Source organism: Acidithrix sp. C25 (assembly GCF_904848545.2).
Genome location: NZ_CAJHCI020000006.1, coordinates 1 through 115,343 on the forward strand (window position 1 = coordinate 1; position 115,343 = coordinate 115,343).

Consider the following 115,343-nt stretch of genomic DNA (forward strand, 5'->3'; position numbering starts at 1 on the left):
GCTTCTGCCAGGAATCTTATGGATTAATCAGTGGGGTGTTGCCATCAACTATTTTTGACCCACCCCACCTATTCATGGTAGTGCTTTTGAGTAGATTGAGGTATCGTTGATTGTAGATTCTTGACTTCTCTTGGGTCAAAGTCCACTGCGATAACTGACATTTGCCACTGGCGTAAAGCTTGAGTGATTGAATTGGATTGCTTGCAAAAGATAGGCATTAGGGGTTAGATGAGGCTTCGGCTAAAACTGAATAACAACCCTGATTTATCTTTTTATTCAGAAAGATAGTCGACCTTGGCCTTGTGTTATTTGATTGGTCGATGATAGTAGTATTTAAGCACTGGCCGCCATTTAACCTTAGCTGGATCGTTTGCGCAAATGCAAGGCAGGATATTTCCGTCTGGAATTTTGGCATGATCTCTGCGCGTGTGGTCAGCGGTGATTTTTGAGTTGTAAATATATAGCTTGATCCTCTGGTACTTCTTTTACGGGAAGGTCTCAGAGATCCTGTTTGCGCGTGGGCGTTATAGGGTATCTAGCACACTTCTTTGACGGAGTTTGCTTTCTTTGGACGGAGATGACCTTAGCTGAGCTTCGTCAATTTGATCCTTGATCTGTCGGCTTGGCTGTCGTCATTTAAAGTGTTGTCCTAAGCCGTTATGGCTTAGATGCTTTTGGGTCTTATTGGAAAACAGGGCCAATTGTCAAGTTGGCTTCGAAATCGGAAATCCCCTTAGGTCTTAGGGATCCTGGTGCACTTGTCTCTTGCCCGAAAGCATTGTCCCTAACTTTGATCGGTTTGAATCTCTGGTTGGTTGATGAAGTTTCCATCCGTTGTCATGGCAACGGTCAACATAGATGTGCGGCCAATAAGGTGTTCGAATCTGCAGCTGACTTGAGGATGGAGTGTATAGTTTCGCATTAATATCCTTTCAATAAGATTATGTCTTGCACCGCTGGGTTTAGGAATACTTGTCTTTTTATGATCATTTCGGCTGAGTTGATGTGATGATCTAGGAGGGCGATCAAGGGTCGCTTTGGCGAATTAGTGATTTTTCCACATGGGAGGCCGATTTTCCAATAATGAAGCCAATCCTTCTTGGAGGTCGTCGGAGGCGATGAGTTGATCCAATGCCTGAGCTTGATGTTTGACGAGGTCGAGGCGACTGCCATTTTCTCGAGATTTCTCAAGGATCTCAAGAGAGAGTCGAATTGATGTGGGCGAAGCTGCGATAACTTTTTTGGCTAACTCCCGCGCACCATCTAAAGCCTTCCCGCTTTCAGTGATCTGGTTGACAATACCCAAGTTGAAAGCTTCGCTAGCGCTCAGTCGCTTTGCTGTTAGGATCAATTCGTTAGCTAGCTGTGGTGAAATTGTCCTTTCGATTTTTGTCATCCCAAAAGCGCCTGGAACGAGCCCCGTTCTCGATTCGTTGAAGCCGAATTGCGCATTGTCGTCGGCAACGATCATGTGACAAGCTAGTGCTATCTCAAATCCTGCGCCCATCGCGAGTCTGTTTACTGCGGCTATGACCGGCTTGTTGATAACTTTTCTTTGACTCAAACCTGCTAGTCCGTTTTTTGGGATCCATACATCTCTTCCAAAGATCGTCATTCCAAAATCGTTTCCACTCGAGAAAGCCACATCCCCAGCGCCAGCAAGAATCGCAACCCATAATTGCGAATCATTGAAAAAGTTATCGAAGATTGAGTCCAGTTCGCAATGTGCCTTGGTGTTCAAGGCATTGTATTCGCTTTGGCGATCTATCGTGATCTCTAGGCTGTGGCCGTATCTTTGGACCTTGATAAACTCATAGGGCTCTTTTATTTCAAGGTAATCGGCTTCGTCCTTGATAGCCTGCGTGGCTTTGTCTAGGGAAAATCGGTTTCCAAAGCCATAGGATTTTACTTCGATTTGGAAGGTCGCAAGGTCATCTTTCTCCAACGCTTGGAGTGTCGCTTCGTCGCCATCTTGGGTTCTCGCAAAGAATCGCTTGTTGTTGGAGATTAATCTCCCCACAACTATTGCGAACTTGCCTGATTTGGAGTACTTGATTGTATAAGTCTCTATGGTGGCTTTGCCCTCTGGTGAAAATGTAAAACCGGGCGATGGCCATTGATTGACTTCTTGTTGGATCCGGCTGCTCATATTGTCAGCCCGCCACGGACACGGGGAGTTAGAGTAGATTCCAACTGAATATTTCGAGAGCATGCCTCCATTGGCTCCTATAAATGCATAACTGCCTGGATGTTGGCGGAGTCGCTCTGTCGCCTGGATGATTGCATGCATTGAGTAGTCGTTACCGGGTCCTCCAAAAAATGGGAGACCGCCGGAGATAGTCAGGTCGCGAGGGTCATCTCTCTGGATTCCGAGTCCGTCACATATATTAAAGACGGCAATCGGAAAGCAACTATAGAGGTCGAAAAAGTTGACTCGATCGACTCCTATGCCGGCCATTTCTAGCGCAGCTTTAGATGCCAACACCGCAGCTGGGCTCTTTGACAGGTCGTCTCGCTCAATTAGAGGTCGTTCCGCTACATCACAGCGGCCATGGAGAAAGACCATCTTATCGATTGGAACTCCTAGTTGTAGCGCGGTTTGGATCGACGTTATTACCAAAGCAGCTCCTTGGTTTACTTGGTCTCGAGCTATTAGATAGCGGGTATAGGGTTCGCATATCATGCGATTACTGTCAGAGGGCGTCGTAAGCTCGCGTGCGCTTCGAACCTTAGGCGCACTAGAGTGCGAGTTTTGTGCAGCGATTTTGGTAAAGGGTTCGAAGAGGGTTCCCATTTCAATGGCATAATCTGGCCTTGACTTATGCATGCGAATCCTTCTGGCATTTTCAAAGAGTGCATATTGACTAGGTGCATTTGTCAAGCCATGACTTGATTGATGCAAGGATACGATGCCATTTAGTCCATATCCTCGATCTTCAAGGTCGCAATCTGCGTGGTCAGAGAAGTCTGGTCTATCCGGTAGATCTTTGTAATGGCGTGTGGTCGATATTGCTTCGGAGCCGAATGCGAGAGCTATGTCGCTCGTACCATCATAGATTTTTTGACATAAGTCGCTTACTAGACTTTGGGGAGATTGTCCGCCAGTAACTTCCAAAATGGCTCGTTTGGGAGTTATCCCTAGACGTTTTGCTACCGATGCTACAAAGTTATTTGAGCGACCCAGAGGCGCAGACGCCCTTGGACTAGAGTTTTCAAATTGTCGGGTAGCTGCTACTGTGTCTATAGCTTTGAACAGTCGGTCGCTTTTTATGCCGCAATCTAAAATCGCCGCTTTTGCTGCTGTTTCTGCAAGATCAATCGGTGACATTGCCTTGTATTCGGAGGTAGAGATTCGCTCAGAGCTCTGTCCGGCTCCAATAATAACGGGCGTTCTTGGATCAAGTTGGTCATAGTTCACCGTCCCCTCAAAGGTTTGGGGATTGCCATCTTTGTAGAGAGGTGAATGATCTTTCATGGTTGTTGGTTGTCTCGTTCCTTAGGTATAGCTTCTAAAGTTAATTTTTAGGGCAATCGAATCTTTTCTCGTGCACCGTGCCAAGGCAGTTTGGCGCAAGATCATCTCAAGATCTCCCTATAGATATTTCTACTACCTTTAAGAGTGGGAAGTGAGCATATCGGAATTGGGCGAAAGTTCTTTGGCGAATTTCAATTGCTAGAAGCTTTTGGTTCAAAGAGCCCTTGGTTTGGATTATTCAAAATGTGGATGAATTTAACAATCCATATAATTTTTAATAATTGATTTTATGTTGAGATAGAAAATCCCCTTGTAGCTTGCAAGATGCGCATCCTTATTGGATGTCTAGATTTGAAATTATTTTTTAATTAAGTTGCTAATTATGGGATCTTTATTAAATATAATATCTCTCAAAATGTGCGAGTCTAGGTTGCAGAAGCAATGATTATGGCCAAAGCTCACCCTCATGGGCAGGGTGAGACGGACGTTTGATATTCATGTTAGCGAATTATATCTGTTATGGTGGCCACATCGAGGTTTGATTGGTGAAATGAAAGATTCTTTCAACTGTCGATTTGAAATAATTATTAGATTAGAGAGTGCACTAAGGTACTTTTGAGAAAATTTCGAGATGTGATTCCACTGTTGGGTTAATATATGTTTTTAATTGATAGTAGTTTTGAGATCATTGCTGGAAATTGAGACCATGATTTTTTGTAATACCTTAACGCGATAAGTCTTACCTTTTGTATAACATTTTTTTGTCTTAATTTTATTGGCTGGAGTAGCACATAATAATTTTTTGAATGATCGTGTCGGTTCGATGGCCTTTTGTCGCCGCAGTCTCTTATATGCGCTTTGGGACGATCTGATCAGTCCCGAAAATAAAGCATTTGTTAACTGGCGGGTGGCATGGTGGTTGCGAAGATTGCCATTTATCTCTTTGCTATCTTAATTTTTTGTGTGTTTGATACCTCTGGGGGTATATAATTTTGAATATAGAAATGTGATGGATGGGTCTAACGTGATTGAAATACCAGACGAAACTATAGAAAACCTCCAAGTACGCCTTCGCAGGATCTCTGGGCAAATTTTGGGAATTGAGAAGATGCTTAGCGACGGCAGAGACTGCAGCGATGTCGTGAATCAAATCGCGGCAGCTCGCAAGGCCCTAGACCAAGTGGGTTTCAAGCTCGTAGCTGCAGGATTGAGATCATGTCTTTCGGATCCCGTTAAAGCTCAAGAGAGCGGATACGATATCACTCAATTGGAAAAGATGTTTGGAAGGCTAGCCTAGCTGTTCGTGGGCGTTAACTATAGGTTTATATGTGCTCATTGGATCTCGTGAGTGACAGAGCGACTAGATGGCTTTGTGGATTGAGTTGCTACTTGTCAACCTTGGTCTAACGGTTTTAAGCTCGCCCCATCTCGATATCTGAGCTTTGGTATATTTCGAACAGCCACAAGGTCATAGGTCGAATATTGGTTCGAGATGGCGTGTTCTGTTTTGGCGTCGTCAAATAGATGTTGCGCAGCTGAGCTCCGCTTATGATTTGCAGATAGCTCGTGTTGGGACCAATTCCTTACAATGGCTTTGAGATGATGTTGGAGTTGGCTCATTTTTAGCTATAGCCATCTATTTAGATTTGATTTGCCGAAGGCTATGCCATGAAAGGTCCAGAAATTATCTTGAGGGATTCCGCTGTGATCGGTAGCAATATAAGCAATGTTAAGTTCCAGCTACCAGGCGCCGATTGGAATGACAACGCCCCCACTTTTTAGTCGCTCGTGCTTTTAACTTCTTGGATTAAACCCTTTTTATCAGGTCTCGTGGTCTTCTTTGAAGTAGATCGCCTCCATGGATTCGGATTTTCTTTGAGAATGGCTGGTCGATAGGTTAGATTTTCCCATAGGTTTTAGCTGGCTGGGCTGACCGTGATAACCAGGAGGAAGATTACGTGAATAAAGACCAGGTTGGAGCCATTAGTGATGGGCCGTTGTCGGGAATTGTCGTTGCAGATTTTTCTCGAGTTCTAGCGGGACCATATGCCACGATGTTATTGGGTGATATGGGCGCTGATGTAATAAAAGTTGAATCCAAGTTGGGCGATGAGACTCGCACGTGGAAACCTCCGAGTTTTGGAGAGGATTCCACTTATTATCTGGGGATAAATCGAAATAAGAGATCAATAGTGCTGGATCTATCGGATCCACAAGACGTTTCGGTCGCAAAGGAACTGATACGTCGGAGCGATGTGATGATTGAGAATTTTCGCTCCGGTGCAATGGCCAAGTTTGGACTCGATTATTTAGGGGCCAAGGAGATAAATCCCCAAATAATTTATGCATCGATTAGTGGTTTTGGAAGTGATTTGGGGGCCAGCATCCCAGGTTATGATCTTATGGTTCAAGCCATTTCGGGATTGATGAGCCTAACCGGCGATCCGGATTCTGATCCGATGCGGGCTGGATTTGCCGTTATTGATGTGATTACAGGCCTTCACTGCGCTTTGGGAATTGTCTCAGCGCTATTTGAGCGATCCAAGAGTTCTGAAGGTCAGAACCTCCAGGTAAGCCTTTTAGCCTCTGCTCTTTCGGGAATGGTGAATCAAACGAGCGCTTATACAGTTGGTCATGTGGTTCCGAACCGGATGGGCAATGCCCATCCAAGTCTCTATCCATATGAGCCATTTGACGCCAGTGACGGCAAGATCGTCGTCGCAATCGGAAATGATGGACAATTTCAAAGATTCGCGAACGCTATCGGCTTAGGTTTTCTAGCCGAAGATCCCAACTTTGCGACTAATGAGGAGAGAAATCGTAACCGGGGCGTGCTGCGAGAGAAGTTGAATCAGACCCTTTCGAGCAAGACCAAGAGTGAGTGGTTCGATATTTTTGTCGGCGTGGGTGTGCCAGCGGGTCCCATCAATACTGTAGACGATGGCATCGCCTTTGCTCGATCAGTAGGACTGAATCCAACGATTAACCAAGATTACAATGGTGGTGAGATTGCTACTGTTCGCAATCCGATCTCTTTTTCTAAGACTCCAAATAGCTATCGATATTCACCTCCTAAATTGGGCGAAGATTCTAAGGAGATTCGGCAGTGGCTCTCTAGCTAGTCTTTTGAAACTGAGCTTCGATCAATATCTGTTTTGGAGGATTAAAGATTGGATATGATGTGATTCCCATTTTGAGGAGGCTTTGTGTAATTTTCAAGCCGTAGTCGAGCTCTGTCTTATTCGTTGATCTCTGGGTCTAAATGTGCAATTGCCACCTCTCAAAAAGAGAGATCGTCTCTCGGATCAAAGTCCTCTCGATAGATCCATATTACGAATTTTTGCGATCTGTGTCGGAGATGTAAATGGCGTCTTGAGCTCTTTAAACATTTATATATGAAGTGGAATGAGAGGCTACCTTTGCGGGTTTGTGACTTTTGGTAATTTAGTTTTCTACCAGAGGAGCGTCATGGAGCGCGAAATTCAAATCTTAGGCGCCAATTGGTGCCCCGATTGCAAACGGGCCAAACAATTTCTAGCTGATCAACGTATTCCTTATAAATTTCTCGATGTGGAGGCCGACCTCGAGGCACGTGCCGAGGTTGAAGCTAGAAATGGTGGCAAATTTATTATTCCGGTTGTCATTTTCCCAGATGACACTTATCTGGTGGAGCCCGATAACGCTGAGTTGGCATCACGTCTTGGAATTGAGATTACCGCAACAAAGTCCGCATACGACTTGATTATTGTTGGAGCGGGTCCCGCTGGATTGTCCGCAGCTATCTATGGCGCTCGAGAGGGAATAGACACTCTCGTCTTGGACAAAGGCGCCTTCGGGGGACAGGCTGGTGTTACTGAGCGTATAGATAATTATCCTGGTTTTCCTCAAGGGGTAGGCGGTTCGGAATTGTCAGCTCTCTACGTCGAGCATGCTAAACGATATGGTGTCGAGATGCTCTCTGGCGTGGAGGTAAAGTCAGTTTTACCTGGCGAGGGTTTCTTGGAAGTGGTTACAGATCGAGACCTTACCTACCGCGCGAGTGCGGTGGTGGCGGCCACGGGATCCACTTATCGACGTCTTGATGTAAAAGGCGAAGAGGATTTAATTGGAGCGGGTGTTCACTTTTGTGCAACCTGTGATGGTCCCTTTTACGCCGGAGCGGCCAATATAATCGTTATAGGCGGAGGTAATTCTGCGATCGAGGAGGGGTTGCACCTCTTAAAATTTGTCGACCATGTCACTATTCTGCAGAATGGTCCAGAACTTACTGCGTCAAAGATATTACGTGAACGAATTAGCGAGGATCCGAGGTTCGAAGTCATCACGTCAGCAACGGTTAAGGAATTCGTGAAAGGTCCCAATGGTAAGCTCACTCAAGTGCGCTACGAACAAGAGAAAATCGAGCATGAGATCGAGGCTCCGGCCGCTTTTATCTTTATTGGTTTGACCCCCAATTCCAAGTTTATCTCTGACGTGGTCGATACCGATGGTGTCGGATATGTCGACAGTCACGGAACTATGGGCACCTCTCTGCCTGGCTTGTTTGTAGCTGGTGACTTGCGGAAGGGAAGCACCAAACAGATTGCATCGGCCGTTGGAGAAGGGGCCGCTGTTTTGCTGATGGTTCGTCAGTATCTGGAATCTGTGGATGCGATAGCACCTAACCCAATGTAGAACTCCTTTTAGGCTATATCTGAAGAGCGAGATCGTTAGGTTAGGGGAGTGGCCCAGACCTAACGAGAACTATTTCGATCTTTAGTTATTTCGGATGAAGATGATTCGCTTCGCAATTGATTCAGGTATATCCTTCAACTTCGTGTAATCAATCACTTCATATAAGGCGGAATTTTGCTTCCTGTGCTTGCCAATATTGCACTCTTTGTTCTCGGTGATCACCTTGAGAAAGTTTGGGAGCGTGATATGGGAACTCGTTCTAAACGAGCCGCACGCCGGAAAAACAAAGAACCCACATGCCGACTTATTCGGTACGCGGATTTCTGATACGCCCCGGGTTTAAAGGAGACTCCATTATCGCAGAACCAATCGGTTCTCCTGGGTACGCATTAGCGTAGCAGAGACGGATGTCAATACCCCTAAAAGCACGATATTTGATGGAATTTGAGCTGTCTGGCGAACTAGTTGTTTAGATTAAATCTTTAAAATATGGCTGGTTCATTACTATTTAGGACATCTCTCACTACCACCAACTTTGTAACAAACAAATCCACAATCACAACAGAAGCATTTGTGGTGATTGTCGACTTAAAATGCTGGGTACATCAAAATACCTACGGGAACTTTGATGGAGCTCTGGATTTAACTATGGAAGGTTAGTTATCGAGATCGACGTGGGCGACTGGTTCGTCACAATGAGGACAAAGACCACCCGTTCCAATACGGGTACGCAAAAGGTTGCATTCTGGGCATCTTTAAAATAACGATGTAGCGACTCTCGCAGCGGGGACACTCATAGACGACTTGAATCCGTAGGGCATCGTAGGCATCACATCCACCTCAGATGGCAAGGGCTACTGGCTAGTCGCAAGCGATGGAGGAGTCTTTAGCTTTGGCGATGGCGCCATCTATGGTTCGCTGCTAACTAAGAAGCTAAATGAACCAGTTGATGGAATTGCTATTGGCTAGGTAAGAAAGCTGATTTGGTTTATTGAATCTAGAGTGAACTTTCTTTATGAGGCATAATCCAAAGAGGTGGTAAATCTCCTACAATGCGATAACAATCACACTGCACTACTAAAGATAAACGATGGGCCCTAGCACTCCGATGGCTAGGGGAGGTCTACTCCAGAGAGGAGACCTCGGAGGGCTATGTCAATTGTGGAATGGTGAATTAGTTAAATTAGTCAAAGAGCCTTCTTCAAAGGGGTATTTAAAAAGCTCAAGTAAAGACTATTTCAAGTACGGGTTGGCTAGAAGAGTGAGAAGAAACCATCTGCATCAATCGCGACAACTATCTCGAAAGCGCATCGGATGAAATTGAGAGACTAAGAGGGCTATCTAGAAAAAGAGGATTTTGCGATCGGCAACGATGAAAACGAGGCTCTTTGGCCAATTAGTTAAAGTTGTACCTGGTCTTATGCTGGCCTGTGTAAATCCATTCATGTGCTTATTTGCGTCTGATGTGTCAATCGAATAGGTGATGCTTCGCTGGGTTCAGTCCCTGAAAATGCACATATGTGTTATTCCTATGCTTAATTAACATTATTTACTGTAGGATATGCAAATTTAGATCTAGGTCCATGACCACTATTAGAAACCGCCAAGACGGGAGCCGTAGTGTATTTCAATAGATTATATTGTCCTCGGGAAAGAATTCGTCGATGAACTTCTTTGGATTATCAAAGCGATCCAATGTTCCAAATATTGAGCCAGAGTAAGTCGGGGAAAGTCGGGAGTTACAGTAAAGCTCAGCGATTGCCGGCGGTGCGTACTCTAACATGACTGATCCTTGGAGCAATTTGGCCATGTATTCCACCATTGATCGAGCACGCCATTGGATGTCATCCCCATTTGTAAGCATCTTTAGCAGGTTGTTGAATGCGGCGTCGAATGTTTCTACATTTCCTAGTTGGGGTCTACATTCGTCGATTAGCGCATTGGTGGCGGCGTCATCTTTTTCCATTGCCCGTAAAGTGTCGAGTGCATTCACGTTCCCCGACCCTTCCCAGATGCCATTGAGCGGTGATTCGCGAAACATCCGAGCGATTGGTGCTTCTTCAACGTACCCACTTCCACCAATGCATTCGAGAGCTTCAGCAATCAAGGCTGGTTCTCGTTTGCAGACATAGAACTTTCCTAGCGCAACCCCGATCCTTCTAAGCGCTGCTTCCTCGGGATTATGCAAGGCTAGGTCGTCCGCGAGTGCAAGTCTCATCGAGAGGAGCGTTGCAGCGCTAGATTCCAGTGCCATGTCTGAGAGGACGTTTAGCATTAGATCTTTCTCGATTAATTGTGTTCCAAAGGCGGCTCGATGCCTTGTGTGATGAATGGCCTGCGCTACACCAAAGTGAATCTGACCAGCCGAACCAATCATCGAGTCCAATCGACAGTGGCCAACCATATCGATAATTGTCTTTACTCCTCGACCTTCTTCACCAACTAAGTATGCATGCGCGTTTAGGAACTCAATTTCACTGGACGCATTCGATCGATTGCCGATCTTGTCTTTTAGACGCTGAACCAAAAGTCGATTCAATGTTCCGTCGGGCAGAACTCTAGGGATCAAAAAGGCACTGAGCCCTTCGTCGGTTTGGGCTAAAGTTAGGAAGATATCGGACATGGGAGCAGATACAAACCATTTGTGACCTGTAACGTACCAGAATCCTCTCTTTGTATTTTCGGCGTGGGTCGTGTTGGCGCGTACATCGCTTCCACCTTGTTTTTCGGTCATTGCCATACCGCAGGTGAGCGAGGTTTTTGTCTGCCAAGAGCCCAAGTCTGGTTGATATGTGGGCTCTCGAAGCTTTTCGACAATATCTCTGAATTCGGAGCCACATTTATCTAGAACCGGAACACTTGCATAAGTCATTGATATTGGACAGCAATGGCCGGGCTCTACTTCAGAAGCGAGATACAAGAGAGCGCCACGGCGCAGATGACTATTTGAACCATTGGGAGTTGGATAGTTTGCCATACCCGCTCTGATGGATTGCTCCATGAACTGATGGTAAGCAGGATGGAAGTCGATTCTATCTATCCGATTTCCAATTCGATCGTAGCTCTTCAACACTGGCGAATAAGCGTTGGCCAGACGTGCAAGTTCAAACGTTTCTCCGCGACCGAGCCAGCTCGCGTAGTCAACAATTGAGTCATCTCTTGGAATATGGTTTCGAACAAAGTTGGCTAAGAGCGGATTCGTGAGGAAGACGTTGTAGTCCTCCATTGGCGGAACTTGGTTTGTAACAGTGTGAGTCGGGTAGTTGTGTTCTCTCGTGTTCATTATTCTTCCTTGCATCTGGTAGTGGGAGTGGATCGCGCGGTAGTTGTAAGAATTCCTGTTACTTGCTCCTTCGCGCGACTTGCTAACTCTTTAGTAGTGGGTTCGAGGGTCGTCAAATTTGAAGTTGCTTGGCGATGATCTCATTCATGATCTCATTTGTTCCTCCACCAATTCCCATTATTCGTCCATCTCGATAGTGTCGTTCGATCTCGTTTTCGCGCATGTAGCCCATTCCGCCATGGAGTTGAAGTGCCTGGTTTATTATCGCCTCCATGGCATATACCGCGGTATTTTTTGCCATAGCGACTTCCATTATGACCTTTTCTCCATTTACGTATCTGATAGCGGTGTCATAGAGAAACGTTCGGGCTACCGTGTACTGCCGTTGCATCTCGGCTAGTTTTTGTCGAGTTAACTGCATTTTTGAGAGTTCGGTTCCGAATACCTTTCGATTTTGAACCCAAGTCATGGTCAGGTCAATACATCGCTTTGCGCTGGCTAACGCTTGGCTAGCCATAGAGAGGCGTTCGGTGGCAAAGTTCGCCATGATAGCGCTAAATCCGCTACCTTCCTCGCCGATGAGGTTTTTGCTAGTTACAATCACGTTGGAAAATGAGAGTTCAGCGGTGTCGGAGCAGTGCCATCCTAATTTTTCTAGTTTTCTAGTTACAGTGAAACCCTCTGTACCTTTTTCGACCACGACTAAGGAGATCCCTTTGTGGCCGAGAGTAGGAGATGTCTTTAGGGCGACAACCACAAAGTCAGCTCGGTAGCCTGAAGTGATGTAGGTCTTGGCGCCATTGATCAAAAATCTGTCGCCATCTCTCGTCGCTGAAGTCGTTATTGCAGCTACATCTGATCCTGCATTGGGTTCGGTGATCGCTAAGGAGCCAATTAGATCGCCGCTCATCGTTGGCTTGGCATACTTTTCGATTAAATATTGATCATTCGAGGCAATGATATGTGGGATTGCTATTCCCAGGGTTAGAAGGGCAGCACAGATGCCACTCGATCCACCACTTTGGATGATAGCCTCTGAGACGATCATCGAGTCGATTATGTTGCCGATTCCCCCTACGTTTTGCGGAAACCCTACGCTGAGAATACCTAGTTCAGCTGCTTTTTTATGGAGCGATCGTGGAACCTCGCCTTGGTCTTCCCAACCCTCGATATTAGGTACAATGTATTCTTTCGTAAATCTAGCGACCATCTGATAGAGCATTTGACGCTCTTGCGATCGGATGGTCAGGAGGCTTTCTGGTATTTTTGTCTGCATCTCAAAGATCGCCTTTTAGGTTCGAATATTTCAGTCAATCGACAACTTGTGAACTGATTTTGCGTTGCATTCAAATTGACAAATCGTTTATTGATAAGCTCATGTTATCTCAGGTCGATGATGGAATGTGAAGGATAACAAATGAGTACATTCGTTATGGGTGAATGGATCAGCCGTCGAGCTCATATTGAGGGTGATCGCATTGCGTTGATGAGCAAGACCCGACGTCTTAGTTATAAGGACTTTGAAGCACGAACCAATCAGGTTGCAAATGCACTATACGCGGCTGGCGTTCGGCCATACGACAGGGTGGCACTTCTGAGTCTAAATAGTGTGGAGTTTCTAGAGATAGTCTTTGGGGTGGCGAAACTTGGTGCGATAGCGGTGCCTATTAATTTTCGATTGTCGTCCCAGGAGGTCGCCTACATCCTCTTTGACTCAGGTGCGACAACATTGTTCTATAGCTCTCAGCTTGAAGAGGTGGCAGTGACTGCATGTGAGGCCGAGGGCGTTCACGTACGACGAACTATTTCAATAGGGCAACCTTCATCAGGAGCGAGCGATCTAGTAGCCTCTGACGTAATGGCCTTTGAGGACTTTGTTTCAAAGGGCTCAGTCGATCCATATCCATCCCAAGTACTCATCGACGACGTGGCAATGATTATGTACACCTCGGGTACCACAGGTCGGCCTAAAGGAGCGATGCTTACTCACTCCAATATGACATGGAATGCGATCAACCTGCTAGGGGGCCTTGATGGAGTCTCTCATAATGATATAACTGTCACCTCAGCACCGCTCTTTCACATCGGAGGGCTTGGCGTCTTTTGCCTACCTTTGATCTACATTGGGGCTACCAACTACATCCAGGAGAGCTTCGATCCAAATGAAACACTTCGTCTTCTTGAAGAGTTTAAAGCTACCTGTCTTTTTATGGTGCCTGCGATGTGGGCGGCGCTATCTAGGGTCGCTGATTTTGATTCTTATGACTTGAGCTCTCTTCGCTTTGGAGTCTCCGGCGGTGCTCCTTGTCCATTACCAGTTATTGACTTCTTTATCGACCACAGCGTTTCGTTTTTAGAGGGGTTTGGGATGACCGAGACCTCTCCAATGGTCTCGGTGCTTTCGAGTGATCAAATTCGCCTTCGTGCGGGATCGATTGGACGAGTGGTCATGCACGTGGATGCCAAGATAGTGGGAGAGCAGGGAGAACTACTTTCGCCAGGAGTAGTTGGTGAACTTTGTGTGAGAGGCCCGAATATCTTTAAGGGATATTGGGGTTTGGGTTTAGCTACCAAAGAAGCAATTGTTGATGGGTGGTTTCATACCGGAGATCTTGGCAAGATGGACGAAGAGGGGTTCATCACCCTGGTCGATCGTAAAAAGGACATGATCATCTCCGGTGGCGAAAATGTCTATCCAATAGAAGTCGAACAAGTGCTATTTCGCCATGAGGCGATCATGGATGTGGCTGTAATTGGTGTGCCCGATGATAAGTGGGGCGAAACTGTCGCCGCGATTGTGGTTCTGGCTGACGGTTTTGAGTGCACTTCTTCGGAGATAATTGATTTTGCTAGGTCAAAGATGGCTCGATACAAAGCGCCAACGATAATTTATTTTGTGGATGCTTTGCCCCGAAATGCCACTGGTAAAGTGCTAAAGCGAACGCTAAGAGGCGACTTCACCGGAACTTCTTCTTCGGTATTAAGATAGATAGTTCAGGTCAGTGGAACTTATTTGTTTTAGCTAGAGCCTCCCTTATCTAAATCCAGGGGAGGTTTTAGCTGGTGAATTGTAACGATCCGCTATGGATACTTTTATTTCCTAAGGGCTGCATGGGTATTTTCTTATAGCATTATGATTTTGATTAGTTTATTGGTTTGGACAAGCCGGTGCGTTGGCACAATAGTGGCTGATGTGTTTGATGAGAGCATCACGGAGTATCTACGGTTCACAAGTGAATGATAAGTAGTCAAATGAAGCTTGCCGGACGCGTTACAGTCTCCGTAGTAGGTATTATTCTTTATGTAACGCCTTTTGTCTTTGTCGATTCGGCATATGGCATCTCCAAGTCGTCTCTACAAGCTGAGGCCTCGCAACTTGCTACTACTATTGCGGATCAAAGTAGCCAGATTCACACCCTTTCCATTGCGCATCTTCAAGCTGTAGCTGAGTTGTCCACTGTGAACGCTCAGCTCAAAGGTGACGAACGGCGGCTCGCAACGGCCCAAGCGAATGTGGAAAAGCACAAAGCCCTATTATCTAAGATTGCCATAAGCCAATATATGAACCTCTCGGGAATCACCGATATTTTTACAGAATTATCCATGTCGCAAAGTGAGTATGTCGCTCGTATTGAGTTTGAGCGTGTTATGGGACTTGACGTAAGTACCGCAATCTTCTCTTACAACTCCGCTCTTCGTACGCTGAGTGGCGACTTGGCTAGCGCGAAGGCTGCGCAGGATGCGGCCACAACTGCTAAGGCGAGGATCGATGCTTCAGAGAGTAGCCTCTTGGCTGCGGTTTCTAGTGAACAATCGACGTTGGCTTCAGTGAATTCACAAATTTCCAATCTCGTTCAACAACAGATCGCCCAGAGGCTAGCCCTAGAACTTCAAGCCAAAAGGGTAGTTTCGGCCCATAACGCCCAGAGCTCCCAGGGGGCGCCGACCTCTAGTGGCCTATCGAGTGTTTCGAGCGGTGCTGGAAGGGGTGCTGGCGTTTCAAATTGGGGAGGTCATCCAGCACCGATATCTGCTGCTTCGCTTGCCGCATTGCGACGGTGCGAATCTGGAGGAAACTATCAAGATAATACGGGTAATGGTTATTTTGGCGCCTATCAATTCTCTATTTCAACTTGGCATAGCCTTGGATTTCCGGGAATACCATCCGATGCATCTCCCGCTACACAGGACCAAGCGGCTTCAATCTTGGCTCGAAATGGCTGGTATTCATGGCCGGAATGTTCTTTGGTGTTAGGCTTGAACTAGAAGTAGATGGCCGCTTTAGCTTCGGGTGATTGATTTTGGCCATTGCCCAAGAGTAAGGTCTTCTTGGAAGTGCAAGTTTCAACGGATCTCTAATCTCAAAGGAATTGTCCAGTGTTAAGGGTTTGATCTGGATTTGCATTTTAGAGATCGTTTGTTTTTCGCATGAATTTTGTCGATCCTGTTAGTGCTTTAGAGACGGTGTAATTTTTGAAAGGTAGCCATTCCCGGCAGAGAAGTCTCCTCTAAGATGGTTTAGCTGATGCTATATCTTTCGATCATTTTGATTTTTGGGATCGAGTCGCTATCTTCTTGTTGTATCTCGCTCTCATTGGTGGTTTGGCTTGTGGCACTTTTTATTTGGTGGAATTCGAGCAACTCAGATTATGAAAGGTGTTTGATATGACGAAGAAAGTCCCCGAGATATCGTCTTCTCCTTCGGCAAATGCAATTGAAGGCCAGATGGTTTTTAACAAGCATCGCGCCATTTGGGAATTTGACTTCAATAACTTGGCCTTTGAGTGGCGCCGAATCGCGGCTGAATTGGTAGGCACCTTTCTTTTGGTCACCGTCGCTGCCGGCGGCAGTGTTGTGAGTGCTATATCGCATGGGGCCATTTCGAGAGGTGCGGACGTTATAGCTCCGGGTTTGATGGTGACGGCGATAATTCTTTTTATGGGAACGATCTCTGGGGCCCATCTGAATCCAATTGTCACAATTGCCTTTGCTCTGCGTCGGGAATTTCCTATCAAGAGGATTCCTGCTTATTTTGCCGCTCAGATTGCCGGGGCTCTCCTGGCGGGTTGGTTTTTAGATGCCACCTTGGGCAACCATGGGAATTTGGGCATGACGTTGCCTGGGCATAACATTACTGATTTTCAGGCTGGTTCGATGGAGGTGTTTCTTACCTTTGGATTGATCTCTACGATATTGGGAACGTCCTCAGGTGCTCAAAACGTCGGTGGACTTTCGGCTTTGGCGGTTGGTGGTTATATTGCTTTGGCTGGCCTGTGGGCCTCGCCAATCAGCGGTGCATCGATGAATCCCGTTCGAACATTGGGACCAGCGGTCTTTGAAGGAAACTACTCTCACATTTGGGTCTATATCGTTGGTCCGCTAGTTGGTAGTCTTCTTGGAGTTGTCTTTGCATTTATATTGAGAGGTCGCGGGGGTGACCTTAAAGCCTCAATGGCGGCTCAAGGAATCCTAGGTGAGCTTGTAACGGATGCAAAGGGTCACCACACCAGCGCCCCGTCATCAGATGAGGCGCAATAGGAATGTTTCTCTTCCGGGTTCGATGCGGTTGACTGCGATCAAAAAGGGGATCGGGCTAACGCTAATCATCAATTGATAATTTAATTACCTTTTATGGGCTAGATGATTGTGCCATGGCGACGAGTTGGCCGTAGCGTGACCTTATTCTGATAAAGGTCCAAATAGTGACAAAGTTGGCTTCGGAGCTCGCTTGGAATTATTAACTCATCTACAACCATTTCACCCGCCAACTGATAGATGTTGTAGCTCTCCTTGTACTCCTGACGCAGGCGTAGGGTCTCCGCCTTTCGTTCCTCTGGATCAGCAATCGCTGCTAGCTTGTTGAAATAGACGGCATTTACGGCTGCCTCTGGTCCCATTACTGCAATTTCTGCAGATGGAAGCGCTAAGGTAACATCGGGATCGTAAGCAGGACCAGACATAGCATAGATTCCTGCCCCATAGGATTTGCGAACGATTACACAGATTCGTGGCACTGTAGCGCTAGATGTGGCGAAGATAAACTTGCGTCCGCGCTTTAGGATTCCAGCCCTCTCAACTGCGCTTCCGACCATGAAGCCTGGTGTGTCAACCAGGTAGACCAGGGGAATTTGGTAGGCGTCACAGAGCCAAACGAACTCGGCTCCCTTGTCTGATGACTCGGGGAAGATGGTGCCACCTTTTACAGCGGGATTGTTCGCTACAATTCCGACAGCTCTTCCATCGATTCTGGCGAATCCAACGCAAAGCTCTTTCGCATAGTGCGCTTTGACCTCCAAGAAGCTATCTGCATCCACGAAGGCATCGATTAGATCTCTTATTTGATAGGGACGATTCGGATCGTCAGGAATTATGTCATCGATCTCATCTGGGCTTCGACTCGGGAGTTTGGCGGGGCGAAGCGGGGTCTTTTCTTCACATGAAGAGGGAAGGTACTCAAAGATCGCTCTTACGATATCAGCTGCTTCGACCTCGGTCTTGGCGATGAAATCTACTGAGCCAGATACCTCAGCGTGCATCTTGGCACCACCTAGTTCTTGAGGAGATAGCTTTTGTCCTATCGCCATTTCAACCATACGAGGTGATGCGATGGCCATAGCTGCATCTTCCATCATAACTAAGAGGTCGCAAAAGACAGGAGTGTAAGCGGTGCCAGCAAAGCAGGTGCCGTATAATACGCCGACCTGAGGTATGAAACCAGACATTATCGAATGGAGGTAAAAGAGCTGTCCTCCGCCTTTTTTATCCACGTGATGGCCAGCCGTCTCGTCAATTCGAGCGCCGGATGAGTCTACTAGATAGAGTATTGGACGTTTTGCTCTAATGGCGGACTCTTGTGCGCGAATTAACTTTTCACCGTGGTATTTGCCAATCGAACCTGCCTTTACGCTGTAGTCGCTAGCAGTAAATATGATCTTGGTCCCCGAGACTGTCGCGCTTCCGGTCACAACTCCATCACAGGCAAGCTCTTCTTCGAAGTTGCGCGCCATCGTTCCAACTTCGGCTTCAACATTTTGATTATCGAAGAAAAGTTTGAGCCTATCTCTTACAAATAGTCGATTTGATTCGACCAGCTTTGCGTGACCTCGCGGTGGTCCACCAGCTTTTACTCGTTCGATAGCGCGCAATAGACGCTCTTGCCGGTTGCCCATATCGGTAACCCCTTTTATCTATTTTGATCAATTGATCGGATGATTGGTCCTGAAAGTTGTTTGAGTTATTTAGGTCTAAACCTCGAGCGCCGTAGCTCCTTAGGACTTTCAAAACCACCAATACCTTATTTACTAATAAATCATATTTCACCGAACAAGCAAATCCCAGACTTGAAAGTCCGTGGTTGCCTGTTGGATATCGCGAGCGCACTTTTACTGACTTTTTTGGAGGTCTTTGGCTCTAGGTTTTAAATCTTTCTAATATGAGCGAGGTAGGCCAAGGTCGTGTTCGGCTATAAAGTTGAGAACCATCTCATTATTTATCGGTGCGGTCTTGGATAGACGTGCTCCGGCTAACATCTGAATTATCATGTTGTCTTCCACGAAACCTCCTCCTCCAAAGGTCTGAATGGCCCGGTCAGCTGCTTCGAAGCAGGTCTCGGATGCAAGATATTTGGCCATATTTGCATAAGTTCCAACGACCGAAGAGGGAGCTTTTTTATCGTAAAGGCTTGCAGCCTGGTAGGTCAGTAGTCGGGCAGCCTCTTGGTTCGTGCGGATTCGCGCTAATGGATGAGCAACCCCTTGGTAGGATCCAATGGGTTGATCCCCAAATACCTTTCGTTCTTTTGCGTATTCGACTGCTTTGGTGACGAAGTAGTCAGTCATCCCCACCGCGAAGGATGCCCCCACTATGCGCTCTGGGTTGAGTGCGTGAAACAAAACTTTTGCTCCGAGATTTTCTTCTCCGATCAACGAATCGGTCGGTATTACACAGTCGTCGAAATGAAGGTGGAATTGCGAGAATCCTTCTATTCCGTATGTGCGCATCTTGTCGAGCTTTAGATTATCTAGATCTGTGGGTATTAGAAATAGCGACAGTCCATATGCCTTTGGCAGGTTGGCGGCCTTGAGATCCGCGATGGAGGTTGTCCGCGCGACAACGAGAAGCTTTTCGGCACGATCAACTCCGGTTATCCAGGCCTTCTCGCCATTTAGGTGGTATCCGTCATCTTCCTTGGTCGCCCTAAGTCTCATATTGAATGAATTCGTTCCAGCGTCAGGCTCGGTTATAGCAAATGCTAGCTTGAGTTCGCCCTGGGCTATTCGCGGAAGCAAGTCGGCTTTTTGGGGCTCCGTGCCACCCTCCATTATTGCTAAGGTATCCATTGTGGTGAGTAAAGCTAGGGTGTTCTCAAGTCCATAGGCGGAAAACCTCTCCATTGCTACGACCATAGCCAGAAGTCCGACCTCTGATCCACCATAATCCTTGGGAATTAAAGTTCCAAAAAGTCCAAGTTTTGCCATCGCTACCATGAGTTCCTCGGGATAGCGTTTCTCTTGGAAGATCTTGCTTAAAAGTTCGTTTTTGCGATCTCCTAAGGAGTCAAGGTAGATGTCGACCGCTTCCGCAACGGCGATGTGCTCGTCATTGAAGAAGGTCGAAGCTAAGCTCGCAGATGATCTGGTCATGTTCCGCCTCGAATATTGTTCTTAAATGTCATGTGAAATCAAGCAAATCATTAGGCAATCAAAGCATTGGTTGTTTTTTCGTTTGGTATCTAACAAAAGATACACTGGCGAATTTGAATGGGTGAGCTAAAAACAAATATCCGGTGTTTTATTGCAAGTGTGTTAGTAGTCTTGGTGTGGATATTCATTTGACCCCACTAACTCTGCAGTGATCTCTCGGGCTGCAGATTGAGATCTTTCCGCGACGCTTATTACGGAATAGAGATCCCCGTTCGACCAGCTAGCTATATATGCAAAACTGTAGTCGTCTGAATCGATTCCAAAGTTAGACATCACAATAAAGGCAGTTGTTTCGGCCTCAATCTCAGCAATAGCCCTAGAGCGAACTCCCTTTTGGTGCAGGATTATGTGGCTGAGTTCATGGGCTAACGTCTTTGCTCGTTGTGTTGGCGGTAGTTCATGGTGGATTACGACTTGACGCAATTTGAAGTCGCTGAGGCCATTTGCGCCCTCTAGATGGCTGTAGATCACCTCAAATCCCCGATTGGCGATGGCTCGCGAGAGCAAGATCACCAATTCAGGCGCTTGTTTGGCAACCATAGTCAACAGCTGAGGAGCTGGCGGTGTTATCTCTGCGCCTACGGTCTGGCTTACGTCGAAGATGGTTACCCATCTAAATCGCGTCACCTTTTTTGGCTCGTCCTCTGCTTGTTCTTCGTAGCGCTCAGCCATTGAAGTTGGATTCTGAGGCTTTGATTTGGCTTCAAAGATCGGTGCCAAAATGGAATAGCCCTTTTCTCCAACCTTGATAGATCTGCCAAGCTTTTGCCAGTTCTTGTAGCCACAGAGATGACTCACTGGCGTGCCTCTGTCCTTGGATTGAATCGATATCAGGACTGCATTTCTAGGGGAGAAATTATTTAAAAGCGCGCTCGCTTTTGCGATATTAGCCCAGTCAGTTTGAGAAATTATCCCGGATACTTCTCGATGAAGCCGCTCTAGGACCGCATTATTTAGATTTGGAGTAGTGGTTATCGTCATCCTTGTTACACCTTGCTATTTGGCATTTGGATTGGCGATGGTTCGCGAGAAGAAGTTGATATGTACGCTGCGCTATTATCTTTGCAAAGTCGTTGATAGACCAGAAGAATTTCTCAACAAACAACGACTATTTCTCGAGATTGTGAAAGTGGTTTTCGCTTTACAGTTGAGGCTATCTGACTCCTGTGACAGCATCGAATGACACGAGCTGAAAGTTTTAAGTTGTAGCGATTTGTAAGAATTGAAAGGTTGAAAAAGATCAGAGCTGTTTTTGATTGGTCAAGTTTGAGAGATATGCCCGAGAGGATCGACGGCTTGATTAACGATTGTACCACATTGGCCGTCGCATTCCGTCACTACGCGAGAGTGGCTTTACGTGCGCGTGTGAGGTCGACGGTGTTTTCTCAAGATGCGAAGATCGATGTGCGGGGCGTTTGGGTTCCATTATCAACATGAGCTATTTGGAATGTAGGATGTAACTGTTTTAGGAAACGAGTTGGATAATGCTGTCAGTTTGGCAAATCTGTGGAACTAACTACCTCTATCGACATGGTATACTCGGTCGATAGAGGTGAACTAACTGAGAATTGCGTCCTTAGCATACACTCAAGCCTTGCGATATATTTATAGAATTACTGTCAAAATATTCCAAAATAGCACTAGATAATTCATAAATAATTATCGATAAATTATGAAACATGGTAATCATTGTTTAGTGGAGCCTTAAGAAATAACTGCTTGTCTCGTAGCTCGTATCAATATTGACTTTAATCATTGAATTTCACAATAATGCTACTTTATAAAGATTACTATACGTTAATATGTTTGTTGTAAAATCGAGGCTGTGAAAGCCAATTTGATGATTTAAATAGCTAGATGAAAGAGTCTAGGTTTGCTCGTGAATTGAACGGACATAGCAATTCGAGGGATTTCACAAAGACTCTTCATCTCACTAAAGCTAAAGGAAAACGCCCTATGAACTGGCGCGCGATGTTGGTCTTACCTTGACGATGACCCGAACTTCCCCAGGGCCTCGGTAAGGGTAGGACTCTTGGTCTAGGTATTTTTTTGCCAGAAAGTCGATGTGCGCGTCGGCGCCTTCCTCGGTCATCTCTGCAACGCCACTTATGCTGATCCAATGGTATGGGTTAGCTGAGTCGACGATACATATGGTGATATTCGGGTCGGCTAAGATATTTCTGTGTTTTACTCGGCCCTTTGACGTATTGAATATCACGTTAGTACCGTCGGTGTCGATCCACACTGGTGTTAACTGCGGCCCCTTTTCTTGGGAATTGGTGCCGATTATGGCGAATTCTTTTCCCTTCAAGAGTGCTATGTCGGATTCGGTAAGCATCGGTTCTCCTTTGAGCAGATTTGCGCACTGTATCTAATAGTGATAAATATACTCCGTAGCTGATGGGTTGAGTGGATTTTTGTGCATTCGGACTGTAGATTTTGACAATATTTGTAATACCGTGTGCTCTGAGTGATCTATCTATGTTTCAGTCTGGAAGTTCCTTTCAATGGAGTTAGATTTTTAATTACTGGTTCTTCTAGACTCCCCGTCGTGACGTCTAATTGCTAAGACTTTGTCTCAGGGACGGAGTGATCAATTGAGGCGATTTTACCTTGTGGATTCCATGCTTTTAAAGACGGTAGCACTACCTGGAGAGAGTAGGTTTTGTTGTGCTATTTGACAGTACGCTTTTTGGGTAGCAATATTGTAAGCTTTTTGTGACTAACAAGAGTACTGCTTGACTTATTCGTTGCGGTGAGAGACCCTGTGAGGATGTGGATTCCAGTAACGGTGGATAGTTCCAATCTTTGATACTGACTTCTATTGCTTGATTTCACATGGTCTCCCTATGGTTTTTGACTTTTGTGTTTGTACCTTCTAAGCAGGTATTTGGGCGTTGACTATTGACTAGAGATGGTCTAGTTGAGTGGAGCTTTTATTTTGAAGTGTTTGCGACCGGTCGGTCGCTTCACGGACAGCCCAGGTATAGATGCCCTTTGCCATCAAGGATAGTTCTCTCTCTGATCGACGAAGGTATATAGAAGCGCGTAGGTCTGCGACCTTTTGACTCTCTTTAAGTGAGTTGAATGCTATGTCAATCATCTGGCAGGCGATCCTCATTGATTGATCGTCGGCTTTATAGGAAAGTTCTTCTGCTCTGTCTAGAAATGCGTCAATACTCTGGATTTGAGAGAGAAGTTCAAAGGATAGGGCATCAAGGGATGGCGGTTTTAAATCGCCTGGCTCGCCTTCGTACCACCCACCATACTTGCGCCAAACCGCTCTAATTATGAATTCGGGTTCATCGTATATTGGCTTAAGGTAGGGCAGTTCGAGAAGGTGTGAGGGTGGTCTTAGCGTCTTTATTATCTCCGATAGAATGAGGCCTTCATTCATCATTGCAAGGGTTTGAGATACTATCGACCCAAGCAGTTCGGCTGAATTCAAAAGTGTGGTCTTGATCCTTTCGGCCCCAAAAAGAGGTAGTCCATGACCAGGTATGAGGAGTTCCGCCCCGATCTGGGCCATTTCGATTAGTGACTCTGCCCATTCCTTTGGGTACCGCTGAACCTTTTGAGGATTACCCGCATTTGGCGATACCCAGGTAAAGAGGTCGCCGCATGCAAGCATTTTGGATTCGGGAAACCAACTCATGGTATGGTCGTCAGTCTCTCCCTTGGAATGACTCAGAGCTATGTCGGTATCGCCGACCTTCAACTCCAATGTTTGACGATACTCGCGGTCGGGATAGCGGAAGTCTTTCGGCCACACGAATTTATGATTTTGGAATTGTCGCTTGTTTATTATCTCGTTGAAGCCAGCGCTTTCAATATATCTGTCGAATCGATGCTTGAGGTTCTCATGGGCGATAACCGTGATAGGCCGGCTCTGGTTCGCCTGAAAGACCGGGACTCCAAAGACATGGTCTATATGGCCATGAGAGTAGATTGCGACTTCGAGATCCTTTTTTGACCAGGATCTAACGGCCGCATGGACTTTTTTGGCCAGCCCATACCCTCCTGTGTCGACCATTGTGATTGTCTCTCCGACATCAACAACAGCCACGTTAGCAAAGGAGTGCACGAAGGCAATTCGATCAGTTATTTCATAGATCTGATTATCTGCGGTATTCAAATTTTCAGTTTTGGTATCGTCTATATTTCCTTGCCAAGCGCGCGTCGAGCGTTCCTTGATATCCATTTAACGTCCTTGGGATAGCTGTCTGAGCGATCAGTTTTTCAACGTATTTTTCTTTAATCTTCTCACACTGAATCTTGGCTGATGCATCTAAAGCTAATTTGAACTTCTAACGAGTTGGGGTGGTTAGATACAGTTGATATCGAGCTTTTTAATGACCAAGTCGATCTCTGTCGGTCTACCTTTGCTAATGGGGCTGACTATGAGAAAGTCACTGCTTTTTGGTCCTGCCTAATCTATCTTTTTTTGGCTCGTAGATTCTAGGCCTGCTGCCAAAAACCTTAGCATAACTGCTCAGAGCCTTTAGGCTTATCCGCACGCGTTTGATAGGAGATTTTGGTCTCCTTCAACTCGTGCCCCTTGACGCATCGTTGCGCTGGAGAACGAGCTATTGAGATACCTCGGACTTCCCTATACGGGCTGTAGAGAGTTATCTCTTGATCCGAGCATCTATGTAGCAAGTTCAAAGCAGCGTTGAGGTCGACTTGGAGAACATCCCCGTTTGCACAGTAAAACTTATCTCCCTCACGACTACCTTCCCTTCCCTAGATGTGAGTTCGAGTCCATTTGCGACCTATAGGCTGCATTCACAAGGTCATGCCTTGCTTTGGCCTGTTGTGTTGTGGATTCAAGGGCTTCGACAAGTGTGCCTTTTACCCATGACGACATTCTTCTGGTGTACTTCTTCCAAGACTGTTTCTTGGTGATAGGACAGCTTAGGTCTTTAGAGATCACGACACTAGCTTTGTCTACAACTGAGTGAGCGACCTCCTAGGAAGGAGTTTTCATCGGGAAAGATTGGCGGAATCGACTTTGTGTAATGATCGATGTCGCTCTAGGAGCCAATTGTGCAATTCATAGATCAACTCTTTCGGGTAATATTTTCTGACTCAGAATGCAGTTGCTATGCCTTATCTAGCATTAAGTGTGGAGCTGTCGGAAAAGTACCCGCGGGGAATCTCGTAGGCCAAATCCGTGAGGTGAAGCCGACACTGCCAGCGACAAGGCCCTAAGGGGCCAGACAATAAGGAACCAGGCAGCATGGAGGTAGGCCTAGCTGGGTATGAGCAACATATATGAACTGCTGGTTAAAGATCGTTATTGCAAACAAGCCAAAGTTGCTTATGGGCTTAGACCAAAAGCTATCTGGAACGGTCGAATCATTGTCTTATAGATGCGCGCTGACAATAATTCCGTCCGGTGAAAAGGCAGGCCCTAACCCCAGCGTATGTTATTTCGGTGGAACATTTCTAAGCCGCTATCTCCGCCCAAGCAATTGGGCAAGCCAACTACAAGGAAGGTCGATGGGGATGCGAGCATACGGATTGGTGAAATATTCAATTGGAGGCAAAGCGAAACGCGCGCTTGCAATGAGACGGATACACCTTGAGACATTACCTGGTGAGACGTTACCTGGTGCGGAGCCAAGCAGACTTCTCTGTGGTGCCAAGGTGTGAAATGGTCTTAGTTACGAGACGGTCTTAGTTACGTGATTCATAGAACCTCATAGGCTAGGAAGGCAAATTAACATGGCTAACGCCACAGTGTGGTCCTACTGACGAAACACATTGGGATAAGATCGATCGGTCGGAACTTTAGTAGTAACTTCAGAAGGTCACAAGCCTACGTCGTAAAGGCTATACCTCCATGGCAAATTGGTAACTGTATGACCGGGTCCCGAAAGGGGCCTTCATAAGGCTTGAGCCTAGTGCGATGAAAGTTGCCCGCCAGGATCTTAAGGGGGCACGGCTCGGCAATGAGTCGTGCCTATCCGACTAGGGTCCGGGTTTTGGTGAGATATTAAAAGGTGCGAGCTTCCCAAGGTATCTTTAGTATCGTGCCAATCTTGGAGAGAGCGAAGTTTGCATTGAGCGAAGTTTCTTTTCATAATTAGAGCCGTACCACGGTTGAATTGGAGTCTAAGCTATTTAAAGATAAGCCGCTACCGCAGTTACTTTAGCCAATGCCCCTCGCAAAGACTCGGCTTCGCCATCGCCCTCTGAGAAGTTGATGCAAACTGCCAAGACGCTATTTGACGATATAGAGCACCAGCAACGCGATCAAGGCAATAGTAGAAGAGCGATAGAACAGGACTTCTCGCACTTTCGCGCATATAAATCTCCGCTACTATCTTAAATCTTTGGCCACCATTGAGAATATTAGTGTTTATTGCATTTGCGATTCGCCTATTTTTGCATTCGCTATTTGATTTGGGCAGGAGAGTATCGGTTTTTTTTTGATCGGATCTATTTTTGAGATAAGAGATGCGGCGCTTTTTTCTGATTGGCGTTGTTCAAATTCGAATGGTATCGATTGGTGCAATTGGTAAGCTGCATAGTTTTTCTCAACTTCAATAATCGTACCTTCTATTCGTTCACGCTATCGTGAAGCGAAATTCGAAGAAGTTTTATCCCTAGCTCCAAATAAATATTTTACAAGCTTTTTTAGGTTGCTGGCTGGAGAATAAACGCCTTTTTGCCTAGTCGGGGTCTGTCTATAATATCTTGGTTTTATTCCAGGTCTACTTAGAAGTGCCACTCGGTGGTTATGTTCCTAAGTGGTGTTATTGCTAGGCGGATACGCTAATAATTATCTCCAAGTCTCGAGATCGACTGGATAGGATTTAGAAGGGGAGTGTTCACTCACAGAAACCAACGAAACTGCTGTTTTGCCCTTCGTGGGGTTTATCTTGAATTGATATGGTTGAAGTTAGTGATGAGATCTGGGAGCTCTGGAGCGAGGTCTCTCTGGAGGTTTTTATTGGTAGAGATTCCTATCTACTTTGTGATGGCAAATTACTCGCTGATTCCTATCGCAAGTTTGTCGAGACTGCCTCGGTATATGCATCTGAATTACCTTTTTTTATCTTGACAGCCTGGAATCCAAATGCGCAGAGGTTGTCAAGCCGTACTAACCACGCAAGACAGGCACGCCTCTTATTGGAGTTAAGTAACCAGAAAGTCAAATTTTGGCCCAGTCGAGGTTGGAGCAGTGGCTGGAGCGAGAGTGGCACTGCATTTTTTGCAAAAGGCTTCGATTTGGTTGATCGCCTGGCTCGAGACTTTGGACAGGCTGGTTACTACTATATCTTCGACGATCACCTATGGCTTGTTGATGTATCAAGGTCACGACCGGCTCTTGCACTTTGATTTTAGGTCGACCGTTAGAAGAATTATATGCGTTTGTTTTTTTATGCGGGATAAGTAATTGATGAAAAGGCTTAACTAATTTTTCTTTGTGGTCGACTTATTATGGCGTGAGGGATAGGGAATTGACAGAAAAGGTGACTCTTGAGATAACTCTGCGAAGGGTTGCAGAAAATCTCTGGCTTGCCTCCTTGTTGGATGACCCCGATCTGTCTTCCTTGGCTACGGATCCAGTTTCTGCTCAATGGGAGCTACGCTCGGTAGTTGCTTTATCTATGGGTCTGGAACCGTTGTGTATTGAATTTAGACGAAATTATACGACAAAGCCGGTCAATGATGGCCCTACTTTTTCCGCGACAAGAGTCGATATCCTTAGGCTTGAAGACAGTAGTACTGCGGACTACGATTCAATCGCCGCCGCCCTTAGAAGATCTCATAGTGATGCGTTGAAACTTGCAAGGGAAGCTCTTCGAAAGCTCGTTATAGAGGATTCGTTGACGTTAGCAGAGGCAGCTGCGGCCGTTGGAATTACGCCTATCCAGGCAGCGGCCCTGGTGGAGAATTGAATTTAGAGTTTCGTCAAGTAGATGCGAATTTCTGGAATTACTCACCAAACGCGACACGGAACTCCGCTTATCTATGCAGCTTTCACCATAGCTGACTTTTCAAAATCAATTGGCGAAATGTCACCAATACTTGAATGTCTCCTCTTCCGGTTGTACCATTGGATCCAGTCGAAGATCTCTATTCTTGCCTCCTCTCTGGTGCCGAAGACTGTTTGATATACGAGCTCTTTCTTCAATGAGGTTCGGTGTAGTCTCACCGGAAGCCTTCTTTGCTCTCCGAACGTTGTAGACCCGATTATTAAGAGTTGCCTCCGGGATACCCAACTCATTAGCCACCTGCTTAATGGATCGATTTCCAATCTCTACAAGTTTGACTGCGTCACTTTTGAAATCCGAGTCAAACTTTCTACGAGGCGTTGCCTCTTTTGGATGCAATTCTCCCATGACTACCATTCTCCTTTGATTTAGGGAGAGTCGTGTCGCGTATCGTGAGAAGGTTCATTCCTTGGCGTGGGATTCGTTCATACACCTTAGTTTCAGGATGTTGATTTTGGTTTTTTTAGGATAAGAATGGCAAACCGAGGAGGTCAGTGGTTACTTGCTTTACATTTCAATTGTGAGCTAAAGTTTTTTGAATAGTTTGATAACAAAACTAAATGAAAGCCCTGATGCGCCGATACAAGATTCTATGACAGGTTGGGTCTTTGAGGCGGTTTCGAAATGCGGATGTTGACCAGAGGTATGCATAAGGCGACGACGAGTCGCTCCAACTTCGGTACTTTCAACGTTGAAAGTACGGAAGTTGTAGTGGCGCGAATGGTCGCTTCGGCTTCAAGCCTTGGAATCGATGTTGTGGACATCTGGGGAATGCTAGATAGTCTCGCAACAAAGCTTGAAGAACAGGCCAAGTATTTTCAAGAGATGGGTGGTGTCGCTAGGGATGTTGTTTCATCCAATGAAAAAGTTGCTCAACTTGCTCAATCTACCCAAGTGGTCGCTCAAGATGTCGATAGTCTCCTAGAGTCTTCTAGAGGCACCGTGGGAAGCTCGTTGTCTGAGATTCGGACGTTGGCTTCATGGGTATCTAGCACTAGTGATGAACTCGTAGAGCTCGGTGTGGAGCTTCAGTCGGTCGCAGGAGTTGCTTCTCAAATCGATAAGATCGCCCAACAGACCCACATCTTGGCCCTTAATGCCAGGATTGAAGCAGTACGCTCTGGCAAGCATGGAACCTCATTTGCTGTTATTGCTAATTCCATCAGAGACTTAGCAGATCAAACAATTTCAATGGCTGCTTCGATAGGCGACAAATTGGCCGGTTTGACAGATCGGGTTGGAAGCCTCGAAGCTAGTGCCCAAAAGGCCCGCCAAGGGGCCAGCGCGACTGAAGCTGGGACTAACCAGATAGCTGAAGTCATCTCAGGTGTTTCAGTGGCAGTCGCCAAGGTGGATGGAGATGTCTCAGAGATGGCAAACGCGGCACAAGAATCTAGCGGCCAGATGACTTCATTCAATAACTCCTTGGCCATGCTAATTGAAGGGGTGGATTCAAGTTCTAAGGAACTTGGTCTGGCTAAGACGAAGAGTTCAGACCTTTTGGACTCCGTCGAAGTGCTGTTGCAGACGGCCAATACCTCGGATGTGGAGACGATCGATACCTCCTTTATCAACTTGGCGATCAACACGGCCGCGGAGTTCTCGCGTCTCTTGGAGAATGCGCTCTCAAGCGGAAAGATTAGCGAATCTGAACTATTTGATTCAGATTACGTTCCTGTGTCTGGAAGCAACCCTATCCAACACTTAACCAAGTTTGTTCGTCTGAGCGATGAACTTTTTGTCTCGGCCCAGGAGAAGGCTCTTGAGATGGATGAGCGGGTAGTTTTTTGTGTGGCAGTTGATCGAAATGGATATTTACCTACCCATAATCTAAAGTTCTCCAAGCCCCAAGGACCTGATCCGATTTGGAATGCTGCCAATTGCAGAAATCGACGAATTTTTGCGGATCGAACTGGACTTGCTGCGGGAAGAAATCAAGAGCATGTTCTATTGCAGACTTACCGACGAGATATGGGTGGTGGAAAGTACGCCCTTATGAAGGATGTCTCATCTCCTATTTGGGTAAATGGAGCCCACTGGGGCGGAGTTCGGGTTGCCTATCTAGCATAACGCTTTGATGCTAGATAGGTTTGGCCCTGAACGATCGAGCCGATGGCTCGCGCTACTAGCCCTTAGTCGTAGCATCGATGAGTTTGTTGATCGTTGCACTCGAAAGCTGACTGCGCTAATCTGTTTAGATTTGTTTTCATCCTACTAATTCGGTGGGTCTGGGTCATTTCATGAACGCCTTATATAGCACTAGAGTCACTTAACTTATCCGGATTGGAATCATTGGATTGTTCGAATCTGCATCCCTTTGGGTCCCTTTGGCTAGATTTTATTTCACGTATCGGTGGAACTATAGAGCTCACACTCTGACTTGCTCCTTGAAATCAAGCAAAGAGTATGGGAATGTCGTCGTGTTGAGATAGTCGACTAATTCCTTTGTGACTGGTTCAATCTTGGGAATGAAGCGATTGTGGGTTACAGCAGAGCGCCCTTGCTTCCAAACGTGTTCCTGGGGATTGAGTTGCGGAGAATACGGAGGGAAATGGACTGCTTCGATGTGATGCTCCCTAATTGCCTCTTGAGCGACGCTCCCTCTGTGCCATCCTGCCCCATCCCATATAAGCAGAATCTTCTCTCTTGGGTAGATCTTGCGGATCGCCAGCAGTATGGCCGCTGTTTCATGCATAGTCTGGCGCTCTGTTGCAAATGCATGCTCCTTGCCTGTCTTGAGGTTCAAAAACCCATAGATGCTCCGGTTCATTCTGGTTCCATTGGTCTCAATTACAGCTGGTGTGGTTCCTTTCGGTATCCACACTTTCTGAGTAGTTGTCGCCTGAGTGAGAACCATCTCGTCTTCACAGAGAATCACCGTATCTGGATCAGAGAATGCCTCTTTCAGACGTTCTTGCTGCTCGTCTTTCCATTCAGCTACCGCTTGTGGATCAGCCTTCTCGTACTGTTTGCCCGGCAGATGGAAGCTGAACTTACTTTCCCGAAACAGAACGTAATAGCTAGTCCTAGAGGCATAGAGAACACCGTATCTGCGCTTGAGTACTGTAGCCAGGATCCGTGTTGACCAAAACGGGGAACTGCTATAGCCGTGGTCATTGGGAGTTGTAGTCGTGAGCATGATTGCCACTTCATCTCTTTGAGACTTTGAGAGAAGTACCGGAGCGTTGTTATGGCGCTTGTCCTTGAATGCCTCAGTGCCAACGCTGCGGAATGACCGTCGAATTCGCTGTACATGCTTGACAGAGAGGCCTGTCCTGTTGAGGGGACTCCCATCTTCAAGGGTGAGAACTGCCAGCGCCCGCTTATATTCGTCGATGTTTTCAGTCTTCGCCATGAATGCTTCAATAGTGGCGAGTTCCTCGGGTGTAAGCATGTCATGAGAAGATTAACACACCTTACAAGAAATTAAAAGGGCTCATTGGAGCATTTCAGAGTGTTATGCGAATAAATGGTTTAGCATCGCTCGGGTGTGGGCGGATTTAGATGTCTTCGCTGGTGATGGTTTTGGTACACTTCGGGACTGGGTCATCTTTAAATCATACTTATCAAGTTTCGTAAGTTTCGCCTTCACCGAGACCAGATTGGAGCTAATCCTTAGTAGAACAGATGTTCTACTAAGGTGGCATGGTGGATCTCTCAGGCTTTATGGTACGCTTCGCTTCAAAGTAAGCATGTGAAGATCATTTGATCAAATTGCTATTGCTGTGAGGGATTTAGATGCTCAAAGTGTAACTTCGATCAATTTACTTTAGTAAGGCCAAATCATTTCAAGAAATGCAGCGTCTCGAGCTCCACTTTTTCAATGTAAATCTTGTCGACGTCAAACTAGCGTTACCTCCAGAACCATCTTCCATCGAAGCCATATCTCTTTATCCAAGTGGTTCTCCGCTATCTATCTATTGTCCAACGACAAGCGTGGTCTTTCGGCTACTACCCCCTAGCCATCAGAGCCCCTGCTAAATTCGTTCAAGTATCTTATTCGACTGGCTGGTTGATGCTAAATAAGCTACCTAAGGCAATGGCTGAGCGTAATGGCTGAGCGTAATGGCTGAGCGAGATGGTTTATATAAACTTGGAGGAAACGCCTGAGTAGATGAGTTCTTTTTAGGTGGTGAGAGCCATGGCGAAGGCTAAAGAGGAAAGGGAACAAAACTAACCAATGTTCTAATTGGAGTGTCGATTAGCAATAGTGCTCCTACTCATTGCTTCATGGAAGTAATCAAAGATACCACTGCTAAATCACCCAAAGATGTTTTTGTGAGACGTTTAGATTCCGACACCAAGCTGATAAGTGATGGTAACCCAAGTTACGGGGTATGTGCTGAAAGACCTTGGACTAGCGCACGGGTTCACTCTATCCAAAGACGAACAAGCACATGTAACATTCAAATGGCTCAAGATCCTAAATTGGGAACTGCAAGAAATTTATCGACGGAACATACCACGGACGTGAGGAACATAAGCAACTTATGCCTCGAGGAATTCGCATACCGATTCAACCCAAGGCACTTTGAAATGTCATTGGTCGAGCGACTTCTCAATACATGTGTGTTTGCGTCTCCACATCCGCTACTCCGCGAATCTGACTCCAAAATGGCTCTTGCTTACGAAACTTGATAAGTATGCTTTAAATTTTCGAGTAATGGCCCCTTAAAGTGGTTTTATCAAGTTGTTTGGCCAGACATCGCAAGAAAAGTATCAACTCGGGTAGTTGACCATTTGGCCAGTTGGCGAGTTGGGGATGCGTACATTTAAGCGGGAGCCAGAGTTCATTGGCGTAATTTGAAACAGCGGCGCCTCCATGGGGTAGTTTTTTTGACAATAGTCGATGTGATTTGGCTATTGTGTAAGAGGTGCACATAAATGTGAGCGGTATTACAGAGGCAATCGGTATCTGGGTGCGAGACGTTGGACTCGTGGTTGCTCTGATGGTTATCGGTTCTGTTTTGGCTGCAAGATCGGTGCACTTTGTTGGTACTAAGGTTTCAAGCTATCTAAAGCGAGTGGCGTCGCAACAGATTAGAGATGAGTTCGTCCTCTCTGAGAGAAATAAGTACGTCTCTGCTGTCGTCCAAGCCGTTGATTGGGCAGCAGTAGCGATCATTTACAGTGTCTCTCTGATTCTGGTTCTGATTCAGCTTCGAGTTCCGATCACTTCGCTTGTGGCTCCTGCAACCGTTATTGGAGTTGCGCTTGGATTTGGAGCCCAGACGGTCGTTCAGGACCTCCTGGCGGGCTTTTTCATCTTTGCTGAGCGGCAATATGGAGTGGGGGATATTATTCGTATATCGGCTCCGGGGGTCTTAGCTGGAATTACGGGAACCGTAGAAGAGGTGACTCTTAGGATTACGCGAATTCGAAACCTTTCGGGAGAGCAGATCATCTTGCCAAATTCGGAGATAAGGCAAGTAGTCAACTTATCGCGAGAATGGTCTCAGGTCGTAGTTGATTTTCCAATTCGCCAAGACGTAGATCTTGCGATGGTTCGACGCGAGTTGGAGAATTTAGCAACTTCGATTACTCAAGATCCTCGTTGGGTCAATGTATTGGTAGGCCCGTTGGTTGTAACGGGAATCGAGACGATATCTCCAGGAATGGTTACGATTAGGATTTTGGGCCGAACTTTGCCAGCACAACAATGGGAAGTTGGTCGAGAGATAAGGATGCGCGGTATTACATTGTTGGGTCAATCAGGTGCGCTCTTTAACCCTGATTCAGTAAATTATAACTTCGGGCCGTGACTATGAGCCATGAGATCTCAAATCAAAGCACTGATGTGAAGTTTCGACGATTTCATCGGCCGCGCCGATCGACAGTTATATTGTCTGTGCTTTTTTTTGCATTATTGGGGATTTACCTGGACCTAAGGCCACAGCCAAAAGCTGAGCCTGTTCCAATTTATGCAGTCGTTCCAACTACTACTACAACTATTGCACATCCGCTTGAAACGACGGTTGCTCCGAAGGCTTCCACCACCACCACTACTACCACAACTTCGTCAACTACAACTTCCACCACTACCACAGTTTTAGGTGGATCCACAACGACCACTGGATCTCACGGGTCGACCTCAACCTCAACCTCAACCTCTACAACTGTGTTTGGAACTACTTCAACCTCAATCCCAAGCAATAGCTCGACCTCGACACCAAGCACCTCCACCACTTTGGCATCTTGAAGCTACGTTGATGAAAATGAGCAATGTTAGGTCTGATGCATCATTCAGCATGGTTCGCGGTGAGTTTTCACCAAGAAAAATTAATCGCGAACCATGCGGAATAGCAGTTTCCAAAGTGTGTTTACAGACCTATTCAGCACGAACGGAACATTGCTCATTACCAGTATGTGGTGCGGTTTGGATTGAATCAGTGATTCTCTACAAATTGTGTGTAAGCGGACTTTTGGTAGATCTATACAAACTTGTCGTACGCTTTAGGCGCCGAGTAGGTTTTCAATCTCTGTTGCCCAGGAAAGTTTTTTCACACGGGCCCTAGAGGTGGCTTTTGTATTGCACCCTATTGGTGAAATCAATGGATGGATGGTTTTTCACAATTGATTGCGACCTCAACCTTGACAGTATTCATGCAAACCTGAAGGTCGCGGACACTCCGAGAATAACGAGGCGGGCAGAAATCTTAGTGGCTACTAGCTTTGGCCATCGTGGATACGTGTTTTGAAATTCAATGGAAGTTAGAGTTCGATTTGTTTCCGCGCGAATAAGGTCTCTTGTAGAATCCGTGCGCTAGTTTTTGTATATCATGACTCAATTTTGTGCAATTATCTTTTCGATCTCGAGCGCCAATTGCGAAAATCCAGAGTCATCGTGATGTGGAACGACGCGATCAGTAATTGAGAATAAGTCCGGATGAGCGCTTTGTAGGGTAAATGGATAGCCAACAAGATTTAGCATGTCCAGATCGTTTCTTTGGTCTCCTATGGCAGCTACTTGAGACGGAGAGATACCAATTATTTCACACACAATGGTAACTCCGTGTGCTTTTGTTATTCCGTGTGCAGCAAATTCAATCCAATCAGGTCCCGATATCGTTACGTCGACAAATTGGCTTAGCATTGGCGCTAGGTGATCTCGAAGCTCTTCGGAGCTTTTTCCTGGGACTCTGCCGATCACTTTTGTCATGCCCTGATCGACCTTGGTCAGTAGGTCTTTTGTTGTTGGAATGATCAAATCGGGAATGGGTCTTTTGAAGAAATTTGCCTCGGCGAAGAAGTCGTCAACGTATTCTCCAGCCAGGATTACAGCTTCAAATTCATCCCTAAGGATTGAAATTATTGATTTGGATACCTTTTGACTAATCGGATCATGGCGCAGTAGGGTCTTCGACTGCAAATCGTATACGATCGCCCCATTTGCACAAATGGCATAGGGGCCAAGGCCAGCTGTCTTTGATATCTTGCTAGCCGAACGCGGGGATCGAGCGGTCGCTGCTATCGTTGGTATGCCCATTTTATTGATCGCAGCGATTGCGTCAATATTTTGTCTGCTTACTTTTCCGTTTGCGTCAAGTAGAGTTCCATCTAGGTCGGTTGCTAGTAATTTGATCAATTGTTTAGATCTCCACTTCGGAATTTATCAATTCATTACGGTAGACACTCAAGAGATGCAATCGGACCATTCCTTATGAATTGTGATCTGGCGCAACTATCCAGCACTATTTGAGTTCTGTGGAATGGACGCCTGCTCGAAGACTCCAGAACCGTTAATATTTCCTGCATTACCATTAGCGCATTCGGCGGTTAGTGCAGATTGTAGATTTGTGATCTTCACCCTATTCGTCTCCGAAAGTGTTGCCTCTAGGGGCTGCCAGTCACCATTTGATCCTGCGGCAATCGCAGCATAGGGTAGTGCTCGACGGAGGAGTCCCAACGCATTTTGATTCTTTTGGGGTGTAATTGGTGCTTTGAGCTCTAGGAGTGCTTGATTGACCAGTTGGCATGCCTTCGTCCCGTTGGTACCAGCCGACGAACCACAGCTTGACAACAGTGGTGCGCACGCGAAAGAGACTAAGGCTGGGAGAAATATGTGAGCTTTCAATGAGGTGAGACCGTGCTTGGGGGCATCATTATATGGCTTTGGCCCACCGAAGTAGCCTCGAAGCCGTTTGAAGATATCGTCGCTTTTGGCTCTATTAGTACTCACTTGCTATAGCTTAGATGTCTTGGTTCGATAAATAAGGGGTTTCGATCTTCTGTGGTACGCACATTTAGGTTCGAAATGGTGGATGATTGCGTGTATCTTCGATAGAGTTCTAGGATTGAAGCCGTTGACAACTTTCCCGAAGTGCCATTGATCTTTCCGATTTGGTCGTTCTGGTGGTGGCTCTGAGATGTTACAAGGCGGGCTATGGACAGATATTCAATTTCGAAAAGTGACTCCCTGGGAATTATGGGCCCTGAAAGTATTTCATGGAGGATCCATGCAGACCCCACTTCGTTTATCGGAGGTATAAGGGCGCTGCTTGTTCAAGCTCTGTCTATCCCATCAATGGCGGCCGTAGCTGGATATTCCAACTACAGAAGTGATCCATGGGGACGTTTGGCGCGTACATCAAACTTTGTAATGACAACGACCTTTGGAAGTAAATCTCAAGCTTGGGATGAAATTGAAGGTGTCAAGGCTATACATCGGCGAGTAGTTGGTGTAGATCCTGAAAGTGGAATCTCATATCGCGCAGATGATCCGATATTACTTGCATTTATCCACAACTGTTTTGTGGATTCAATGTTGACTAGCTATTGTTTTTTTGTTCATGAATTATCCTTTGAGGAAAAAAATCTTTATCTACAAGAGCAATCCGTCATTGCTTTCGGCCTTGGCGCATCACCATCTAAGGTGGTGTTGAATGTTTCGGACCTTGGCGATGCTATAGCGAATGCTCCATATATCGGTATTTCAAATGGTGCGCGTCAGGCGTTTGACGATCTTGTGAAGCCTCAGTTTCCAGATGGCGCGGGAGTACTTTCGGTACTGTGGCCGCTGATAGCGGATTCTGCGCTGGATCTATTGCCGGCTTTTGCGAAGGAGCACTATGGGATAAATCGATCTCAGGTGGTATCGATCTTGCGAAGAAAGGTGGTTTGGGCACTCGGAATTTTTCTTCGACTCTATCTACCTGGGCATCCGATGTATCGACAGGCTAAGTTGCAGTGGTACGATGACCTCCGCTCGGCTCGGCGATCCCCTGCTCGCTAACTGCAATTGTAGTATTTAGACTTATATAGGCAAGTGATTAAGACGAGGATGAGATTATCAATTATTCAAGGTTTATAGAAGAATGCAATGACCTTACGACTTCGGTTCGAAATCTCATACACGGTGGGGAACTTGAGTGGGGTCCAACCGATGATATCCCAGGTCAACATAAAGGCGACGTTGAAGTTGACGACCTTTGCATAGATTTCTTTGTCAAACGAGGATTCAACGTCTTCTCAGAAGAGTCGGGATTTACCAAATCATTTTCAAGTGACTCAGCTCTAACCGTCGTACTTGATCCTGTTGATGGCTCCACCAATGCATCGCGGGGGATTCCGTTTTCTGCAATCTCTTGCGCCCTAATACGAGGCGATGAGCTCTTGGGCGGATATGTTGGGGAGCTTACCAACGGTTCAACCTATTGGTCATTGCGAGGTGAGGGAGCATATTGGAACGGGAATCAAATCCATGTGCAAGCCAGAGAGAGATCGCTATCTAAATCAGTCGTCGCTGTCAACGGATATCCACCTCGTCATCTTGGCTGGGGTCAATTTCGGGCATTTGGGTCTGCAGCCCTTGAGCTTTGTATGGTGGCGTCGTCGCAGCTTGACGCGTTTGTCGATTTTTCCTATAGTGGACTCGCAACATGGGATTACTTGGCAGGTGTGGCGATTATCGAAGAGGCAGGCGCGTTTGCAAAAGTGATAGATCCGCAAAGGTTGTTGAGGGGAGATTTCTTTGGCGGGCGTCGTCATATCATGGCGGCCGCTGATGAAAGTTTGGCTGGGATCATTTGCGATAGTTTGCCAAAGATGAAGATATCCCAGCCTTGAACGATTTATCGTTGAACTAGGTTGAAACTTAGACATAAGTGGCTAGAGTTTAATGAGTCCTTTCGGGCGTTTAGCTCAGTTGGTTAGAGCAGCTGATTTACACTCAGCAGGTCGGGGGTTCGAGTCCCTTAGCGCCCACCATTAACGCGTTACTCAAACAATTGACCTGGCGAACTGCTGGGTTATGGAGCCCGCTGGAAGATTTGCCAGCGGGCTTCTTGTTTGCCGGGGATATCCGCCTCGTTGCGTCCGCATTCTTGAGCTCGTCACCAAACAGGGTGTCGAATGGTGGCTTCAACTCCGCTTCGAGTCGAACTTCGCCGGGCGTATCGTCAACTTCAAACACGAAAACCTTTTCGAAGAACGCCTGGTTGAACAACTTCTTGATGTGGTCCGGAGCATTCTCATAGGCGGCACCGCAATCAACCGTTAGATCAAGAGCCTGCTTTAAGTTGACTTCGACAATCTCGAATTCGGTACGAATCGCCGAGAGTTCTGCGATGACCTTCTGCAGTGCCCTACCAATACGCTCTTGCTCGCTTCCCAACAGGTCTACTGGGATTGCCCCGGCGTAGTGAGCCTCCATTAACTTCTGACGCTGTCGTTCCAATTTTTCTTGCTCGCGTTTGAGTTCGCGCTTTTTCTCTTCGATTTGGGCACGTGAACTTACGAACTCCTCTCGGATCATCGCTTCCACGCGACCTCTGAACTCTGTATCAAGTTGAATGTGTTGATAGTGCTGCTCTAGCTTGGTCTCGACTTCGTAGATGAGCGCCGCTCGTTGCGTACAGGTGGTCCGCTTCGAGTGTCGCCCGGCGCAGTAGAAGTAGGGATAGGTCATTCCACTGGCCGATTTGGCACGCTGTACCATCAATCGCTCACCGCATTGTCCGCAGTAAACAGTACTTTTGAGGAAGTGAGGGTGCTTTCGCGTTCGCTCACCGTTGTTGTGCGAAGTGAGAATGTCTTGAACACGCTGCCATGTGACTTCGTCAACGAGCGTCTCGTGTCGTCCCTGGTAGAGCGCCCCTTGGAATTTGGTAAGTCCCTTGAAGTAGGGATTGGTAAGGACTTTGTGTAGTAAGCCTTCAGTGATGGGCCTGGAGGGAAGTTTCTGCGTTGGCGTTGTAGTGAGTCCGCGTTGATTGAGGTGCTCCGCTAGTGCTGCGACGGTCCAACTACCGGTGGCGTAGAGCTCGAACGCCTGTTTAATTAGCGGCGCACGCTCTTGGTCAATGACGACCGTACGAACTTCGCGTCCTTCTGAGTCAACAGATCGGTGGTTTCGGTATCCGAGTGGCGCTCGACCAACAGTTCCTCCCGACCGGGCCTTCTGGGACATTCCTTTCATAACCTCAGCGGCGAGGTTCCTCGAGTAGAACTCGGCAATGCTCGACATAATGCCATGTAGGAGCATTCCTGAGGGCGTCTCGTCGATTGACTCGGTGGTTGATACGAGACGCACGTTCGATGCGTCAAGAGCCTTAGTGATCTCCACGTCATCTGCTCGGTTGCGGGCGAGGCGGTCAAGTTTGTGGACAATTACGTAGTCCACTTCGTGATCAGCCAGATATTCGAGCATCCGTTGGAGCTCGGGTCGATTGGCGGAACGAGCTGATGCACCTCGATCCACGAACTCCTTGATAACGATTGCCCCCAGACTGGCGGCTCGACGCTTATTTGCGTCGCGTTGAGCTGGAATTGAGAAGCCCTCGTCGTCACCGCCACCTCGACGAGCTTGATCTCGGGTCGACACGCGTAAGTAGCTGACGGCGACTTTTGGGGCGAGTGCTTGAGCAAACATGTCAAGCGGATTGGTTGTCGGTGTGGCAGTAGCGGGGTACATAGGCGACTTTCCTCCAGTTACGTTCACTTCATTAACGCTCTGTTGGGGAGAAAAGTCCAGTGTTTGCTGCGCTGGAATTCCAACCAACGTCGGTCGGTCGCTAGGAATGTCACTCATAATTCGTCACCCTCCTTGCAATCATCGCGCGCCTTTTTATATTCCGTCGCCCCAAGAGAGACCAGTTTGGCCAATTCCTGGGACATGACGACGGTGAAAAGTCGGTGATCGATTAACGATTCATTCGCTAAGCGCTGTCGGAGTTGCTCTCTTCGTCGATTATTTGGTACCACCCAGACGACGGCTGGAAAGAGACCGTGCTCGTTTTGCTCCTTACCTGTGCGAAGGTACTCGTGATATTGCAGACACTTCTTCACGACTCGACCGGGCGGTTCGGTCGCGCGGTCTACCTCGATGAACCAGTGATCCTCAAACTCTCCCGTCAGCGTGATCGCGGCGAGATCTGGCTTAAGCCACTTCTGTTCGCCTGCGAACCCGAGATAATTGCGCCAACTCTCTGGTTCGAGTTGGACCCGTTTCAGAACGACCTCACCGCCTTGAGATGTCTCTTGCAGAGTGATGACGACTTCAGCGATCGCCAACGTGTGATCGAGGAACGTGATTCCAGGTTCGAACGTACGCAACCGTGCGCCACTCGGCACGCCATGGCGGATGCAAAGAGCTCTGTTGGCGAGGTCCGTGATCTGCCAGACGAAGCCGCCCGAGCCTGCCCTGACGCCCCCAATGCGGCGCTCGAGGCTGACCAACAGGCCAAGTTCGCGAAGCCGCGCAAGGGCGTGGTTTGCAGTTCTCGGAATGAGACCAGCGGGGTCGGAGAGACCAAAGTGCTGACGCGCTAGTTGTCGAGTGGTCAGGTATTTAAACCCTCTCACGGTCGAGAGAATTTGCCAGTCCCGATCGCTCAAACGCTGGGCGAGCTCGCCATATTGAGAAGCACTCATGATCGACTCCCGACCTGGCTGGGCGCACCCTCGAGGGACTGATTGAGCTGAGAATCCAGCAGAGTCTCGTCCCGGCAAGAGGATTGGACCCCGAAGGTTGGCACCATTCGCAATCTTTGAGCCGTCTCGAACTGACGATCGATCTGAAGGGTGGTCATGGTTGATCTCCCTTCACGGGTCGTCGACCAATTTGCTCATTGGGATCATCGTGCTGCTCGGCGTCGGTCTTAATGCCGATCTGTCGGAGCGCCTCCACCTCCACTTCATGGGCGTCTTGTCCATACAAGTTTGCCGAGCGTACCCGCAGGGACACTGGTTCACGTGTCGCGGCCTCTGGTGGGAGTGTGCGTCCCGAGAACCAGCCCGTTGAGAAGCCGTCCTGCACCAGGTTCGTATAAATGGCGAATCGAGGCAGGTAGATGAAATCTCTCGCTTCGAGTTCCGGTGCCTGTTTGGCGACCTCTGCAGCATCCTCGGCGTTAAGACCAAAGACGATTTTGTTACGCGCATTGGCGTCAACTCCCGAGCGAAGCCCTACGGGAAGTTGTCGTCGATACTGGTGGGCGATCGTGAAGCTGACACCCAGACTTCGAGCCTGGCTCAGAGCGTCCTCGAGGTCAGTCGGCAGTGCGAGGTAGTCCTGGACCTCGTCGATGAAGACGTTGACAATTCGCCGTCGTTCGGGCGGTAGAGCCGCTCTAGCTAGCACTAGCGGCCAGAGTTGGCCCACAATGAGTGAACCGAGCAGACGAGCGCTTTCCGTGCCAATTTGGCCCCGGTTGAGCGACACCAGCACAATCTTTCGCTTAGTAAAGAGGTCGAGGAGATCAAAACTCGGTTGTGCTTGACCGAGTACGGCACGAAGTTGAGGTCGCAACAAGAACTGACGTAGGCGGGTCATGGTGGGCGCAATGACCTGAGCCCGCTGCTGGGGGCTCATTGCCTCGTATCCCGCCCAGAAACTACTGAGACCAAAATGGTCATTGATGTTGCGGATCAGTTTCCTTCGGAAGTGGTCGTTAGTCAGAAGTGCAGGCAACATAGTCAGCGTTGCCCCCTCGTACTGAGTCAGGGTGAGAAGGGAACTCATGAACACGTCCTCGGTGCGGGGTCCCCACGCATCACCGCTGAGCTCTTTGAATACTGCGAGCAGCGAATCGGCCGTCAGGGCCGCGCGCCGACCATTGTTTCGCAGGGGGTTTAGTCCTACTGGTCGTGAATCCGTGGGGTCGATGACGACCACGTCATCAGCCCGGTCATCGGGAATGCGGGCCAGGACGTCGTTAACGAGGTCGGTTTTGGGATCAATGACGAGCACACCCCGGCCAGAGCGGATCGCGTCCATGATGAGCGCCAACATTGCGGTCGACTTACCAGACGATGTCGGCCCGAGCAGCCAAGTGTGCTGCAGGGAGTCGCTCCCACCGATTCCAAACTGAATGTCGATTCCCGGTGCGGTGGTTTCGGCGAAAGGGCTCCTTGATTCCACAAGTCGTTCGGGTGGTGCGATGAGCCTCGGATGCGTTGGCGGGTGCCCCGGCAGTGGCATTTCGCCCGTAGAGTCCAGGGGCCAGCCCATGAGAAGCACCATCTCTCTTGACGAGAGTTGCAGGGGCCAGCGCCACGGCAGTGAGGCGTGAAGAACATGAGGCTCGTTGTCGCCAAGGAGACTGATGCGCACTCCAGCGGCCTGGGCTACTCGGAGTCCATTTAAAACTCCAGATATAAGCGAACGAGCGCGTCCCTTCGACTCGGCAGTTGATCCGATTCGAATAGTTGCCTTACAGCCGTGAAGGGTTGCCCGATGCTTCATACTGGCGCGCGTCTCGGAGTTCGCCGGTCGAGTCCCGTGTATCAGTAAATCGAACCAGTGTTGGGTCGGGTCGAGCGTGTCGCTGGTCACGAATCGCGGGGAAAGCCGAGTACCCAGAACAATTTGTAGGACGACGGTCTCGTCTTTCATAGTCGCCATTGCTAGTCCGGCCAGGACGGCTCGAGTAGTTGCCGTGACCCGATCTATATTCAAGGACAGTGTTGGATGCGAAACTTTGAGGCGACCGGCAAACGCGACTCGTGGGCGGGCCAACGGTTGGGGCTCACTCAAGCGAGTGCCTGGAACAAGCGAAGCGGCCAACGACTCGAACTCTCGTAAGTGGTGAGCGTGAACGCCAACGAAGTACCTAACCTGACCCTTCGATACTCGTGCTTCAAGCGCCACAGAGCCGAGTTGTCGATCCGCAGCAATGCGATCGAGCAGTTCTAGTGCTAGGTCTGGGGTCAACGGTCGTGGCCACCAGATTTGTCGCCATCGCCAGGCTGGATTACTGCGGCGACCCATCGCTGGCCTCCTTTTCTAGTGCTTCACTGTCGACGCGGAATTTCGCTCGGTGGATTGCCAGAGCCAGAAACGCGCGTCCGAGATCGCGTGGATTGGGTTTGCTGTGAGGAACAGTTACTATCCGGAAGTCCTTCGATGTTGCCGGTCGTCCGCGACCCCTATTGGTGGGGCGCCTACTCATGATGCTCCCCCCAACGAATTGGGAATGCAGTTACCAACGCGTTCGGTCGCGCCAGTAAAGCAGCACGGTCACCGTGGCGATCAGCGCCATTATGGCGAGCAGGATGACCACGAGTATCACCCAGATTCGACTGATAATTTCGACGCAGATCGACAGGAGGACGGCGGTTCCAAGTAGGACGAGCGCTCCACGCCATGCGCGACTGAGTAGGGAGTTCGGCGAGTTGTTCGACATCGATCATCACAACTCCTTCTGCCGGCGGGCAGCTCGTTTATCTGGATTCTTCGGTACGGGGTAACCCGGTATTTCTATGTCGGAGGCGACTTGATTTCCCCATACGTCCCAACCGGGTTGGCGTCGACGGGCGAAGAGTTCAAGTTTCGGCCCTCCACCAGAGACTCGTTCGATGACCGGGTATTGCTCTTCGGGCTTGTGAGAGTGATCTTGCAGGGGCGCGAACATCCACGTTGGCTGGCTCTTGAACTTGACCGGGGCCTTACCCCTTGTGCCAAGAATTAGATGCTCGGTAGCGTTTCGCAGGTAGACACCCAGGGTGAAGCGCGGCTTGATCCAGGTCAGGGGAGAGCGTGGAGTGAAGCCCCACGTTTCCATTACGTCGTAGCCCTCTCGAAGGGTTGCGTTCGTGACCCAAAGCCACAGGTGTGCGTTGTCGGTAGCAAGATCCGCGATTGGCATGGCCTTGATATGTTCGAGCGTCATCAGGTCGTAATGGCGCTCCGCTCCGTAGGCACCCTTTTGTTGAACGTCCCATGGTGGGTCCGCCAGGATGACCGAGTACTTCTTCTCGGTGGATGAGTTGTGTGATGTTGTGTGATTCGATTTCATATGTATTTCTCCTTTCGATGAGGCGAGCAGCTCTGATATGCCGTTCTGCCTTTAGTTATCCGCCGAATAGACCCGGATTGGAAGGGGTCGACGTGTGATATTGGTTACCGACCTGAACACCTATATTCGGATCACCTTCGGTTATCAGCGCCCTTCTGTGGCCCCAGTTCGGTTGTATCAGCCGATGTTGTTGGTTAGACAACAAAGTCATCTGAACCACCCGTGCGACGTTGATACTGCCGCGTCGTGTCCCTCATCGCGCCGAGGGTCTGCACCGTCAGGTACTCCAGCCGTGAGTCGATATCAATGCGTTGCGCTAGTGCTTCGTACTTTCGATCAGTCCGACGACGCAAGACCGCTCCGATTGCTATTCCCAGGCCTGTGACACAAAGGGAAGCAATCGCAATAATCAGGGCAGCCATTGTCATCATCAGTTACGACGCATCTCACGCCGGAGGTCCGCCAGTAATTCCGAACATCCGAGGAGATGATCGTCGGCCAGAAAATTGAGCCGAACCGACGCTTCGGGAGCCAATTGCTCCAGCTCCCTTTGGACCCTGGCGATTCGGACGATCTGTTGCATCGCTGATCCAGTCGCCATCGTCAGGCCATCAAGTTTCGTAACTGCAACGTCCGTTGATCCATCGACCCTGGCGATCCTGACTTCGGTGCTGGCTCTATTCCGACTGATGGACCGAAACGCATGCCTGGACTCACGCGTTACGATTCCTCCGCCGATGAAAGGTGTCAGTTCACTCATGATGCCACTGCCTTAGTCTTGATATTCTCCATCTGTCTTTTCCTCCATGTTCTTAGGTGGTTGTGGTTTTTGATTCTCTGTAAGTGATCCGTTGCTACGGGTCGCTTACGCTTTGCTTCTCGAACTCCTTGGGAATTTCTGAAGCTCGAAACTCGAGAATATGAAGGAAAATGTCGCGTGAATGGAACAACCACTTAAGTTGGATGAAAGTTGGAAGTAGGCAAAGGTGGACGCACTGGAATCACCATTTAGCACCAACTGGAGCGAGAGCGAACCGCTCCGCCGTGACCTGCTTTTGATGCTCAAGCGCGAAGGATTCACACCGCCAAGAGTTGCAAAGGCCTTAGCATTGCGGCAGGCTCTCGGTGGTGAAGATGAACCATTTAACGTGCTGCGAGAGCGTCTGATTTCAGCGATCGAATCTCTTCATGACCCTGAACCCGAGATGCTGCTCGACGCTTTCGCGCTGTCACCAACTTCGAGCAATATTGATGGGCTACCGGAGCGTTACATCCACTACGGTCAGAAGGCAAATCTCAAGATCGACGCCGTTCGCAAGAAGGTCGCGTCCGCAATCGAGAACCTCCGCAATCAACTAACAACAGGTTGGTATCCGAAGTCTCCATTGCCATTTCATGTCCCAGAGTCGCACAACGGAATCGTCAATGAGTTCGTTCAGGTCCAGACCATCGTGAAGGGTCAGAAGTGGCAAGAGACTCGCGAGCACTATCGCTTTGTAGCTGCTTTCGATAAGGCAGACTACCTAGGCATCAGTAGCGCCCAAGAAGGACAAATCGAGACAGTGGGTGACTTCTCCTCAGAGCGAAGACGTGTGGATGATCACTTCGAAGATCGTTTTTACTTCAAGGAACCGATGCGACGAGGCCAGGCCTACGATCTCAAGTTTCGCCGATTGCCCGAACCGGACTTTGATGATCCGAACGTTCTCGTCGGTGAATGGCGAGGCTTCCATGAACCCACTCGACTTGCCATCTTCGAGGTGGCATTTCTTGGTCGATGTCCTGATCGGGTTTGGCAATTTTCAGGTCTGACTCACCTGCAAGCTCCCGGCGAGCCAACCAAGCACCAGATTCTGAGTCTCTCTCAGAACGGATCCACGAGGGCACGTTTTCATGATCTCTACGGCGGCCTGTTCAGCGGAATCGCGTGGGAGTGGAATAACGACACGCTGTAGCGACGCGCCAATTTAGCCATTGAGAAATATACTTTGACGAGGTATAATGCGAGTATTGAGACTTAGCCCCACCTGCCTCTACTAATTGCGTCGAGGTTGAACGTCTCGCGAGTTCAGGCTACGAACCTACGATCGATCTCAATGTTGTAGTTGCATCGTGTGTCATGAATACAAGGTGACAATTAGGAAGAGGAAGACATAGTGACAGAAATGGCAAATAGAAATCGACAAATTGCGGTACAAAGTAACCGCTTGTTTTCTATTGCCACACAGATATTTCGGATTAATCGATCCTCGCAGGTGGCGTCATGACAAGCGAGATGCCCACTTGGGACCGATACATGGTTCCAGTACTTGAAAGTCTTTCTGACGGTAATGTCCGGGGACGTCGAGAACTCTACGACCTGGTTGCAAATGCGATCAGCTTGACTGACGAGCAGCGCGCTGAGACTCTCAACTCCGGCCAACTCAAGTTTGAAAATCGGATTGGTTGGGCAATCACCTATCTCGTCAAAGCAAAGGCGATATCGCGCCCATCCAGAGGTCACCACTCCATAACGGACCAAGGTCGTGAGCTCCTCCACGATCACCCGGTGAGACTTGTTGAATCAGATCTTCGAGCAATCGAGGGCTACAAGGATTCCTGGAAAAAGCAGTTGACCGATCCGGTTATGAACTCCGACCGTCAGGAACTTGATCCTTATGAACTTGTCGAAGAAGGAATAACTCGAATTAACGAAGAAGTCGCATCAGATTTGCTGGATCGACTGCATTCACAAGATCCCGCGTTCTTTGAGCAGGCTGTGGTAGATCTCGTTGTTGCCATGGGCTATGGGGGTGCTGATACAAGAGCGACGCGTACACAATTGTCGAATGACGGAGGAATAGATGGAATCATTGATCAAGACGTATTGGGTCTGAGTCGCGTTTACATTCAAGCAAAGAGATACGCATTGACCTCCTCAGTGCAACGTCCAGATATTCAATCCTTTGTCGGCGCGCTGCAGGGTCAACAGGCAAATCAGGGCGTCTTTATTACTACCGGGCGCTTCAGTTCCGGTGCAGTTGACTACGCCAAGAGCGTTCCTACGCGCGTCGTCTTAATTGATGGTTCGCGGCTCGCTGAACTAATGATTCGCTATCGAGTTGGTGTACAAGTGAAACAGACACTCCAGATCGTTGACGTTGATGAGGATTTCTTCGAATGAGCCCAACAACTAAAGAAGCCCAGCGAGCTGAGCTTCACAAGACCATCTGGCGAATTGCCAATGACCTTCGAGGAAGCGTTGACGGCTGGGATTTCAAGACCTACGTACTCGGAATGCTCTTCTATCGCTTCATCTCAGAAAACCTCACCGCTTACATCAATGCGGGTGAACGTAAGGCCGGGGAGCCAAACTTCAATTATGTGCAGCTCAGTGATGCAGACGCAGAGTTCGGTCGTCGCGAGACGGTGGCAGAGAAAGGCTTCTATATCCTCCCGAGTGAGTTGTTTGCGAATGTGCGCAAACGTGCCCCCAAGGATGAGAACCTCAACGAAACTTTAGAGAGAGTCTTCAAGAACATTGAGGGCTCTGCGGTTGGGGCCGATAGTGAAGATGACCTGAAGGGCCTATTTGACGATCTTGACGTTAATTCCGGCAAGCTCGGTGCCACAGTGGCTAAGCGGAACGAAAGGCTAGTGAAGCTTCTTGACGCGATCGGCGACTTGCCACTCGGTAACTTCGACGACCACACGATCGACCTTTTTGGCGATGCATATGAGTACCTCATGCAAATGTACGCCTCAAGCGCCGGGAAGTCAGGTGGTGAGTTTTATACGCCGCAGGAGGTCTCCGAACTATTGGCTCGGATCACCGTATTAGGAAAGACTGAAGTGAACAAGGTTTACGACCCGGCCTGTGGTTCCGGTTCTCTCCTGTTGAAGTTCGCGAAGGTACTAGGAAAGGAGAACGTACGACAGGGGTTCTTTGGGCAAGAGATCAACCTAACGACTTACAACCTTGCCCGTATCAACATGTTTCTGCACGACGTTAACTACGAAAGCTTTGACATAGCTCACGGCGACACTCTGATTGATCCCGCGCACTGGGACGATGAGCCATTCGAAGCGATTGTTTCCAATCCTCCTTTCCTTGTAATGTCACTGTGTTGTGATATGATGTGTTGCAGTGACGGAGGACTTAGAAAAGACGGACTGGCGGCTCTGCCGGGCGCAGCGCTCGACGTGGAGAGGGAGCTACAGCTCGTCGCTGCTTGACGAATGGGATAACCTCGAAGAGGTTGAACAGCGGCTAGGCATCATTCCCGGACTGCCGTTCCTGTTGCGATCGAAGGCGAAACGGTCTCTTAGGCAAGATTCACTTCTCAGGAACGTTTTCTCGTGGCGACTCAATCCAACCGATTCGACCCATGTCTGCTCGTCCTTGAAGTACGCAAGCCCAAGGACCCCACTTATCTCTCAACACCTTCTAGAGCACATTCGTACAGGTATTCGTATTGGTTTGTAACACGTCTGAACTATAGAAGGAACCGCCTTACTCCATCAATTGGGAGGGCGACAGCAACCCCTTACTTATAAATGACCCGCGCTTTGCACCGGCAGGTGTTCTTGCTCCGAAATCGAAAGCTGACCTTGCCTTCACGATGCACATCCTGTCGTGGCTCGCAGTCAACGGTACTGCGGCGATCGTCGAGTTTCCCGGAGTTCTTTACCGGGGAGGCGCTGAAGCCAAAATCCGCAAGTACCTCGTTGACAATAACTACGTCGACGCCGTTATTCAACTCCCACCAGACCTCTTTTTTGGAACCACGATTGGCACTTGCATCATCGTTTTAAAGAAGTCCAAGGTCGACAACGGGATTCTCTTTATCGATGCATCCGCTGAATTCGTCCGTGTGGGGAGCAAGAACAAGCTCTCAGCGGCGAATCAGAAGAAAGTGCTCGATGCCTTTGCCGAACGAAAAGACATTGAGCACTTCGCGCGACACGTGTCAAATACGGAGATCGCTGCAAATGGCTACAACATTGGCGTATCGTCCTACGTCGAGCAGGAGGACCTCCGCGAAGTGATTGACATTGCCGAACTTAACGTGAAGATCGCTCACATCGTTGACCGGCAGTCCGAACTGCGAACTCAGATTGATGCCATCGTCGCTGACCTGGAGAGTCAATCGTGAGTCGAATCGATGATCTGATTAAGAAGTCATGCCCCGATGGAGTTGAGGTCAAAACACTCGGTGAAGCAGGCAAATTCATTCGGGGAAATGGGTTGCAAAAGATCGATCTTATAGATGCTGGCGTCCCTGCAATTCACTATGGGCAAATTCACACGACTTACGACACCTGGGCAACAGAAACAATCTCCTTTGTAATTCCCTCCACCGCCCAGCGACTCAGAACAGCTGCGCCAGGTGATCTTGTCATCGCCACAACTAGCGAGGACGATGAAGCAGTTGGAAAGGCCGTTGCCTGGCTGGGAAGTCGAGAGGCCGCCGTGAGCGGTGATGCCTACATTTATCATCATTCCCTCGAACCGAAGTACGTCTCGTACTTCTTCCAATCCGATCAGTTTCGGAGCCAAAAGAAACGGAGCATTACGGGAACGAAAGTCCGACGAATATCGGGCGACAAACTCGCCACGATTAGAATTCCGATTCCGCCTCTCGAAGTGCAGCGAGAAATCGTAAAAGTTCTTGATCTTTTCAAGGAGCTGGAAGCGGAGCTGGAAGCCCGACAGCATCAATATGACCACTACAGGCGCACACTACTAACCTTCGCCGAGGACGGGGTGCGGTGGACAACTTTGGGCGACGTTTGCACGAAAGTGTCGTCAGGTGGCACCCCCTCATCCGGCCGAGCCGACTATTACGGCGGTGACATTCCCTGGCTACGCACCCAAGAAGTTGACTCAGTCGAAATTTGGTCTACTGGGATGACGATCACTGAGAAAGGTCTGCGTAACTCATCTGCAAAGTGGATTCCTGCGAAATGCGTGATTGTAGCCATGTATGGGGCAACGGCCGCAAAGGTAGCGATCAACGCGATTCCGCTAACAACTAATCAAGCATGTTGCAACCTTCAGATCGACCCCTCTCGAGCCGAATACCGCTATGTGTTTCACTGGGTAGCGAACGAGTATGAGCGACTTAGGGCGCTAGGAGAAGGCTCGCAGTCAAATTTGAATGCACAAAAGGTCAAAAACTATCCGATCCCAATACCCTGTCTCGACGAACAACGCAGGATCGTTACGATCCTGGATAACTTCGATTCACTTGTGAATGACCTCAGCATTGGTCTTCCCGCCGAGCTGGTTGCGCGCCGCAAGCAGTACGAGTATTACCGCGATCACCTTCTTGCCTTCAGGGAGAAGGTGACATGAGCGAAGCGAAGGCAACACACTATGAGCCGATCGCCGTAAGTGCGGAGAGCACGGTCGTCGCGGAATTCACCTCGGACGAGCCAACTTCGATCGCATATCAGTCCGAGAGTGAACTTGAGCAGGAGTTCATTCGACTCTTGGGTGATCAGAAATATCAGTACCTGCCGCTCACCAGCGAGGCACAACTGATCGCGAATTTACGGACTCAACTCGAGAAACTGAATGGAATTGAGTTCTCAAAAGCGGAATGGGAACAATTCTTCACGGAGCGAATCGCTGGAGCGAACGACGGCATAGTTGAGAAGACCATACGGATCCAAGAGGACTATGTCCAATTATTGCGCCGCGACGATGGGTCCACGAAGAACGTGCTTCTCATCGACAAGGCGAACATCCACAACAACCAACTCCAGGTCATAAATCAATATGAAATCGGCCAAGGCGATGGCGGCGCATCTCGATCGAACCGCTACGACGTCACGGTACTCGTCAATGGACTACCGATGGTGCACATCGAGCTGAAACGCCGTGGAGTCGACATTCGCGAGGCTTTCAACCAGATCGACCGCTACCAGCGCGACAGCTTCTGGTCAGGCTCTGGTCTCTTCGAATACGTGCAACTTTTCGTCATCAGTAACGGCACCTTGACGAAGTACTACTCAAACACAACGCGCCGTCAACACCTGAGCGAAGCCGCAGGATCGAGACGGGTTCGAAAAACTTCGCATTCATTCGAATTCACTTCTTGGTGGGCGGACGCTGCGAACAAACCAATTCAAGATCTCAATTCGTTTGCAAAGACCTTCTTCGCTCGGCACACTCTGCTGAACATTCTGACCAAGTATTGTGTGCTCACAGCGGACCGGATGCTTTTAGTAATGCGGCCGTATCAGATCGCAGCGACGGAGCGAATGCTTCAGAAGATCGCCACGTCGGTCAACTACAAGCAACTCGGCACGATTGCCGCAGGTGGCTATATCTGGCATACAACCGGGTCCGGCAAAACGCTAACGAGCTTCAAGGCTGCGCAACTTGCAGTCAAGCTGCCCGAAGTCGACAAGGTTCTTTTTGTCGTCGACCGCAAGGATCTTGATTATCAGACGATGCGCGAATACGACCGGTTCCAAAAGGGCGCAGCGAATTCCAACACCTCGACCGCCGTACTCAAACGTCAGCTCGAAGATCCGAATGCGCGAATCATCATCACGACTATTCAGAAGTTGTCGACATTCATTGCTGCAAATAAGGGTCACGCCATCTACTCCGGCCACGTTGTAATCATCTTCGATGAGTGCCACCGATCTCAATTCGGTGACATGCACACTTCGATCACGAAGGCCTTTAAGCGCTACAACCTCTTTGGCTTTACTGGCACCCCAATTTTTGCAGTCAACTCAGGAAGTGGCGGAAATCCACAGCTGAAGACAACGGAGCAAGCTTTTGGAGAAAGACTCCACACGTACACGATCGTTAACGCAATTAGTGACAAGAATGTCCTGCCGTTCCGTATCGACTATGTGAACACAATCAAACTGCCAGAAGGCATTGCCGAAGAGCAGGTCTCAGCGATTGATAGAGAGCGGGCTCTGCTCGCACCAGAACGCGTAAAGCAGGTCGTCGGCTACATCCTCGAGCACTTCGACCAGAAGACGAAGCGAACGAGCTTCTACAAGTTGGGTGACCGACGCCTGGCTGGCTTCAACTCGATATTGGCGACCTCATCGATCGGCGCCGCCAAGGCTTACTACGGCGAGTTCCAGAGGCAGCAAGACACCGTGTCCCATGCGCAGCGCCTCAAAGTCGGTCTGATCTACAGCTTTTCTGTTAACGAAGAGGAGTCTGATGGCTTTCTTGGTGAAGAAGGATTCGAGACAGATGCTCTAGATACGAACTCCCGAGATTTCCTTGAATTGGCCATCAATGACTACAACAAGACGTTCGGGACGAGCTTCGACACATCTACCGACAGGTTTCAGAACTACTACAAGGACCTGTCCCTACGCATCAAGAGTCGTGAGATTGATCTCGTCATTGTCGTCAATATGTTTTTGACCGGATTCGACGCCACGACACTCAATGCTCTATGGGTGGACAAGAATCTCCGCTCACACGGCCTCATTCAGGCGTACTCGCGAACAAACCGCATTCTCAACTCAGTCAAGACCTTTGGCAACATCATTTCATTTCGTGACTTGGAACAAGAGACGAACGACGCCATTGCTCTTTTTGGTAGTAAAGATGCGAAGGGTGTGGTGCTCCTCAAACCATATGGCGACTACTACTCCGAATACGACGACAAGGTCGCCCAGTTACTCCAAAACTTTCCACTCGGAACTCCGATCACTGGAGAATCTGCGCAGAAGGAGTTCATCGTTCTGTTTGGATCAATCTTGAGGCTGCAGAACATCCTCACATCATTCGACGACTTCGTTGGTAACGAGATTCTCACAGAGCGACAGGGGCAGGATTATCGCAGCATCTATCTTGATCTGTACGCGGAGTTCAGGCGTGGTTCTGAGGCTGAACGAGAGCTAATCAATGATGACCTTGTATTTGAGATTGAACTCATCAAGCAAGTTGAGATCAATGTCGACTACATCCTTTTGCTCGTTGAGAAATATCGCGATGAACGAGGCGATGGTGACGATATCGAACTCCGTGCATCGATCACCAGAGCCGTTGATGCCAGCCCAAGTCTGCGAAATAAGAAGGATCTCATTGAAGCATTCGTCGATTCTGTATCGGCCACAGGGGAAGTCGATCAGGAATGGCAGGCATTCATTGCAACACGACGCAACGCGGAATTAGAGACGATCATCGAGTTAGAGGGACTTCGCCCTGATGAGACGCGAGCGTACATCAAGACAGCTTTCCGCGATGGCGTGATTCAGACCACTGGTACCGCTGTCACGAAGATTTTGCCACCGGTGTCGCGCTTCGCGGCTGACGGTAGTCACGGCGAAATGAAACAACGCGTTCTAACACGCCTGGCGACCTTCTTTGACCGCTTCTTCGGCGTCAGTTCGGATAGGAGTGAGTAGTGATTCGCCGTCTTGATTGGATTAAGGACAGCGGGATCTTTGTTGACTACCGATGGGCCACAACTTTGCCGGACTTTGCCAAGATCAACGTGATTTACGGGCCGAATGGTTCAGGAAAGACGTCCCTCGCCCGCGCAGTTGATGGAACCCGCAACGTAACCGATGGCTATCAAAACCTCTCCCTTAAGGTGGAAGAGTTGGGTTCGCGTCGTGATACGAACGGCAACGACGATCAGGTCTTTGATCGCCTCCACGTGTTCTGCGAAACCTATATCGAGCGGAGCCTACGTTTTCACGAAGGTAGTCCCAACATTGACGCGGTCTTGACGCTGGGCGAAAGGACCGCCGAAGCCGAGGCCAGGATCGAGCGCCTGCAAGAGGAACTCGTTGCGAGAACAAACGATCGCGACACTGGCCGAGCTGAAGCCTTAGCTGCCGAGCGCGCAGCTACAGCTTCCTACGAGCGTGTGTCGGCTTCCGTGGTCGGTCACCTTTCTCGCGTTCAGGGTTTCCGAAGTCGCGCGAGTTACAACTCCGGTGTTGTTGGTCGCAAGTATGTAGGCGACCGTACTGCGTGGAAAACGCTGACGGATGTTGAGATCGCTGAAAAGACAAGGTTTGTCGCTAGCGACAATCGCGAAGAGGTGGAAAGAAATTCTTTTTCGCTTAATCCAGCAGCTGAATTAAAGTCGCGAGCCGAATCGTTGCTCGCCAAAACTCCGGTGGCCATAGTGCTGGATACTCTGACTGCGCACCCCGAGGCAACATCTTGGGTCCAGGATGGACTGGCTCTACATGAGCACTTGAAAACCTGCCTATTTTGTGGCCAGCCGCTGCCTACAGATCGGTTGCACGATATTGAACAGCACTTCTCCGATGAGGTCTCTCGAATGCAGCGTGAGCTCGACGGCCTGAGTGGTGAATTCGAAAGCCTCGTCGTCAATTGTGACGCTCTAGTTCAACAGATTCCGACACGCGGTCTCTTGTTTGAGGATCTTCGATCCGACTTTGATGAAGCCGCCCAAGGTCTTCGAGATCAAGTGGATGCACTCAAGCGTTGGGCAGACGAAATCCTTCAGCGCATGAAGAAAAAGCGCACGAACGTGCTTAATATTGTCGAGGGCACTTTGGTTAATGCACCCGCGATTGACGGATCAGCTATGGACATGGTCTGTAGGAAGCATAACAATCGGGTCACTCAACATGATCAGCTTCTCACTTCCACCGCCAATGAGATCGAGGGACATCACCTTAAGGCGGAAGAGAAGGAAATCGACAACCAAGCCGTTAATCTTACGACTGCAAAGGCAAAGGTATCTGGTGCTCAGGCCCGAATCGATGAAATAGAAACAGAGATCGCCGCACTCCAGAACGTAGAGGGTGATCCAACTCCGTCAGCTGATGTTCTGACACGAGAGGTCGCTCGATTGCTAGGTCGAAGTGAACTTTCTTTTCAATCCCGAGATGGCCGATATGTCGTTACTCGTGACGGGCAACCAGCTATCGGCCTAAGCGTCGGTGAGCGATCTGCAATTGCACTTGTACATTTTCTTGAAGGGGTGGCTTGCCACGATCTCTCCAAAGGTAAACCAATAGTTGTCATCGATGACCCTGTCTCAAGTCTCGACAGCAACGTATTTATGGGTATCTCGACGTACATTTGGACCGCCACACTGAACGATGAGGTCGAACAACTTGTCCTCCTAACTCACAACTTCGACCTATTCAAACAGTGGGACGTTCAACTTGAGGGCCTTCATCGAGGTGCGGGGATGAAGGCGAGGTTTCCGGTGAGCATGTACGAACTGAAATCACGGCACATTACATCGAATGGCCTGACACGACGTCAACCAGTTCTCATTCAATGGCCCGAGTCCGACGCGGTACGTAAGAAGATCCGTTCGAGCTATCACCATGCCTTCATCTCGGTCGTCGACGCCAAGAAGAGGTTGGATACAAGTGACTCTCTCGAAAATCGCTTGGATGCGCAACTGTTATTTCCAAATGTCATCCGTCGAATTCTCGAATCTTTTCTTGCGTTCAAGCGACCGGACTGGGTAGGTGACTTCACTGCCTCGATGCGAAATGCAACGAAATTGTTAATCGACTCGGGTTACAAAGGCGATGCCGATGCGCTCCGACAACAACTCACACGGTATGCACACGCCTACTCACATAGTCAGACGCCTGAGACCGACGAGACAGTTAACCCTGACGAGATCAATGGAGCAATCAGTTCGGTCTTCGTATTCATGAATCAACTTGACCACGAACACTTTGTCGGACTCTGCAAAGTGGTTGGCGTTGATCCCGAATCGCTCCTACCGACACCAGAGGTAGAAGAAGTTGAATTAAGTATCGAAGAAACGGAGGTGCAAAAATGAACGAGATTACCTGCCCACACTGCGGCAAAGCATTCAAGATTGATGAAGCGGGATATGCAGACATTCTGAATCAGGTGCGAGACGAGGCCTTCGACAAGGCGCTGCACGAGCGGTTGGCTCTTGCCGAACAGGACAAGAAGACCGCAATTGAATTGGCGGAGACGAAGGTCGCCAGCCAGATGGACAAGGAGGCTTCCAAGAAGGACGCGGAGATCGCTCGGCTTAAAGAGGAACTCAAATCGAGCGCGGAACTCGTCCAGGCGAGAGTCACTGGTGAGCTCAAAGACGATGTTGCCAAGAAGGACGCGGAGATCGCTCGTCTTAAGGAAGAATTGAAGTCTGCTGACGTCGCCAAGAGGCTGGCACTTAGAGAAGCACTCGGAGGTGTCGAGAAGGAGCGAGACGGCCTGAAGCGCGATCTTGAGGCCAAGGACGTTGAGCAGAAGTTGCTGGCGAATTCCCTAAAGGAGAAGTACGAGACGCAAATCAAAGATCGAGACGACGCAATTGAGCGTCTAAAGGACATGAAAGCGAGGCTCTCTACCAAAATGGTAGGCGAGACGCTTGAACAGCATTGCGAGATCGAGTTCAACAAGATTCGCGCTACTGCGTTCCCACGGGCGTACTTCGAGAAAGATAACGATGTACGCACAGGAAGCAAGGGCGACTACGTCTTTCGTGAGGCCGACGAAGGGGGCACAGAATTCATCTCGATCATGTTTGAGATGAAAAACGAGAACGACGGAACAGCGACCAAGAAGAGAAATGAAGACTTCCTGAAAGAGTTGGATAAGGATCGCATCGAGAAACGTTGTGAATACGCAATCCTCGTATCTCTCCTCGAACCTGACAGCGAGCTCTTCAATGGTGGCATCGTCGACGTGTCGCATCGCTTCCCGAAGATGTATGTCATTCGACCGCAGTTCTTCATTCCGATGATCACGTTGCTGCGAAACGGGGCCCTCAACTCGTTGACCTACAAGTCCGAGTTGGCCCGAGTACGTGAGCAGAATATAGATATCACGAACTTCGAAGATGATTTGGAAGCCTTTAAGACTGGCTTCGCTAGGAATTACGATCTGGCCTCCAAGAAGTTCAAAACGGCAATTGACGAGATCGACAAAACCATCGAACATCTCCAAAAGACCAAAGAGGCATTGCTCGGTTCGGAAAATAACCTTCGCCTCGCGAACAACAAGGCCGATGATTTGACTATCAAGAAGCTGACAAGAGGAAACCCCACGATGGCGGTCAAGTTTACTGATTTGAAGGACGTAGAGGACACTGATGCCTGATTTGGTTGCCTTACGAGGGTCTAGACATATTTCGGCGGTCTTCTTCGACGTTAGAGAGCCGCGGATCTATATTCGCTTCAAGGCCGACATGCGCGCCAAGATGCGAAGGCTTCTTTTGAAGTACAAGTACGACTATCCGTCTAACTTTAAGGAACGTGCAGTTGAGTCGGCACTCCACCGGACCGAACTTTTAGCAGGAGCGGGAGCGACTTGATGGCTGGCATCGAGGACGACATAATCGAGTGGGCTAAGAGAATTCCGGTGTGGCAGCGCAACTTTCTCAAGCGAATTGCCCGTGTTGAAGTCATTGACGGTGATTACATCGAAAGTGTCGCAAATGCGATAGTCAGTAACTCAGTAATCGAGGAAACCCCAGCGCTATCCACATCGGATCTGCCCTCGGGTGCTCAGGCTGGTGCCACAACTCGACTGGTCAGCGTCAGCGAACTCGAAAACATCAACGCTCTCTTGGGTGGGCAGAATCTGACGTTCGGACTAGACGGAATTACGGTTATCTACGGTGATAATGGGACTGGCAAGTCCGGCTATGCCCGTCTGGTGAAGGCCATCGTCGGAGCTCGCCATCGCGAAGACATACTCCCTGATGCCTACGCTGCGTCCACAGGAATACAAAGTGCCAAGATCACGTATGAGTCGATCGGAGGTCGACTCGAGAAGGACTGGGCGAAACTTGACGACCCATCGCTACAGCAAGCGCATTTCTACGACAAAGCCTGTGGTGATGACTATCTCGACCGTGAATCAGAACTCAGTTACCGCCCTTCCGTTCTGGGTGTTTTCGATCAACTCATTAAGTACATCGATATGGTCAAAGCATTCATAGACGAGTTGGTCCGAGCTGGTCAGTCGACGAAGTTTGTGGCACCAGCACTCACGACGGGAACTTCCGTTCAGAAGTTCGTACGTGACCTTTCGCCAAATACGTCCGAGGCGGATGTTGATTCGATCCTTATATTGGATGAAAATGCCCATCAAACTTTAGCTGAACTAACTCAGGAAGAGGCTCGTCTCAAGACGACCGATCCTCACAAAGAAAAGGTTCGGCTCAATCAAGGAGCGTCGCGTATCGAGGCTCTAGCTATTCACTTGGACCGCGTGACAGGATTGCTCGGCATAAGCGCTGCTGAAGCTGTGATCAGGCAGCAGACCGATGCCAAGGAACTCCGATCGGCCGCGAGTAACGCATCAAAAACATCATTCGCTGAGGAACCGCTTGCGAATGTTGGCTCAGAGTCTTGGCGCATTCTCTGGGAATCCGCTGAGCGCTATTCAATGGAAGATGCATATCCCGATCAAGAATTCCCCGTTGTTGAAGATGGCTCTCTGTGCGTGTTATGCCATCAAACACTCGGGGACGAGGCTCGCGACAGGCTCACGAGGTTCCATCAGTTCGTTCACAACGATGTTGAGAAGCGTGCCAAGGAAGCAGAACAGAAGTTTGTCGATTCGAGAGAAGCGATCAAAGAGTTTGAGGTGTCGACGACTGAAGCAACTAAAGCGATTGATTTCATCAAGAAGGACGACAAGAAACTAGGTACGGTTCTACAGTCGGCGCTGACAGTCGCTCAATCAGCCAAGGAAAGACTTGGACAGCGGTTGCGCGGTGAGACTCTGGACAAGCTGATAGAGCTGGCGAATGTAGATGTTAGGGCTCTGCGGTCGCTGGCAATCAGCATCACGGCCAAGTCAGGCAAGATTGACGAGACCAAGTTCCAGGAGTCGCTCGTAACTTCGACCACAGCGACGAACGAGCTAAAAGACAAGATTGCTGTCGCCGATCAGAAAGGCGCGATCAAAAAGGAAGTCGCACGCCTAAAGCACGAGAAGGTTCTCCGTGACCTTTCCAGTGGAATCAGCACTGCATCAGCCACGAAAGCAAGCGCGGAACTTGCTCGCAAGTATGTAACCGATGTCGTCAAAGACCACTTCGTGCGTGAATCGGAGCAAATGAAACTCGAGCATGTTGTCCTTGGCGACAAGGGGAGCACGAAGGGCAAACTCCGACACCAGCCTGCGCTTCTAGGTGCGGCGGGCAACTCCCCGCGCCAAGTGCTAAGTGAAGGCGAGAAGACGGCCGCAGGTCTTGCAGGATTTTTCACAGAAGTCCACTTTGATGAATCCAAGTCTGTGGTTGTCTTCGACGACCCGATGTCTTCACTCGACCATGAGCGTCGTGACAAAGCAGCCCGCCGAATAGTGGAGATCGCGCAGGACCGTCAAGTCATAGTATTTACCCACGATCTGGTGTTTCTTGGTGAAATTGTGAAGATTTCAGGCGAACTCAAAGTGACCGTAACCGAGCGAGCGATTGAACGAAACGGAGCGAAACAACCGGGCCTAATTGTCGACAACCATCCGTGGAAAGCCAAGGACGCGAAAGCCCGTCTTGCGTCCCTTGGGACTGAACTGGTGAGAATTAGGGATAATCAGTCAACTATGTTGTCTGATGATTTCGAGAAAGCCTCGTCTGATTGGGCCGGGAAGGTTTCTGAGACGTGGGAACGCATAGTGCGAAGTGAGATCGTTTTTACGGCTGTTGACCGAGGCACGGGCAACGTGCAAGCGAAGCAGTTTCGAGTCTTTGCCAAAGTCACCGACCAAGACAACACAGATTTTCAAACCGGTTATGGGAACGTCACTACATGGGCCAGAAGGCACGATAAAAGTGAGGAAACAAATTACACGGCTCCAACGATCGTAGAAATGGAGCGAGAGCTCAAGCGAATCCAAGAGTTCTGGGAACGGGTTAAGAAGTACACTAATTCCTAATGTTCGCTCGGTGCATGGAGATGTCGGCATCTAATCACGATGCCACGAGCGCTTTACATTCTCATCCTTACTTATTGCGAATCATGATTCGAAATACCCGCAGGCAATCCCTGGCCGGGTCGGAGATAGAAACTTTGATATCACCAACTTCGAAACGAACTCGATGAGTTCGGAGGTGGCGATGCCCACAGTCTCAGTCTGGCTTCGAAGAGATTCAAGATAGCAATCGAAGAGATTGACAAGACCATCTGCGGATTCCAAGGGTTATGCCGAGTTCGTGATTATGCCGAGAAACGTGTCAAGGCCTGGCGATGGGCGGAGATCTGGAAGAAAAGATCGGCATAATCAGAGCGCTTCGAGAAAGGCAACGAGCCGGTCGGTTGCAACGTAGCGAACCGGCGTGGTTTGTAACGGCGCGTTGCGCGCCAGCGCTCGTTCCTTAATTGAGAGATCGGCGTGGATGTAAATCTGTGATGTTTCAATTGATTCGTGACCGAGCCACATTGCAATGATTGCGACGTCGTTGCCGCTCTGCAGCAGGGTCATGGCAGTCGTGTGTCGCAGTACGTGCGGTGACACCGTCTTGTGCTTGAGCGACGGGCATGTGCGTAGAGCGGTCTTGGTGTGCCTCGCCACGACCAGTGCTATAGCGTCACGGCTGAGCGGTCGCCCTCGACTCGTAGGGAACAGCGGGTCTCGAGGTTCTCCTCCTTGTTCATCCATCCACCTGCGCATCACGACAACAGTGTCGGCGTTGAGCGGAGTACAACGCGCCTTTCGACCCTTCCCGAGGCAACGAACGTGCGCACCTTTCTCCAAAGCGACGTCCTCACGACAAAGCCCCGTAAGTTCCGATACCCGCAGCCCGGTCTGGATGGCCGTGACGAGCAAGGCGTGATCACGACGACCGATCCATCGCGTTCGGTCTGGTGCTGCCAGCAGTGCAGCTATCTCTGATCTGTCGAGGAACGAGACATCAGTTCGACTACCGCGCTTGGTGGGAATTGCCAGGACCCTTTGTATGAGGGACGCGTGCTCGGGATGACTCAGTGCGGCAAATCGGAAAAATGAGTGAACCGCCGCCAGCCGGGCGTTCCGCGTGCGGGTGCTGTTGTGTCGTTCATTTTCAAGATGGTCCAAGAACGCACCAATGAGTAGGGCGTCGAGATCACCGAAGTCGAGCACGCTGGGTGCGGTCCCGGAGCGCTCATGCACGAACGCGAGGAGCAAACGAAACGTGTCTCGATAGGCGGCCACGGTGTGCGCACTGGCTTGGCGCTGATTGATGAGTCGATCGGTGAAGAACGCCTCTAACGTCGGGGCGACCGTGCTCATGATCGCCCCTCGAGCGTGAGGGTGAAAGCATGCTCCTGGCGTTGCGCCGCCAGCGATAGCAATTCCGGCACCGCCGAGAGATACCAATATGTACTCGCCGGATTGGCATGGCCGAGATAGGTTGAGAGTAGTGGCGTGCGTGAAGCAATGTCGCCACCGTCGCGGTACCAACTCAACAGCGTGTTGACGGCAAAGGTGTGTCGAAGATCGTGAATGCGTGGTCGGCACGACGCTTCTCCGACGAAGGTGCGGCTGCGCAGTGCGCCGAATGCCTGGCGGACCGTGCTGTAGTTAATCCGAGTACCTCGTGTCGACACAAAGACACTCTGGTCTACTGGTCGGATGTGTTGGTCTCGTTCGCCAACGTAGTGCCTCAGTGCTTGGGCGGTGCTCGGATGCAACAGAACCTCTCGAGATTTTCCGTATTTGGCGTTGTGCACTGTCAGCAGACTCTCGTCCCAGTTGACGTCACCGAAGTTAAGCGCGATGGCTTCCCCGATTCGCATGCCCGTCGTCACCAACAGACCAATAAGCGCTTCCAGGGTGATCGCAAGAAGTGGTGCGTCAAGCCCCTTCGCACCGTTCATCAACGCCGCAACTTCCGCGTCGCTGTAGATGTAGGGGGTGGGTCGGTGTCCCCGACTGGGACATAGATCGTCCGGCGGGACTTCGTGTCTGGGATCTATCGCGTAGAGATAGCGCGCGAAGAATCGAACCACTCGCATTCGTTTAGCCATATTGTGGAGGTGGGTATCCACCGCCCGTAGAGTCCAGATCATCGCCAGTTCCGTCGTTATGAGTTCCGCGCCGGATTGATCGGCGAACGTCACAAAGCTGGTGAGCAAATAGCCTTCGCTGCGCAACTTATAGCCGAGTGCCCGGCGGGCTGTCAGATACTCTTCGGCGTGTTGAAGAAGACTGGTCACGCGACACTTCCCGGCCACGAGCGCACCACGGCCACGAGCGCTAGTCGGTCCACTTTTGCGTAGTGCGCCGTCGTTTGCTGGGAACGATGGCGAAGCACTTGTGCAACCTCGGCCATACTTCCTCCGGCTCTCAGTATCCGCGTGGCCGTGGTGTGTCGTAGGCAGTGAGCACCGACGGGCGGCAGCCCAATTCGACCACAGGCGCGCCTCACGATCGCCGAAATGCCACTCCCGGAGATCTCGCGAAATGGCACGCATGCTCGAACGAACACCGAACGATACACGGAGCGCGGTCGACCTCGTTGCAGCCAGGCGACAAGGGCATCGCCAACGTCGCTCGGGAGCGGAAGCCTGTCTTGGCGATTGCCTTTGCCTCGAATAGTGACTTCCGCCCGTCGCCAATCGAAATCACTCAGCTGTAACCCGGCAACCTCGCTCGCACGCAGACCAAGCCTCGACAGCAACATCAAAACGGCGAAGTCCCGTGCGCCCGATGCTGTTCGGCGATCGCAGCTCTTAAGGAGACGGGTGACGGCGGCGGCGTCAAGGGCCTTGGGCAGCGAGGACTGACGACACGGCGCGACGGCGAGCACAGCCGGCGCCATTGCGGTTGGGGTGATTCCTTCGAGATAGAAGAAACGTAGGAGAGAGCGCAACTTCGAAACTGTTAGTTTCGCGGTGGTGATCTTCATTCGTTGGCACGTCGCGAGAACGAACTGATTGATGACGCCAGCATTAAGTTCTCGTAACTCGACATCACCGTGGGCGCGTAGCCACCGCAGAAAATTTCGAGACGCCTTAACGTATTGAACGACGCTGGACGTCGATAAGCCCCGTTCGTCGGTGAGGTAACGTGCGTAGCGAATCAAAACCTCGTCGAATGGTCCCTCCGCGACGATTACTTCGACGTGAGTGATTACTCCAACACCGACCAAGTAGTCAAACAGCAGAGCAGCACTATGCCGCGACAATGAGGTGACGTAGCCAGAATCTTCCCTCCAGGAAGAAAACTCCTCGAGACCCGCGGGTGTGAGGCTGTGCGTATCCAGGCCCCGACTGGTGAGCCACCGGCTGATCTGTGCCATTAGCCGCAGATGCTTCGTGATGGTTGATCGATAACCTTGCCTGGCGAGATGCTCTCTGTAGCCAGCGGCGTAAGGGGCCAACGGCCCCGCCATTCGCACAGTTATGGGTTTCTTCATATTGATCCGCTTTCTTTGGTGGTTTCCAAAGAGAGTCTCGGACAATGTCGCCGGATTATGCCGATCTTTTTTCCGGGTCGCCTCCTATTTACTGGTCTCTAACACAGTCCTCGGCATAATCACGAACTCGGCATAACCCCCGTTATGACGACATCCTCATAACGAGGGTTTCCGTACAGGCGTTGCGCTGACTCCCTGACTGCGCCCTTCGCGAAACTAACCTAATCGCGCATCACGATTTTAACCTTCAGAACGCAAGTGCAACATCGAGTGGTCAACGGTATCGTCCTCAGGGGAATTGCATCCGTGCAAAGATTGGGTCGTGCCTACTTTTATTGACGAAGGTGCTGCCAATGCACGTCGACAAAGTGGGGACGATGCAGCAATCCGCGGGGCAATTCTCATCGTTGCCGCGCTGAATGCAGTCGACCCAGAGGCTGAGGAAATTCGTGACATGCCATTGGTGATGATCGCAAAGATCCTGCTGCGTCTGCTCGAGTACGTGAAGACCGTGTTTCCTGACGACGAGTCGGTTCAAACTGCCTCGCTTGATCTAAAGGGAGATGAAGATACTCCAGAATTTGTGCTGATCGACTCCGAGATCTTCTTTGACGAGCTCATCCGGCTGCCATCTTTCAACCATCTCCCAGACGACGCAGCATTGGACCTGGAGTACCTTAATTATGTCATTTCTGGTGGCTACAGTTGTATCCGTCAGGCGACGGTGGGGGCAACGGAGGACCTTGAGCTTCTTGACTTCCCGAGCGATGAAGAGTTTCAAGAACTCATGCTGCTCTTTGCGTTCGATGATCTCAAGGTTCTCGTGCCTGCGATGTCATGGGCGTTCAGTAGCGAACTTCACTTTGGAGTAAGTAGTGACGGTACGTTTCCCGCTATGACACACATGAACGTGATCGAATTGTTTCGGGACAAGTTGGGCTCGGATGCCAATCAAATGTCTGAGAATGACACTCGAGTCAAGCACCTCAAGTTGCGTCTGAGCCACGAATTCGCGTTGATGGCCGCAGTTTGTCGGGCAGCTTGGACCGTTTTCCTCAATGTTGACGAGACGGCGTCATACGATCGCGAGGAGTCCATTCTCGCGGAAGGCATCAATCAGGCCCTCGTTCCAGCGACGAGAGTTATTGCCGCGGAGCACTTGAGCTATATCCGAAATCGAATGGCCCGTCGCTCGTTACAGCAAGATGCAACCTTAGCCAATTACGCCGAAGCTTGCCGCCTGGCTCACTTCGCCTTCAATGTAAGTGGGCGCGCGCGATACGCGAAGTACATCGCGCAGAATCTGTTAGAAATCGGGACCATTACGCGCGACGACTCGTGTCGTCTTCTCGCAGAGATGATCTGGGTTGATGCCTACGCAGTTCCTTTCGTGCTTGGTCTGACCGGTGACGGTAATACGCCCTTCACAGAACTGGGATGGCTTGATCCTATATATGCCCCACACGATATTGCGATCGATTATTCAATGATTCCCCCGTATAGCGTTAAACCTGACTTCGTCTATTCGGGTTCGGTCGCCGAACGACTTCAAATAATTGCACCCAGTTTCACTCCGGATCTATGGACTGCGGCGGTCTTATTGGTCCAACATCTCAAGGATTTTGGTGAACTTCACCTCTTTCCTGATCCGGATAAGAAACTTGCGCTGTTCGTGCCAACCGACGATGACAGAGGCCGATTTCCAATGCGAGAACAACATCCCGTGGCGTGGTTGTATTTCCTTTCAGACATGCTGATGAGGGAACATCAGTCCCAACGCAAAATACACGCGGGGCTACACTTTGCCTTGCCAGCGCACTATGAGTACCGTCGATGGCTTGGAGGAAAGTTGCATATGAACTTCCGAAACTCGCCATCTCAAGTTTCGCTTCCGTCAGCGCCGCGGACATTTCCCAATGTTGCGAAGTACTTACTTGAACCCGTCGGCAAGGATTCCCTGGCGATAGGCAACCAATCCACAATTTGGTCAATGGTCGCTGCCAAGTGGGGCGCCTAGCGTCACGGCCGAAAGATAACGGGCCGAACCAATGTGTCGAGCAACTTCGGGTGGGTTCGTTACGTGACTCTCAGGGGCAAGTCATTGCAACTGTTCACGAGCCGTTAGGGCATATAATCTGGCTTAGCGGTACTCAATGCGTACAGGAGGTTTGGCATGCCTTGCTTTACTGAGAGAACTGGATTCACAGGGGGCCAATCCACTTCGGGGTCTTTCGGAATGGGGACGATGTACAGCCGAGGACGCGGACCTTCCTCAAACGCGATTGTGACAGGGTTCCGACAAGATCGCGAAGGTCGAATCTACGCCCCTCTTGACGGATCTTCGAACCACATCACACAGTACGACCTCAACAGTCCTTATCGGGTGTCGTGGGATATGAGTTCGCATGGGGACACGGGGATCCATTCCACTAACCAGTCGCTGCCGAAGCAACACCCCGACCGGCATCAATGGCCGCGTGGGTTCGGGCCTTCTTAGAAGAACTTGATCGGACTTGTGAGGTTCATCGAGCAGTATGGTAAAATTGTGTTGCGGGTGAAGCAGCGTTAGATCGCTGCCGCATCAATTGATGCACGAAAGTCTGCGGGTAAGCGCATTTGCTTTGATGGAATACCGTGCCGCAGAACGCTAGCAAGGTGAGCGCACGTCTCACCCATCCGCAGAATTCTAATTGTACGTTGTCGACAATGGGTGTCTCTAGGCAAAGACGATTAAACCGAGATCTATGCGGGAGTTATGAATTGCCACAACGATTGATCAAGATGCGCTAATGCAACGCGCTCAAATTCGACGTCCCCGCAGACAATTCCGCACAGTGTTTGCGCAAAACCCAAGTTGCTTCCCGACCTCCAAGGGCGAAAGTCCACTTGAGTGGAGACGCACCATTGAGTCGACTGCTTCCGGCGTCGGGGACTGGCCTCGCATAACGATTTCTAACTTCTTGAGCCGTTCGGCAACAGTTGTGCGATGACAGCCGAATTCAGCTGCTAATTCGTAGACAGTGGCTCCTCCTTTGTAACGCGCGACCATTTTTTTCACTTGGACCTCGGAGAGCCGCCTCTGATGTTGACGGATTGGGCCGAGTAGTTGATAATCAGACGAAGGGGGATTTTCCTGTGTATTCCTTCGGGAGTGTTCTCCGTTAAGGAGTAACCATTTGTTTGTGTCAGCAGTGGACAGGGCCACCAAAGTTTTAGTAGCGTCCCGCAAGGTTCTCCCCAGAGCTACTACGAGAACAATTGAATCTAATGGATCTGGGTTCGCCCCAGCTCTGCTGATTCCTCAGCATCGCGCGGCACTTTTGCGTTCATCTTCTAACGATCCTGAACGCATCCTTCACCCCGCGCGAATAGCCGGAACAGCTGCTTGATTGCGACGCCAATGCCAGGAGCGTTCTGTCATACGCTCAGTTCAGACCGCGATAAATAAGGACAAACGGAATTTGATAAGGCTATTGCACTTAGCCTAAGAGCTATATATAATAACCACATGAAAAAGAATTCTGCCCGCACTCAGTTCCTTTCCCTTCCGGAAGGGCGTGTCGCATACGACCTTGATGGCGACGGCCCCTTAGTTGTGCTCGTGCCCGGCATGGGCGACTTGCGAGGCACATACAGAATGCTTGCTCCGATACTGCGAGACGCTGGCTACAGGGTCGCCTGCACGGATCTTCGCGGTCACGGCGACAGCGACGTCTCTTTCAAGACCTACGGTGACGTCGAGACGTCGAGCGACATTGTCGCCCTCATCGACCAGCTCGGTGGGCCCGCGTTCGTCGTCGGAAATTCGATGGGCGCTGGTGCGGCGGTTCTGGTCGCCGCCAGGAGGCCGGACCTTGTCCTCGGCCTCGTTCTCGTTGGGCCTTTTGTTCGTGATCCAAAGGCAAGTGCTGTGTCGCGTATCTTTCTTCGTTTTGCAATGGCCCCACTGTGGGCAGCACTCTCGTGGAAGTCGTACCTACCCAAGCTCTACGTCGGCCGAAAGCCTGACGACTTCGAGGAGTATCGCGACCAAGTCGTAGCGAGCATCCGCCGACCCGGACACGCCAAGGCATTCTCACTGACCACGCGGACGAGCCACGCAGCCGCGGAGGCGAAACTCGCCGAAGTTTCGAAGCCCACACTGGTGGTCATGGGCGAGCAGGATCCCGATTTTCCAGACCCCAAGAATGAGGCGGACTGGATTGCACACGCCCTGCACGGACAAGTCACCATGGTGCCCGAGGCAGGACACTATCCACAGTCGCAGCAGTCTGAGATTACCGCTGGTGCGATTCGGCGCTTCTTCGGAGAATTGGAAAACCGTGCCTAGGGCTGGACTGACCCGGCTACGGGTCATAGACGAAGCTGAACAAATCGTCGACGAAGTTGGTCTGTCGCGTCTTACGCTCGCCGTACTCGCGCAGCGTCTCGGAGTACGCCAGCCCTCCATTTACAAGCATGTCGATAGCGTGGACGATCTCCAACGAAGCATGGCCTTACGAGCTAAGCAGGAGTTAGCTGACACGCTTGTGCGCTCCACAGTCGGACGGTCGCGTAGTGATGCCATCATGTCAATGGCGTGGGCCTACCGACGATGGGCACTCGAACACCCGGGCCGCTACACCCTGATCCAGCGCCCATTCACCTCGGAGGACATCGAAGGCATGGCAGCTGATCTCGCCGTCGTTGAGATTGTCGCTGCTGTCCTCACTGGTTACGATTTGCGAGAGGATGATGCCACCGACGCAATTCGCGCTTTACGTGCCGCACTTCACGGTTTCGTAGTTCTTGAGATAGGCGGCGGATTCGGACTACCCGCCGATATCGACCGCAGCTTCGAGCGGCTCATCGCGGGAATTGAGATGGCACTACCGCGATGGTCTGAGGGGCTGAACTCACCAAGTCGGGCATGACGTCCAAACACAACAACACATTCCACGACGCGACGAGTAACGACGTCGGTGCCGAACTGGCCGCAACTGGTCGCACGTCGGCCTCGAGACCCTTCCTTTTGATCCCGGGATTGGCAGTGCTCACCGGTGCCATCGCGTTGGCCGTTCGTACCGGCACACCTTGGTGGCTCGTACTAGTCGGGTTCGCGGCCCCCGATCTTGCGTTCGTTCTGGCCATAGGGCAGGAAAATGGGGCTCTTGGTCGAATTCCGCGAAGCGCCATCGCCTCCTACAACATGCTCCATCGAACCTTCACGCCGTTGCTGGTGTTGCTCATATCGGCTCTGCTTCACTCCGTCCCCACCGCCATTATTGCGCTCAGTTGGTTCGCCCACATTCTCGTGGACCGTGCTGCGGGCTTTGGCATGAGGGACCGACAAGGGGCAATCATTCCGCGAAAGCGCATCCATTCCTGGCGGCGAGGGAACTCGTAATAGGACGAACGCCAGCACTAGGTACGCCAAGTATTTTCCGGTGTGCGAGGTGGTTTCTTTGATTGCGAACTCGTCACTTGGGGGCCAGGTACTTAATTGGACGACGGATCCAGTGCGATCGGACGCACCACCAAGAGCTAGTCGTCGTTGCGCGCCTCGATCGGGCGTCCCCGTAGGCAATTCCGCACTGTGTTCGCGCAGAGTCCGAGTTGCTTGCCGACCTCCAGGAGCGAAAGTCCGGATCCGTACAGACGCACCATTGAGTCGATGGCTGCGGACGTCGGAGACTGGAAGCGCATCGCGATTCCAGCCTTCTTGAGCCGCGCGGCGACAGTCGTGCGATGACAGCCGAATTCAGCAGCTAGCTCGTACACTGTGGCTCCACTTTCGTAACGAGCGACCATTTCGCTCACCTGAGCCTCTGTGAGCCGTCTCTGTCGTTGACGGATTGGGCCAAGTAGTTGATAATCAGACGCGGTGTGAACTTCCGGTGTTTGCCCTCTCAAGCGGTCTTCGATAAGGAGTAACCATTTGTTTGAGTCAGCAGTGGATAGGGCCACTAAAAGTGTCTTACTCAAACCATGTGCATGAAAAACAGACTTACTGTCGCAAGAACGATGCTTCTTATTTATAGATAATCCCGTGAGTTCACTCGGTCGAGTGGACTCTGAGTTGGACCTTCAGCTTTTAGCGGGGTCCAGGTATGTCGGCTCTCCCAACCATTATGTGGTTCTCCAACCCCCTCAACTGATAAGTGACGCCTCTGCGATAAGAACTTTGTGCCTTTAACAGTATTGAATGAAACTTGCAGAAGTTCTGGCCCCAGTTACTTAGCCCCATCTTTCGCAGTGCGTCATGAATGAAAGAGGTTGTAAATCACCTAGAAGCTGATAACAATCACACTGCAATGCTACATAGATGATGGAACTACGCCCTCCGGGATCGCCTTTTGGGAGGAGATTCCAAACCACCGTACGGGGCATTAGCTAAAGACTGTTGTCCAAAGCGGTACGGAAAAGTTAGAGCAATGACTCTTTCAGGTATGAGTTAAGAAGACGAGTGAAAACGAACCATCTTCATCAACTACGGCAAGTGTCTCGAAATTGATATAGATGATGTCGAAACCGAGGGACTAGGAACTCTCGGGACAACTTGGAGACTAACCCAATTAGTGCTCCCTTTGGCTATATGGTGCCATCCGGCGTGTAGGTGGCATGACCTTAACATCAGGCGTTTATGTGGAACATGAGAACCCAGTCCTAGACGTTCTTGGCGAAGCCCACATGGCCTAAGCCCAATGATGAGGCTAAACCTACATGGGCTAAACCCACATGGCCTAAACCCAATGATGAGGCTAAACCTACATGGGCTAAACCCAATGATGAGGAAAAACCTACATGGGCTAAGCCCAATGATGAGGAAAAACCTACAAGTTGCAGATCAACAAGAGGGAAAGTACCAAATGCCTATGGATTGGGGACGGACCATCCAGTAGGTGCGTCGAGATAAACCGGTATGGAGGAAGAGATGAAAGAGCTCTACATCGAAGGTCTAGCGAACCACGATGACCCCGAGTCATGCGTCGGCGTCCGCGAGGACGCAGGCGAAGCGTTGACAGGGGCACGTGCAGGCCAGGCTATTGAGCCGCGTAATCAGAGAATTCGAGGTGCTGACGCTGTCTATGGAAGCGGAAGGCAACACCACCGCTAGCGCTATCGCAAGTTGCTTGTGGGCCCCGCGCGGTCAGAGAACCATGGCACCTACGGAACCTCCATGCGCGAGAACCGGGAGATCCCGCGCTCGCCAGTCGGGTTGATCACCCAGTGGGCCGCTCAGGAAAGGCTAAGGTCGTACGCCTGAGATGAACGAGCGCGGGAAGTCAGACAACCCCATATTACCTACGAAGCTGTCGAACAAAACCGGGGGACCGGTAGCGGAGGTAGTGGAGGAAAGGAGGTAGTGGAGGAAAGGGGGTTGGCCAAGGGGAACACGACCGACCTAACACGCCCCGGACTCAGAACCGGACCCACTTGCGGACAAGGTGTGTCAAACGGGCTGGATCGTGTGCGCGAAGTAGCAAGAAAGGACAAGCAAGCAAAGTTCACAGCACTTATTGCACCACATCGACTCAGACCGCCTGAAGGCCGCCTATTTAGCGATTAACCCGAAGGCTGCGCCATGAAATCGATAACGTGACATGGCACTCCTACGAAGAGAATCTGAGGGAGAACCTCGAGGATCTTCTTCAAAGGGTCCACAACGGTGCCTATCGGGCAAGCCCTTCTCGTAGGGTATACATACCAAAACCAGATGGACGACAACGCCCACTCGGTATCGCAACGCTGGAGGACAAAATCATCCAACGTTGGGTGGTGGAGGTATTGAACGCTATATACGAGAAGACTTTCTCGGATTCTCCTACGGGTTCCGACCAGGACGTAGCCCCCACGATGCGCTTGATGCGCTGGCGGTCGGGATCTTAGAGAAAAAGGTGAACTGGATACTCGACGCTGATATCAGCGACTTCTTCTCCAAGTTGGATCGGACGTGGTTGAGGAAGTTTCTCGAGCATCGCATTGCGGATAAAAGAATCCTGCGACTGATCGACAAATGGTTGGCCGCAGGAGTCATCGAGGATGCGAAGTGCACAAAGACGACCGAAGGATCAGCACAAGGGGCATCGGTTTCACCACTGCTCGCTAACGTGTACCTTCATTATGTCTTCGACCGCTGGGTCCGACAGTGGAGATACAAGCATGCACGAGGCGACATGATCGTCTCGAGGTTTGCCGACGACTTCGTGGTTGGATTCCAGTATCTTGGTGATGCAAGGCAGTTCCTCAGCGACCTTCGTGAACGATTCGTGAAGTTCAACTTAGAACTGCACCCGGACAAGACCCGCCTGATCGAGTTCGGTCGCTTTGCGGCTCAGAACCGAAAGGAGCGGGGCCTCAAAAAGCCGGAGACCTTCGACTTCTTGGGATTTACCCACATCTGTGGAAAGACCAAGGACGGGCGTTTCTGGCTCAGGCGCGTCACTATCAAGAAACGACTGAGAATGAAGCTGAAGCAGATAAGAATCGAACTTCGGCGTCGTCGTCACCAGTCCATTCCTGAACAGGGGCGGTGGCTGGCGAGTGTGTTGAGGGGACACTTCAGCTACTACGCCGTTCCTGGTAACATCGACGCGGTGTCGGCTTTTCGTAAACAGGTGAGACGACTCTGGCGAGAGACGCTTCGGCGTCGAAGCCAGCGCAACCGGATGACCTGGGATCGCTTCAGTCGAATTAGCGACCGATGGCTGCCCCCTGCCCGCATTGCGCACCCCTATCCTAGCGTGCGCTTCGCTGCCAGAACCCAAGGCAGGAGCCCATTGCGGTAGTTCGACTCGATGGGATCTGTCCGGGGGGCCGCCCGTAAGGGCGGTCCCTACCGGGATTAGCTACGAAGTCCTTGTAATGAGGATGTAAGCCAAAGAGATGGAGTAAACAGCAGATCTAGTTGTAATTGGCAAATGAACAACTTCTCAAGGTAAAAGTTGAGAGGGAGGGATCAAATGACAAGACCACGACAAGAAAAAGCTTTTGACAAAAGACAAGTACGACGTACTTAAAGCATACAAAGAGGCAAAAGCTAATCACAATAGACACAAAGCGAGCACCAGGGATTGATAAGCAGTCCATCTCAGTCTTTGAGATGGATCTAAAGAACAATCTCTACCAACTCTGGAATCGAATGGCTTCTGGAAGTTATTTTCCAGCGGCAACTAGATATGTCGAGATAGACAAGTCAGATGGCGGTAAAAGAATCCTAGGTATTCCAACCGTCAAAGATCGCATCGCCCCAGGGGTAGCTAAAGCCTACATAGAGCCAAGATTGGAAGAGGTCTTCCACGAAGACTCCTATGGTTACAGGCCGAATCGCTCAGCCCATGATGCCATTGAAAAAGCACGCAAGAGATGTTGGAAGTACGATTGGGTCATTTATCTAGATATCAAGGCCTTCTTCGACACGATAGATCATGAACTGCTGCTAAAAGCTGTCTCTATGCACGTATCAGAGCCATGGATAATTCTCTACATCAAACGTTGGTTGAAAGTGATATGCCCCGGAAATAGTGGAGACTCCTAATCTTGAGAGAAGAACTCCATCTGCTAATATCAAACTAGACCTTGAGAACCAGTTGGTTCACAGGTAACTGAGTCTCCATTAAACCCGGCTCGTATCAAGTCACGATAACGGCGAGCGATCGATAGAATTGCTCGATGGCGGGGTTGTCATAGCGTACTCAGCTACTCGCATCCGCGAAAGCTTTAGGAGTTTTCTAGCTGCGGATCTTATCCATTTCCTGGTGATACGAGATGACAAATTTCCCAAGGACGGTGAAGCTGACTGAACTTTTTTAGTTGGATAAAGCTATGGAGTCTCGAAGAATTCGATCGACGGTGACGTCTAGATCAGGCCACGGGAAGCTTGTAATTGACTGACGTAAAGTTATAAGGCCGTGAAGGCCATACCAAAGCAATACCGCGCCCAGTGTAGTGTCACTTGCAGTCGAAATTCCTATATTTATGCACTCTTGTATGGTGTCTGTGACGATAGCGAAGGCTTCAGCCATCAGCGGGGAGGTTTCGACCATTGGGTGTCTATCTTCGTTCCAATCTGGTGAATATGTGCGACTGAAGAGGACTCGATAGCGACTTGGCGATTGAATCCCATAGTTGACATAGGCCTGCACAAGAGCGATGATTTGGTCTCTTGGGTTCTGTGAAGATGATCGGGCTTCATAAAGTAAACGTAGGAAGGCATTAAGCTCCCTAGCGATAACGGTATCGATGATCTCGTGGACGTCGTGGAAATGGCGGGAGATGGAAGGGGCTGCAATTCCTGCTTCTTTGGCTATCGATCTAAGGCTGAGAGTTAGTTCGGATGCGCTTTGATCGAGCAGGCGAATGCAAGCAAGAACTATCTCTTCGCGGAGATGGTCTCCTTGTCCTCGGGGGTTGCGAGTACGTTTGGTTATCTTTGTATTGGCCGGCATGTGCTTAGTTTAGTCGGCTCCAGCTTATGTTGCCATGACCTTGAATTGCGTAAAGTTTTATACGTAAAGTTACACTTGGATTTTCGAGAATAGTATGAAGCTGAGCCCCGGAGTTGAAGATGTTTTCAGGAAATTTTAAGTTCATACTTATCAGGTTTCATAAGTTTCGCCTCCACCGAGACCAGATTGGAGCTAATCTCTAGTAGAACAGATGTTCGATTAAGCGGTCTAGGCGGATATTTCAGCCTTTATGGTACGCTTCCGCTTCGCAATAAGCGCGTGAAGAGTATCTGATCAAATCGTTATTGCTATGAGAGCTTTAGATGTCCAAAGTGTGACTCTGATCAATTTACCTTATTAGGGCCAATTCATTTCAAGAAATGCAGCATCTCGAGCTCCACTTTTTCAATGTAAATCTTGGCACCGCCAAACGAGCGTTACATCTGGCACGATCTTTCATAAGAGTAGGGTTCCCCTCGCGAACTGCTTCCTAGCGGCGTATCTTGTTTCGAACGACAAGCGTGGGATTGCAGGTACCACCCTGGCACGACAGTTAGGTGTTTCGTATCCAGCTGCTTGGTTGATGCTAAACAAGCTCCGCAAAGCAATGTCGGAGCGAAACTCCATTTACAAACTCAATGAGAAAGTCCAGCTAGATGAATTCTGCCTTGGTGGGATAAGCCATGGAGAAGGAAAATAAGGTAGGGGAACTGACCAAACTACTGTGATGATCGGTGTGTCTCTAGCTAGCGGTGCGCCTATCCATTGCTTCATGGAAGTCATTGACAATACGACCACCGAAACAGTGCTTGATGTCTTAGAAAGACGCGTTAATTCGAAGATCGCTCTAGAAACCGATGGCAACCCCACCCACCTATCGAGCGTGTGCGAGAGAGATGGGTATAAACCACACAGTAACGTTATCGAGTCATGAAAGTGCGCACGAAGTTTTCAAATGGATTTACACACTGATTGGAAATACCAAGAAGTTCATCGATGGCACCTACCATGGAAGAGAAGTATACAAACAACTCTATTTAGAAGATTTCATATACCGATTCAACCGCAGAGATAGTCGATCATCGTTGGTCGATCGTCTATTGAACACCTGCGCCCTCACCGAAGAATATCCCTTTATCTCGACCCGTGGGGCGAAACTGGCCACGGCTAGCGAGTCTTTATAAGGATTCCAGAGATAACTCATCGTGTGTTTGCTCGCTGGCGTCAGGAAAACACACTCCGTTATACAAGAGAACACTTCGCGCACGGTGCACTTGACTTCTACGCGTTTATTGAGACGAACCTATTCGGATGGTCCTAAATCCTGCGAAAAAGACAGCCCAGACTGAATTACGTAAGGCACGTCTCGCCCTATCTCAGGCAGAAGCAGCGATAGGTGTCGCACTCGAGGAGCCGATGTGGACATCAATGTTGAAGTTCAAGGCACAAAACGAAGAACTCACAGCAATAGCAGCGAAAACACGAAGCGAAGTTGACCGCCTTGACCAAGAGTTACGTGCTATCCCTGTTCGAGTACCACTGCATAGTATCCGCCTAGGGGCAACACTCATGGACGAGGCGAGGGCATTGCTTAGTGAAGCATTCAATCGCGCTGGTGATCTCCGAATCGTTGATGGAGCACTTGACGTCCGGATCGACCCGTTATCTGCCCCTCGTTGCACCCGTGTACTTGTTTCATTGTGCGAACAACGTACATCCACAAAAACCTGCCACCCAGAGACCAATTTACCCAAGCGATTCTCTGTCAAAGATCGACCCGGCATCTCTTGAACTTTATCTCCCATTTCAGGAGTCCTGGACTCAGTGATTACTCCATGATTGGGGCATTTCGGTCTCCGTAGGGCACAAGAGATCCAAGTACGACGTATTCCCATGTCAAGATGTCTCCAGCGAGAGTTGATAAGTTCTGATGTCGTAGCGGTATTTTGTTTTGAATTTACGGCTTATTCAACAATACGGTGGACATGCGAGTTTGGATCGTGCAAGTTTGACATCTACAACAATTTCATCTTTTGAGGTAAAAATATCGTTGACAATGACACCTTTAACGTCAAGCAACTGCTTGACTAGAGAGTTAGCGTGCACGGTTAGATCTCCTAAATCTGTGTGTTAGTAACTTCAAATTTAGAGGTCACAAACCGTGCACGTTTCATTCAATGCTTTTAAAGACCCAAAAGTTCTTATCGTACAGGCGTTACTTATCAGTTATGGGGTCTTGGTGACCCACATGAGGGTTAGGAGAGCCATTTTTTGTTTTGGTGTGGCATAGCTATTTATGGGGGTGAATCGAGATTGTAATTTTATGCTCTATTAAAATTCCAGGAGACGAACTGCGAAGGCTTTTTATGTAATCAATCCAAATATGCTCAAGCGGATAACGATCTGGGTTGTTAGCGGCTCATATTCGGCGTATCTAATCGCTATAGTTCGAAGTTTGAATCATATCAATAAATGGGACTTTGACTGGGCGTACTTGGCCCGACTGATATGTTGAAATGGTCGTGAACTGACCTTGGGGAGCTGGACAGATTCTTTGAGATCAAAGTGAATAAGGTTAGTCGCTAGAGCGCGTTATGAGCGATTGAAGATTAAGCGTTTGTTGAATTTGATCGAGCGAGATCGGTATTATGTTTTTGAGGCGTCTCGGTTTTATTTTGAATTCCGAGAACGCATAGTTGTTTTTACAAGGGTGGAATTATCCATGGAGAACGAAAGAGCCGCTTCAAAGGCGGAGGTTGATTTTGGATACTTTCAAGGAGTTGATATTAGGGTCGGCCGTGTGATCTCAGCGCCCTTTGCTGTTGGTACTAGGTCTCCTTCCAGGGAGATGACACTGGATTTTGGCGTACTTGGCCTTCGGCGTTCGATCGGTCAGTTTGCGCTTATCCCCGAGGATGACCTGGTGGGCCACAATATTTTGGCAGTTGTAAATCTTGGACCACGAAAGATCGGAAAGTACACATCAGAGGTTTTAGTGCTAGGTGTCCGTCATCCTGAAAGTCCGACGAATCAAGCTCAAGCACTCCCTCTGACCGTCTCTGATCTGGCCGTCTTGGGTAGTGAAGTCTTTTAGGGGCGCTTTGTCACCTCCATGGGGCTCGCTACTGCTACTCTCCAGCTGAGCACTCTTGAACGAAGTTTACTATAATGCCTATATGACGAGGTTAGTGCCTATTGGGGTGCCAGCACAGGAGCTTGGGGTACACCCCATGACGCTACGGAGATGACAAGCAGAAGGACGTATCGATCCTCCTATACGCACACAAGGAGGCAGAAGGCGTTATGACCTATCTAAGCTTCGTGCTATTACTCCTCATAAAGCTCCATCCACCAGAGCTACCATCGCCTATGCCCGCGTGTCAACCAACGCTCAAAAAGACGACTTGGTTCGCCAGGTGGCTCTCCTAGAGAGCTATTGCGCCGCAAACGGGTGGAGCTATGAGATCATCTCCGATGTAGGGTCAGGACTCAACTACCATAAGCGTGGACTAAAAGTGCTTATCTCTTGGATTTGCTCCGGCGAGGTTGGGCGGCTGGTGCTCAGTCATAACCCATCTTTCCGAAAATCAACCTATTCTCCCAGCTAGTTGAGTATGTGGTCTTACGTTGGGACACTACAAATGCGTCGCAATGGTCTTTATCCGTTTAAGGGGATCACTAACTCCTAAGAGACGGTAGATCTCTTTGTGAACCGGCTCAGAAACACCACTAGTGCGGATGTGATAGACAACGCCTTTATCTGATGTAAGAACTATGGTGGCTCGGCGGTGACTGTTGAGTTGCTCTTTAATGGTTGACCATCTTCTCTTATCGTTATTTTGCCTCAAGGTCAGCTCAATAGCACTAAGGAGGTGATAGGCAAGTACTGAGATGAAGAGGTGAGCAGCAGTTCGGCTAGCTAGTTGATGATAGACCGGTCGAAGTCCAAGATCACTCTTGAGGGATCTAAAGGCATCTTCTACTTTAGTGAGAGTCGTATAGATATTCCAGATCTCACCTGCATCTAGCTCGCTATGGCTGGTGTCTATGACGTAGGCTCCTTGGAGATTATCATCTTTGGCTTTAGTGGGTTTTTCTGTAATAGTGAGATTGATTACTTTGTCAAAGCGTCTCTTTTTGATGATCTTGCCATGGTCTTGATGATATTCAAGGGATATCTCGTATTTGGAAGCAATACTTGGGTACTTGGCCTTGATGCGTCCGATACGCTCTGAGACAACTGTGGTCTTAGATATAGAACCCTTTGTGATTGAGGTATTCAACGAAGTGATATCTACTAAGAATCTCTCGTTAGCTTGACTAGAGATCGCTGATTCCTTCTTGGATCTCCCCAAAGAACGACACAACACCACGGTTGTGGTGTTGTTGTTGGAGGAAGAGGAGGAGATGGAGGTGGAAGAGGAGGAGATGGAGGTGGCGTTAGTATCAGTGTCGGTGCTGTCGCTGATATTGTTGCCGGTGGCACCATTACGGATATAGTCGTCAGTGTCGGTGCTGCTGTCGCTCTTGATGATTTTGGTGTCGGTGCTGCTGTCGCCCTTGCTGCTGCTGTCGCCGGTATTCTTGCTGGTGGCACCATTACTGCTATTGTCGTCAGTGCCGGTGTCTTCTTCTAGCGTTTGCACTTGTCCTTGTACTTGTGTTTTCACTTGTCCTTGTGGCTTTTGTGGTTCCACTTGGAGCTTTTTCACCAGTACTGGGGATCCTTGGGCATCGTAGATCTCGGTGAAGCCTTCCATCTCCATGAAATGGCTTCGATAGAGGCTCTTTTTGTTAGCTCTCTCAATTACTACGTAGTTGAGATTGCGCTTAATGAGAAGTTCTAGGTTTGCCTTGGTAGCAATTCCCCTATCCATCACAATGGTAGGAACAACATCCCCAAAGAGAGATCCATCCGATAGAGACTCCAAGGCATCAAGTACGCTAATGAGAGTTCTAGGCTCAGAGGTATTGCCCTCATGTATCTCTGAGTAGATGGGTAGTCCCCGGTGATCAACAAGTAGTGCCAGAGAAACTAATGTGCAATCAAAACGCTTCTCTTTGGAATGTCCATGTTTAGCTAGGGAGTTCCCCTTAGTAGAACCTTCGAAGTAGGTGTTGGTTAGATCAAAGAGAAAGAGCCTGGTATTCGTCCTAAAGAGATCAGAGCTAGCTCTATAGAGTGCTGGCTCTATGACGGCTTTAGCGTCATAGAGCTTATCTGCAATTGCATAGACCTTATCCTTGTGAAACTTAGAGAGATCGATACCACATATCTCAGGTAATGAAGAGTTGGAGTTGATATAAGAATAGGTCTTTCGATCAGATCCAGGATGAATAAGACGAGCTATTATCGTTGCCTTGGCAATGCCAAGAGATTCACCCGATAGACCTGCACTCTCTAGGATCTTATCGAAGCTAAGAGCTTCATAGAACGAGTTTCCTATGAGTTCTGGACCGATACTTCTACTATTGATAGTCTTAGCACTAGAGAGATCCACCATCTCAAGGTCAGCCTCAGTAGTTCTTGTTTCTTTAGCGGCTGCAACTTCGGAACGAATTGCATACTTAGTGATTGCCAGATCTGCGTATCTGGCAATAATAGGATCTGATTCAAAGAGTGAGGTTACTCCAGAGAGTCTCTGGGCAATTGCATTGGCCAGAGCTGGCCACAATGACTTATCCAGGTCCAGTTCGGTCAAGGTCATTACTATACGTTGACGGGGACCTTTTTCACAGCGGTAGGACTCAACGAGTTGGTACTTACTGTAGCTAACGCCGGTCTTTTTATTAACTGTTGGAGTTTCACGGATAAACACAACAAGACAATAGCACCATGTCAGAGCTAATGCAAGTCATAATCAACACTACTCAAAAATTAGGACACTACATTCGCGACCCAAAAAGACCTAATACCCATCTACCAGGGCATCTATAAATGACACAAGCCGAAAATCCTCAAAAATCAACTCAAAAGGGGCCAATTGGGGCGATTTTTCGGGAATTCTGCGAAAGATGGGATAAGGACAGACTGCTTCGTTTTGGGTCAGAGCTTGTTTTGTCTCTTTGTGAGCATTTTGGAGTCGAAGTAATCATTATCAACGCTAGCGAGGATTCAACCTTTGAAGAAGATCTGACAAACGATGTCATCGAAATCGTAACCGTCTTCTCGGGCTGGCTATATGGATCGCATAACCATAAAAACAAAAAGGTTATGGAACGGCTTCAAGAGGTGGCCAAAGAGGTAACTCCATGATCCGATCTCCGAGCCTCACTCTATGGTTAGCATTATGAAGCGCACGGTACGTCTAGCCACGTTGCCACTGAACAAGAACAAGTATGACGAGACGCGCTCTGTGATCGGGCACTATAGCGACGCAAAGCGCATCTTTGTAGCTCATCTGCGCCAGACTAGCCTATGGAGGCTGCTTGATAGAAGCAAAAGCTTTCGTGACTATGCAAAGGCTGAGCTTTCCCAGAGAAAGTGGACACTCAGATTACCAACATACGATGTTGGTTGAAGGGATGTCACAATGGCAATCAGCAAAAGGAAGTTCACGCTGGAGTTCAAGGTAGATGCAGCCCATAGAGTTATCGACTCTGGTCGAAGCGTTCGGGAAGTAGCACAAGAACTCTCAATAGAGCGAAGCACCCTTAGCAGGTGGGTACGTGATGAGCGTCGACGAGCGGAGGCGATCGATACCGCCACCGGACTTCCTCTCGAAACCGCAGAGAGAAACGAGCTCAACAGGCTTAGACGTGAAATCGCAGAACTACAGAAGGATAATGCCTTTTTGGGAAAAGCGGCAGCGTACTTTGCTCAAACCCCACCAAAGCGGAGAGATTCTCTTTGATGAAGGCGGAGTGCGCTAACTTTGAAATCAATCGGATGGCTCGGTTGCTAAAAGTATCCAGGTCCGGATATTACAAATGGATCGAATTGCAGAAAAACCCGTCTGGAGCAGCCATATGTCGTGAAAAGCTAAAAGCCAAGATCCTGTACTTTCACAGCAAATCACACGGTGTCTATGGATCCCCACGGATCACCGCTGATCTTTTCGATGCTGGAATCAAATTGAACCACAATACGGTTGCCAGCTACATGAGAGACCTTGGTATTTGCGGGATATCGCCACGACTCTTCAAGACCACCACCATCTCTGATCCTAAAGCAAAATACCCAGAAGACCTGGTAAAACGTCATTTCTCCCAGGAGAAACTAAACGCTCTCTGGACTTCGGATATCACATATTTGAAAATCGGAACCGGTGACGTCTACTTGAGCGCAATACGTGACGAGTGCTCATCTAGGGTGCTTGGTTGGGCTCTAGCTTACAATATGAGAACCGAGATCGTGACAGACGCCTTGTATCAAGCCGTAAAACTACGCAATGACCAGGTAAAAGGGACAATTTTACATACAGATCGAGGTGCACAATTCAGCGACCGCAAGGTAGTGGAGTTCTGCAAAAAAGCTGGGATTGTTCGTTCGATGGGACAGACTGGATCGTGTTACGACCACGCAACAGCGGAGTCATTCTGGTCTATCTTCAAACATGAGTACTTTTATCGACATGTCTTTTCCAATATGGAAGAACTGCGAGCTGGAGTCGAGTGGTACATCAACTGGTACAACACCACCCGGCGACGCGAACAGAACAACTACCTAAGTCCAATAGCATTCGAAGTAGGATTACAACAAGCAGATAAAGCTGCGTGAGCGTGTCTACTTTCCTTGGGGAACCTCAAACCTGGCACGGTGCAACTGCACACAACCTGGCACGAATAGGTGCTATTACAGAAACTGTAATAACCACACCAAAGCTTCGACGGTGTTACTTTCAGATCGCAGGACATATCACTCGTTCAGCTAGAAAAGTAATACTGCATCTTGAAGAACACTGGCACTATAAGGATAAGTTCTTAGAGGCTCTTGATCGGATCAGAAAGTTTGAGATCGCCATCACCTGAACATCTGGATACCTAACACACTGAATATTACTTGAAGGAACTGCTCTAGAAGACAAGGGATTAGGTTACTATACCCAAAATGAGATTTCAGAATCTCAAAAATGACCAAAAAGGCTCAATCACAAAGGGAATAGGTCATATTTGGCACTCTGAAACCAGATTTAAGCCATAGACCCTCCGTCAAACCTAAATCAGTTCCAAAAAACCGACTTGGATTCACACCGAGGGGCTCAAGCTGGTCCATTTCTGTGGATTCAGGCTTACCAAGCTGCCAGGTGGTCTTTAGTGACTGCGGCGCTCCGGGCAGCTTGACTTATGGCTGCACCTTCGCTTTAGCGCCTTGTCCCCTTCGGTGATCTTTTTGAAAGCCTGTTCGGGGGTATGCCTTTTGGACTTCACAACAATTTCCTCCATCTACATTATGGATACAAAGCTCACATTATTAGCGGATTAATTAAATGGAAGCCTTCCACTTGGTTGAAATTTACGGAAATCTACTTTGTTAATCTTTGATCGATGATGTATAGTTTGAATTAAGGGACAGACAGATGACCGACACACTTTATTCGCCAGTGTGTATTTTGGGGTTTTTGCTCTTGTCCTGTGAACACTCCTAATCGCTTTTGGCAATTCGTCGTTGGCCGTCGTCTGTTTTTCATTTTTGTTCGTATTGATGGAGGATTTGGATGAGCGGATCGAGAGTTTTTAGGGGAATTTCTAAGCGTGTGGTCAAGGTGGCACCTCAGGATCCACTTCGGCAAAAGTTAGTTAGAATATACCCCTCGAACCGAGTTCTTACAAGCGCTCTCTATCGCTCGGTCTATTCTCGGGATGGCTCTTATTTTGAATATAAACCTCAGGCTATTGTCCGTCTAGGCCAAATCGAAGATGCCTTGGCGTTGATAGATTTCTCTCGAAACGAGGGTATTCCAATTACATTTCGCGCAGGGGGTACATCTCTATCAGGTCAGACCGTTGGAGAAGGAATTATCGGTGAACTTCGCACTGGCTTTAGAGGTATCTCGGTGCATGGTGGTGGGGATCTGGTATCCTTCGAGCCTGGTGTAACCGTCAATCAGGTGAATGCGAAGCTTTCTCCGTTTGGAAGAAAGATTGGACCGGATCCAGCCTCCAAATCGGCGGCGATGATGGGTGGAGTTCTCTCTAATAACTCCAGCGGCATGCAAGCAGGAGTGATACAGAACTCCTACCATACTCTTGTCTCGTTGGAGTTTGTGCTGTACAACGGCCACCGATATGACACCTCTAAAGCTGCAGATAGAGAGCGTTTTGGACGGGATGAGCCCAAGATTGTCAATGGGCTGCTTAGAATTCGCGACGCGATACGGTCAGATATCGAATTGCGCGATCGAATCAAAAGAAAATATCGTATAAAGAATGTAACAGGTTATTCGCTGAACTCCTTTTTGGACTTTGATGATCCATGCGACATCTTTTCTCACCTGTTGATTGGCGCCGAAGGTACGCTGGGGTTTATCGCTAAAGCGACCCTATCGACCCTTCCGATAGAGCCTTATCGGGCAAGTAGATTACTTTTTTTTGCTTCCGACCAAGACGCGGCTAGGGCCGTTGGGGATCTAGCCGTTATCAATCCGGCTGCGGTCGAGTTATTGGATTATGCATCTCTAACTTCGGTGGTTGGTCGTGTCGGCGTCCCTGCGGTGGTTGAGACGATACCGACTGGTTCTGCAGCGTTGCTTTTTGACCTAGCTGCCTCGAGCAGCGAGGCTCTTGAACTTTTGATCGAAGGCGCACAAAGGGTTGTGGATGAGCTTGCATTGGTGGCAGATACTCCATTTTCGACTTCCGCCAAGGAGAGGGCTCAGTTGTGGTCTGTTCGAGACGGTATCTTTGCGAGCGTCGGTGGTGAAAGAGCACCAGGTACTACCGTCATCTTGGAAGATGTAGCGGTGGAGCCAATCCATCTTGGTGAGTTGGTGTCGTCTTTGAACGCTTTGTTTGATCGATATGGATATGCGGGAGTTATCTTCGGCCATGCCAAAGCTGGGAACGTCCATTTTCTTGTCTGTGACGACATGTCCGATCAGTCTCGTGTCCTTCATTTTTCTACATTTATGGACGAAGTGATCGACTTGGTGGTTGGACTTGAGGGGTCACTAAAGGCTGAACATGGAACCGGTCGAGCGGTTGCTCCTTTTGTAGAAAAGGAGTGGGGCTCAAAGGCCTATGGGTATCTCAAGGAGATTAAAACACTGTGCGATCCGTACGGTTTGTTGAATCCTGGTGTGATTATAAATGATAATCCTAATGTCCATCTGGAGAAAATTAAGGCCATCAAGATCATTGGGGATAACACAATTGACAAGTGTATCGAATGTGGTTATTGCGAGCATGTCTGTCCCACCAGGTATGTCACATTGACCCCAAGGCAGCGTATCGTAGCCCATCGGAGCCATCTGTCTCTTTTGGCAGATGATGAAATTGATGAGGCTGAGCAAATGTGGCGCGAGTACGAATACGCCGGCCGAGATAGCTGTGTAGCAGATGGTATGTGTGCCACGGTTTGTCCAATGGGCATCAATACCGCAGATTTGGTGGATCACGACCGATCGATGGCAAAGACCAAGACCTCGCAGTTCGTCGCAAAGTTGGCAGCCGAGCGATTCTCGCTAATAGAAACAGCGACTAGAGGGGCATTGGTGGTCAACAAGCGCATTACGAAGGTTGTGGGGAATCGATCACTAGAGAAATTGAATACGCAACTTCGCAAGTTAGACATTGTTTTACCTAGCCCGCCGGTCAGTCTGGGAACTTCCATATCAATTGCGCGCCCAACGCTGCGACGTAGACCAGATGCCATCTATTTTCCATCTTGTGTCTCGCGGATGTTTGGCCAGGGCAACGTCGATGGTGCGTCTGTGGTTGATTTAGTTCTTAGGGTCGCCGGTCGAGCCGGAATTTACCTTGAGATACCAGAGGATGTCCAGGGAGTATGTTGCTCTCAACCATGGTCGCATAACGGCTACGAAGACGGAGCTTCGGTCTCGGCCAATAAGGCGGTCGATTCATTTTGGCGTTGGACTCGTTCTGGAGAGATCCCGATTATCTGTGACGTAACTTCATGTACGCATAGTCTCATGCAGGAGTTAGGACGGCAATCCTTTGGCGTTAGAGGTGATCTCTTGACCTCCGCCAATAGAGGCCATCATTCGGACCTTCAAATCAGGGATCTTATAGTTTGGATTGAGGACTTGCTACCGCGTCTCGCGATTACTAATCGGTTAGATCGTGTTTTGATTCATCCAACTTGTGCCCTTACCCGGGTGGGACTCTCTGAAACCGCGGTGGGAATTGCTCAGCAGCTAGCCAATGTTGTCGTAGTGCCTGAATCGGCGACGTGCTGTGGCGCCGGAGGCAATCGTGGAATGTTGTACCCCGAAGTAGTCAAGTCTGCTCTTCGGGACGAAGTTATGGAGTTGAAGGGCCTCGTCTTTGACGGTGCATTTTCTTTTGCTAGCACTTGTGAGGCAACTCTAAGCGATGAGTTGGGCGTCTCATTTGAGCCATTCATATCTCTTGTCGAACGTGCAACTCGGTAGATCTATGGCTATGCAGTTAGCGACGAAACTATTTTTTGGCTTGGTTGGCGCAAAGGGCGTAGCAAGCCCGTTTAGATGGTCGGTAAGGCGATCCACGGCTAGGAGTTCGTTTCTTTCTTCTATTGCAAAGTAGATTCCATGGTGTTCCGAAGATATTCTCTGTTGGCCGAGAGCGTAACGAGCTTGAGCCATTGAGAGCCTTATCTCATCAAGAAGTGTTCTATAGAGTTCAATTAATCGCTCGCTATTAGTGGCATCCACAAGGCTGGCGTGAAATGCGAGGTCGGTATAGGCAAAGACGGATGAGGGGGCATCTTCTGGCAATTCGGCCAATTCATCGGCAGCCTTTAGTGCTGCCGATGGAGCCAAGTTGTTTTTGGCCAGATGGCGAACGACAGATGTCTCAATCTGAATTCGAACAAAATATAGATCCTCTATGTCGCTTTTGCTCAAATGTGGAACATAGGCAGGCTTGTTTGGACGACGGCGTAGTAAGCCGTCATGAGTGAGAGATTGAATCGCTGACTTCGCCGTTGGACGTGAAACTCCATAGGTTGAAGCTACTTCCGTTTCGGTAACCAGAGACCCGGCTGGGATGTCTCCATCGAGGACTTTCGAGCGAAGCTCCTCGGTTAGTGCTTCAGAGATTGAGACCGTCTTTGAAATCACGCTCTTTCTGGCGTCGTCGTTCACTAGTATTTACCTTCTTTAGCCGCTTTTACCTCAATGTTAGTAGTTGAATGAGGATCGCTAGGACTGATAGCTCGTAGTTGTGGACCGTATTCAATGAAGGTAACTATCGATTCAGGTGATCTATCGGGATGCCAAACTAGGTTCGATTACCCCAGCACAAAGAAGCTTGGGTAATCGACTCCGTTTGGCTAGCCGTGGCAAACATCCGCAAAGATCACATTGAATAACTATTTAAGGTTTGATTATCCTTAGCAAACTAGTGCCGACCCAAGCGACAAAAGGTCAGTTTGGCCCCGTTGTCAATACCTTTAGTCCGCAGCGACCTCTTTATCGGTACAAAGCTTTCGCAGGGGATTCGCCAGGGCGAATATCGATGGTAATCGATTTGCTAATCGCTGATGAGACTACCTTTGCGAAGTTGGAATAACACTCGTTACGATAGCCACAGCCCCATTGGAACTCTAACAATTAAAGTGTGGTTCTTTGAAGGATGGTTATATCCCGTGGTGATTCTTGACCAGATCTATGATGAGTCTCGTCTTTAGAGAAGGCTTCATTCGTCTGAGAACTGCCCGGAACTCCTGAGCCAGCGCCAATTTAGCCAAGATGCCCATCGATATCGAAGAGCCACGACATTCGATGAGATCTGAATGATGAGTCCGCTAGTTATTGGTTCGAGCCTAAGTTTCATTATGAAACTGGTTTGTCGGCCAGTCCCTTCGTCGAAACAAGGTTAGCTGAGACTGCTTGCCCACTGATCGACAAAGCGAGCCACGGTCACCACTGTAGCGAGACCCAAAAAAGTGACTCTAGGTTCTTGTTGCTTTAGCTTTTTCATACGACGACCCCTTTGACAAAAACTAGAATTTTACGAGGATTTTTGGGACTTGTTAAGATTTCCAAATGATAGATAAGTTATTGTTTGGCATTTAGGAAACTAGATGATAGGGCTCCAGTTCACTTGGTATGCATTACGACCAATTCGGCACCTAACCCTACTTTCGGCGTGCGTCATGAATGAAAGAGGTTGTAAATCATGTAGAAGCTGATAACAATCACACTGCAATGCTACATAGATGATGGAGGTAGGCCCTCCGGGATCGCCTTTTGGGAGGAGATTCCAAACCACCGTACGGGGCATTAGCTAAAGACTGTTGTCCAAAGCGGTACGGAAAAGTTAGAGCAATGACTCTTTCAGGTATGAGTTAAGAAGACGAGTGAAAACAAACCACTGACGAAGCGTTCGAAATTGGTATGGATGATGTCGAAACCGAGGGACGTCGAACTTTCGGGACAACTTGGAGACTAACCCAATTAGTGCTCCTTGGGCATCCGGCGTGTAGGTGGCGTGAGCTTAACATCAGGCGTTTATGTGGAACATGAGAACCCAGTCCTAGACGTTCTTGGCTAAGCCCACATGGGCTAAGCCCAAAGATGAGGAAAAACCTACAAGTTGCAGATCAACAAGAGGGAAAGTACCAAATGCCTATGGATTGGGGCGGACCATCCCGTAGTAGCTACGAAGTCCTTGTAATGAGGATGGAGCCAAGGGGATGGAGTGAACAGGAAATGCAAATGAACAACTTCTCAAGGTAAAAGTTGAGGGGGAGGGATCAAATGACAAGACCACGACAAGAAAAAGCTTTTGACAAAAGACAAGTACGTCGTACTTAAAGCATACAAAGAGGCAAAAGCCAATCACAATAGACACAAAGCGAGCACCAGGGATTGATAAGCAGTCCATCTCAGTCTTTGAGATGGATCTAAAGAACAATCTCTACCAACTCTGGAATCGAATGGCTTCTGGAAGTTATTTTCCAGCGGCAACTAGATATGTCGAGATAGACAAGTCAGATGGCGGTAAAAGAATCCTAGGTATTCCAACCGTCAAAGATCGCATCGCCCAAGGGGTAGCTAAAGCCTACATAGAGCCAAGATTGGAAGAGGTCTTCCACGAAGACTCCTATGGTTACAGGCCGAATCGCTCAGCCCATGATGCCATTGAAAAAGCACGCAAGAGATGTTGGAAGTACGATTGGGTCATTGATCTAGATATCAAGGCCTTCTTCGACACAATAGATCATGAACTGCTGCTAAAAGCTGTCTCTATGCACGTATCAGAGCCATGGATAATTCTCTACATCAAACGTTGGTTGAAAGCTCCAATGCAAAACAAAGATGGACAACTAATAGATCGAGAGCAAGGATTACCCCAAGGCGGGGTGATTTCTCCGATTTTGGCGAATCTGTTCTTACATTACGCTTTTGACAAATGGATGGTAAAGAACTTACCCTATGCCCCGTTTGAACGATACGCGGATGACCTTTTGGTACATGTGGAAACAAAGAAACGAGCCGAAGAGATCCTAGAGGCTATAGGTCAGAGAATGACGCAGGTCAAGTTGGAGTTACATCCACAAAAGACCAAAATCGTCTATTGTAAGGACTCCAACCGTAAAGGAGAGTTCGAACAAATACGCTTTGACTTTCTAGGATTTACCTTTGCACCACGCTACGCCCGCAATAAGTTCAAGCAGCAGTTTAACAACTTCCTGCCAGCGGCTTCAGATAAAGCGGTAGAAGAAATGGGCAGAGAACTTAGGCGGTTTCGTATTCACCTCCAAACAGGCCAAACCATAGCCGAACTCGCCAGGCTTTACAACCCGGTGATCTTAGGCTGGATCAACTACTATGGACGCTTCTACAAATCCAGATTAGGCCAACTCCTCCGTCGTATCAATATCTATTTGATTAGATGGGCACGCAAAAAGTACAGGCGACTTAGCATACGAGCAAATGCTTGGAAATACCTATCTCAAATAGCCGAACGTGAACCCAATCTTTGGGCTCACTGGTCATTTGGGGTAATACCAAAAGTCGGTTCGCTAGGAGCCGTGTGAATTGAGAGGTTCACGCACGGTTCTGTGAGAGCGGGGAGGGGAAGTTCCTCCCCGCCACTCGACAACCACCCCATGAAAGCCCAGTTCATGACCATATTGGTGTCTGGATTTGGGCACTACAGTTGAGCAATCACCTTCTTGGTTCGAGCTAGGGTATCTACTACTCCAAGAATAGAGTAGATCTCTTGTTACTGGCCATTGAGAACTGCAAGTTGGTGGACACGAAGAATGCATACAAGTGGCCATCGCTTTTGAATGTTTTACCACAGCTCGCGTTAAGCTAAAGCCCTCCTTTTTGGCCATTACGAGTAGATATTTCATACGGTTCTGCAATGGGCATTTCTTGGAGGGGAGAAACCATACAACTCGTTGGGCGCTCTAGCCGAATTCGCACCTTACAGGCCTCGGAGAGCTATGTAGAGTCGATCAGATGAAAGTTGTCGATGGCAGTTTGATTTTTAGCTAGGGTTGACATTTCGATGTGAGGGAATTGGAAAAAGATCTCTTTATTATTCCTCTTTAATTGGTAGAAATGATACTTGAGAGCATTGCGGCCACAGTTGGTGAAGCCGATCGTTTGGCAATTGCCCGGGTACTCAATCAGACGACTGCTAAACCTGCCATGTTCGCTTCACTCTACCGAGCGTTCAACCCATCCTGACGCAGTATCGATCGGTGCGCCTCCATTGGTGGGACGTCTGGTTATGGCTTTGAGAGAGGCAGGTATAGCAATTGGCGAACCCACATGTGTGGGATGTGGACGAACAAATCACAAGGCGACCTCGTCGCAGGAAGGCGGGGTGTGTGGTAATTATCGGCGTCGACAGCTGGCTACAACGTGTGTTTCGTGTGGGAAGATAAAGATCGTCCACAAACCTAATCAGCACGAACGGAACATTGCTCATCACCACTAGCAATGCTCCACAACTCAATAGCCCCAATGGCGGCGCTAAAGAGCTAGAAGTCTATCCAACCAAACAGGAGGCAGCTATTTGCGAACTCCACTGGCCCGCTACGCGACGATAGCGCGACGATTCTGTTATACATCTTCGATCTCCTAAGCCAAAAGCAATGAGAGATCGTCAATTAGTTGTCTGAATTGGCAGAGTTAAGTGTGGTCATTTGATTTAGTTGCCGACTTATCGTCGGCAACTAAATCAAATGACCACCACGGGTAAGTCGATCCACGGGAAACCTAAATTAACTAAATTTTGGCGGCACCAAGGTGCCAGAAAACCATTAATCTGGAACTGAGCAAATGTGCCAACTATTCTGACACTCACCGCTACCCAAAAAGATATCTACTCAATTCTTGGGATAGTAGACACCTCAGGTCGAACCAAGACGGTGATTGCTCAACTGTAGTGCCCAAATCTTGACACCAATATGGTCATAACCTGGGCTTTCACGGGGCGGTGCCCGAAACTAGAGCTAAGAGTCCTGGGCTACTGCATCATCAATAAAGACCTATTCACATAAGGTGCCCAAGTCTGTATTGAATCGCCCAAGTGCCCTGCCATTGAATCGCCCAAAGATAAGGACGTGATATTGCCCAAGAGTTAAGAACGCTGCGCTGGCGCTATTTGCCCGGGGTGATGTGAACTGCCTTGGTTTTGCCCGTCCAACTTCAACTGCCACATTTGCGTTGGCGAGGAATTAAATGGCTGGAAGCTTGGCGGTGTTTTGAATCATTACTGGCGAGGTGACTGCCCTTTGGCCCTGTTTTTTTCCTTGGCGTATGATTGTCAGACACGTATACTTGTCTGATTTGTATTTGTGACTTATGTCATATATCATCTACAACAACAGATCGCGTCTGGAGAAGATCTGTTAGAGAAAGAGAGATTATTCGTGAGTACACGCGAAAAAACTGCCCAAATTTCAGGGTTGGAGCCACAATGGGATCCGGCGACTCCAACTGTCCTAGATAATCGAGCCGATCCAGGCCCGCTGGGCGTTCTTGCCTTTGCGACTGGGTCATTGCTTTTGAATTTTGTCAATGCAGGAGTCCTCGATGGAAAGGCGACAGCCTTGATCATTCCGGTAGGGATTGTGCTAGCTGGTTTGATCCAAATTATTGTTGCCCTCGGTGAATACTCGCGAGGGAATACCTTCACTTACGCTGTTTTTGGAACATACGGAGCTTTTTGGATTATCGTCGGCCTTTGGATTTGGCACTTTGCACCTATGGCTGGTACTGCCGGAGGTAAAGCTTTTGGAGCGTTCATAGCGTGTTATGTACTTATGACTGTCATCTACTTTTTATGCGCCCTTAGGATCGAAAAAGTACTTGCCGTGATCTTTGCCTTGATCGTAATTGCGCTATCCTGTGCGTCTATTTCAAACTGGACTGGTTCCGCAAGCATAGGAAAGTTTGGCGGCTATGTCGGAATTGTCTTTGCTTTGATTGCTTTTTATAAGGCTGCCGCTGATATCTTGGCCTTTGTCTACAAGCGCGAAGTTCTTCCTTTGGGCAAAGTAAAGTGAGGTTGATCGCCGAGTAATGAAAAATTGATAACTTTTTAAGGATGTCCGGATTAAGGTTTAAGAACTATCTGAGATCTGTCCCCCAAGTCAATTTGACTTCTTGGCCCCGGATCATCCTTATCCATCCTCTTGATCGGTCTCGGTTGATTAAGAGGATTTCGTTTTTTTTAGATCTTGACGCTGTTAGGAATTGAGCCACCTTGATTACTTTATCGAGTCTGTAATGGTGCTTTGAGCGAGTTTTAGCATCGTTATCGGGAATCTTGAATTTTGGTTCTCGAACCTTCGATTGTATTTGAGTACTTATGTTGTCAGTAATTCTCTCTAATGTCATTCCTTTGCTCGGGATCCGGAGTTAGTTTGCCAATCTTGGCGTTTTGAATTATTAGTTTTGAGCCGATCTATTAGTCTTGCTAGATTTCGTCATTCTATGATATTGCGATCCTCTATGTGCGCCAATTTAGCCAATTGAACCAATCGACGAAGCCATCCCCGCGAAGGCGGTACCAGAGCGACGAGAGCTGACTGGGTGTCATATATGACCTAATCGAGGAGCCAGCTCTGAGCTTTAGATAGTGCTTCTTTTAGTATTCATGAAGATCATTATTAGTATCCGTTTTAATTTTTATGATTTTATGTAGCGATGCTACGGGAGTGATCCCTATAGCTATCCAAGAGGATTTTTTCATTTTGAGGGTTTGGCTAATTGAAACGTTCCAAGATCAAAACTTTTTAATTCTTTTAGCTAGCCAGACGTATTTCCTATCTAACGTTTCATTGCCTATGTTTTGGAACGCTAACACAGGATAAAATAGTTTGTGTGACTATCACTGTGCCAGCGCTTTTCCTTTGAAGGGATTTGTGTTTTGGATTGATGCTTAGGTCTAATAAGGTCTTGCTCCCATAAGGCTTTACCAAGTGTTGGATTGATCGCAATGGATTTGGAGCAATTTAAGGCCAAGGGGAAGTTGGACCAAGGGTCGATTTGATTTGGCTGCTACCGCGTTTTTTGTTTTGGTCGCGGCTTTAGTGGGCTGTGGAGGGACTTGTATTCCACCAATAGGTTGGTAGCAGCTCAATGCTAAGGTGTCCAGGATTGTTCCAAACGAGGCTTTGAACCCCCAAGATAAATACTATGAAACGATCCAGAGTGCGGTTTGTTCTGGTTATAAGTCTGTGGTGGTCACGTTCGCTTTGGAGGGCTAGCTCTCACTGTAAAAGTTTTGGGTTGCATTTTTTGCTTTAGAATTTATTTAAATCAGAGAGGCGCCAGTCACTTAGGTTTTGCTTTCCAGCCACTTAGGTTTTGCTTTAAAGAGGAGAGTTGGGAGCAAAATGATCAAGGTATTTGGTGCTATCGTTTGTCTTAGAATATTTTAATTTTCAAGATTCTAAGTGTTGAGTTCTCGGCAAGATCTGCCGATAACTTAAATTGTTGTTGGTTTCGAAGTCATCATATTTTTATAACGGTGAGTCCGTAGTAAGTTGGGGAGCTATGGGACGATACGCGCGAGGGCAGTTGCTCGAATCTAAGTTGGATCTTACTGATCGAGGACTTGCACTGGTCGATAGTTATCTTGGAACGCGACGTGGGTTAGCTGAGTCTTCTTTGGCGCTATATCGACGCGATTTGAAGGATTTTGTCTCGCATCCGCATGAGAATGAGATAGTGCAACTCTCAAATGATGATTTGCGGAGATATTTTTCAACATGTCGTGCTGCTGGCCTGTCTCAACGCACGCTCCTGCGTAAGGCGAGCGTTGTGCGCGGATTTATGCATTTTGTTCGATCGCAAAATCCGAACGATCCGGATGAATTTGGGCGAGCATTGAGCGTTGGGCGAACTCCGAGTTCACTTCCAAAGCCGTTAAGTGAATCTGTTACGCGAGAGCTTATCGATAGAGTCGAAACGACTGCCAAAATTTCAATGACACTGGTCGATCTTCGGGATTGGCTTATTTTGGAGTTGATCTATGGCTCAGGGTTGCGAGTTGCTGAGTTGTGTTCACTTGAGTGGCCGGACTTTCGACTAGGTTCAGGATTTGTTCAGATTCTTGGCAAGGGTTCAAAAAGACGAGATGTTCCTCTTTCTGGATCTGCACTGAGGGCTCTAGGACAATTTAGAGCTGCCGTTGATTCCTCAAGTACGCTCGGCCATGCAGGGGATGAAGGTGTGGACGTGGAAGTAAATTCTCACAATCCGTTTTTGAAGAATTCAAGGGGGAACCCGATGACTCCGCGGGATGTGAGGCGAATATTGGAGCGTTGGTCGCTTTTTCCGATTTCTCCACATCAGTTGCGCCACTCCTTTGCAACAGACCTATTGAACAACGGTGCGGATCTGCGATCCGTTCAAGAACTTTTGGGTCACAGTTCGATTGCTACGACGCAGATTTATACAAAAGTATCGTTGGCCCGCCTCAAAGAGGTCCACGCTAAGACCCATCCGAGGGCAAATGACAACTAAGATGCAAACTGTGGAAGTAGACGATCAAGATCAAGTGACTCTTTTGTGGAAAGAGTACAAGACAACCAAGAGCTCGGATGCTCGTGATAGGTTGATCGTGAATTACTCTCCTCTGGTGAAATACGTAGCAGGACGAGTCGCTAGCGGTTTGCCAGGAAACATAGATCCTTCCGACTTGGTTTCCTATGGCATTTTCGGTTTGATTGATGCTATAGACAAATTTGACCCTGAGCGAGCGATTAAATTTGAGACCTATGCAATTGCTCGAATAAAGGGTGCGATTATCGATGAGTTGCGAGCCATCGATTGGGTGCCTCGCTCGGTCCGAGCTAAGGCACGATCGGTTGAAAAGGCAATAGTAAAGCTAGAGGCAAAGCTATTGCGAAGTCCAAGCGACGAAGAGTTGGCCGCCGAGTTGGGGATCACACCAAAGGATCTTGGTGATATTCTTACTGAAACTCGACGTCTTGGAATTGCAGCACTAGATGAGATTTTGGCCAGTTCAGAGCGCGGTGATTCTGGTACTTTAGGTGATTCGATTCCAGACAAAGCAACTGGTCCCGTCCTAGTTTTTGAGAACGAAGAGACAAAGCAGCTTCTCGCGCAAGCCGTAAATCGACTTGGCGATCGAGAGAAGATGGTTTTGGCTCTCTATTACTACGAGAGCTTTACCCTTGCGGAAATCGGGCAAGTATTAGGCGTCACTGAATCTCGAGTTTGTCAGATCCACACCAAGGCTGTAATGCAACTCCGATTACGGCTGAACGATTTCGATTCTCAGAATTAGATTCCCGCCACATCCAAGATTCAACACATTACTATTCGGCTATTAAGGGATGCTCCAACCCTCTGGGCCTAGTTATCGTGAGAGTTGACATATCACCATATCTGCCCTCAATTAGCTAAATTTTGTTTTGGTCATTATGGACCACGACTTAGGCGTGCTGGGAGACTTCCTTGGCTAGGCAGCCCAGCGAGAATGATTTGGCCCGCAAGACAACAAGGCTACTCTTTTTTTGCCCAAATGGAAGAGCTAAATCGAAGAGCCGAACCAGTCATAAGCGTCTATGCCCCAAGATGCCGGGATCTTTGAATTGTTTTTATTAGGTAAAAGACGAACTGGTTCCATAAATGTGCCACATAGGTAACAAAGATCGCTCCTATATCTCTTTTTAGGTCGATACCCGATGACCGACGGAGGCATAACTCCATCGAACAAGGAATCCTGCTTTGTTGATCGTCGTATGACCTTGTTAGCGCATGCCTGTTTCGTACTGGCCTGTTTCGTACTGGCCCCCCTTTTTTTTGGTTCAACTGCTCTATATCCCCCTACTTCATCCCCCTACTTCATCCCCCTAATTCACTGTGGTGCTAAATAGTGGTCTCCATTAGACGCTCAGTGTACCTTGGGCGAGGATCTCTTATCCATAAACCTGTGGAGCTCTCGCATTCCGGGATGGATCGCAGGCCGAAATCGTCATGGGTTAGCCTTAGAGTCTGAATATAGCTACGATGTAAGTCCCATGTATCGAAGTTGAGCAGATTTGTTTTGGGGTTTCATTCTAAAACGACGCTTTTGTTGTATTGATTATATAAGCTGTATGACGACTAATTCAAGTTCTGGAGCGTCCCAACGGTCGCACAAAATAGTGCGCGAGCTCCAAAACTGGTATAACCGTGGGAGGAAACCAATATGAGTCAGCAACCTGTTGTAACTATGCGTCAGCTTCTAGAAGCCGGTGTGCATTTCGGACATCAGACCCGTCGATGGAACCCGAAGATGAAGCGATTCATCTATGGCGAGCAAAACGGAATCTATGTCATTGATCTTCATCAAACCCTAAAGCGAATTGAGACTGCTTTTCTTTTTGTTCGCGAGCTAGCGGCACAAGACAAAACCGTTTTGTTTGTTGGTACGAAGAAGCAAACCCAAGAGCCGATAGCCAATTTTGCTCAAGTCTGTGGAATGCCTTTCGTGAATGAGCGATGGCTCGGTGGCATGCTTACAAACTTCCAGACCATCCTTGGTCGTGTCAAGAAGATGCAAGAGTATGAGCGAATGAAGGCAGCTGGTGATTTTGACGCCATGCCAAAGAAAGAAGCACTGATTCTCTCTCGTGAGTTGGAGAAGTTGCAGCGAAACTTAGGTGGTCTGCGCAATCTCGATCGTCTTCCGGACGCCCTTTTTATCATCGATACGAAAAAAGAGGCCATTGCTGTTACAGAGGCGAACAAATTAGGCATCCCGATTGTCGCAGTTGTAGATACAAACTGTGATCCAGATGTGATCAAGTATGTGATACCTGGAAATGATGACGCGATTCGCTCAGGCGAATTGATGTGTCGAATCGTTTCAGATGCAGTTTTGGAAGGTCGCAGAACTCTTCCCCAAGTTGTTTCTATGGCTAAAGTGTTGGATCCCGAGGAAGAGGCAAAGAGGCTATCTGCACAAGCTGAGGCTCGACGTAAGGCCGCTGACGAGGCACGCGAGCGCGAAGCCCGAATCGCTTCAAAGCGTGCGCGTGGCAAAGAGAGTGAAGCAGAGGGCGAAGCCTAACATTAAAATCCTGGAGATTCTCGAAGGAGTCATCTTCAGGTGGAGCAATCCCCAAAGAGTTTATCAAGTAGGGTAGATCTAGATTCCTGAAGTGGCTGACACACATGTGGTTGGCCACTTTCAATGTCTGGAACTACTCAATTCATCGAAATTACTATTACGACAACCAAGGTTAGGGTGAAAAAATGGCAATAACTGCAGCTGATGTGGCTACGCTTCGAAAAGCGACCGGTGCCGGAATGATGGATGTAAAGAAGGCTTTGGAAGATGCCGACGGTGACATGGAGAAGGCCGCTCAGATCCTTCGGGAGAAGGGGAAGGCCGGTGCGGCAAAGCGTGAGGACCGCGAAAACTCTCAAGGAGCTGTAGCGCTTGTTGTCATCGACGATCATTTGGGCGCCATCGCTGAGTTGAAGTGCGAGACCGATTTCGTTGCTAAGTCTTCGGAATTTATTGCAATCTTAGAGCGAATTACGATTGCTGTCGCCGAAAAGGGCGAAGAGGCTAAAGATACCTTTGAGGCGGACCTGGATCTGCTAAGGGCCACTTTGAAGGAGAAGATCGAAGTCGGTAAGGTAGCTCGCTTTGTTGCACCTGAAGGCTCTGTAGTCGATGGCTATTTGCACACTCAGTCTGATCGCGGCGTCAATGCCGTTCTGGTCGAGGTGTCGGGTGGCAGTCGCGAATTGGCACATGATATCGCAATGCATATAGGCTTTTCGCGTCCCCGCTTTGTCTCTCGCGACGAAGTACCCAAGGATGAGGTGGAGGCCGAGCGCCAGACCCTAGAGACCATCTCTAGGAACGAGGGAAAGCCTGATGCTCAGATTGAAAAGATCGTTGATGGTCGTATGCGTGGCTTTTATGAGGGCATCTGTCTGATGGATCAAAGGTTCATCCGGGATGAAAAAATCACACTTGAGCAACTCCTAGGACAAGCTAAAGTGACCAGATTTTCTCAAATTCTTATCGGCCAATAAGCTATGGCACAGACTTCACAGCCGGTAGTGGCCAAGTGGAAGCGTGCTGTTCTTAAAATCTCCGGAGAGGCGCTGGCTAGCTCCTCTTCGGATGAGATTATCGATGCGCTAGTTCTAAATCAAATAGCTGCCGAGGTTGTCGAGGCGGCACGTGACTTCCAGGTGGAGCTGGCCATTATCGTTGGAGGCGGCAATATTTGGCGGGGAGCAGTTGGTCCGGGCGCAATGCTCGAGCGCGCAACAAGCGACCACATGGGAATGCTTGCTACAACTATAAATGCACTCGCACTCCAAAATGCGATAGAGAAGTTGGGTCAAGCGACTCGAGTCCAAAGTGCGATTCAAATGGCCGAGTTGGCGGAGCCCTATATCAGGCGTAAGGCCATAAGACATCTCGAAAAGGGTCGAATTGTCATCTTTGCAGCAGGAACAGGTAATCCCTACTTTACTACCGATACGGCTGCAGCGCTTCGGGCGGCTGAGATAGATGCTCAAGTAGTTCTGAAGGGTACACATTCAGGAATCGATGGTATCTATAGTGCTGACCCGAAATTAGATCCTTCTGCTACCAAGTTTGATTACATCCCTTTTATGGAGGTTGTCGCTCGGGATCTAAAGGTTATGGACTTGACGGCTATCACTTTCTGTAAAGACAACAACATTCCAGTACATGTTTTTGATTTAATGACTCCAGGTAACATACTTCGTGCGCTACGGGGCGAATTCTTAGGTACTCTGGTTTCATAATGGATGAATCAATTATTGAATTAACACTTTTAGACGCCAAAGACCGTATGCAAAAGGTAATTGCGCATACTCACAGTGAATTTGGTGCATTTAGAACTGGTCGAGCATCATCGAGCATAGTTGAGCGTTTACCAGTTGAGTATTATGGCACTGAGGTGCCGCTTTTGCAGATTGCTGGTTTTTCAGTTCCTGAGGCAAGAGTTTTGGTTATCACTCCATATGACAAAGGTGCTCTTGGGGCTATTGAAAAGGCGATTCAGGCATCAGACGTTGGCATCAATCCATCCAATGATGGGGCTGTCATTCGCTTGAACTTTCCTGTTCTAACCGAGCAACGTCGTAAGGACCTTGTGAAACAGGTAAAGCATCGCGCAGAAGAAGGACGAGTCGGCATACGAAATCTTCGTCGGACTATTCGTCAAGAGCTCGAGGCAGCCCAGAAGCGCAATGAGATCAATCAGGATCAACTTGACCGCGCAGAGAAGGACCTGGAGAAGATTACAGCAGATTCAATTGCTGACATTGACAAGATGTTAGAAAGTAAAGAGAAAGAACTCTTGGAGATCTAGGATCGAGTACAGCGGTGACTTCGTAGATGGAGTCAAGGAGGATTTAGTGACTCAGGCAAGCCAAGACGGATCGTACGACTCTTTAGGTGATGATAAGTCACCAAAGTGGCGAGAGCGACAAGAAAAACGCGCTCTGTCACGAAATGATGTCGATACGGATGGTTATGACGCCGATTTACCCCACTGGACGGAAGCTCCGACTGGTGAGATTCCTATCCAATTTGCAATTGACCGCACTGAGGTAATCGATGTTGATCTGGACTCTGTCGATGAAGGGGCTTTTCGATGGGTTAAAAATCGAAGACATCTGGACGCTGACGACGAGTTTGAAGCCACCAAGGAGGCTCTTTTTTCCGCTCAAAGTGAGGTAGCCGTTGGACGGCACTTTGCCAGCAGCGGCGATTTGATCGAGGAGGATGTGATTGACCTCGAAGGTTTCGATGATTATCCCATAGGCAAGCATGCTCGACGTATATCCACCACCCCAGTACGTACAGTATCGTCCTCTACACGCTCGACCAGAAGGACAAAGGTCTCTCCTTTGGTCGGTGACAACGCTGCATCTACTCCTCAACCAAAGCACCGTCACATGCGAACCTCTAACAAAGAAGTTTCAAGGGATTTAAAAGGCGATGCAGCCGATCTGCCTCCAGCAGGGTTTGACGCCCCACTGGTAGAGGATTCTTCGTCGTTTGTCTCGAGATTGGGACGAAGAGACAAGACTAAAACAAAACCAATGCGTGCTCCAAGTGAAAATAACGCGCCGGCCGAGGGGCCGTCGCGTTCGATTAAGGATGATCAAACAATGGCGCGAAACAAGCGAGGTGAAAGAAGGGTAGACCCACCTGCTTCTTCTTCGAACCCAGCGGGTGAGGTTCTCTATTCTCTGAAGGGCGATACCAACGACACATTGGGCGCTAGGGCTAAGAAGTCGTCAGTTTTCTTACGGATTGCGACTGGAGCGGCTCTTGGAGCGTTGGCTGTAGTCTGTTTTCTGGTGGGACAATGGGCTGTTTTGGTTATCTTAACCATAGCGGTGGTCATTGCAATGTCTGAGTTCTACAACATGCTGGTCACCGATCATCCAAATGCACCAGTTGGCGGGTATAAGCCTGCCAAGCTGATAGGGATCCTAGGTGGCGTCGCGTTGATATACGGTGCATACTACCAAGGTGCTGCAGCCATCGCTTATGTCTTGAGCATCTCGTTGGTTGCGTGTTTTGTCTGGTATCTCGCCGGAATACTCAAAGGTCCAATTCTCCCTAATGCCTCTGTAACCTTTTTAGGTATTGCCTGGATTGGCTTGGGTGGGGCATTCATAGCATTGGTGATGCGTCCTATTCCGGGTGATCCCCGGCGTGGCTTGGCCTACATGATGGCGATTTTGTTGGTAACGGTCTCTGCCGATGTCTTTGCCTATTTTGGTGGGTTGGCATTGGGCCGTAGAAAGCTGGCTCCAACAATATCTCCAGGCAAGACTATCGAGGGCTTTCTCTTTGGTGCTCTAGGTTCTGTTTTGGTGGGTGCTTTGATTACGAGCCACATACATCCTGTGACTCCGCTTCTGGGTGGGACCATTGGACTGATAACCGCCTTTGCAGCTCCAGTTGGAGATCTAGTTGAATCTAAGATCAAGCGAGAGATCGGTGCTAAGGATGCAGGTAGCATCCTGCCGGGTCATGGCGGCATCTTGGATCGTATTGACGCATTGATCTTCGTTACACCGATTCTTTATTATGTTTTGTACTTCAGTCATCATCTTTGATGGTACGAAGTTTCTGTGATGGTAACTTTCAATTTTGAAGGATTTTTTTTGAAGGTATTATCCAGTTATCGTTTTTGATTAAAGGTGCTTTCGGGGAGCCGATGTCGTCTTGATTGATCACATAGAGGCGGCCATCGACCTTTTTATTCGACCAACATTATTTCCGAATCGGTAAGGTCGATAGGTGATTGTCCTTGATGTAGCCTAACCTGGGGATAAACTTTGATGTTTTAAAGTTTTTCGTATCGTGGATTCAAGGTATTTAACAGTTAAGTGCCCTATGAATACTTTTGTGGAAATGGATCTCAGCAACTTGACTACAACTCTTTCAATCTTTGGATCAAGCGGTAGTATCGGTCGACAGACCTTAGATGTCGTTCGTGATTCAAAGGGTCGTTTTGAGATTTTGGCGCTGAGCGTGGATAAGTCGTTGGACCTGCTCGTTGATCAGATTCGAGAGTTCCATCCGAAGATAGTGGTTGTGGCTAACGAGGTGGCTTCACGTTATATTCAGGAGCTTTTTCCGGCTCTGGAAGTTCGTTTTGGTCCGTTGGGCCTCTATGAGACCGCTCGCGAAGCCGATGTAAGTGTCAACGCTGTGGTTGGCTTTGCAGGACTTTGGGTGACCCTGGGCGCGTTGGAAGCGGGTAAGCGGCTGGCACTAGCTAATAAAGAGTCGTTAGTAGCCGGTGGACCGGTCGTAAGGCGCGTACGTTCTACGCCTGGCGCAATGATTGTTCCGATTGACTCTGAGCACGGAGCAATCCATCAGTGTTTGCGAGGGGGTAAGACTGATGAGGTCGATAAAGTCATTCTTACGAGTTCTGGGGGACCATTTCGGACCAAGACCTATGAAGAACTGACCAAGGTGACCTTAGAGGAGGCACTTAATCATCCCACCTGGAAGATGGGTCCCAAGATTACAGTGGATTCTTCAACTTTGATGAATAAGGCGCTAGAGATTATCGAGGCGGTAGAGCTTTTCGACCTTGTTCCCTCTCAGGTAGAGGTTGTGGTGCATGCCCAGTCGATAGTTCATTCCATGGTGGCCTTTAGAGATGGTTCGATCCTTGCCCAGATGTCAAGGCCAGATATGAAGTTGCCGATTGCTTATGCAATCAATTATCCTGGGAGATTTGAGCCGATTTATGGGCCGATAGACTTTCAGAATTCCTTTTCGTTAAGCTTTGAGCCCCCTAGGAGAGATATTTTTCGGGGATTGGATTTTGCTTTTGATGTACTTCGGAATGGTAATGGTGCCACCACTTGGCTTAATGCCATAAACGAGGTGGTCGTAGCGGCATATTTGGATGGAAGATTTCAATGGTTGGAGATATACCCCCTGTTGGAGGATGCGTTGGCTCGCTTTGAATCTTGCGTTTTGGAACAAGTTGACGATGTTATAGCGTTGGATGAGGTGGCAAGAGTGCGAGCACAAGAAGTAGTAGATGCGCATTCGAAGGTTAATTGAATTTTTTCACCTAAATTGCGTGAAGTAATCGAGGAGTTTAATTGGAGTCAGACAAACTAGAGATAACAGAAGATATCTCTGATGGACCAAGAAATTCCAACGAAAGTGACGATCTTCTAGGCGAGGATCTCGTCGCAAGTCGTGGACAACTGTGGAGAAACCTAGCTCGGACAGCGCTGATATTGACCGCTGTGGTCTTGGTTGCTCTTTATCTAAATTTCGCTAAGACGCTCATTGTTGTGGTCGCCTTAATTGCCATGATCATGATTCACGAGCTCGGTCACTTTGCAACCGCAAAGTGGTCTGGTATGAAGGTAACCGAGTATTTCTTGGGCTTTGGTCCAAAGATTTGGTCTATCAAGCGAGGTGAGACTGAATACGGCGTAAAGGCGATCCCAGCAGGTGGATACGTTAAGATCGTGGGTATGTCCAATCTTGAGCAGGTGGATCCAGCAGATGAAGCACGGGCCTATAGAAATGCAACCTATCCACGACGTTTAGCGGTCTCTGCTGCTGGTTCTTTCATGCACTTTGTCATGGCATATTTGATCCTTGTCGTCTTGTTTTTGTTTGTTGGTGTTCCTAATGCAGCTCAAGCTAAGGTTGACGCCGTAAGTACTTTCTCTTCAGGTGGATCTCCTGCTGCTAGTGCTGGCATTCGGCCAGGAGATATCATCACTGGTGTCAATGGTCATAATTTGGTCTCTGCTAATGATCTTGTGACCGCAATACAGAATTCCCCAAATCACTCTTTGACCTTGGAGATCTTGCGGAATGGACACACGATTTCCATAAAAGTTACTCCAGTCAAAGCCGGCACCGTAGAAAAAGGGCTATCTCCAGCCGCAGCTAACAATGGGCTTATAGGGGTTCGACTCAGCGAGCCGACACAGACTAGCTCGTTCTTTTCTAGTTTTATAAAGCCATTTGGCGTAGTTAGCTCCTATAGCGCCGCTACTGTTGGTGCTTTGGTCTCTCACTTTAGTCCAAACGGGATATCAAAGTACGTGAATGCTCTACAGCATCCGGCCTCCACGGTCTCAGGTTCGGGTGCAAGTGTTCGTTTTGAATCCCCAGTAGGCATTGTAAGACTGGCAAGCCAGGCTGCCAATGTTGGGCTGGGGGCGGTTTTAACGTTGCTTTTTTCAATCAATATTTTCGTTGGAATCTTCAATCTCGCTCCTCTACTGCCTCTAGATGGAGGTCATGTAGTTATCGCAACATACGAGGCTATTCGTTCTCGAAAGGGAAGGAAATATCACGCCGACATGATGAAGATGGTTCCGCTCACGTACGCCGTATTGTTTGTTATCGTTCTTTTAGGATTGACGGCTTTATATCTTGATATAACACATCCGATAGCAAATCCTTTTGGCTGAATTCTCAATAAGTGCCTTTGGGATTTTGAGAGTTTTCCGGATGAGGAGTTTTTGACACTCGTGGATGTTTGCGATTTTGTAGGACCGTTGTGGACAGGTGTCTTGGTCTCTCGACATCTATGGAGAGGCTACAGCGAATATATTTACTGGCGTTTTTAAGGAATGTTTTTAAAAGGAGAATATGATGGCCAGATCTAACACATTTAGCGCGCCAAGGAGACACTCTAAGTCAATCTACCTTGGAAAAGTTCAAGTTGGTGGAGATAGCCCGGTCTCGATTCAGTCAATGACGACAACAAAGACTGCCAATGTCGAGGCGACTCTTTCACAGATCTATTCTCTAGCAGGAGCAGGATGTGACATTGTACGTTGCACTTGTAATGATGGGGAAGCAGCTATAGGGCTGGCTCAAATTGTTCCAAGATCTCCCCTCCCAATCGTCGCTGACATTCATTTTCATGTGGAGATGGCACTTGCTGCACTTGAGGCTGGCGTTGCCGGGTTACGTTTGAATCCAGGCAACTTACGCAAACCAGCCGAGATAAAGCTGGTCGCTCAGGAGGCTAAAGATCGCGGCGTTCCAATACGCATCGGAGTAAATGCCGGTTCTCTTCACCCGGATTTATATAAGAAGTACAATGGAGTTACCCCCGAGGCACTCGTTGAATCTGCGATGAACGAGCTGAGCCTCTTTGGTGAGGTGGGGTTTGAGGATGTAAAGATCTCCGTCAAAGCCTCCAACGTTGTTTTGATGATTGAGGCCTATCGAATTTTGGCAGAGACCGTGGACGTCCCGCTTCACTTAGGTGTTACCGAGGCGGGGCCGCCTCCGGCCGGTATCATAAAGGCGACGGCCGGAATTGCAACCCTCCTATCAGAGGGGATTGGCGATACCATTCGCTACTCTCTGACAGCAGATCCTATTGAAGAGGTAAAGGCAGGTCGTGTTCTACTAGAAGCCCTTGGTCTTCGTGAGCGTAAGGGACTTGATCTGATCGCGTGTCCTAGCTGTGGTCGAGCCGAGATTGATGTTATAGCTGTCGCCAAGGCTGCCCAAGAGGCACTTGAGAAGTTGAATCTCCCACTTCAGGTTGCAGTCATGGGATGTGTGGTCAATGGTCCAGGTGAAGCTCGAGAAGCAGATCTTGGAATTGCGGCTGGGCGATCAAAGGGCCATCTTTTTATTAAGGGCAAGATAGTCGGTGTCGTAAAAGAGTCAGAGATGGTTGCTGCGCTAGTTGAAGAAGCTCAAAAGATAGCCAAAGAGGGAGTGGAGGCTCGATTGGCTGCGGCAGATCCCAATGCGCAAGCCGAAGCTGAAGCCGATAGGTTGGCGCTTTTGGAAAATCGAGGGGTTGATGCTAATAATTCGATCACTAAGATCGAGCAGATACGTCGTCGGATCGATCTTAGTGAATAAGCCAAGATGCCTTAGCGTTAACAACTTGTAGCTAAGAGAACTTTGACCCTTTGAAGCGCGGTTAGGCTGTTATGATGCGAATGACACGTCTAGTTGCGAAAACTCAAAGGCAAGCCCCAGTTGATGCGGAAGCGATCTCACATAGGCTATTAGTAAGAGCCGGATACATTCGGCGACTCTCATCGGGTGTATATGCATATCTGCCACTGGGTCTTAGGGTTCTGCGTAAGGTTGAAGCTATTATTAGGCAAGAGTTCGACAATGCGGGCGCCCAAGAGGTCCTTTTGCCCGCATTACAGCCTGTGGAGATATGGGAAGAGACAAATCGGTCTGCCACTATGGACGATGTCTTAATGCGGCTAGAGGTTAGAGGCGGTAAGTTTGTTTTGGGGCCGACCCACGAGGAAGCCGTCATAGCTGCTGTTAGTCCAGATTTAGCGTCGTATCGAGATTTGCCAGCTACGGTCTATCAGATTCAGACCAAGTTTCGAGATGAAGCGCGTCCTCGTTTTGGTCTTTTGAGAACCCGTGAATTCGTTATGGCGGATGCTTACTCCTTTGATGAGTCCAAGGAGGCCATGCGTGAGTCGTATAGGAATATTTTTGATGCCTACTGTAGGATCTTTGATCGAATTGGTGTCGAATATTATCCAGTTGAGGCTGACTCTGGCTCAATTGGTGGAGACGTAAATCACGAGTTTATGGTTCCGGCAGCCATCGGCGAGGACCACTTTGCTAGCTGTTCAAATTGCGGTTATCGCGCGAATATTGAGGCTGCGGTTCGTTCCTCTAACTTTTCAGGTGGCGGCCAAGGTGAGGTGGGTCGATCTTACGAGGTTGAAACTGGCCAAGCTAAATCAATTGATGAAGTTGTCGATCTCCTTAAATCTAAGGGAATCGAGGTGCGAGCTTCGGAGACAATAAAGACTATGGCGCTAAAGTCCAAGGATTCAAAACTTACTTTAGCTTTGGTCCCTGGTGATCGGGTATTGAAGGTTCCTCACGGCTATGCTCCGCTCTCTGGGGAGGAATTTGCGCAGTATCCATTTCTTACACTTGGCTCGATTGGTCCGATATCAATGGGTGATCGTGGAGTGCATGTTATTGCCGATCATTCAATTGTCTCTAATTTAGGCTATGTTGTTGGAGGAAATGCTGAAGGTATCCACATCCTAGATGCAGTGTTGGGTCGCGATTTTTCCGTTGACGACTTTGATAACCTAGTGGTGGTTACACAAGGCGATAGTTGTCCACGCTGTGAGGCGCCAATGGATCTAAGGAGATCTGTCGAGGCAGGACATACCTTTCAACTTGGATTGACATATCCACAAAAGATTCGATCTGCTCGTTTCTCTGGTGAGGACGGCAGCGAAACGATGTACTTTATGGGATGCTATGGAATTGGTGTCTCCAGATTTCCAGCAGTTGTAGCTGAAGTCTCCAACGACGATGCGGGGTTGATCTGGCCAATCTCAATTGCTCCATTTGCGGTACATCTAGTTGCAATTAACTTCAGCGGTAACGAAGAGGTCAAAGCGGCTGCAGAACAGATCTATGGGGAACTTTCAAAGCTCGGAATTGAAGTCATATTGGACGATCGTGATGTTGGCGCCGGAGTCAAGCTGAAAGATGCTGATCTTATGGGTATGCCTATCCATGTGGTGGTGGGGCCAAAAACGATTGCAAATGGTTTAATTGAGATAAAGCTTCGTTCTGCGGGTTCTTCTAGAAGTGTTCCGTTGAATTTAGCTATCGATTCGATCTCAGAAACAGTAGTCGAACTAATCGGCAATAGTGCCTTGAGTGCCTGAAACGACCAATTAACTAGTTTTTCAAATAGACTATATGTGTATTGTTTTCACAAGCGTGGGCCCATGGCCCACGCTTGTCTTGCTCTAGCGCTATTGTGATTTTAGAGAAGGATCGGAGGGTGAGTTGGCAAAGGGATCTGCATTTAATGAGGAACTGGTTGAAATGCTCTATGAGCAGTTGGAGCCGTTGGCAAAAGCAAATGGACTTGAGGTTCTTGAGATTGAGGCGACCAAAGATACTTTGAGGGTCACCTTTGACGACCCAAAAGGAAATGTTGACGCAAGTAAGCTTGAACTGCTAACACCCTTGGTCTCTGAGTTGTTGGATTCTATTGAGGCAGTGGATAAGGCTTATTCGGGTCAATATATGCTTGAAGTCTCATCCCCAGGTCTAGAGCGAACTCTTCGAACGCCGGTTCACTTCGCTAGGTTCATCGGAAGCAAAGTAAATATCAAGCTCAAGAGTGGAGTCTCTTCAGATCGACGAGTCTTGGGTTGGATACAAGGTGTGCAGGATTCGACTGTTATCATTGGTTTTGATTCTCCCGTAGGCTCCGCAAACGTTCAAGTTATTGAATTAATTGATATTGAGCGAGCAAAGACGGTCTTTGAGTGGCAAATTGGTGAGAAGCGAACTATGGCGCCCAAAAGTGGCTCAAAAGACAAGAAATAACGAAAGATTTTATGATTACGCTCGTTGTCGAGTGTAAAAAGCGGGAAGGTGGATGATATCAATGGCGAGGCTTGGTGGCGACTTTATGGAGCCTTTGCAGGCGATTGCGCGAGAGAAGGGTGTCTCGGTTGAGACCCTTCTAGAGTCATTGGCGAATGCCTTACTTGCAGCATATAAGCGTAGGCCTGATTCGGCTGAAGATGCCGAGGTCACTATTGATCCCGATTCTGGCGATATTCAGGTTTGGGCGCAGGACCTAGATGAAGATGGTAATGTAATTCGCGAATGGGACGATACGCCAACAGATTTCGGCCGTATTGCGGCTCAGACTGCTAAGCAAGTCATGTTTCAACGTATTCGCGATGCAGAGCGCGATTTAAAGTATGAGGAATATGCAGGACGCGAAGGCGACATTGTTACCGGAATTGTACAGCAAGCCGATAGTCGTTACACTTTGCTCAATTTGGGTAAGGTTGAGGCTCTGCTGCCTCTTCAAGAGCAGCTTCCGGGAGAGCGCTATGGCAATGGCGTAAGAGTCAAAGCCTATATTGTCGAGGTACGCCGGACCAACAAGGGACCACAGATAGTGGTTTCTCGCTCTCATCCTGGTCTGATGAAAAAATTGTTTGAATTGGAAGTTCCAGAGATTGCTAGTGGGGTAGTAGAGATAAAAGCTCTCTCTCGCGAGCCAGGCATTCGCTCTAAGATCGCAGTTGCTTCAAATGACCCAAATGTTGATCCCGTTGGGGCATGTGTTGGACCTAGGGGAGCTCGTGTTCGAATGGTAATGTCTGAATTGCGCAACGAGCGAATCGACATAATTCCATTTTCCGAGGAGCCAGCTGAATTTGTAGCTCGAGCATTGCAGCCTGCCCACGTGCGTGAGGTAGACCTAAACGATGCCACTGGAACTGCAATCGTAATCGTCGATGCATCCGAGCAGCCTCTTGCTATCGGCAAGGAGGGTCTCAATGCCAAACTCGCTGCTCGTTTGACCGGGTGGCGAATTGATATTGGAACAGGCGAGGAAGCTGCGATTTTGGATTCGGTTCCGATAGACGAAGACGAGGATCAACCAGAGGCCGGCCAAGGCGAAGAATAGCTCGCGGAGGGCCATTCATTGGTTGTAACGAAAGAACTACCGGTGTCAAAGAGTCGCTTTTTGCGAAGTTGTATTGTGTGTCGAACAAGAGATTCGAAGTCGAAGTTGATTAGACTTCGAATCTCGGAGAATCGTGCCCAATCGACGGAGATTGATTGTGGTCGGGGATACTGGGTGCATGCAGATGCTAGCACTTGCTTGGATCCGACTAGGATTATGTATGCTTTGTCTAAAAGAGGTATCAAGGTAACCGAAGTGGTTACGTGCTAATCGGACGATATCGCACGTTTATTGGGTGAACGTAAAAAACCGTGTAGCATTGGAAGGCGGCCGTTTTGTCTGCGTGTCGTTATTCTATGTTCGTCCAGTATTGATTTGGACGATAATTTCTCAATTTGAATGAGTGTTTTAGGAGAGGACTGAAGTAGCAGTTGGCAAAACGGATACGGGTCTATGACCTAGCCAAAGAACTAGGGCTTTCAAACAAGGGCGCATTTGACCTATGCAACGATCTTGGCATGGGTATTAAGAGTCCATCGTCGAGCATAGAAGATGCTCAAGCTGATCGGGCTAGGCGTAAGGTAGTTCGAGAAGGCGCTGGACGCTATGAGAGGGCCGGTGGTGGAGAGCACTCACACGGCGATACAAAGACTACCGTGGCGGCTGGCGATGCTGCCGTTAACGTTTTGCCGGCGGATCCGATAGCTAGTAAAGCGTCAGCGCCGATAGAACCTCCCGCAGCCGAGCCACGAATACAAGTCAAGGCGCAGCCTCTAGGTGAGCCACAGAGCGAAGCCAAGGCACCGCCAGTAATTGAAGCTAAACCCGAGGCACAAGTACAAGCCAAGACAGAGCCCCTAACTGAGCCTGATACCAGTAGGCATTTAGATTCCGGCCATTCAAAGCAGAGCCACCGTCGCGGGGCGGATGCCCCTAGGGACTCTGAGGCTGGCACGGACAAGAGTGATCGAGCGGCTAAAGATAACTTTAAAGCGGTAAGTGGCACTGTTAGTGAGGTTCTGCCATCAGAGCCTGTCGCTAGGGTTGATGTTGCTCCATCACAATTAGCATCTTCGAAGAATAATGAGCAAGCACAAAAGGTGGTAAAATCACCCGAGGCTCCAGCCAAACAAGAGGAAAAAGTAGTCATTACTCCAGATTTAGATAGGGGCACGGTTGTCGTAAAGAGCGATGCCGATGCCACTGTGCAAAAGGTGCAACCGGCTCCCGAGGCCGAGAACAAGCCTGAGAACAAAAGTAGCTCATCGGAAAATCTTGCTCCAAAGGCTCGTGATTCACGCGGTCGCGTATTCAGGTCTACCGAATCACATGGTCAACGATCGTCAATGGGGCCAAATCGAGATACCAGGCCACCTGTGGTTCGTAATGACGTGGAGGCCAATTCAGCCCCTAGTCTAGAACCAGGTGCAAAAGGTGGAAGCGTGGCTCCCCCTCCGCGTCCCAGGGTGCCCTTGTCGCTTTCGGGAAAGCCAATTCCGCCACCTCCAGGGATGGGCTCTAATCGTCAAGGATCAGGAGGACGGTATCAGAACGATTCCCCAAATCCAAGACAAGGCGATCGTCCTGGCTTTAATAGAGGACCTCGTCCCGGTGGTGGATTTGATCGTAATTCTGAAGGCGGACGTCAAGGTAATTTTGGTGATCGCCCAGATCGTGGCGCGGGCCAAGGTAACTTCGCCGATCGTGGACCTCGCCCAGATCGTGGCGCGGGCCAAGGCAACTTCGCCGATCGTGGACCTCGTCCCGGTGGCGGCCAAGGCAACTTCGCCGATCGTGGACCTCGTCCCGGTGGCGGCCAAGGCAACTTCGCCGATCGTGGACCTCGTCCCGGTGGCGGCCAAGGCAACTTCGCCGATCGTGGACCTCGTCCCGGTGGCGGCCAAGGCAACTTCGCCGATCGTGGACCTCGTCCCGGTGGCGGCCAAGGTAACTTTGCCGATCGTGGACCTCGTCCGGGTGGCGGCCAAGGTAACTTTGCCGATCGTGGACCTCGTCCCGGTGGCGGCCAAGGCAACTCCGCCGATCGTGGACCTCGTCCGGGTGGCGCGGGCCAAGGTAACTTCGCCGATCGTGGACCTCGTCCGGGTGGCGCGGGCCAAGGTGGCGGTGGTGGTTTCCCAAGGAGTGGTCCCTCAACGGGTTTTGCTCCTCGAACTGGTGGAGGATTTCCGGGTTCTAGAACTCCAACCCCATCTCCGGGCGGAGCTTTTGGTGGAAAGTCGCCAGCTGGATCTCGAGGACGACCACTACAGCGTGCCGCTAAGCGCCGCAGTAGAAAGAATATGGAAGAGCTGGAGCCAACTCAGGTTACGTCCTACATACCATCCAATGCACCAGTGCCTGATGGCGAGATAATTATTGAAAGAGGATCATCGGCTCAAGAGGTAGGGCCAAAGTTCAATCGATCTGCTGGAGATGTGGTTCGATTCCTACTTTTGCAGGGCGAACCAGTAACTGCAACCCAGACGCTTTCAGATGATGCGATTGAGCTTTTCGCCGCTGAATTGGGCGCGAAGGTTAAGTTGGTTGACCCCGGACAAGAACAAGAGGCTGAGCTTTATGCCAAATACTTCTCCGACGACGATATCGTTCCACAGGGTGAAGCTGAGTGGCGTGCTCCGGTTGTGACGGTTATGGGCCATGTTGATCATGGTAAGACAAAGCTGCTTGATCGAATTAGAGAGACCAACGTCGTTGCCAAAGAGGCCGGTGGAATTACACAGCACATTGGTGCTTATAGGGCACAAGTCGACAACAAGTTCGTTACCTTTATCGATACACCTGGCCACGAAGCCTTTACGGCTATGCGTGCTCGAGGTGCGGGTGTCACCGATATCGTGGTTTTGGTCGTAGCTGCTGATGATGGGGTGATGCCCCAGACGATCGAGGCGATTGACCATGCTAAGGCTGCTCACGTGCCGATAGTAGTTGCAATAAATAAGATCGATCGTGCAGACGCTGATCCGAATCGTGTTATGCAACAGCTCTCTGAATATGGTTTAGTCCCTGAGGCATGGGGCGGCGACACTATAATGGTTGAGCTTTCGGCTCTCCAGAATTTGGGTGTCGATGATCTTTTGGAACAGCTGGTTGTGTTGGCCGAGGTGTTGGAGTTGACCTCCACCAAGGTCGGCCGCGCCAAGGGTGTTGTCTTGGAGGCCAATTTGGATCCTGGACGTGGCCCAGTGGCGACGGTTATAGTGAAGCAAGGTGTTCTGAGAGTTGGTTCTAACTTGGTGGCAGGGCCAGCCTTTGGTAGGGTCAAGGCTCTCATAGATGAGGCTGGTAATCCAGTTCACGAGGCTGAGCCATCTACTCCAGTTCAAGTTTTAGGATTTTCTGAGGTTCCGAGTGCTGGAGATGAATTTAGAGAGACGGCTGAGCTTAGCGTTGCTCGACAGATCGGTTCCATGCGCGAACAGCGGATTCGTCTTGCTGGTCTGAGTGCTCAAAGTGGAGCGGCACCGGGTGCAAAACTGGAAGATCTCTTTGAGCAGATTAAGCGTGGGGAAACTGCGACTCTTAATGTGATTATCAAAGCTGACGTGCAGGGTTCGCTGGAGGCAGTTACTGAAAGTCTTCGAAAGCTCGAACGACCTGAGGTGAAGTTGAGTATCGTACGCCGAGCAGTTGGTGGAATCAATGAGAATGATGTTTCCCTTGGGGCCGCCTCGAATGCATTGATCATCGGCTTTAACGTCCGTCCCGATCGTCGTGGTCGAGAGGCCGCCGAGGCACAGCACGTTGAGATTAGAACCTATGAGATTATCTATAAGATGCTCGAGGATATTGAAGCGGCCATGGTCGGTATGCTTGCTCCTGAGTATGAAGAGGTAGTTACGGGTGAGGCCGAGGTGCGCGATATCTTTAGAGTGCCAAAGGTTGGAGCTGTTGCTGGCTGTTACGTCCAAAATGGTTCCATTACACGTGGTTCCAAGGTTCGCTTCCTTCGAGATGGCGTAGTTATCTGGAAGGGTTCGATTACCTCTTTGCGTCGCTTCAAGGACGATGTTCGCGAAGTTGCCTCTGGATTTGAGTGTGGAATTGGCCTTAGTGACTTTCAAGACCTGCGATCTGGCGACATAATAGAGACCTTCGAGGATCGCGAGATTCCTCGAGCTCTTTGACGCTAGAGTGCTTTGAGGTAATTTAGATGGCTAATCGACAGATGACCAAGCGGGGTTCTTTCCCGAGAATGGATAGGGTCTCGAATGAGGTTCAGAGAGTTTTGGCTTTTGCCATGGAGAAACACTATGAACCGATCGATTCCGAGTCGATAGCTACGGTTACGGCCGTGGTTGTCGACCCAGACTTGCGCAGAGCCAAGGTCTATTTTGATCACCTTTCGCCGCGTCTTGAAGATTGGTTGAGCACCAATAGGGTGAAGCTTCAACGCGAGATTGCAAATGGGGTTCGTATGAGAAGTACTCCTTTGTTGTTCTTTGAGGCTGACCCAGCGATTGCCTCCGGTCTTGCCATAGAGTCGATTCTTCGTAAGGTTATCCCTCCAAATGTGATGGATATGCCTGGCGGCGATGAATGAATTGCCTGGTGGTTTGACGATTGGCCAGACGTAAAGTCTATTCTGGTGGTTTACCCTTCGGTGTTGTCGTTCTAGATAAGCCAATAGGGATTACTTCAAATGGGGCCCTCTCTGTTGTGCGACGCGTAGCTGGAAACAACAGGGCTGGGCACATGGGTACATTGGATCCCTTTGCGAGCGGGGTCCAAGTAGTTTGTGTCGGACAGGCGACCAAGCTGATCCCACATATCCACTCTTCAACTAAGGCTTATAGCGCTAGTTTGACTTTAGGGTCAGCGACAGATACGGCTGACCATACTGGTGAAGTTATTTTGAGCGCACCAGTGCCTATTCTTACACAAGGGCAATTAGACGTTGTGGCACTGTCCTTGCTCGGTCACCAAATGCAGACGCCTCCAGCTTTTTCCGCTAAAAAGGTAGCTGGGGTCCCCAGTCACGTCCTTGCTCGTGAAAATCGGGCCGTCGAACTCGCAGCCGTAGAGGTTGAGATAGTGGAACTTTCTATCCAATTGACATCCGATCCGTCGATTCTGGCAGTGGACGTTGTCTGCTCGCGTGGAACATATGTGCGTACCTTGGGTGAGACAATCGCCCAAAGGTTAGGGACCTATGGCCATTTGACTTCTTTGCGACGTACCTCCTCCGATGGGTATTCCATAGATGATTGTGTGGAGATCGATTCTTTGTCGAGGGACTCATTTCTTCCTTTCTCTAAGGTGCTTTCCTCTTTTGACACTATGTTTATAGAGCCAGGTCTACTCCAGCGCGCCTGTCACGGTGGTCCAATTCCCCTTAGTGGCGGACGTAATTTTGGTGAAGGTGGCTCTGATTCGTTAGTTGCGCTTTTGTCCGATGATAGATCTTTGGGTGATGGCGAGGTAACGTTCGATAATCTGATCGGGATCTATGGGGTCAGTGGGGATATGTTGATTCCAAAGATCGTTTTTATGGCTCCGAGTCTCTAAGGACTTTTGTCAAGGGAGGCTATTGGTCTTTGGCTTATATCCTTAGATTTTTTGGGATGATTTGATTGCTAAAGAACATGTCTGTGTACCTGGGATCAGATATTGATGATGTGGCTAACCCGATATCTAAGGACCCTGTTTGGCGTTATTGAGCGGGGGTTTCTCGGCTTAGATGCTCTTTTTGTTTACGATTTTAGCTGGATGGTATCAAGCTCTCGTATGTTCAATTTGCTCTGTGTTTGGGCTGGGCCTTGGTTTTCGATCGTATATCAAATGGTAGGCTGGATTAGACGCAGTGGCTTTTTCGCTCACGGCGATGTTTTTGCTAGGACCTGTTGGGATTTGGTGAACTGTTTAGGCTCCTAGTGACTGCTCAATTTATGATTGCTCCGAGTATCAGCCGTATCTATCTAATTTGTCTTCATTGATGTTGTGTTGGGCTAGTGGGTGTTTTAACGTTTTAGATATGTTAGATGAGGGTTTCTAAAAGATTATCCATAACTAGCCTATCGGGCAAATTGCTCCAACGTCTATTGGTGACAATGGCGACTATTGCATTATGAATGATGTGAAATAGATGTCGGTGATTTCGTTTTTACCGGTTGCTACCTTTACGATCTTATTTAGATCAAGAATTAGCTGTTTCTTTAAGGTGAGTTTGGCTATGGGCGACAGAAGCTGAGCGTAGGTCCAACCCGAAAGATCAGTAATTACGACGTCGGTCATATCCTTATTCAATGGGGTGATCGCTGTTGTCAGGTCTTTGACTCCCAATTGGAGGCTCATCCCTAGCTGTATCAAATGACCATCTGAGAGATTTGTTGTGATGGTACCAAAGCCATAGATCGGTCCAACTTTGGGAGGTACAAAGGCAGCCTTATGCGGTTTTGATGATCCAAGAAAGGTCAATGCGCCAAAGCCCCCTCCTCCAGCTGCTAAAACCACCAGCAGTATGATCAAAATGAGCTTCTTTTTTGACCCCTTCTTTTCTTCTTTAGCCGAGCTTTCTTCGGCTTTCTTGGTAGCTGTAGCCATTCGATCCTCACTTAACTTCCAGTTGCGTGCCGCCTCATTGAGATAAAATTTTCTATCTCTTTACGTCAATCGAGGGGCCTAGGATACACATTCC

Annotated in this window: 85 protein-coding genes, 1 tRNA gene and 7 pseudogenes; 64 read left to right on the forward strand and 29 right to left on the reverse strand. The window is 49.0% G+C overall.

Going from position 1 to position 115,343, the window contains the following annotated elements; all coding sequences use genetic code 11:
* Nucleotides 1-1,045 precede the first annotated feature (1,045 nt).
* Nucleotides 1,046-3,475 carry an enoyl-CoA hydratase-related protein gene (locus ACIDITHRIX25_RS69405; RefSeq protein WP_201732174.1) on the reverse strand — a complete coding sequence of 810 codons (2,430 nt, stop codon included), beginning with the start codon at nt 3,473-3,475 and terminating at the stop codon, nt 1,046-1,048.
* Nucleotides 3,476-4,499: 1,024 nt separating this feature from the next.
* Here ACIDITHRIX25_RS69405 and ACIDITHRIX25_RS69410 point away from each other — a divergent pair.
* The 3 genes from ACIDITHRIX25_RS69410 to ACIDITHRIX25_RS69420 all read left to right on the forward strand — a co-directional run bounded on the left by ACIDITHRIX25_RS69410 (nt 4,500) and on the right by ACIDITHRIX25_RS69420 (nt 8,149).
* Nucleotides 4,500-4,772: a metal-sensitive transcriptional regulator gene (locus tag ACIDITHRIX25_RS69410; RefSeq protein ID WP_235347605.1), complete on the forward strand. Its 273-nt coding sequence runs from the start codon at nt 4,500-4,502 to the stop codon at nt 4,770-4,772.
* 661 nt (nt 4,773-5,433) lie between these two features.
* The gene (locus ACIDITHRIX25_RS69415; protein ID WP_200891187.1) at nt 5,434-6,597 is read left to right on the forward strand and encodes a CaiB/BaiF CoA transferase family protein; all 1,164 of its coding nucleotides are present in this window, start codon (nt 5,434-5,436) and stop codon (nt 6,595-6,597) included.
* 346 nt (nt 6,598-6,943) lie between these two features.
* On the forward strand, nt 6,944-8,149 hold the full coding sequence (locus tag ACIDITHRIX25_RS69420) for an FAD-dependent oxidoreductase (RefSeq protein WP_052604717.1): 1,206 nt from the start codon (nt 6,944-6,946) through the stop codon (nt 8,147-8,149).
* A 1,627-nt stretch (nt 8,150-9,776) separates the two neighbouring features.
* Here the strand turns inward: ACIDITHRIX25_RS69420 and ACIDITHRIX25_RS69425 are convergent.
* The gene (locus ACIDITHRIX25_RS69425; protein ID WP_201732175.1) at nt 9,777-11,432 is read right to left on the reverse strand and encodes an acyl-CoA dehydrogenase family protein; all 1,656 of its coding nucleotides are present in this window, start codon (nt 11,430-11,432) and stop codon (nt 9,777-9,779) included.
* Between the two features lie 112 nt (nt 11,433-11,544).
* A complete protein-coding gene (locus ACIDITHRIX25_RS69430) occupies nt 11,545-12,708 on the reverse strand; it encodes an acyl-CoA dehydrogenase family protein (RefSeq protein WP_052604715.1) in 1,164 nt (387 codons plus the stop codon).
* A 141-nt stretch (nt 12,709-12,849) separates the two neighbouring features.
* On the opposite strand from ACIDITHRIX25_RS69430, the gene ACIDITHRIX25_RS69435 reads away from it, so the two are divergent.
* From ACIDITHRIX25_RS69435 to ACIDITHRIX25_RS69445, 3 genes are all read left to right on the forward strand, one after another.
* Complete coding sequence (locus ACIDITHRIX25_RS69435) at nt 12,850-14,421, forward strand: acyl-CoA synthetase (RefSeq protein WP_200891186.1); 1,572 nt, start codon at nt 12,850-12,852, stop codon at nt 14,419-14,421.
* A gap of 263 nt (nt 14,422-14,684) precedes the next feature.
* The gene (locus ACIDITHRIX25_RS69440) at nt 14,685-15,698 is read left to right on the forward strand and encodes a transglycosylase family protein (protein ID WP_052604713.1); all 1,014 of its coding nucleotides are present in this window, start codon (nt 14,685-14,687) and stop codon (nt 15,696-15,698) included.
* Nucleotides 15,699-16,097: 399 nt separating this feature from the next.
* Nucleotides 16,098-16,970 (forward strand): MIP/aquaporin family protein, encoded by an 873-nt coding sequence (locus tag ACIDITHRIX25_RS69445; protein WP_082058478.1) that lies wholly within the window; start codon nt 16,098-16,100, stop codon nt 16,968-16,970.
* Nucleotides 16,971-17,068: 98 nt separating this feature from the next.
* On the opposite strand, the gene ACIDITHRIX25_RS69450 is transcribed toward ACIDITHRIX25_RS69445, so the two are convergent.
* The 5 genes from ACIDITHRIX25_RS69450 to ACIDITHRIX25_RS69470 all read right to left on the reverse strand — a co-directional run bounded on the left by ACIDITHRIX25_RS69450 (nt 17,069) and on the right by ACIDITHRIX25_RS69470 (nt 24,335).
* The gene (locus ACIDITHRIX25_RS69450) at nt 17,069-18,601 is read right to left on the reverse strand and encodes an acyl-CoA carboxylase subunit beta (RefSeq protein ID WP_052604712.1); all 1,533 of its coding nucleotides are present in this window, start codon (nt 18,599-18,601) and stop codon (nt 17,069-17,071) included.
* A 258-nt stretch (nt 18,602-18,859) separates the two neighbouring features.
* Nucleotides 18,860-20,074 (reverse strand): acyl-CoA dehydrogenase family protein, encoded by a 1,215-nt coding sequence (locus ACIDITHRIX25_RS69455; protein WP_052604711.1) that lies wholly within the window; start codon nt 20,072-20,074, stop codon nt 18,860-18,862.
* A 162-nt stretch (nt 20,075-20,236) separates the two neighbouring features.
* A complete protein-coding gene (locus ACIDITHRIX25_RS69460) occupies nt 20,237-21,115 on the reverse strand; it encodes an ArdC-like ssDNA-binding domain-containing protein (protein WP_052604710.1) in 879 nt (292 codons plus the stop codon).
* A gap of 973 nt (nt 21,116-22,088) precedes the next feature.
* Nucleotides 22,089-22,472, reverse strand: a complete 384-nt coding sequence (locus ACIDITHRIX25_RS69465) for a PPOX class F420-dependent oxidoreductase (protein ID WP_052604709.1) — start codon at nt 22,470-22,472, stop codon at nt 22,089-22,091.
* A 570-nt stretch (nt 22,473-23,042) separates the two neighbouring features.
* A complete protein-coding gene (locus tag ACIDITHRIX25_RS69470; RefSeq protein ID WP_052604708.1) occupies nt 23,043-24,335 on the reverse strand; it encodes an alkyl sulfatase dimerization domain-containing protein in 1,293 nt (430 codons plus the stop codon).
* 1,073 nt (nt 24,336-25,408) lie between these two features.
* Here ACIDITHRIX25_RS69470 and ACIDITHRIX25_RS69475 point away from each other — a divergent pair.
* The 3 genes from ACIDITHRIX25_RS69475 (at nt 25,409) to ACIDITHRIX25_RS69485 (ending at nt 28,044) form a co-directional block, all read left to right on the forward strand.
* A complete protein-coding gene (locus tag ACIDITHRIX25_RS69475) occupies nt 25,409-25,789 on the forward strand; it encodes a hypothetical protein (RefSeq protein ID WP_052604706.1) in 381 nt (126 codons plus the stop codon).
* Between the two features lie 1,242 nt (nt 25,790-27,031).
* Nucleotides 27,032-27,481 (forward strand): DUF3293 domain-containing protein, encoded by a 450-nt coding sequence (locus ACIDITHRIX25_RS69480; RefSeq protein ID WP_052604705.1) that lies wholly within the window; start codon nt 27,032-27,034, stop codon nt 27,479-27,481.
* Between the two features lie 122 nt (nt 27,482-27,603).
* Nucleotides 27,604-28,044 (forward strand): hypothetical protein, encoded by a 441-nt coding sequence (locus ACIDITHRIX25_RS69485; protein ID WP_052604704.1) that lies wholly within the window; start codon nt 27,604-27,606, stop codon nt 28,042-28,044.
* A gap of 71 nt (nt 28,045-28,115) precedes the next feature.
* Here ACIDITHRIX25_RS69485 and ACIDITHRIX25_RS000000104065 read toward each other — a convergent pair whose 3' ends face one another.
* A complete protein-coding gene (locus ACIDITHRIX25_RS000000104065; protein WP_502756204.1) occupies nt 28,116-28,373 on the reverse strand; it encodes an IS3 family transposase in 258 nt (85 codons plus the stop codon).
* Nucleotides 28,306-28,497: pseudogene (locus ACIDITHRIX25_RS69495) on the reverse strand (transposase); the annotation flags it as partial. The pseudogene ACIDITHRIX25_RS69495 and the gene ACIDITHRIX25_RS000000104065, both read right to left, overlap by 68 nt.
* 273 nt (nt 28,498-28,770) lie before the next feature.
* Between ACIDITHRIX25_RS69495 and ACIDITHRIX25_RS69500 the strand changes: the two are divergent.
* On the forward strand, nt 28,771-30,210 hold the full coding sequence (locus ACIDITHRIX25_RS69500) for a methyl-accepting chemotaxis protein (RefSeq protein ID WP_201732177.1): 1,440 nt from the start codon (nt 28,771-28,773) through the stop codon (nt 30,208-30,210).
* 298 nt (nt 30,211-30,508) lie between these two features.
* Here the strand turns inward: ACIDITHRIX25_RS69500 and ACIDITHRIX25_RS69505 are convergent, their stop codons facing one another.
* The gene (locus tag ACIDITHRIX25_RS69505) at nt 30,509-31,534 is read right to left on the reverse strand and encodes an IS630 family transposase (RefSeq protein ID WP_201732178.1); all 1,026 of its coding nucleotides are present in this window, start codon (nt 31,532-31,534) and stop codon (nt 30,509-30,511) included.
* Nucleotides 31,535-31,845: 311 nt separating this feature from the next.
* On the opposite strand from ACIDITHRIX25_RS69505, the pseudogene ACIDITHRIX25_RS69510 reads away from it, so the two are divergent.
* The 3 genes and pseudogenes from ACIDITHRIX25_RS69510 to ACIDITHRIX25_RS000000104070 all read left to right on the forward strand — a co-directional run.
* Nucleotides 31,846-32,778, forward strand: a pseudogene (locus tag ACIDITHRIX25_RS69510) (IS1595 family transposase).
* A 248-nt stretch (nt 32,779-33,026) separates the two neighbouring features.
* Complete coding sequence (locus ACIDITHRIX25_RS69515; protein WP_201732179.1) at nt 33,027-33,902, forward strand: mechanosensitive ion channel family protein; 876 nt, start codon at nt 33,027-33,029, stop codon at nt 33,900-33,902.
* A gap of 2 nt (nt 33,903-33,904) precedes the next feature.
* Nucleotides 33,905-34,024: pseudogene (locus ACIDITHRIX25_RS000000104070) on the forward strand (Rv3103c transmembrane domain-containing protein); the annotation flags it as partial.
* Between the two features lie 35 nt (nt 34,025-34,059).
* On the opposite strand, the gene ACIDITHRIX25_RS69520 reads toward ACIDITHRIX25_RS000000104070, so the two are convergent.
* The 3 genes from ACIDITHRIX25_RS69520 to ACIDITHRIX25_RS69530 all read right to left on the reverse strand — a co-directional run bounded on the left by ACIDITHRIX25_RS69520 (nt 34,060) and on the right by ACIDITHRIX25_RS69530 (nt 36,319).
* Entirely contained in the window at nt 34,060-34,203 is a 144-nt protein-coding gene (locus ACIDITHRIX25_RS69520; RefSeq protein WP_160291729.1) for a hypothetical protein, read from the reverse strand.
* 721 nt (nt 34,204-34,924) lie between these two features.
* Complete coding sequence (locus ACIDITHRIX25_RS69525) at nt 34,925-35,725, reverse strand: Cof-type HAD-IIB family hydrolase (protein ID WP_052604698.1); 801 nt, start codon at nt 35,723-35,725, stop codon at nt 34,925-34,927.
* Between the two features lie 96 nt (nt 35,726-35,821).
* Nucleotides 35,822-36,319, reverse strand: a complete 498-nt coding sequence (locus ACIDITHRIX25_RS69530; protein WP_052604697.1) for a hypothetical protein — start codon at nt 36,317-36,319, stop codon at nt 35,822-35,824.
* Nucleotides 36,320-36,523: 204 nt separating this feature from the next.
* Here ACIDITHRIX25_RS69530 and ACIDITHRIX25_RS69535 point away from each other — a divergent pair, with 204 nt between their 5' ends.
* The 3 genes from ACIDITHRIX25_RS69535 (at nt 36,524) to ACIDITHRIX25_RS69545 (ending at nt 38,346) form a co-directional block, all read left to right on the forward strand.
* The gene (locus ACIDITHRIX25_RS69535) at nt 36,524-37,372 is read left to right on the forward strand and encodes an oxygenase MpaB family protein (protein WP_052604696.1); all 849 of its coding nucleotides are present in this window, start codon (nt 36,524-36,526) and stop codon (nt 37,370-37,372) included.
* A gap of 200 nt (nt 37,373-37,572) precedes the next feature.
* Nucleotides 37,573-38,205 (forward strand): inositol monophosphatase family protein, encoded by a 633-nt coding sequence (locus ACIDITHRIX25_RS69540; RefSeq protein ID WP_249685672.1) that lies wholly within the window; start codon nt 37,573-37,575, stop codon nt 38,203-38,205.
* A 64-nt stretch (nt 38,206-38,269) separates the two neighbouring features.
* Nucleotides 38,270-38,346 (forward strand) — tRNA-Val (locus ACIDITHRIX25_RS69545).
* Here ACIDITHRIX25_RS69545 and ACIDITHRIX25_RS69550 read toward each other — a convergent pair.
* The 7 genes from ACIDITHRIX25_RS69550 to ACIDITHRIX25_RS69580 form a co-directional block, all read right to left on the reverse strand.
* On the reverse strand, nt 38,309-40,168 hold the full coding sequence (locus ACIDITHRIX25_RS69550) for a recombinase family protein (RefSeq protein ID WP_201732180.1): 1,860 nt from the start codon (nt 40,166-40,168) through the stop codon (nt 38,309-38,311). The two genes, ACIDITHRIX25_RS69545 and ACIDITHRIX25_RS69550, sit on opposite strands and share 38 nt — an antisense overlap.
* Nucleotides 40,165-41,010, reverse strand: a complete 846-nt coding sequence (locus ACIDITHRIX25_RS69555) for a replication-relaxation family protein (RefSeq protein ID WP_201732181.1) — start codon at nt 41,008-41,010, stop codon at nt 40,165-40,167. Before ACIDITHRIX25_RS69555 ends, ACIDITHRIX25_RS69550 begins: the two co-directional genes overlap by 4 nt.
* 154 nt (nt 41,011-41,164) lie before the next feature.
* Complete coding sequence (locus tag ACIDITHRIX25_RS69560) at nt 41,165-43,348, reverse strand: type IV secretory system conjugative DNA transfer family protein (protein ID WP_201732182.1); 2,184 nt, start codon at nt 43,346-43,348, stop codon at nt 41,165-41,167.
* A 173-nt stretch (nt 43,349-43,521) separates the two neighbouring features.
* Nucleotides 43,522-43,770, reverse strand: a complete 249-nt coding sequence (locus ACIDITHRIX25_RS69565) for a hypothetical protein (protein WP_201732183.1) — start codon at nt 43,768-43,770, stop codon at nt 43,522-43,524.
* Nucleotides 43,770-44,375 (reverse strand): MT-A70 family methyltransferase, encoded by a 606-nt coding sequence (locus tag ACIDITHRIX25_RS69570; RefSeq protein WP_201732184.1) that lies wholly within the window; start codon nt 44,373-44,375, stop codon nt 43,770-43,772. Before ACIDITHRIX25_RS69570 ends, ACIDITHRIX25_RS69565 begins: the two co-directional genes overlap by 1 nt.
* 194 nt (nt 44,376-44,569) lie before the next feature.
* Nucleotides 44,570-44,806 (reverse strand): hypothetical protein, encoded by a 237-nt coding sequence (locus ACIDITHRIX25_RS69575; RefSeq protein WP_201732185.1) that lies wholly within the window; start codon nt 44,804-44,806, stop codon nt 44,570-44,572.
* Nucleotides 44,806-45,135 carry a hypothetical protein gene (locus ACIDITHRIX25_RS69580; RefSeq protein WP_201732186.1) on the reverse strand — a complete coding sequence of 110 codons (330 nt, stop codon included), beginning with the start codon at nt 45,133-45,135 and terminating at the stop codon, nt 44,806-44,808. Before ACIDITHRIX25_RS69580 ends, ACIDITHRIX25_RS69575 begins: the two co-directional genes overlap by 1 nt.
* 226 nt (nt 45,136-45,361) lie before the next feature.
* Here ACIDITHRIX25_RS69580 and ACIDITHRIX25_RS69585 point away from each other — a divergent pair, with 226 nt between their 5' ends.
* From ACIDITHRIX25_RS69585 to ACIDITHRIX25_RS69630, 10 genes and pseudogenes are all read left to right on the forward strand, one after another.
* The gene (locus ACIDITHRIX25_RS69585; RefSeq protein ID WP_201732187.1) at nt 45,362-46,330 is read left to right on the forward strand and encodes a hypothetical protein; all 969 of its coding nucleotides are present in this window, start codon (nt 45,362-45,364) and stop codon (nt 46,328-46,330) included.
* Nucleotides 46,331-46,638: 308 nt separating this feature from the next.
* Complete coding sequence (locus ACIDITHRIX25_RS69590) at nt 46,639-47,538, forward strand: restriction endonuclease (RefSeq protein WP_201732188.1); 900 nt, start codon at nt 46,639-46,641, stop codon at nt 47,536-47,538.
* Nucleotides 47,535-48,470: pseudogene (locus ACIDITHRIX25_RS69595) on the forward strand (type I restriction-modification system subunit M); the annotation flags it as partial. The gene ACIDITHRIX25_RS69590 and the pseudogene ACIDITHRIX25_RS69595, both read left to right, overlap by 4 nt.
* 392 nt (nt 48,471-48,862) lie before the next feature.
* Nucleotides 48,863-49,510: pseudogene (locus tag ACIDITHRIX25_RS69600) on the forward strand (type I restriction-modification system subunit M); the annotation flags it as partial.
* Nucleotides 49,507-50,712, forward strand: a complete 1,206-nt coding sequence (locus tag ACIDITHRIX25_RS69605) for a restriction endonuclease subunit S (RefSeq protein ID WP_201732190.1) — start codon at nt 49,507-49,509, stop codon at nt 50,710-50,712. The pseudogene ACIDITHRIX25_RS69600 and the gene ACIDITHRIX25_RS69605, both read left to right, overlap by 4 nt.
* Nucleotides 50,709-53,753 carry a type I restriction endonuclease subunit R gene (locus ACIDITHRIX25_RS69610; protein WP_201732191.1) on the forward strand — a complete coding sequence of 1,015 codons (3,045 nt, stop codon included), beginning with the start codon at nt 50,709-50,711 and terminating at the stop codon, nt 53,751-53,753. Before ACIDITHRIX25_RS69605 ends, ACIDITHRIX25_RS69610 begins: the two co-directional genes overlap by 4 nt.
* Nucleotides 53,753-56,137, forward strand: coding sequence for an AAA family ATPase (locus ACIDITHRIX25_RS69615; RefSeq protein WP_201732192.1), 2,385 nt, complete (start codon nt 53,753-53,755; stop codon nt 56,135-56,137). Before ACIDITHRIX25_RS69610 ends, ACIDITHRIX25_RS69615 begins: the two co-directional genes overlap by 1 nt.
* Nucleotides 56,134-57,432 carry a DUF2130 domain-containing protein gene (locus tag ACIDITHRIX25_RS69620; RefSeq protein WP_201732193.1) on the forward strand — a complete coding sequence of 433 codons (1,299 nt, stop codon included), beginning with the start codon at nt 56,134-56,136 and terminating at the stop codon, nt 57,430-57,432. Before ACIDITHRIX25_RS69615 ends, ACIDITHRIX25_RS69620 begins: the two co-directional genes overlap by 4 nt.
* On the forward strand, nt 57,425-57,646 hold the full coding sequence (locus tag ACIDITHRIX25_RS69625) for a hypothetical protein (protein WP_201732194.1): 222 nt from the start codon (nt 57,425-57,427) through the stop codon (nt 57,644-57,646). The genes ACIDITHRIX25_RS69620 and ACIDITHRIX25_RS69625 overlap by 8 nt, the downstream gene beginning before the upstream one ends.
* Complete coding sequence (locus ACIDITHRIX25_RS69630; protein ID WP_201732195.1) at nt 57,646-60,222, forward strand: AAA family ATPase; 2,577 nt, start codon at nt 57,646-57,648, stop codon at nt 60,220-60,222. Before ACIDITHRIX25_RS69625 ends, ACIDITHRIX25_RS69630 begins: the two co-directional genes overlap by 1 nt.
* Before the next feature lie 345 nt (nt 60,223-60,567).
* On the opposite strand, the gene ACIDITHRIX25_RS69635 is transcribed toward ACIDITHRIX25_RS69630, so the two are convergent.
* From ACIDITHRIX25_RS69635 to ACIDITHRIX25_RS69645, 3 genes are read right to left on the reverse strand one after another with little or no spacing between them, the layout of a single operon-like run.
* Nucleotides 60,568-61,557 (reverse strand): tyrosine-type recombinase/integrase, encoded by a 990-nt coding sequence (locus ACIDITHRIX25_RS69635; protein WP_201732196.1) that lies wholly within the window; start codon nt 61,555-61,557, stop codon nt 60,568-60,570.
* Entirely contained in the window at nt 61,554-62,483 is a 930-nt protein-coding gene (locus ACIDITHRIX25_RS69640) for a tyrosine-type recombinase/integrase (protein ID WP_201732197.1), read from the reverse strand. The genes ACIDITHRIX25_RS69635 and ACIDITHRIX25_RS69640 overlap by 4 nt, the downstream gene beginning before the upstream one ends.
* Nucleotides 62,480-63,685 carry a site-specific integrase gene (locus ACIDITHRIX25_RS69645; protein ID WP_349632131.1) on the reverse strand — a complete coding sequence of 402 codons (1,206 nt, stop codon included), beginning with the start codon at nt 63,683-63,685 and terminating at the stop codon, nt 62,480-62,482. Before ACIDITHRIX25_RS69645 ends, ACIDITHRIX25_RS69640 begins: the two co-directional genes overlap by 4 nt.
* A 322-nt stretch (nt 63,686-64,007) precedes the next feature.
* Between ACIDITHRIX25_RS69645 and ACIDITHRIX25_RS69650 the strand changes: the two genes are divergently transcribed.
* The 5 genes from ACIDITHRIX25_RS69650 to ACIDITHRIX25_RS000000104075 all read left to right on the forward strand — a co-directional run bounded on the left by ACIDITHRIX25_RS69650 (nt 64,008) and on the right by ACIDITHRIX25_RS000000104075 (nt 69,071).
* Nucleotides 64,008-65,702, forward strand: a complete 1,695-nt coding sequence (locus ACIDITHRIX25_RS69650) for a hypothetical protein (RefSeq protein ID WP_201732199.1) — start codon at nt 64,008-64,010, stop codon at nt 65,700-65,702.
* A 1,165-nt stretch (nt 65,703-66,867) separates the two neighbouring features.
* Nucleotides 66,868-67,074, forward strand: coding sequence for a hypothetical protein (locus ACIDITHRIX25_RS69655; RefSeq protein WP_201732200.1), 207 nt, complete (start codon nt 66,868-66,870; stop codon nt 67,072-67,074).
* A gap of 119 nt (nt 67,075-67,193) precedes the next feature.
* Nucleotides 67,194-68,015 (forward strand): alpha/beta fold hydrolase, encoded by an 822-nt coding sequence (locus ACIDITHRIX25_RS69660; protein ID WP_201732201.1) that lies wholly within the window; start codon nt 67,194-67,196, stop codon nt 68,013-68,015.
* Nucleotides 68,008-68,598 carry a TetR/AcrR family transcriptional regulator gene (locus tag ACIDITHRIX25_RS69665; protein ID WP_201732202.1) on the forward strand — a complete coding sequence of 197 codons (591 nt, stop codon included), beginning with the start codon at nt 68,008-68,010 and terminating at the stop codon, nt 68,596-68,598. Before ACIDITHRIX25_RS69660 ends, ACIDITHRIX25_RS69665 begins: the two co-directional genes overlap by 8 nt.
* Nucleotides 68,595-69,071, forward strand: a complete 477-nt coding sequence (locus ACIDITHRIX25_RS000000104075) for a DUF4260 family protein (protein ID WP_201732203.1) — start codon at nt 68,595-68,597, stop codon at nt 69,069-69,071. The genes ACIDITHRIX25_RS69665 and ACIDITHRIX25_RS000000104075 overlap by 4 nt, the downstream gene beginning before the upstream one ends.
* Nucleotides 69,072-69,208: 137 nt before the next feature.
* Here the strand turns inward: ACIDITHRIX25_RS000000104075 and ACIDITHRIX25_RS69675 are convergent, their stop codons facing one another.
* Nucleotides 69,209-69,649, reverse strand: coding sequence for a helix-turn-helix domain-containing protein (locus ACIDITHRIX25_RS69675; RefSeq protein ID WP_201732204.1), 441 nt, complete (start codon nt 69,647-69,649; stop codon nt 69,209-69,211).
* Nucleotides 69,650-70,598: 949 nt separating this feature from the next.
* On the opposite strand from ACIDITHRIX25_RS69675, the gene ACIDITHRIX25_RS69680 reads away from it, so the two are divergent.
* The 4 genes from ACIDITHRIX25_RS69680 to ACIDITHRIX25_RS69695 all read left to right on the forward strand — a co-directional run bounded on the left by ACIDITHRIX25_RS69680 (nt 70,599) and on the right by ACIDITHRIX25_RS69695 (nt 73,202).
* Nucleotides 70,599-70,781, forward strand: a complete 183-nt coding sequence (locus ACIDITHRIX25_RS69680) for a hypothetical protein (RefSeq protein ID WP_201732205.1) — start codon at nt 70,599-70,601, stop codon at nt 70,779-70,781.
* Nucleotides 70,782-71,263: 482 nt separating this feature from the next.
* Complete coding sequence (locus ACIDITHRIX25_RS69685; RefSeq protein ID WP_201732154.1) at nt 71,264-71,554, forward strand: hypothetical protein; 291 nt, start codon at nt 71,264-71,266, stop codon at nt 71,552-71,554.
* Nucleotides 71,437-72,453, forward strand: coding sequence for a reverse transcriptase domain-containing protein (locus ACIDITHRIX25_RS69690; protein WP_201732206.1), 1,017 nt, complete (start codon nt 71,437-71,439; stop codon nt 72,451-72,453). The genes ACIDITHRIX25_RS69685 and ACIDITHRIX25_RS69690 overlap by 118 nt, the downstream gene beginning before the upstream one ends.
* 314 nt (nt 72,454-72,767) lie before the next feature.
* Nucleotides 72,768-73,202 (forward strand): reverse transcriptase domain-containing protein, encoded by a 435-nt coding sequence (locus ACIDITHRIX25_RS69695; RefSeq protein ID WP_201732207.1) that lies wholly within the window; start codon nt 72,768-72,770, stop codon nt 73,200-73,202.
* Between the two features lie 271 nt (nt 73,203-73,473).
* Here the strand turns inward: ACIDITHRIX25_RS69695 and ACIDITHRIX25_RS69700 are convergent, their stop codons facing one another.
* Nucleotides 73,474-74,112, reverse strand: coding sequence for a TetR/AcrR family transcriptional regulator (locus ACIDITHRIX25_RS69700; RefSeq protein ID WP_052604013.1), 639 nt, complete (start codon nt 74,110-74,112; stop codon nt 73,474-73,476).
* A 250-nt stretch (nt 74,113-74,362) separates the two neighbouring features.
* Here ACIDITHRIX25_RS69700 and ACIDITHRIX25_RS69705 point away from each other — a divergent pair.
* The 4 genes and pseudogenes from ACIDITHRIX25_RS69705 (at nt 74,363) to ACIDITHRIX25_RS69720 (ending at nt 77,720) form a co-directional block, all read left to right on the forward strand.
* Nucleotides 74,363-75,296: pseudogene (locus ACIDITHRIX25_RS69705) on the forward strand (IS1595 family transposase).
* Nucleotides 75,297-75,423: 127 nt separating this feature from the next.
* Complete coding sequence (locus ACIDITHRIX25_RS69710) at nt 75,424-75,903, forward strand: hypothetical protein (RefSeq protein ID WP_201732208.1); 480 nt, start codon at nt 75,424-75,426, stop codon at nt 75,901-75,903.
* A 931-nt stretch (nt 75,904-76,834) separates the two neighbouring features.
* A complete protein-coding gene (locus tag ACIDITHRIX25_RS69715; protein ID WP_201732209.1) occupies nt 76,835-77,206 on the forward strand; it encodes a hypothetical protein in 372 nt (123 codons plus the stop codon).
* Between the two features lie 268 nt (nt 77,207-77,474).
* Nucleotides 77,475-77,720: a recombinase family protein gene (locus tag ACIDITHRIX25_RS69720; RefSeq protein WP_349632140.1), complete on the forward strand. Its 246-nt coding sequence runs from the start codon at nt 77,475-77,477 to the stop codon at nt 77,718-77,720.
* A gap of 27 nt (nt 77,721-77,747) precedes the next feature.
* On the opposite strand, the gene ACIDITHRIX25_RS69725 is transcribed toward ACIDITHRIX25_RS69720, so the two are convergent.
* Nucleotides 77,748-79,931, reverse strand: coding sequence for an IS1634 family transposase (locus ACIDITHRIX25_RS69725; protein WP_201732211.1), 2,184 nt, complete (start codon nt 79,929-79,931; stop codon nt 77,748-77,750).
* A 203-nt stretch (nt 79,932-80,134) separates the two neighbouring features.
* On the opposite strand from ACIDITHRIX25_RS69725, the pseudogene ACIDITHRIX25_RS69730 reads away from it, so the two are divergent.
* The 6 genes and pseudogenes from ACIDITHRIX25_RS69730 to ACIDITHRIX25_RS69755 form a co-directional block, all read left to right on the forward strand.
* Nucleotides 80,135-80,368, forward strand: a pseudogene (locus tag ACIDITHRIX25_RS69730) (recombinase family protein); the annotation flags it as partial.
* A gap of 34 nt (nt 80,369-80,402) precedes the next feature.
* Nucleotides 80,403-80,633, forward strand: coding sequence for a hypothetical protein (locus ACIDITHRIX25_RS69735; protein ID WP_201732213.1), 231 nt, complete (start codon nt 80,403-80,405; stop codon nt 80,631-80,633).
* Nucleotides 80,634-80,645: 12 nt separating this feature from the next.
* Nucleotides 80,646-80,966 (forward strand): transposase, encoded by a 321-nt coding sequence (locus ACIDITHRIX25_RS69740; RefSeq protein WP_201732214.1) that lies wholly within the window; start codon nt 80,646-80,648, stop codon nt 80,964-80,966.
* A complete protein-coding gene (locus tag ACIDITHRIX25_RS69745; protein ID WP_249685604.1) occupies nt 80,966-81,832 on the forward strand; it encodes an IS3 family transposase in 867 nt (288 codons plus the stop codon). Before ACIDITHRIX25_RS69740 ends, ACIDITHRIX25_RS69745 begins: the two co-directional genes overlap by 1 nt.
* A gap of 2 nt (nt 81,833-81,834) precedes the next feature.
* Nucleotides 81,835-82,083, forward strand: a complete 249-nt coding sequence (locus tag ACIDITHRIX25_RS69750; protein WP_201732157.1) for a hypothetical protein — start codon at nt 81,835-81,837, stop codon at nt 82,081-82,083.
* Nucleotides 82,084-82,769: 686 nt separating this feature from the next.
* On the forward strand, nt 82,770-85,664 hold the full coding sequence (locus ACIDITHRIX25_RS69755) for an FAD-binding and (Fe-S)-binding domain-containing protein (protein WP_201732215.1): 2,895 nt from the start codon (nt 82,770-82,772) through the stop codon (nt 85,662-85,664).
* On the opposite strand, the gene ACIDITHRIX25_RS69760 is transcribed toward ACIDITHRIX25_RS69755, so the two are convergent.
* A complete protein-coding gene (locus ACIDITHRIX25_RS69760) occupies nt 85,620-86,357 on the reverse strand; it encodes a GntR family transcriptional regulator (protein ID WP_201732216.1) in 738 nt (245 codons plus the stop codon). The genes ACIDITHRIX25_RS69755 and ACIDITHRIX25_RS69760 overlap by 45 nt on opposite strands.
* 1,757 nt (nt 86,358-88,114) lie before the next feature.
* Between ACIDITHRIX25_RS69760 and ltrA the strand changes: the two genes are divergently transcribed.
* From ltrA to truB, 19 genes are all read left to right on the forward strand, one after another.
* A complete protein-coding gene (gene ltrA / locus ACIDITHRIX25_RS69765; RefSeq protein ID WP_249685607.1) occupies nt 88,115-89,257 on the forward strand; it encodes a group II intron reverse transcriptase/maturase in 1,143 nt (380 codons plus the stop codon).
* Between the two features lie 1,851 nt (nt 89,258-91,108).
* A complete protein-coding gene (locus ACIDITHRIX25_RS69770; RefSeq protein ID WP_052603852.1) occupies nt 91,109-91,744 on the forward strand; it encodes an acetate uptake transporter in 636 nt (211 codons plus the stop codon).
* Nucleotides 91,745-93,239: 1,495 nt separating this feature from the next.
* Nucleotides 93,240-94,211: a tyrosine-type recombinase/integrase gene (locus tag ACIDITHRIX25_RS69775; protein WP_201732217.1), complete on the forward strand. Its 972-nt coding sequence runs from the start codon at nt 93,240-93,242 to the stop codon at nt 94,209-94,211.
* A 1-nt stretch (nt 94,212) separates the two neighbouring features.
* Nucleotides 94,213-94,998, forward strand: coding sequence for an RNA polymerase sigma factor WhiG (gene whiG / locus ACIDITHRIX25_RS69780; protein WP_052603982.1), 786 nt, complete (start codon nt 94,213-94,215; stop codon nt 94,996-94,998).
* A 906-nt stretch (nt 94,999-95,904) separates the two neighbouring features.
* Entirely contained in the window at nt 95,905-96,768 is an 864-nt protein-coding gene (gene rpsB, locus ACIDITHRIX25_RS69785) for a 30S ribosomal protein S2 (RefSeq protein ID WP_052603854.1), read from the forward strand.
* Nucleotides 96,769-96,953: 185 nt separating this feature from the next.
* Nucleotides 96,954-97,748, forward strand: coding sequence for a translation elongation factor Ts (gene tsf, locus ACIDITHRIX25_RS69790; RefSeq protein ID WP_052603855.1), 795 nt, complete (start codon nt 96,954-96,956; stop codon nt 97,746-97,748).
* Nucleotides 97,749-97,751: 3 nt separating this feature from the next.
* On the forward strand, nt 97,752-98,495 hold the full coding sequence (gene pyrH / locus ACIDITHRIX25_RS69795; RefSeq protein ID WP_052603856.1) for a UMP kinase: 744 nt from the start codon (nt 97,752-97,754) through the stop codon (nt 98,493-98,495).
* Nucleotides 98,495-99,064 carry a ribosome recycling factor gene (frr, locus tag ACIDITHRIX25_RS69800; RefSeq protein ID WP_052603857.1) on the forward strand — a complete coding sequence of 190 codons (570 nt, stop codon included), beginning with the start codon at nt 98,495-98,497 and terminating at the stop codon, nt 99,062-99,064. Before pyrH ends, frr begins: the two co-directional genes overlap by 1 nt.
* A 46-nt stretch (nt 99,065-99,110) precedes the next feature.
* Nucleotides 99,111-100,829, forward strand: coding sequence for a phosphatidate cytidylyltransferase (locus tag ACIDITHRIX25_RS69805; protein WP_201732218.1), 1,719 nt, complete (start codon nt 99,111-99,113; stop codon nt 100,827-100,829).
* Nucleotides 100,830-101,109: 280 nt separating this feature from the next.
* On the forward strand, nt 101,110-102,300 hold the full coding sequence (dxr, locus tag ACIDITHRIX25_RS69810; protein ID WP_249685609.1) for a 1-deoxy-D-xylulose-5-phosphate reductoisomerase: 1,191 nt from the start codon (nt 101,110-101,112) through the stop codon (nt 102,298-102,300).
* 41 nt (nt 102,301-102,341) lie between these two features.
* Nucleotides 102,342-103,679 carry a M50 family metallopeptidase gene (locus ACIDITHRIX25_RS69815; protein ID WP_201732219.1) on the forward strand — a complete coding sequence of 446 codons (1,338 nt, stop codon included), beginning with the start codon at nt 102,342-102,344 and terminating at the stop codon, nt 103,677-103,679.
* Nucleotides 103,680-103,863: 184 nt separating this feature from the next.
* On the forward strand, nt 103,864-105,099 hold the full coding sequence (gene ispG, locus ACIDITHRIX25_RS69820; RefSeq protein WP_201732931.1) for a flavodoxin-dependent (E)-4-hydroxy-3-methylbut-2-enyl-diphosphate synthase: 1,236 nt from the start codon (nt 103,864-103,866) through the stop codon (nt 105,097-105,099).
* 80 nt (nt 105,100-105,179) lie between these two features.
* On the forward strand, nt 105,180-106,910 hold the full coding sequence (locus ACIDITHRIX25_RS69825; RefSeq protein WP_201732220.1) for a proline--tRNA ligase: 1,731 nt from the start codon (nt 105,180-105,182) through the stop codon (nt 106,908-106,910).
* Nucleotides 106,911-107,034: 124 nt separating this feature from the next.
* Nucleotides 107,035-107,583, forward strand: a complete 549-nt coding sequence (locus ACIDITHRIX25_RS69830; RefSeq protein ID WP_201732221.1) for an LSm family protein — start codon at nt 107,035-107,037, stop codon at nt 107,581-107,583.
* Between the two features lie 61 nt (nt 107,584-107,644).
* A complete protein-coding gene (nusA, locus tag ACIDITHRIX25_RS69835; protein WP_201732222.1) occupies nt 107,645-108,685 on the forward strand; it encodes a transcription termination factor NusA in 1,041 nt (346 codons plus the stop codon).
* Between the two features lie 75 nt (nt 108,686-108,760).
* On the forward strand, nt 108,761-108,955 hold the full coding sequence (locus ACIDITHRIX25_RS000000104080; protein WP_160291668.1) for a hypothetical protein: 195 nt from the start codon (nt 108,761-108,763) through the stop codon (nt 108,953-108,955).
* A gap of 161 nt (nt 108,956-109,116) precedes the next feature.
* Nucleotides 109,117-112,833, forward strand: coding sequence for a translation initiation factor IF-2 (infB, locus tag ACIDITHRIX25_RS69840; RefSeq protein WP_201732224.1), 3,717 nt, complete (start codon nt 109,117-109,119; stop codon nt 112,831-112,833).
* A gap of 26 nt (nt 112,834-112,859) precedes the next feature.
* Nucleotides 112,860-113,249, forward strand: a complete 390-nt coding sequence (locus ACIDITHRIX25_RS69845; RefSeq protein ID WP_052603864.1) for a ribosome-binding factor A — start codon at nt 112,860-112,862, stop codon at nt 113,247-113,249.
* 20 nt (nt 113,250-113,269) lie between these two features.
* Nucleotides 113,270-114,214: a tRNA pseudouridine(55) synthase TruB gene (truB, locus tag ACIDITHRIX25_RS69850; RefSeq protein ID WP_201732225.1), complete on the forward strand. Its 945-nt coding sequence runs from the start codon at nt 113,270-113,272 to the stop codon at nt 114,212-114,214.
* A gap of 549 nt (nt 114,215-114,763) precedes the next feature.
* On the opposite strand, the gene ACIDITHRIX25_RS69855 is transcribed toward truB, so the two are convergent.
* Nucleotides 114,764-115,249 carry a flagellar basal body-associated FliL family protein gene (locus tag ACIDITHRIX25_RS69855; RefSeq protein ID WP_052603866.1) on the reverse strand — a complete coding sequence of 162 codons (486 nt, stop codon included), beginning with the start codon at nt 115,247-115,249 and terminating at the stop codon, nt 114,764-114,766.
* Between the last annotated feature and the right edge of the window lie 94 nt (nt 115,250-115,343).

Bases quoted from the DNA above. Each gene is read 5' to 3' on its own strand.
- ACIDITHRIX25_RS69405 (WP_201732174.1), bottom strand. From the start codon at position 3,475: ATGAAAGATCATTCACCTCTCTACAAAGATGGCAATCCCCAAACCTTT.
- ACIDITHRIX25_RS69420 (WP_052604717.1), top strand. From the start codon at position 6,944: ATGGAGCGCGAAATTCAAATCTTAGGCGCCAATTGGTGCCCCGATTGC.
- ACIDITHRIX25_RS69425 (WP_201732175.1), bottom strand. From the start codon at position 11,432: ATGAACACGAGAGAACACAACTACCCGACTCACACTGTTACAAACCAA.
- ACIDITHRIX25_RS69430 (WP_052604715.1), bottom strand. From the start codon at position 12,708: ATGCAGACAAAAATACCAGAAAGCCTCCTGACCATCCGATCGCAAGAG.
- ACIDITHRIX25_RS69435 (WP_200891186.1), top strand. From the start codon at position 12,850: ATGAGTACATTCGTTATGGGTGAATGGATCAGCCGTCGAGCTCATATT.
- ACIDITHRIX25_RS69440 (WP_052604713.1), top strand. From the start codon at position 14,685: ATGAAGCTTGCCGGACGCGTTACAGTCTCCGTAGTAGGTATTATTCTT.
- ACIDITHRIX25_RS69445 (WP_082058478.1), top strand. From the start codon at position 16,098: ATGACGAAGAAAGTCCCCGAGATATCGTCTTCTCCTTCGGCAAATGCA.
- ACIDITHRIX25_RS69450 (WP_052604712.1), bottom strand. From the start codon at position 18,601: ATGGGCAACCGGCAAGAGCGTCTATTGCGCGCTATCGAACGAGTAAAA.
- ACIDITHRIX25_RS69455 (WP_052604711.1), bottom strand. From the start codon at position 20,074: ATGACCAGATCATCTGCGAGCTTAGCTTCGACCTTCTTCAATGACGAG.
- ACIDITHRIX25_RS69460 (WP_052604710.1), bottom strand. From the start codon at position 21,115: ATGACGATAACCACTACTCCAAATCTAAATAATGCGGTCCTAGAGCGG.
- ACIDITHRIX25_RS69465 (WP_052604709.1), bottom strand. From the start codon at position 22,472: ATGCTTACCGAATCCGACATAGCACTCTTGAAGGGAAAAGAATTCGCC.
- ACIDITHRIX25_RS69470 (WP_052604708.1), bottom strand. From the start codon at position 24,335: ATGGATATCAAGGAACGCTCGACGCGCGCTTGGCAAGGAAATATAGAC.
- ACIDITHRIX25_RS69475 (WP_052604706.1), top strand. From the start codon at position 25,409: ATGAACTGCTGGTTAAAGATCGTTATTGCAAACAAGCCAAAGTTGCTT.
- ACIDITHRIX25_RS69480 (WP_052604705.1), top strand. From the start codon at position 27,032: ATGGTTGAAGTTAGTGATGAGATCTGGGAGCTCTGGAGCGAGGTCTCT.
- ACIDITHRIX25_RS000000104065 (WP_502756204.1), bottom strand. From the start codon at position 28,373: ATGAGTTGGGTATCCCGGAGGCAACTCTTAATAATCGGGTCTACAACG.
- ACIDITHRIX25_RS69500 (WP_201732177.1), top strand. From the start codon at position 28,771: ATGTTGACCAGAGGTATGCATAAGGCGACGACGAGTCGCTCCAACTTC.
- ACIDITHRIX25_RS69505 (WP_201732178.1), bottom strand. From the start codon at position 31,534: ATGCTTACACCCGAGGAACTCGCCACTATTGAAGCATTCATGGCGAAG.
- ACIDITHRIX25_RS69535 (WP_052604696.1), top strand. From the start codon at position 36,524: ATGGACAGATATTCAATTTCGAAAAGTGACTCCCTGGGAATTATGGGC.
- ACIDITHRIX25_RS69550 (WP_201732180.1), bottom strand. From the start codon at position 40,168: ATGAGTGACATTCCTAGCGACCGACCGACGTTGGTTGGAATTCCAGCG.
- ACIDITHRIX25_RS69555 (WP_201732181.1), bottom strand. From the start codon at position 41,010: ATGAGTGCTTCTCAATATGGCGAGCTCGCCCAGCGTTTGAGCGATCGG.
- ACIDITHRIX25_RS69560 (WP_201732182.1), bottom strand. From the start codon at position 43,348: ATGGGTCGCCGCAGTAATCCAGCCTGGCGATGGCGACAAATCTGGTGG.
- ACIDITHRIX25_RS69565 (WP_201732183.1), bottom strand. From the start codon at position 43,770: ATGATCGATGTCGAACAACTCGCCGAACTCCCTACTCAGTCGCGCATG.
- ACIDITHRIX25_RS69570 (WP_201732184.1), bottom strand. From the start codon at position 44,375: ATGAAATCGAATCACACAACATCACACAACTCATCCACCGAGAAGAAG.
- ACIDITHRIX25_RS69575 (WP_201732185.1), bottom strand. From the start codon at position 44,806: ATGATGACAATGGCTGCCCTGATTATTGCGATTGCTTCCCTTTGTGTC.
- ACIDITHRIX25_RS69580 (WP_201732186.1), bottom strand. From the start codon at position 45,135: ATGAGTGAACTGACACCTTTCATCGGCGGAGGAATCGTAACGCGTGAG.
- ACIDITHRIX25_RS69590 (WP_201732188.1), top strand. From the start codon at position 46,639: ATGACAAGCGAGATGCCCACTTGGGACCGATACATGGTTCCAGTACTT.
- ACIDITHRIX25_RS69610 (WP_201732191.1), top strand. From the start codon at position 50,709: ATGAGCGAAGCGAAGGCAACACACTATGAGCCGATCGCCGTAAGTGCG.
- ACIDITHRIX25_RS69620 (WP_201732193.1), top strand. From the start codon at position 56,134: ATGAACGAGATTACCTGCCCACACTGCGGCAAAGCATTCAAGATTGAT.
- ACIDITHRIX25_RS69625 (WP_201732194.1), top strand. From the start codon at position 57,425: ATGCCTGATTTGGTTGCCTTACGAGGGTCTAGACATATTTCGGCGGTC.
- ACIDITHRIX25_RS69630 (WP_201732195.1), top strand. From the start codon at position 57,646: ATGGCTGGCATCGAGGACGACATAATCGAGTGGGCTAAGAGAATTCCG.
- ACIDITHRIX25_RS69635 (WP_201732196.1), bottom strand. From the start codon at position 61,557: ATGAGCACGGTCGCCCCGACGTTAGAGGCGTTCTTCACCGATCGACTC.
- ACIDITHRIX25_RS69645 (WP_349632131.1), bottom strand. From the start codon at position 63,685: ATGAAGAAACCCATAACTGTGCGAATGGCGGGGCCGTTGGCCCCTTAC.
- ACIDITHRIX25_RS69660 (WP_201732201.1), top strand. From the start codon at position 67,194: ATGAAAAAGAATTCTGCCCGCACTCAGTTCCTTTCCCTTCCGGAAGGG.
- ACIDITHRIX25_RS000000104075 (WP_201732203.1), top strand. From the start codon at position 68,595: ATGACGTCCAAACACAACAACACATTCCACGACGCGACGAGTAACGAC.
- ACIDITHRIX25_RS69680 (WP_201732205.1), top strand. From the start codon at position 70,599: ATGAAAGAGCTCTACATCGAAGGTCTAGCGAACCACGATGACCCCGAG.
- ACIDITHRIX25_RS69695 (WP_201732207.1), top strand. From the start codon at position 72,768: ATGGATCTAAAGAACAATCTCTACCAACTCTGGAATCGAATGGCTTCT.
- ACIDITHRIX25_RS69700 (WP_052604013.1), bottom strand. From the start codon at position 74,112: ATGCCGGCCAATACAAAGATAACCAAACGTACTCGCAACCCCCGAGGA.
- ACIDITHRIX25_RS69710 (WP_201732208.1), top strand. From the start codon at position 75,424: ATGGTCCTAAATCCTGCGAAAAAGACAGCCCAGACTGAATTACGTAAG.
- ACIDITHRIX25_RS69715 (WP_201732209.1), top strand. From the start codon at position 76,835: ATGGAGAACGAAAGAGCCGCTTCAAAGGCGGAGGTTGATTTTGGATAC.
- ACIDITHRIX25_RS69735 (WP_201732213.1), top strand. From the start codon at position 80,403: ATGAAGCGCACGGTACGTCTAGCCACGTTGCCACTGAACAAGAACAAG.
- ACIDITHRIX25_RS69740 (WP_201732214.1), top strand. From the start codon at position 80,646: ATGGCAATCAGCAAAAGGAAGTTCACGCTGGAGTTCAAGGTAGATGCA.
- ACIDITHRIX25_RS69745 (WP_249685604.1), top strand. From the start codon at position 80,966: ATGAAGGCGGAGTGCGCTAACTTTGAAATCAATCGGATGGCTCGGTTG.
- ACIDITHRIX25_RS69755 (WP_201732215.1), top strand. From the start codon at position 82,770: ATGAGCGGATCGAGAGTTTTTAGGGGAATTTCTAAGCGTGTGGTCAAG.
- ltrA (WP_249685607.1), top strand. From the start codon at position 88,115: ATGGATCTAAAGAACAATCTCTACCAACTCTGGAATCGAATGGCTTCT.
- ACIDITHRIX25_RS69775 (WP_201732217.1), top strand. From the start codon at position 93,240: ATGGGACGATACGCGCGAGGGCAGTTGCTCGAATCTAAGTTGGATCTT.
- whiG (WP_052603982.1), top strand. From the start codon at position 94,213: ATGCAAACTGTGGAAGTAGACGATCAAGATCAAGTGACTCTTTTGTGG.
- rpsB (WP_052603854.1), top strand. From the start codon at position 95,905: ATGAGTCAGCAACCTGTTGTAACTATGCGTCAGCTTCTAGAAGCCGGT.
- tsf (WP_052603855.1), top strand. From the start codon at position 96,954: ATGGCAATAACTGCAGCTGATGTGGCTACGCTTCGAAAAGCGACCGGT.
- pyrH (WP_052603856.1), top strand. From the start codon at position 97,752: ATGGCACAGACTTCACAGCCGGTAGTGGCCAAGTGGAAGCGTGCTGTT.
- frr (WP_052603857.1), top strand. From the start codon at position 98,495: ATGGATGAATCAATTATTGAATTAACACTTTTAGACGCCAAAGACCGT.
- dxr (WP_249685609.1), top strand. From the start codon at position 101,110: ATGAATACTTTTGTGGAAATGGATCTCAGCAACTTGACTACAACTCTT.
- ispG (WP_201732931.1), top strand. From the start codon at position 103,864: ATGGCCAGATCTAACACATTTAGCGCGCCAAGGAGACACTCTAAGTCA.
- ACIDITHRIX25_RS69825 (WP_201732220.1), top strand. From the start codon at position 105,180: ATGACACGTCTAGTTGCGAAAACTCAAAGGCAAGCCCCAGTTGATGCG.
- nusA (WP_201732222.1), top strand. From the start codon at position 107,645: ATGGCGAGGCTTGGTGGCGACTTTATGGAGCCTTTGCAGGCGATTGCG.
- ACIDITHRIX25_RS69845 (WP_052603864.1), top strand. From the start codon at position 112,860: ATGGCTAATCGACAGATGACCAAGCGGGGTTCTTTCCCGAGAATGGAT.
- ACIDITHRIX25_RS69855 (WP_052603866.1), bottom strand. From the start codon at position 115,249: ATGGCTACAGCTACCAAGAAAGCCGAAGAAAGCTCGGCTAAAGAAGAA.